A 115,343-nucleotide genomic window follows, 5' to 3' on the forward strand; every position below is an offset into this window, starting at 1 on the left:
ACTGGCAAAGCATTGTCATCGGATGATTTCTGGAAGGTCAGCACGTTTTCCCAGTGGAAAATCTGATATTCGAAATTCTGGAAGAGTTGGACGGTGAGCAGACTCATGTTTCCTCCCTTTTGCTTCACGCTCACCGTGTTGCCTGTCCGGCTATAGGTGTCACCACTGTGGACGATATTATAATCTTGCATGAAGTAAGTGTAATTCTGGAGGTTGTCGTAAGCAACCCTGAGTTTTGTCTGGGTCTTTCGTATCGTAAAGTCTCCCATCAGCCGGCTGTGGATGATCTTGTCGAGGTTGGTGTTGTCCCACCAGAAATGACGTGAATGATAATGGCGGAAGTAGAAGGTGGGATTGGTCCGGTGCAGGAAGGCGTTGGCCGCTAACTGCACCGTATCACCAAACAGTTTGAAGTTGAGGTCTGCGTTGCCGTCCAGCAGGAGGTTCTGGGCATCCTGTCCTACTATTCCAAGTTCTGCAGTAACATTATAATGGAGCAGACTGCCCTGGGTCTTGCTTAATTGTCCGCCAATGCTCAGGGTCCGTTCATTATAGGTGGCCCTGCCGCCTCCTGTAGAATCAGGGAGCTCGAAATGTCTCAGGTCATAACTCGCGAAAGCTTTTAATCCTGCCTTCGCATATTTGTTGAATCCTTCAAGCAAGGCAATGGCGAAGGTGTTCTTGAATTCAAAATGCCGTGTAGAATCATAAATGGAATCTCCGACATTGTATCTTTCATTGGCAGGGTAACTGTTGAGATAGTAGTTATCCGGCGTCTGATAGGCTTGGTAAATGCGATGATAGCTGTCAAATTTCATGGTGTGGATGAAACTTGTTACCGGCACGTATTCACTCTTTGTCCATGAGGTATCCTCTGGGGCTTTCCCGTTTTTAGCAAGAAGACTGTCCGCTGATGCCTTTCCGTTGACTGCTATCCGGTCACCCGGATTCTTACCCTTAGGGATTGCTGCCGGTTCATTTCCTTCAATCTTAGCACTTTCGGGTCTTCCGTTAGTCAGTTCCTTCTGGTTCTTCTCGTAAGTTTTCTGATCGAAATGCCTGCCTTCGTCTTTTGCCTTTTTCTCCTCTTTCTCTTTGTTCTTGGCAGCATCATTTTCCTTCTTTGAGGCAATAGCAAATTTTCTGGCTTTGATTTCTTCGGCTGTCATCGGAACTTTCCGACTGAACCCGAGGCTGTAACGATGGGTGAAGAAGATGTGCTGATTGTCATTCCTGTTCCAGTTTTCCTCCAGGACTGTCGGGATCTCATCGGTCTCGTAATTCTCATTGAAGGTTTCGGGATGGGTGATATAATTATCATTCGTTATTCCACCGTTCTCTGCAACTTTTTCATGATTGAGGGAGATGAGAAGATGGGCCTGATATTGGTCTCCGATATAGGAAGCCCAGGTCGTATAGCCGAAATGAGATGTACTTTGATTACTGTAATAGCCTCTGCCATACTTATAGTCGAAGCGGAAACCTACTCCCAACCTTTTCCCTGCGTTGACCGCATAGAGGGCCTTGAAATCATCTTCGCCATCGATACGATTACCGCATTCATTTAGGGTTACATTGGTGATGGGGGAATATGTGTTGGTGAAATGCTGGACTCCGACGGGTCTGACAAAATAATCATAAGGTTGAGTGAATATGAATTGAGATGGATCAGGCCGGTCGATGAAAATACGGGCGATGCGTGGGGATCCCATGTTGCCTAACGTATTGTATTCTCCTCTCAGTCCGGTCGTAAACGTAGTGTTCATATACATGTAGGACAGGGTGTCCACTTGTGCAGGCGTACGGTCTCCGAAGCGTTCATCCACAGTCCATACATGAATGCCTCTGGGGATTTCCTTTTCACTGCCTAATGAGTCTGTCCGGTTTCGTTTATTGGTATTGCTGACATCTCCGTTCGCGTCAATTCCTTGAATAGAATTATTATTAGAATTGATTTGCGCCGAAATGGGAATTACGGCGCAAATCAGAAATAGCATCAAAAAAAATTTTCTCATTTATGAAAGAGTCGAAGTAAGACCTCAATAAATTTGATGGCTACAGCTGAAAGCATCACTATGATGGCGGGAGTTTTATACTGGCTGAAAAGGTAGAAGCATACTCCCACGACAGCTAAGATCATAAAAATGATGTTCAGGATGTTCCTGAGTTTGAATAGCGGCGAACGCTCTTCCTTGATGGGTTTCAAGCGTCGCAGGTGTCTGAATGGATTCTGGCCCTGGCTTAGGTTGTCCATGTTTTTGGATCTTTAATTTAATGCGATGATTTGTCTTCCTCGTTGCGGAACATGTCCGTCACCTGCTTGAAGATTTCATCTTTACGGTCAATGGTATACTTGCGGAATTTTCCATACATTCTGGCCAGATCATTTTTCTTCTTTGTCAAGGCATATTTGTCTGTGATGATCTCCTCGGCGGGGGAGTAGAACCCTCCGGGGCGCCCCTCTTCATAGATGTAGCTGAGACGGCTTATGGTCATTTTCAGATGTTGGTCGCTGCACTGGGCTATGATCGTATACATGAACTGCGCCCTGTCTACGGAAAGGAAAGTGCTTTTGAAGGTCATCCACTCCTTTATGGGCGCGGCGATAACTCCTCTGCTTGTGCTTACTAATGCAATCCTGCTTCCCTTTAGTTCATCTTTGCCTTTGGTCAGTTGACTTAAATAGTGATAAACGGAATCATAGATCTCCTCCTCATTCCGGCCGGGGATACGCTCATCCAACGTAAAAATAATCTTTCCTTCTTTGTCTGTCGGGACTGCTCCTGCGAGATATTTCGGGTTTTCTTTTAATTTGACGGCGTGTTGGGTTTCAGGGTTTTTTTCTTTCCCTCCGGATTCCTTTGTGGTTGCTGTCCGGGCTGTTGTCTGCCCTGGTATGGTCCAGTCAGCCGGACTTGCATTTTTTGCCTTTACGGTATCTTGTAAAGTGGTTATTTCTATTTTCCCCGGTGCCGGCTGGTTCCCCTCGACAGAACTGGCTCCCACCAGTAGGGGAAAGCATAACAGGATGATAGTAAATGCTTGCTTCATGATTTTTTTTATATCTGATATTGATAAGTTACAAAAGTAACAAAATATATTTGATTCCCCGTTGATTAAGTAATATTTAACTTTTGTCTTTTCTGCCTTTTTCCGTTTTTGCATGTTGTATGCAGGAAGAAAAAAATACTTGCAAAAAGACCAGGTCTGAATAAGTTGGATTCTTGATCATTTTCTGCAGAATGACATCAACTATCGTTTTAAAGCTAGATTAACGTTGAAGATGTTAAATATTCGTAATAAACATCTCTTTTCTCTATCAATTGGTCAGAATATTTGGTTTATACAATAAACTTATTTACATTTGCATCCTGTATTAAAAGGATGCTTAAGTATCCTTTGTTTTTTACAAATATAGTTTATGAAACAAACTTATTTATTTGCTGGACTTAAGTGGTTGTAGAGTTAAGTTGAATAGCAAATTACTAATGGAAATAGAGATCAAAGCATGAGATATAAAAATTTAATTCGGATAAGAAGGTTCAGTGTCACAGGCTTATTTAAAGGTGTTTTTGATGATGCACATAAGTGGTTAAGCAGTGTAGAGCGATAGGTTAAAGATTTTGTAAAGTATTGTATAATAATAAATAATTGAAAAAATGGAAGAAAAAAAATTAACTGAAAAAGAAAGTTTAGAGCTGATTACTCGGATGATTCAATCAACAAAAGAGAATCTTGAAGTAGGGCGGGGGAATAAATTCTTGATGTATGGATATTTCACGGTTGCATTGGGGATCGTGATTTTTCTGCTGTCACTTTTTACCCACAACAACTTGTATAGTTGGGGATGGTGCCTGATGTTTGCATGTTGGGCATTTGTGTCTTGGAAAGCAAAGAAACCGGATGTTATTACCTATACCGGTAAAGCAATTCAACGAGTGTGGCAGATTATGGGACTGATGTTTGCCATCACGTTTGTCTCTTTGTGGATATTCGTCGTTATCTTTCATACCCATTACATTCTTATGATTCTTATGATGCCGTTATCTCTGATTTATGTGAATATAGGTGTTTCTATTACTGGGATCATTTTGAAGGATAAGTGGATGACCTTTTTACCGTTGGTGAGCCAGTTGATAGCCTTTTATATGTTGGTGGCTATAATGAATAATATTCCGAATATCTTGTTGAATCTTTTGATGAGTTTTGCATTCATTGTTTCTATGGTTATCCCTGGGCATATATTGAATTACAAAATGCATAAATGATGTTCAAAGATCTAAATCCATTATTGCATTCACAACTCAGATTGGCTATTATGTCAATTCTTATTTCAGTAGATGAAGCTGATTTCGTTTATCTGAAAGAGAAAACAAACTCAACAGCTGGTAATCTGAGTGTGCAGATTGATAAATTATCACAGGCTGATTATATTGAAGTGAAAAAAGATTTTGTTGGGAAAAGACCTCATACGACCTGCCGGATAACAGGAAAGGGCCGAAAGGCTTTTTCTGATTATATTGATGCTTTGAAGAGCTACTTGCCTTGATTTATGTGATCTTTTTCGGAACAGATACCGACACTTTGATTACCAGGCGGTGGTAGATATGTCTCCACGGCTTGGTAACGATGTCTCCACGGCTTGGTAATGATGTCTCCACGGCCTGGTAATGGCATTGACATGATATATACTGGAATTAGTGTGATGTATAGTGGATAAAGCCAAGCCTATTTCAGTTCCAGTTGTTTTTGCAGGCGGATGATCTCGTCACGGTATTGAGCAGCCTGAATGAAGTTGAGTTCCTTGGCTGCCTGTTGCATTTGGGATTTTGTATCAGCGATACTCTTTTCCAGTTGAGGGCGCGTCATACGTTTCACGATGGGATCAGCTGCAAAGGCACCCTCTGACGGTTCTATATAGGGTTGTGCCGTTGTTTCCGGGCCCTGTCCTTCTTTTGAATTTCCGATAGGCAGGTCGGTGTTGATGGCTTTGACAATCTGTTTAGGGACGATATGATGCTCTTCATTATATTTCATCTGGATCGTTCTGCGGCGGTTGGTCTCATCGATGGTTTTCTGCATGCTCTCGGTGATCGTATCAGCGTACATGATCACTTTCCCATGTATGTTCCTGGCTGCACGGCCGGCGGTCTGAGTCAGACTGCGGTGGCTGCGGAGGAATCCTTCCTTGTCTGCATCCAGGATGGCGACAAGGGAAACTTCCGGCAAGTCAAGTCCTTCACGCAACAGGTTGACTCCTACCAGCACATCATAGACCCCTGCCCGAAGGTCGTTCATGATCTTGACCCGGTCCAGGGTAGCTACATCGCTGTGGATATAAGCTGCCTTGATTTCATGTTCCAGCAGATATTCCGTAAGTTCCTCTGCCATTCGTTTGGTAAGTGTCGTGACGAGCACCCGTTCCTTATGATGACTTCGTGTAAGGATCTCGTCCATCAGGTCATCAATCTGGTTTTCGGAAGGACGGACTTCTATTTCAGGATCCAGGAGCCCTGTCGGACGGATGAGTTGTTCCACTACGACCCCTTCAGCCTCGTTCAGTTCATAGTCTGCCGGTGTGGCGCTCACGTAGATCACTTGATGGATCAGGGAATGGAACTCATCAAACTTCAGAGGTCTGTTGTCGAAGGCAGCCGGCAGCCGGAACCCGTATTCCACCAGGTTTTTCTTCCTGGCACGGTCTCCGCCGTACATCGCATTGATCTGTGGAATGCTGACATGGCTCTCATCGATGACCATCAGATAGTCTTTCGGGAAAAAGTCCAGGAGACAGTAAGGGCGCTGGCCGGCTTTACGTCCATCAAAATACCTGCTGTAGTTTTCGATACCGGAGCAATGACCTAGTTCCTTCATCATTTCCATATCGTATTCCACCCGTTCCTTAATCCGCTGGGCCTTGATAGGATCACCGATTTCCTTAAAGTAATCTACTTGTTTGACCAGGTCATCCTGGATTTCCCGGATAGCCCTTACCGTCTGGTCTTTAGTTGTAATAAAGAGATTAGCCGGATAGATTTCATAGTTATCGAAAGATTCTATACGATGGAAGGACACCGCGTCCACTTCCTCTATGGAGTCGATCTCATCGTCCCACCAGGTGACACGAAGAATATTATCGGAATAAGCCATAGAGATGTCCACGGTATCCCCCTTCACACGGAAATTACCCCGTTTGAGTTCTATATCGTTCCTCACGTAGAGTGCATCGACCAATTTACGCAGGAAATCATTCCTGTCCATCTTCTCTCCACGTTTCAGTTTGATGATGCTCTGTTGCATGGCCACTGGTCCTCCCATACCGTAGATACAGGAGACCGAGGATACGACGATAACGTCTTTTCGTCCGGAGAGCAAGGCGGAAAGAGCGCTCAGCCGCAGTTTGTCAATGTTGTCATTGATCGCCAGATCCTTCTCTATATAAGTGTCCGTAGACGGGATGTAGGCTTCAGGCTGGTAATAATCATAATAGGAGACATAGTATTCCACGGCATTGTCAGGAAAGAATCCCTTCATCTCCTGGTAGAGTTGGGCAGCCAGGGTCTTGTTGTGACTCAGGACAAGGGTGGGCCTGTTGATGCTGGCAATGACGTTGGCGACGGTAAAGGTTTTACCTGATCCGGTGACGCCTAAGAGGACTTGTGCCGGATCGCCTTCCCGGATACCTTTTATTAGTTGTTTGATTGCCTGAGGCTGATCGCCGGTAGGTTTGTATTTTGCTGTGAGTTTGAAATTCATTTTCTCCTGAAACTTTTAATCCTTTTTATGTATTCTTGCAAATTTACTAAAAAGATTGCTTTAAGAGTGATTGATTCGTAATAAAATGCTAAAAATTAAAGTATTTACTTTGTGAATAGCAGAAAAGTGAGTAACTTTGCAATTCAAAAAGCATCATAATGAAGAAATCAATCTTTGCCGTCTTGTCCTTCACGGTTGTGATCCTGCTCTCCAGCTGTGCCCATGAGTTCAATCAAGTATACAAGACAAGTGACTATTCATATAAGTATGAGTATGCCAAGGAGTGTTTTGCCAATGGCAAATATTCGCGTGCCGTCACCTTACTGCAAGAGCTGGTGACCATTGAAAAAGGTACTGACAATGCGCAGGAAAGCCTTTATATGTTAGCGATGGCCGAGTATTGCATGAAGGATTATGAGACAGCTTCTGATTATTTCAAGAAATACTATCAATCCTATCCGAAGGGCTTTTACGCTGAGATGGCTGAATACTATGCAGGTGAAAGTCTTTACCAGAGTACTCCTGAACCCCGGCTGGACCAGAGCAAGACTGTGCTGGCGATTGCTGCCTTTCAGGAATATCTTGATTTGTTTCCCGATGCAAAAATGAAAACCCTGGCACAGAAGCGGTTGTTTCAGTTACAGGATAAATTAGTGCAGAAGGAGTATGATTCCGCCAAACTCTATTATGACCTTGGTCCTTATTTTGGAAATTGCACTGAAGGAGGGAACAATTATATGGCTTGCATCATCACGGCTCAAAATGCTTTGAATGACTATCCATATAGCAATAAGCGTGAGGCTTTTTCCATCCTTATTATGAAGAGTAAGTATGAACTGGCGAAGATGAGTGTTCCCAGCAAGCAGTATCAGCGGTTTGAGGATGCCGAAGATGAATGCTATGGTTTCCTCAATGAATATCCGGACAGCAAGATGCGTACCGAGGCCAAGGATTATATTGCCGAGTGCAAGCAGTTTCTCTCTACTCATAAGAACATCAATCCGCTGGCAGATTAAGCATCTGTGAAGTTGTTAACAACAAGGAATATAAATATAGAATGACGACAGGCCATTCTTTCAATTTTCAGTTTAGATATGGATTATAAAAAGTCAAAAGCTCCGGTGACTACCGTGACACGAAATGTTGAAGAGTTGTGGAAAGATACCGGCAACATTTATGAGAGTGTTGTGATTATCTCCAAGCGCAGCAATCAGATAGCTCAGGAAATCAAGCAGGATCTGGATAAGAAACTGGCTGAATTTGCTTCCTACAACGATTCTCTTGAGGAAGTGTTTGAAAATCGGGAGCAGATAGAGATTTCCCGTTACTATGAAAAGTTACCTAAATCAACACTGTTGGCTACCCAGGAATTTATTGAGGGTAAAGTGTATTGGCGTGATCCTTCTAAGGATAAGGATGAGAAGCAGAATGAGAGGCTCTGATGTTACAGCGTAGACAATCTCTTTATCTCTTGTTGGCCTTGGTGGCGACCATTCTCTGTCTGGGTCTTTCTTTAGGAACTATAGAACCAAGGGGAATGGGAGTGGATACAGTTGTTTATAATATAGGATTGCATGGTCCTTTGAAGGCTGTTTATCCTGAATGGCCATTATTTGCTGTCTTACTGCTGACCTGTCCCTTGAATATAGCAGCAGTCTTCCTTTTCCACAGGCGGAAGTTGCAGGTTAAACTGTGCTGGACCTGTATCGTTTTGTGCGTGGTCTGGTATGCCTATTTCTTACATGTTGTCTTTCATGAATTCAATGCCGAGGGTACTTTTCACTTTGCGTGGACAGTTTGCCTTCCTTTGGTAGCGGTCATTTTCTATCTTTTGGCCCGCGGCGGCATAAGAAAGGATGAAAAACTCTTGAGGGCTGCTGATCGTATCCGCTGAGATTACTAGATGATCCTTTTTGAATAAGAGTGGGATTTTATAACGTTCAACCCCCGTGACTTTTAACATTACGGGGGTTGAACGTTTCTATTCATCTGATTATAGTCTGAATCCTTCAAGGGTTTTCCGGAGCGGTTTGGTGACTAGTATCATTTATCATTTGCTTTGCTGCTTGCCGTATTAATGGCATTGCCGGCCTTTACCCTGTACCCTGTCACCCTGTGGGAAGCATTTGTCCTCGCATCATAGAGATCACTGTTTCTATTGTTCGGTTCATGTTGTGAATAAAAGATGATTAATAGCTGACAGATCAATTCAAGGGTAAGGGAAGGGCAGAGATAAAAAAGTCCGCAACCGGAAAGTTGCGGACTTTTATAATAATCAGCGGGAAAGTTTATTTGTTTTCCTGCTCCAGACTGTCACTCCAGTCCTCCTTGCTCTTACGGACATAGCTCTGATACCGGATCTTTGCCATGCGTTCACAAGCAGCATAGAGTTCTTCAGCCTCGTTAGGGTATGCTTTCTTCACCGACAGGTAACGAACCTCACCCAGAAGGAAGTCACGGAATTTATCCCATTCAGGCTCTTTTGAGTCGAGTTGGAACGGATTCTTGCCTTCCATGGCCAGTTCCGGATTATATCTCCACAGATGCCAGTAGCCACACTCTACGGCGAGAGCTTCCTCTCTCTGGCTCTTGCCCATGCCACCTTTACGCTTCAGGCCATGATTGATACATGGAGAGTATGCGATGATCAGTGAAGGACCATGATAAGCTTCTGCTTCGCGGATGGCCTTTAAGGTCTGGTTGTTGTTGGCACCCATAGCAATCTGAGCTACATAGATATACCCGTAGGTGGTCTCCATCAGTCCCAGATCCTTTTTGCGGACACGCTTACCCTGAGCAGCAAACTGTGCGATAGCCCCCAGAGGAGTAGCCTTAGAGCTCTGGCCACCAGTATTGGAATAAACCTCGGTATCCATCACGAGCACATTGACATCCTCACCGGTAGAGAGCACGTGGTCAAGACCACCATAGTCAATATCGTATGATGCACCATCACCACCGATCAGCCACTGGCTGCGCTTTACCAGGTAATGTTCAAGAGTCTTGAGTTCCGTACAGATCGGGCAGCCTTCCTGGGCACCTTTCTCTATCAACGGCTTCAGTTCAGCTGCTGCAGCTTTGGAGCCATCAGCATCTTCCTTGTTCTCAATCCATTTCTGGGCGGCAGCCTTGAAATCAGCAGAGGTGCTGTCTTTCTCCATCAGTTCGTTCAGCAGCATCGTGATACGCTCTTTCATCTTCTTGTTAGCCAGGACCATTCCCAGACCGAATTCGCTGAAGTCTTCAAACAGGGAGTTGTCAAAAGCAGGGCCCTGTCCCTTGGCATTCGTCGTGTAAGGAGTGGCGGGGATAGATGCAGAATAGATAGAAGAGCAGCCTGTTGCGTTGGCAATCATTTCACGGTCACCGAAGAGTTGGCTGACCAACTTCACATAAGGAGTCTCACCGCAGCCTGCACAGGCACCGGAGAACTCAAACAGAGGAGTAGCAAACTGACTGTTTCTCGGATTTGACTTGATGTCAATGAGATTCTGCTTGCTGGATACATTCTTTACCAGCCAGTCCCAGTTCTGAGCTTCTGCGACCATCTTAGGATCATCCGTTCTGAAAGGAACCATAGACAATGCCTTGTTTCCCTTCTTGCCCGGGCAAATATCCACACAGTTACCACAGCCGAGGCAGTCCATGACGGAAATTTCCTGACGGAAGTGCATACCCTTGATAGCTTGCGGTGCCAGAATAGGAATAGTGTCTCCCTTGCAACCCTTTACTTCTTCATCATCCATCACGAATGGACGGATGGCTGCATGAGGACAAGCAAAAGCACATTTGTTACACTGGATACAATTCTCGGAATTCCATACCGGGACAAAAGCCTCTACACCACGCTTCTCGTATGCAGATGTGCCATTTTGCCAGGTGCCATCAGTAGTCCCATTCTTGAAAAAGTCTGAGACTTTCAGCAGATCACCTGCCTGCGCATTGATAGGACGGACAAGCTCCTTAACGAATGCAGGAGCATCATCCTCTTTCTTTGCTTCATCTTTCAGGTTAGCCCATGCTGGGTCTACCGTAAGCTCCTTATACTCGTCACCGCGGTCAACAGCCTGGTAGTTCTTGTCGACAACGTCCTGGCCCTTACGGGAGTAAGACTTGACGATGAATGCTTTCATCTGATTGACGGCAAGATCCAGAGGAATAACCTTTGTGATGCGGAAGAAGGCACTCTGAAGGATCGTGTTGGTACGGTTTCCCAGTCCTATTTCATGAGCAATCTTCGTAGCATTGATATAATAAACTTTGATATTGTTCTTTGCGAAATAGCGCTTTACCTTATTCGGAATGAAGTTAACGAGTTCATCACCCTCGAAGATCGTGTTCAACAGGAAAGTACCGTTCTTGCGAAGCCCGCGTGTCACGTCATACATATACAGATATGCCTGTACATGGCAAGCAACGAAGTTTGGAGTGTTCACCTGATAAGACGAGTGAATCGGATCATCACCGAAACGCAGGTGTGAGCAGGTAAAACCTCCGGATTTCTTAGAGTCGTAAGAGAAGTAAGCCTGGCAGTATTTATTGGTATTATTACCGATAATCTGAACAGAGTTCTTGTTGGCACCTACAGTACCATCGGCTCCTAAACCGTAAAACTTTGCCTCGAAGACGGAGTCGCCACCCATCGGAATTTCAGGTACTTTGGGCAGAGAAGTGAACGTGACATCATCCACGATTCCTACCGTAAAGTGATTCTTCGGTTCCGGCATTTCCAGATTGTTGAATACTGAGATAATGTCTGCCGGAGTAGTATCCGCAGAACTTAATCCGTAACGGCCACCGACAATCACCGGTTTGCGAGGATCCTCATAGAGGGCACTCTTGACATCCAGATACAGAGGCTCACCCTCAGCTCCAGGTTCCTTGGTACGGTCAAGCACTGCTATGCGCTTTACGGTAGCCGGGATAGCCTTTCTGAGGAAATCTACTGAGAACGGACGGAAGAGGTGAACGGAAACCATACCGACTTTCTTGCCCTGTTTGTTCAAATAGTCGATAGCTTCACGCGCTGGCTCTGAAGCCGATCCCATCAAAATGATGATGTTCTCAGCATCTTGGGCTCCATAATAGTTGAAAAGGTGATATTCGCGACCCGTAATCTTGGAAATTTCACCAAGATAATGCTCTACGACTCCAGGAACCTTATCATAGTAGCTGTTACATGCCTCACGGTGTGTGAAGAAGGTCTCAGGGTTCTCGGCAGTACCCCGTGTGACAGGACGTTCCGGAGAGAGCGCACGGTCACGGAAGTGCTTGATGTCAGCCGGATCAACCAACTTAGCCAAGGCGTCCTGGTCGATTTCCTCAATCTTGTGGTATTCGTGAGAGGTACGGAAGCCATCAAAGAAATTGATGAAAGGAACGCTTGTCTTCAATGTTGACAGATGAGGAACAGCTGTCAGGTCCATTACTTCCTGTACTGATCCTGAGCAGAATATGGCAAAGCCGGTCTGACGACAGGCCATGACATCTGACTGGTCTCCAAAGATACTCAATGCATGAGTAGCTACTGAACGTGCAGCTACATCAAACACTGCAGGGAGGAGTTCTCCCGCAATCTTGTACATGTTAGGGATCATCAGCAGAAGTCCCTGTGAAGCCGTGAAGGTTGTCGTCAGTGCACCTGCCTGCAAGGACCCGTGGACGGCACCGGCAGCACCACCTTCAGATTCCATTTCCTGAACTGTAACCGTCTGCCCGAAGAGGTTCTTACGCCCTTTGGCAGCCCATTCATCTACATGCTCTGCCATTGGAGATGACGGAGTAATAGGATAAATGGCAGCTACTTCAGTAAACATATAGCTTACATGAGCAGCAGCTGTGTTACCATCACATGTGATAAACTTTTTTTCTTTAGCCATTTTTTAAATGATAAATTAATCTGTTTTTATATTTACTTATTGATTTCAAGGATTCAGTCAGCAGATATTCTTGTGTTCTCCTTTCTTTCGAAAGATGGATGTTGTCGTTTCGGCATATCTGTTCCAAGGATTTTACTCCTTTCTTAGGATGAAACCTGATCCTTTACTTATCTGTTTTGTTTTCTCTTGTTGTTTGGTCACTCAAAGTGTTTTAGTATAGAAATCCTAATAGCCAGAGTGGTATCTGTTTCCCCCTTCCTACTTCCGTATGATAACGGGCATAAATAATATCCGGATTCAATCTCAGTTTTCCCGGTGCTTTTGCATCACAGATCTTGAATTTAAGTCGGTCATCAACCATAAAATAATGACCTTTCGGGCCAATATTTACGATATGATCTTTGCATAATGCACTGATGAAGAAGGTCTCCATCAGTTCTTGGGTTTCTACTTTTACCGGATAGATGGCATACATCAGGTTGGGGTTCTGCATCATCACCTTCGCAGGTTTTTTAGGAAATCTCTGTCCTTGTGGATAGATGATATTGATGAGTCGTGCATCTGCAAGGTATTTGATATAGTTCATGACCGTTGCACGACTGGTCTTGATGCCATACGCTAGTTTGCTGATATTCGGTGCTTTGGGACCACTTACCGCTAGAAGATAGAAGAGTTTCTTGATTTTCGTGAGATATTTCAACTCTATCTGTTTGATGAGCAGGATGTCCACCTCCGTCATCATATTCATTGTTTTCAGTAGATTCTCCGAGAAGTCACGATGTTCCAGGAAGAAAGGGTAGAAGCCATGCTCGATATAATCCTGGAAGTACTTTATAGGACTGACCTCAGGTAAGATATCCTTGATGATATGCTCATGGTTTTCCAGAATTTCATCCAGTGCATAGGGGTGAAAATTATTACCGGTCTGAAGGTTGATAAATTCCCGGAAGGAAAATCCCCACAGGTCATAGCTCTTGACGATTCCCTTCAGTTCCGGGTAGTCTTCTTCGAGCCTCATGACACTGCTTCCCGTGAATATGATTTTCAGGTCGGGGTAGAGGTCATAGCATTTACGTAGCTCCCTGCTCCATTCCGGGTGCTTGAATACCTGGTCAATGAGCAGTACCTTCCCTCCGTCTTTGACAAAATCTCCCGCAAAATCCGTAATACTGTGTCCCTGGAAATAGAAGTTGTTCATATTGATATACAAACACCGGGGATCATTGCAGCCAAATTTTTCTAAAGCATACTGTAAAAGGAAGGTTGTTTTCCCTACGCCCCTTGTACCTACAATGCCAATCATCCGGTCGTTCCAGTCGATTTCGTCCATCAAAGTACGGCGTACTGGTGCATGAGTATGTTCCAGAAGATAGGTATGCGTGCGAAAGAAAGCATCTTCCATAATCAGAGTGCGTTTGTAAGATTTGTCTTTAAATCATTTTCGAGTTCCTCTTGCAAAGATAATACATATTTTCTGATTTGCAACCCCAAGATAGCAAAATATTGTAATTTTAGTTTTTTTTAGATTTAATTCTTCACTGATTTTTCTTATCTTTGCAGAGTACTATGGAAAGATTGCATATCTTTAATCCCGAGCATGACCTTGCCTTGGCCTGTAATCAGTGGCAGTATACACCACCCAAGGCCGCTATGCAGTTGTGTCATGACCTCAACTGGATACCTGCGATATGGGCCGATAGCGGAGACTATGTGGTGGTGGATGACATTTCTGCAGCCACGGCTTCCCGGTCCCTTTTGCAAGCACTGCTGCCCGTCGATTTGCCGGCTGTCCATTTTATTACCCCCCAGTCTTCCGAGTTTAAGACCTTGACCTCTTTTGAGAAGATTCCCTGCCAGGGGGGAGAGTTGGCCCGTCTTCATCATCAGATCCTGCCGTGGGGATGGGACCGGCCCGTCATCAGCCGGTTGCTGGGGCCGCAGATCGCAGAGGCCCGGTTCGTGCCAGAGGCGGGGGCAGCGGATGAAGGCCAGCTGCTTTTCAATGAACGATGGATTCGCATATTATCCTCCCGCCAATACTGGCGTGTCCTTCTCCAGGATCATGTAGACGAAGTGAATACCCCGGAGGAATTACGGTCCAGTATAGAGAGACATGGAGGAAGAGCTGTCTTGAAGACTCCCTGGAGCAGTTCCGGGAGGGGAGTGCATTTCGTCGACCTGTCCCGTTCACCTTCCGTTCCCGGCATGCCCTATCCTTGTCTGGTTGAGCCCTGTTATCATAAGGTCAAGGATTTCGCAATGGAATTTGAGGCTACTGCTGAGGGTACGGTGCGCTATCTTGGACTGAATCTTTTTCAGACCAGAGGCTCTTCCTATGTCGGAAACCTGCTGGCAGACGAGAAGGATAAAGAACAGCTCCTGATGAGGGGAACTGTTGGCCTCAGTTTGAGATCCTGCCGCCGAAAAGTGGAGGAAATCGTTGCTGGAAATATCCGTGGCCGTTATACAGGTCCTTTCGGTGTGGATTTTATGCTGGTTCGTGATGACTCTTCCGGTTGCTGCGAGGACAGCATCCACGTATGTGAATTAAATCTCCGCCGTACCATGGGCCATGTAGCCCTGGTGTTGTCGCGTTATGTGCATGGATCGATGAAGGTGGTGTTTGATGGTCATCATTATCAATTAAGGATAGAATCAGGAACAAACTTTAAAACAACTAATCTATGAAACAAAATTTTTATTCTTTCTGTGCTGCGGCACTTCTCACATTCATGCCGATCTTTTCCCTCTCTGGAAAAGCCCAGGCTGTCCAGCCTTATGTCAGTCAGGTGTGGAGCCCGGACCAGGGAGACGGAACCTACATCAATCCGGTGATTAATTCTGATTACAGTGATCCTGATGTTATTGCCGTGGGAGAGGATTACTATATGACGGCAAGTTCTTTCAACTGTATTCCAGGACTGCCGGTATTACATTCCAGAGATCTGGTCAACTGGGAGATCATTGGCCATGCCATTCAGAAGATAGCACCTGACAGCGTATTCTCTAAACCGTCTTATGGCAATGGGGTATGGGCGCCCAGTATCCGGTACCATAATGGTGAATTCTATATCTATTGGGGAGATCCTGACTATGGGGTGTTCATGGTGAGCTCCAAGGATCCGGAAGGACCATGGACTGCTCCTCATTGTGTCATTCCTGGCAAGGGCATGATAGACACGACCCCGTTATGGGATGATGACGGCCGTTGCTATCTGGTCAATGCCTGGGCTAACAGCCGCACACATTTTGCCAGTGTGCTGACTGTACGGGAACTGAATGCTGGAGGGACGGAGCCGGTGGGCAATCCCGTCATCGTATTTGATGGAAACGGAACAGAGAATCGTACCTGCGAGGGCCCCAAATTTTATAAGCGTCAGGGGTGGTACTGGATATTGTGCCCCGCAGGAGGTGTTTCCTCCGGTTTTCAGTTGGCCATGCGTTCCAGGTCACCTTTTGGGCCGTATGAGGCGAAAAAGGTACTTGCACAAGGCCGGACAAAGGTTAATGGTCCCCATCAGGGAGCCTGGATCCATACGGCTTTCGGAGAAGACTGGTTTATCCACTTTCAGGATAAAGGGGCCTATGGTCGTGTCGTTTTCCTGGAGCCTGTCCACTGGAAGGATAATTGGCCGGTCATCGGTAAGATCCCCTCCAACGGCTATTGTGGCGAGCCGGTTCTCCGGTATCGTAAACCCAGGACTGCCGGCGGAACAGTCAAGGAAAATCCTCAGGAATCGGATGAATTCAATTCTCCTCGCCTCGGATTACAATGGCAATGGCAGGCGGATTATGACCAGACCTTCGGGATGCCTACCTCTCTTGGAGTGTTCCGCCTTTTTTCTTATGGCACAGACGGGACGATCTGGGACATTCCGAACTTACTCTTGCAGAAAACGCCTGCGGACCGGTTTACGGCAACCGCAAAAGTGGAATTTACGGCAAAGGAAGACAGGCAGTATGGGGGAATCATCATGATGGGACTGGACTATAGTGCGCTCGTTCTTGCACGGGCAGGGGACAGGTTCCAACTCCAGCAGATTACTTGTCGTCAGGCGGATCAGGGAGGGAAAGAAATGGTCCGATCACTGTTCTCCTTACCTCCGACCTCAAAAGATCATAATGGCTATCAGGAAGGCCTCCATGAGGCCGGTTATTTGCGCATGGCTGTCAGAGATGGCCAGGTGCGTTTCTTCTGGAGTACGGATGGGACGAATTTCAAAGAGGTGGGAAATTCCTTCCGGATGCGACAAGGGAAATGGGTCGGCGCCAAGATCGGATTCGTGGCTGAAAAACCTGCCGGGAAGTCAAACCGGGGGTGGCTGGACATCGACTGGTTCAGAATAACCAGGTGACTTATACGACGCCCTTCCCTTACCCAGACCTATAAAAACACAATTTCATGAGAACTAACACACCACTTCAGCGGGATCCCCTTTTGCGGATTGCGGTCATACTGGTTGCAGGCATTTGGACAGGGAAAGTCACTTCTGAACGAATTCCTGCCGGAACATGGATGATCCTGACCATAGCTCTTCTGTTGCTCGTCATTTGGCTTTTGCGTATCCATTTGAAAAGAGCAGATCCTTCCTTCAACGGCATCCCCTCAGCAGTCTTTCAGACCTGTTGTATTTTCATGGCGGTGTTTGCATTGGGAGCATGGGATGGTACAATGGCCCTGAAGTCTCATCGTCTTTTACCGGTGGGAAAGTCGTTTGAAGAGTATGCGATAGTTATCTCTCCGCCGGTCAGACATGGAAAGGTGGAACGGTGCGACCTTCTTCTTGCAGACGGATCCTCTGCGGGGAAGAAGATCAGAGCCAACTTTCTCAACACTCCTTTCGCCGTGAAGGAGGGTGCTGATGCTTCACGCTTGCGCGTAGGGGAAGGACTTGCAGTCCGATTGACGATTGAACAACCCTTTGTAAAGGAGTCTCGTAGTGGTAATTTTGACTATCCGCTATGGTTGAAAATCCATAATTTTGCAGGAACAGTATTCCTGCTCCCACAAGAATGGAAAAAGACCACTGTGGACCTTTCACATCTATCCTGCTATCAGCGGACGGTCCTGGTTGCCCTTCAGATGCGCCAGAAACTGATACGAAAGTATGCCAACATCGGGATCGCTGGTCAGAATGAAGCCGTGATGGCAGCCATGACACTCGGGGATAAGTCGGGCATATCCAGATCGACAGCCACTGCTTATTCCATTTCCGGCGCATCGCATATACTTTCTTTGAGCGGTTTGCACTTAGGAATTATCTATGGTATCCTGGTCTTTTTCTTCGGAGGGAGGAACCGCTGGTGGAATCAGATTGTGATCTTGCTGGCGATATGGAGTTTTACCCTTCTTGCAGGCTCCGGGCCGAGTGTCGTCCGTTCAGCCATGATGATTTCGATCTATGCACTGGTATCGCTGTTGAACCGTGATAAATTCAGTCTGAATACCTGGTCACTGGCTTTGATGATCATGCTGCTGGATCAACCATTGTATCTTTTTGATGTAGGCTTTGAATTATCCTTTATGGCCGTTTTGGGCATCCTGCTGGGTGTCAGGCTTTTTCCTGTTCCACTGAAAACAAGAGTTGGGAAGCGTTTTCGGGATCGTATTTCAAGATGGGCCTGGGGATTTGTTGTCGTATCCGTTTCCGCCCAGTTATGGACATTTCCCTTTGTGATCTATTATTTCGGACGATTTTCCTGTTATTTTCTCCTCACCAATCTGGTCGTGGTACCTCTGGCTACCACGTTGCTCTATCTGGTGTCAGGTGGTTTTATCCTTTACCTGTGGCCCGTCGCTGCACGTTTCCTGTTCATGCTTGCAGATGAGGTGTCAGGCAGCCTTAATCGCACGGTACAATGGATATCCTCATGCCCCGGGGCTTCCATAGAAGGAATTTGTATCAGTCAGGGACAAGTTGTGTTGATTTATCTGGCCTTGATTGGAATATCTGCATTGTTTTTTGTAACTTTGCGTCCGCAATGAGGTATTTTATCACTTTTGCCTATGACGGCACAAACTATCACGGTTGGCAGGTGCAGCCTAATGGGATCTCTGTCCAGGAGCGGCTTGACGGGTGTCTGTCCACTCTGCTCAGGAAGAAGGTAGAGACGGTGGGAGCCGGAAGGACGGATGCCGGAGTGCATGCCCGGATGATGGTGGCACATTTTGACTGGCCTGGAGAACTTGATGGTGAACAGTTGGCATACCGCCTGAACAGGATCCTTCCCTGGGATATTGCTGTGCAGGATGTCCGGAAGGTTGATGAACGACTTCATGCACGTTTCTCCGCCAAGTCCCGTCTCTATCGCTATTATATCCATCTGAGCAAGGATCCGTTTCTGAGACGCTATTCCTGGGAGATCCATTATCCTCTTGATTTCAGGATCATGAATGAGGGGGCTTCGCTGCTTTTGGGAGAAAAGGACTTTGCCTGTTTTTGTAAGGCAGGCGGAAATCAGAAAAACACGCGTTGTCTTGTCACAGAGGCTCATTGGGACCAGCAAGGAAACCAATGGATATTTACCATCCGGGCTAACCGGTTCTTGAGGAACATGGTCAGGGCGATTGTGGGGACACTGGTCGACCTGGGGCGTGGTCAGATTACCCTTCAGGACTTTGCCCGGATTCTGGCCAATGGTTCGAGAAGTGATGCTGGGGAAAGTGTACCCGGTAATGCGTTGTTCCTGGAAGAAATAGCCTACTGAGACTATCCTTACCGATAAAAAATAGAAAATATTTAGGATAATATAATGATGTGGCTTGTATTAGCATTTGTCTCAGCAGCTCTGCTGGGATTCTATGATTCCTTTAAGAAAGCAGCTTTATGCGGGAATGCGGTTATTACCGTACTTTTTCTGAACACTTTTTTCTGTTCCGTCATTTTTTTGCCCTTTATTCTTTTATCCCATTATACGACGGTGCTCGACGGCAGTATTTTCCACGTGGCAAGTGGAGGCTGGGAAGTGCAGAGATATGTGTTCCTGAAGAGTTGCATTGTCCTGGCAAGTTGGATTTTCGGTTATTTTGGAATGAAGCATCTCCCCCTGACGATCGTCGGACCTATCAATGCCACACGGCCGGTGATGGTTCTGGTAGGGGCCATGCTCGTGTTTGGCGAAACCCTCAATCTTTATCAGTGGATAGGTGTAGCCCTGGCTGTCACTTCGTTTTTCATGCTTTCCAGGAGTGGCAAGAAGGAAGGCATTGATTTCAAGCATAACAAATGGATCTATTTTATCGTCATTGCTGCCGTGCTGGGGGCTGTCAGCGGACTTTATGATAAATACCTGATGGCCAAGCCGGCAGATGGGGGGCTGGGACTTGACCGTATGCTCGTGCAGAGCTGGTATAATGTTTATCAGATGTTGATGATGGCAGTTGTTCTGCTGATAGCTGTCTTTAAGCCTTTTGCCCATTTCCGTAAGGGTAGGGCACTGTTTCCCCAAAGTAAATTCCATTGGGACTGGGCCATACCCTGGATCTCTATCTTTTTAAGCGCGGCTGACTTTGCCTATTTTTATGCTCTGTCCTTGCCGGGAGCGATGATCTCTATCGTTTCCATGGTGCGGAGAGGGAGCGTGATCGTCAGTTTCCTGTTTGGCGCGGCTGTTTTCCACGAGAAGAACCTGAGGGCAAAGGTTGCAGATTTGATCCTGGTTCTCCTGGGGATGATCTTTCTTTATATCGGATCAAGATAGGATGCAGTATAAAAATCCTAAGCCAGATCTGCCGACAGCCGGAAACGTTTTGTCCTTTTCATCCCGAATGATAATCATTTTCAGTTAAAAGGATTCTGGAGAATCTGTCTGATCTCGAAAATGATAGAAAAAATGTTCTTTTTCTTTGCAATGTGATTGAAATATTGTATTTTTGCAAATATATCGTTCAATAGAATTGAATATGCAGAACATTTTTAAGGGTTTGGGTATTGCCTTAATTACTCCGTTCCATCAGGATGGTAGTGTAGACTATCAGGCTTTGAAAAAATTGGTGGAATATCAACTTGACAATGGTGCAGACTTTCTCTGTATCCTTGCTACTACGGCGGAAACGCCTTGTCTGTCACGTGAGGAAAAGGATAAGATTACGGAGGTGGTCAAGGAGGTGAACCATGGCCGCGTGAAGATCTTGAAATATTGCGGCGGTAATCATACTGCTGCCGTCATCGATGAGATGAAGTCTACGGACTGGACAGGTATTGATGGGATACTAAGCGTTTGTCCTTATTATAACAAACCCTCTCAGGAAGGACTTTACCAACACTTTAAAGCTATTGCGCAGGAGAGTCCTTTACCGGTGATCATGTATAATGTCCCCGGTCGTACGGGGGTAAACCTGAAGGCTGAGACACAAGTGAGGCTGGCTAAGGACTGTCCGAATATTGTTGGTGTAAAGGAGGCTTCCGGATCCCTGGAGCAGATCGATGAGATTATCAAGAACAAACCCGATAGTTTTGATGTCATCAGCGGTGATGATGCCCTGACTTTCTCAATGATTGCCAGTGGGGCAGTAGGCGTGATCAGTGTCATCGGCAATGCTTTGCCGAAAGAATTTTCCAGGATGATCCGTCTGGAATTGAAAGGACAATATGAGGCTGCCCGGAAAATCCATCATCAGTTTACAGAACTGTACAAATTACTTTTCGTAGATGGTAACCCTGCTGGTGTAAAGGCGTTGCTCAACGATATGGGATTCATTCAGAATGAACTCCGCCTGCCTTTGGTGCCGACAACGATCAAGACCAAGGAACGTATGGCTGAAATACTGAAAGAACTCAGGAGGTAACCGTTTACCTGTAACAGGAGCATTTCCGGGACCTCATTTATAAGTCAGTAAAAAATAAAAAGATGTCAGAAGAGACTAAAAAGGTTATTCATGAGGTTACTCCTCTTATGTCGAAAGATGTACTTTACATTGCTGACCGCCATAAGAAAGAGTTTACTTATCCTATACATAATCATGATGCCTGTGAATTGAATTTTGTCGAAGGGGCTTCCGGTGTCAGACGTATAGTAGGGGATTCTCAGGAACTGATCGGCGATTATGATCTCGTGTTGATTACTTCAAGCCAACTTGAGCATGTGTGGGAACAATACCATTGCAAGAGCCAGGATATACACGAGATCACGATCCAGTTTGATTTCAGCTATGGAGAGGATACCCTTTTCGGCCGTAACCCTTTAGCTCCGATAGCCCGTATGCTGAATGAGGCGCGGAAGGGAATCAGTTTCCCTTTGAAAGCGATCATGAAAGTGTACCCTATGCTTACGGGACTCAGCCAGATCAGGGATGGTTTTTACGCGGTCCGGGAGTTTTTTACAATACTCTATGAATTGTCGAAGACAGAAGGCGCAAAGACCTTAGCTACAACTAGTTATGCTAAGGTGATGGTAGAGGATGATTCCCGCAGGGTACTGAAAGTGAAAGATTATATCTCAAATAATTATATGGACGATCTCCGTCTTCCGATGCTGGCAGATATAGCCGGGATGAGCCCTAGTGCTTTCAGCAGATTTTTCAAGCTCCATACGGGTCGTAACCTGAGCGAATACATCATAGATATGAGACTGGGGTATGCCACTCGTCAGTTGCTGGATACCACAAAAAGCATCAGTGAGATTAGCTTTGACTGTGGATTCAATAATCTTAGTAATTTTAATCGGATATTCAAGCGCAAGAAAGGTTGCTCTCCCAGTGAGTTCAGAGCCTATTACCACAAGACCAGAATTATTGTGTAGGTCTAGACGGTGATCTGAAATTCGGGGAAGGTGATCAGGTTGTAATCTCTCCTGCAATAGAGTGTGACATCATGATTCTCACCATGTGAGAATCCGTGTACCTGGCCTGCAAATACATAAGTTTGGTGATGGCAGCTTCTGCCGTGCTGTCATAGCCGCTGATCACCCCTGCATGCTGGAGTTGATACCCCGTATCATAACGGCTCATTTCCACTCTTCCACTGATGCACTGACTCACGTTTACGATCGTCACCCCACGGGAAGAGGCCTCTTTGAGGAGTCGTAATATCCATTGCATGTGAGGCGCATTTCCACTTCCGAAACTCCGCATGACAATGCCCTTGAGTTGCGGGTGATCCAGGATATGACGCATAATACTTTCTTCTATTCCAGGGAACAAACTGAAGACAATGACATTAGTATCCATCTTGAAATGGGGGATCATGGGTTTGGAGAAATCAGGCCGCAGGATATGATGTCTGTGAAAAGTAAAATTAACTCCTGCCTCGCACAGATGAGGATAATTGAAAGAGTCAAAGGCATTAAACCCATCTGCTGCAATCTTCGTAGCCCTGTTACCCCGAATGAGTTGCTGGCTGAAATAGATGCATACCTCAGGAACTTCCGGAGTACCGTCAAGACGTCGGGCACTGGCTATCTCGATGCTGGTCAACACATTTTCCTTGCCGTCAGTCCGTAACAGTCCCATGGGGAGTTGGCTGCCGGTAAGAATGACCGGCTTGGTCAGGTTTTCCAGCATAAAACTCAATGCTGATGCTGTATACGCCATGGTATCAGTGCCATGGAGAATGACAAAACCGTCATGGTCGGGATAGTTGGATGAGATGATATGGACGAGTTGCCCCCAGTTCTGCGGATTCATATCCGAAGAATCAATAGGAGGAGTAAACTGATAGATATCAATATCGGCATCCACGTCCCTCAGTTCCGGCATAGACTCCCCTAAATGGTTAAAATCCAATGGCTCTAGAGCACCCGTCTGGGAGTTTCTGCCCATCCCGATAGTGCCACCTGTATAGATGAGGAGCACTTTGCTTCTTTTCCCGTTATTCATATCCGTTACCCTTATCTGACTCAGATCGTTTTCTGTTCATATCATAGCGAAATGCACTCTCGCAATCGTTTGCGTTAGTTTGCGTTGCAAATATAAAGCAAAATTTTCGGAATACAAAGAAATTCACTATATTTGCATAAGTATCTTGAAACTTAAAAACAAATAACTCTATCATGAAACAATTTATGAGTAAGGACTTCCTTCTGCAGACGGATATTGCCAAGGATCTTTTTCACAATCATGCGGCTAAGATGCCAATTATTGATTATCACTGTCATTTGATTCCTCAGATGGTTGCAGACGACTATCAGTTTAAGAATATTACTGAACTCTGGCTTGGAGGCGATCATTATAAATGGAGGGCAATGCGTACGAATGGCGTACCGGAAAAGTACTGTACCGGTGATGCTTCTGATTGGGAAAAATTCGAGAAGTGGGCTGAGACCGTTCCTTATACTTTCCGGAACCCCCTGTATCACTGGACTCATCTGGAACTGAAAACGGCCTTCGGTATCACAAAATTGCTGAGCCCGAAGACGGCACGTGAAATCTACGATGAGTGCAATGAAAAATTAAAGTTGCCTGAGTACAGTGCCAGAGGCCTGATGCGCCGTTATCATGTGGAATGTGTCTGTACGACAGATGATCCTATAGATGATCTGCGCTATCATAAAAAAACTCGTGAGAGTGGTTTTGAAATCAAAATGCTGCCAGCCTGGCGACCGGACAAGGCCATGAATATCGAGAAACCGGACTATGCGGAGTATATCAACAAACTCGCGGAGGTAGATGATTCCCATATTACCACTTTCCAGGAGATGGTCGATGCTTTGCAGAACCGCCATGATTTCTTTGCTGAGAATGGATGCAAACTGAGCGATCATGGTGTAGAGGAATTTTATGATGATCCTTATACGGATTCCCAGATTGAAATCATCTTTGAAAAAGCCATGCGTAAACAGCATCTTTCTGCTGAAGAGATACGGCAGTACAAGCATGCTTTTCTGAAGATCTGTGCAGAAATGGATGCGGATGCTGATTGGACCCAGCAGTATCATTATGGGGCGATCCGTGACAACAATACTTTGATGTATAAACAACTTGGCCCGGACACGGGGTTTGATTCTATCGGCGAATTCAATACGGCCAAGGCAATGAGTCATTTCCTGGATGATCTGAATACTGAAGGAAAGCTGACGCGTACGATCCTGTATTGCCTGAATCCCGGTGACAATGAGATGATTGCTACGATGATCGGCAATTTCCAGGGAGGGGAACCCGGCAAGATACAGTTTGGTTCAGGCTGGTGGTTTAATGATCAACTGGATGGGATGACCAAGCAGATAAATGCTCTTTCTACACTTGGGTTGCTGAGTCGTTTTGTCGGGATGCTGACAGACAGTCGTTCCTTCCTGAGTTATCCACGTCATGAATATTTCCGTCGCCTGTTGTGTAATATTCTGGGCAATGATGTTGAGAACGGACTGCTGCCTGATGACCGCGATGCGCTGGCCAGAATGGTGGAAGATATTTCTTACAATAATGCACGTCGGTATTTTAAATTCTATTAAGGGATAGGTTGATTTAGAAATGATTAATAATATAATGTTTTTCTGATAACTTTGTCATCAGGAAAGGATAAGGGATGAGCAGAACGGGTTCGTCCCTTTTTTTGATTTCTTTTGTGAGAGGGGAAATCTTTTATCGGTAGAAGGGGAGACGGACTGCCGACTGGACCGGAAAGGTCTTTCCTGACGGACACGTATGAAAGACGAATGGTTATACACCTGTTCCGAAGAGATATGGCATGAGCCCGGAAGGGATCTTCTGATCCGGTCAGAAAGGGAGTTTGCCTTACTTCTCTGGTAAACATTTGATTAAGCCTTTTTGCCACGTTCAGCAGATAGATTTTATTGTATTTTATAGGTTAAAAATTTGCCGTTTTGAAAAATAAGACGTACTTTTGCAAGGATAAAAACGAAAAATTTTGAAGCAAAAATGAAAAAATGGTTCTGCGCGGTGCTTCTAGGATTGGCTGTGGTGATGACATTAGCCTTAGATGGTTGTTCCAGTTCGAAGGGCGTGGCATATTTCCAAAATGCCGATTCGGTGAGTTTGGCAGCATCCCGAGTGTTGTATGATGCCAAAATCATGCCCAAAGACCAGTTGACAATTACTGTAAACACGACCGATCCGGAGGCTGCGGCCCCCTTTAATCTCTCCGTTTCTGCTACGGTAGGAACCAGTGGACAGTTGAATAATGGCGGTGGCAGTAGTTTGCAGGGGTATCTGGTAGATAATGACGGTGACATTGATTTCCCGATCGTGGGGAAACTGCATGTGGTTGGGCTGACGAAAACAGAATGTGAGGATATGATCCGGAAGAAGATCCAGCCTTATATGGCAAAGGCAGAAAATCCGATCGTAACGGTCCGTATGGCCAGTTATCGGGTTACTGTTCTGGGAGAGGTCAAGAATCCCGGGGTCGTCCAGGTGCCGACGGAAAAGATGAGTGTTCTTGAGGCCATCGCCCAGGCAGGGGATCTGACCATTTATGGTAAGCGTAATAATGTGATGCTGATCAGAGAGGCTGCAGACGGGGAGAAATCCATCCACCGCTTGAATCTGAATGATGCCAATCTGATCAATTCTCCTTATTATTATCTTCAGCAGAACGACATCCTCTATGTACAGCCAAATGGGGTACAGGCAAGAAATTCATCCATTGGCAGTTCTACTAACATCTGGTTCTCCCTGGTGGGTATCATCACGTCAGTAGCTTCTCTGCTCGTCAATATTCTGCGGAATTAAGTGATGCTTAATGAAATGATATAATCATATTTTCAATCGTTGGTTTATGTGTGGTATTGTAGGTTATTTAGGAAAGAGACAGGCCTATCCGATCCTGATAAAAGGATTGAAAAGACTTGAATACCGTGGCTATGATTCTGCTGGAGTAGCCTTGATTAATCCAAAAGGAGCCTTAAATGTCTATAAGACAAAAGGGAAAGTTTCTGATCTGGAAACTCTTTGCCAGGACAAGGATACTTCCGGTTGTATCGGTATAGCCCATACCCGTTGGGCTACCCATGGAGAACCTTCCACTGTAAATGCTCATCCCCAACTTTCTGAATCGAAAAATCTTGCCATCATCCATAATGGCATCATTGAGAATTATGCCGAGATCAAGAATAATCTGCTGGCAAAGGGGATGCATTTTACCAGTGATACCGATACGGAGGTACTTATCAACTTGATTGAATACATCCAGATCACGAAAAAAATAGATCTGTTGACTGCTGTGCAGATAGCTCTCCGTCAGGTAATCGGAGCCTATGCCATTGCCATAGTAGACAAGCATTGTCCCGATCAGATCATTGCTGCCCGTAAGGCGAGTCCGCTGGTCGTGGGGATCGGAAAGAACAAAGACGAGTTCTTCCTGGGTTCAGATGCCAGTCCGATAGTTGAATTTACCGATAAGGTCGTGTATCTTAATGATGAGAATATTGCCGTCATGAAATTAGGCCAGGACTTGAAGGTTGTTGATATTCATAACCTGAAGCTGAATCCGGAGATACAGACGGTGGATCTTGATTTAGGGCAGATTGAAAAGGGGGGATTTCCTCATTTTATGTTAAAGGAGATTTTTGAGCAGCCGGAATGTCTCAGAAATTGTATGAGAGGACGTATCGTCAACCGGATCGTAGAAACGACTGCGGTCAGTGAGGGGAAGAGCGGCCCGACAAAGAAAGAAACGGAAATGGGTATCGTCTTGAGCGCGATCACAGATCATAAGGAGCAACTGGTGAATGCAAAACGCATCATCATCGTCGCTTGCGGTACGTCCTGGCATGCAGGACTGATCGGAAAACAACTGCTGGAGGGTTTCTGCCGGATTCCCACAGAGGTGGAGTATGCCAGCGAGTTCCGTTACCGTAATCCGGTGGTCACCAAGGACGATGTCGTAATAGCTCTCAGTCAGAGTGGGGAGACCGCAGATACCCTGGCAGCTATCAAACTCGCAAAGGAGAGGGGAGCTTTTATCTTCGGGATATGTAATGCGGTGGGAAGCAGTATTCCACGTGTTACGGATACAGGTACCTATATTCATGTGGGACCGGAGATAGGCGTAGCTTCAACAAAGGCTTTTACTGGTCAGATCACAGTACTCATCATGCTTGCCCTGTCAGTCGGCAGGGAGAAGGGGACGATTTCTAATGACGACTATCAGAAGGTGATTAAAGAACTTTGGAATATTCCTGGCAAGATCAAGGAGGTCCTGCAGCTTAATAATGAGATAGCTGACCTCAGCCGGACGTTTACATACGCCACGAATTTCCTGTATCTGGGACGAGGATACAGTTATCCCGTCGCTTTGGAGGGTGCCTTGAAACTGAAAGAAATCAGTTATATTCATGCTGAAGGTTATTCTGCCGCAGAGATGAAGCATGGTCCCATTGCCCTGATAGATTCAGATATGCCCGTAGTCGTCATCGCCCCTCATGATGCGATGTATGCGAAGATCCTGTCGAATATACAAGAGATAAAGGCGCGTAAGGGCAGAATCATCGCTATTGTTACAAAAGGAGATGAGACGATCTCGAAGATTGCCGATGAGGTCATCGAATTACCGCCTACCATTGAGTGTCTGGAACCGTTGTTGGCCACGGTGCCCTTACAACTTTTAGCCTATCATATCGCCGTCTGCAAAGGCAAGAATGTTGATCAGCCCAGAAACCTGGCAAAATCGGTTACGGTGGAATGACATCAAACAAGGAGTGAAAACAATATCCTGATCATAAAAGGAGCCTATTAAAGAATTTTTTAAAGGGAGATTACTGGAAGATGGAAAAAGAAATTCATGAAGATTGTGGAGTAGCATTGATTCGGCTGCTTCAACCGTTGGAATATTATCAGAAAAAATATTCTTCATGGACTTATGGACTGAACAAGCTCTATCTGATGATGGAAAAGCAGCATAACCGCGGACAGGAAGGAGCGGGGATGGCTTGTGTCAATTTGGATTCCCAGCCCGGACACGAATATATGTTCCGTGAACGGGCGGAAGGCAGCAATGCCATTACGGAAATTTTCAATCGTGTCACTCAGAATTTCCACAGCATTCCGCCTGAGTTATTGAGGGATGTGAGTTATGCGAAACAAAATTTACCTTTTGCTGGACAACTTTATATGGGCCACCTTCGGTATTCAACTACCGGGAAGAGTGGCCTTTCTTATGTCCATCCTTTTTTAAGACGAAATAACTGGAAAGCAAAGAATCTCTGTATCTGCGGAAATTTTAATATGACCAACGTAGATGAGATCTTCAAGAAGATAACCGATCAGGGACAATGTCCCCGTATTTATAGTGATACCTATATCTTGCTAGAGCTCATGGGTCACCGTCTGGACCGGGAAGTGGAACGCAATTTTGTCAATGCGAAAGCTGAAGGGCTGACCAATCAGGACATTACCCGCTATATTGAGGATCATATAGAGATGAGCAACGTCCTTAAAAGTTCTATGAAGGATTTTGATGGCGGTTTCGTCATCTGCGGGCTGACAGGTTCCGGAGAAATGTTTTCGATGCGTGATCCCTGGGGAATCCGCCCGGCTTTCTACTATAAGAATGATGAAATAGTCGTCTTGGCTTCCGAGCGTCCTGTCTTACAGACCACCTTTGACCTGGAGTGTGAGGATATTAAGGAACTCCGCCCGGGGGAGGCTTTAATCGTCAATAAAAATGGGCATTGTAACCTGAAACAGATCCTTGATCCCCAGGGTGATCATGCCTGCTCCTTTGAACGTATCTATTTCAGTCGTGGTTCAGACCAGGACATCTATAAAGAACGTAAACAACTTGGGGAGCAATTGGTCGGTCCGATTACCAAGGCCGTCAATGGCGATATAGACCATACCGTGTTCGGCTATATTCCCAACACGGCTGAGGTAGCCTATTACGGTATGCTGGATGGCTTCAAACGCTATCTGAATGAAAGGAAGATCAGCCAGATAGAAAGTCTTGGGCATGTCCCTACCCATGACGAACTGGTAAGGATATTGGATAATTATGTGAGGTCGGAGAAAGTAGCATGGAAAGACATCAAGTTGCGTACTTTTATCACGGAAGGCAATACACGGAAAGACCTGGCCAGCCACGTCTATGATATTACCTACGGGAGTTTGACACCATACGAGGACAACCTGGTCATTATCGATGACAGCATTGTCCGGGGAACCACTTTAAAGGAAAGTATCCTAAGAATCCTCGAACGGCTGCATCCTAAAAAGATCGTTGTAGTCTCCAGTGCACCTCAGATTCGTTATCCCGACTATTATGGCATTGACATGCCGAGACTGGAAGAGTTTTCTGCCTTCCGGGCCACCATCCAGTTGATTAAGCATAAAGGGAGGGAGCAACTGATAGAAGATACCTATGAATCCTGCAAGAGAGAGCTCCTTAAGCCAAAAGTTGAAATGCGTAATGTCGTACGTGATCTCTATGAGCCTTTCAGTGTAGATGAGATCAATGATGAAATGGTGGAGATGCTCAGGCCGGAAGGGATGAAAACACCTATCGAAATTGTTTATCAGAGCATGGATGGCTTGCATAAAGCAATTCCGGATCATAAGGGAGACTGGTATTTCTCCGGCAAATATCCTACACCCGGAGGAACGAAATGCTGTTTACAGGCCTTCATCAGTTATGTGGAAAATTCACGGGGCAAACAACTGGAAAAGAAGGGTTGATGCTCTTAAAAGAAAAAGAGGGAGCGGATAATGACCCTTCTGCTGATCAGCAAGAGCCAGGGCCCTGCCCCTCAAAGTTAAAAATAAATCATGAGTCTTAGCAATAGTTTATATAAATGAAGAACGTAACATTAGTCTTGTCAGATGGTACCAAATTCCACGGAAAGAGTTTCGGATACGATGCTCCTGTAGCAGGTGAAGTCGTGTTCAATACCGCAATGATGGGGTATCCGGAGAGCCTTACCGACCCTTCTTATGCCGGTCAGATGCTGGTGATGACCTTTCCGTTAGTCGGAAATTATGGCGTGCCCCCTTTCACTTTTGAAAAGAATGGCCTGCCTACTTTTATGGAGGGCAGTAAAATTTATGTTTCTGCATTGATCGTAAGCGATTACAGTGAACAATACAGTCACTGGAATGCCGTGGAGAGTCTTGCAGATTGGTTGAAGCGTGAGCATGTGCCGGGCATTACCGGTATTGATACACGTGAATTGACAAAGATATTACGGTCTCATGGAGTGATGATGGGCAAGATCCTCTTTGATGATGAACCGGATCGTATTCCCGAAGCCAATTATGAGGGAGTAAACTTTGTCGATCAGGTGAGCACGAAAAAGATTGTCACCTATAATGAAGGGGCTGGGAAGAAGGTTGTGCTTGTCGATTGTGGCGTCAAGGCAAATATTATCCGTTGCCTGATAGATCGTGGCCTGGAAGTGATCCGTGTGCCCTGGAATTATGATTATACGAATATGGATTTTGATGGCCTTTTCCTGGCAAATGGCCCGGGTGATCCTGATACGTGCAGTGCTGCCGTTGAGATTATCCGCAAGCAGATGAGCCAGAGCCGCAAACCGATCTGTGGTATCTGCATGGGGAACCAATTGCTGGGGAAAGCTGCTGGAGCTACCATTTATAAGTTGAAGTATGGACACCGTGGACATAACCAGCCGGTCCGTCTTGTGGGAACAACCCACTGTTATATCACGAGCCAGAATCACGGTTTTGCAGTTGATGCAAAGACCCTTGGAAGTGAATGGAAACAACTTTTTGTCAATATGAACGATGGATCCAATGAGGGTATCCGTCACCAGACCAATCCGTGGTTTACCTCTCAATTTCATCCGGAAGCAGATTCCGGACCACTGGACACAAGATTCATGTTTGATCAGTTTGTGGAATGCCTGAATGGAAAGGTCCCGTCATTATTGAACACTAAATAAAGGAGAAGACGATGAAAGACGAAAATATCAAAAAGGTACTGGTCCTTGGTTCCGGAGCGCTGAAGATAGGTGAAGCCGGCGAATTTGATTACTCCGGTTCCCAGGCCTTGAAAGCCCTCAGGGAAGAGGGTATTGAAACCGTTCTTATCAATCCGAATATCGCAACGGTCCAGACCTCTGAAGGTGTAGCTGATCAGGTTTACTTCCTGCCTATTCAACCCTATTTCGTGGAACGAGTGATCCAGAAAGAGCACCCGGACTGCATCTTTCTGAGCTTCGGCGGACAGACTGCCCTGAATTGTGGCGTGCAACTTGACCGCAGCGGAGTGCTGAAGAAATATGGTGTCCGTGTTCTGGGTACTCCTGTCAAAGCCATAATGGATACGGAAGACCGGGAACGCTTCGTGGAACGTCTGAACGAGATTGAGGTGAAGACGATCAAGAGTGAAGCATGCGAGAATATCCAACAGGCTCGACAAGCTGCCAGAGATGTGGGCTATCCCGTGATTATCCGTGCAGCGTATGCATTGGGCGGACTGGGCTCCGGTTTTGCTGATAACGAGGAAGAGCTGAATAAGATCGTTGAGAAAGCTTTCTCTTTCTCTCCACAGGTACTGGTAGAGAAAAGCTTGAAGGGATGGAAGGAAATAGAATATGAAGTGGTCCGTGACCGCTATGATAATTGTATCACTGTGTGTAACATGGAGAATTTTGATCCCTTGGGTATCCATACGGGTGAGAGTATTGTCATCGCTCCATCACAGACGTTGTCAAACAGTGAGTATCACAAGCTCCGTGCCCTGTCCATCAAGATTATCCGCCATATCGGGATTATCGGCGAATGTAACGTGCAGTATGCTTTTGACCCGAACAGTGAGGACTATCGGGTCATCGAGGTCAATGCCCGTCTGAGCCGTTCATCAGCCCTTGCTTCTAAGGCGACCGGGTATCCTTTGGCTTTCGTGGCTGCCAAACTCGGGCTGGGATATGGACTTTTTGAATTGAAGAATTCGGTGACAAAGACTACTTCTGCTTTCTTTGAACCGGCTTTGGACTATGTGGTCTGCAAGATCCCCCGCTGGGATTTAAGTAAGTTCAGGGGGGTCGACCGTGAGCTGGGCTCCAGCATGAAGTCCGTAGGTGAGGTGATGGCTATCGGCCGCAATTTCGAGGAAGCCATCCAGAAAGGACTCCGCATGATCGGACAAGGAATGCACGGTTTCGTGGAAAATAAAGAACTGGTCATTCCGGATATTGACGAGTCGCTGCAGGAACCTACGGATAAACGTATCTTCGTCATCTCAAAGGCAATGCACAAAAACTATACCGTCGATCAGATACACGGTTTGACTAAGATTGACAAATGGTTTCTCTACAAACTCAAGCATATTATAGATATAGATGAAAGACTGAAGAAGTGTAATATTAACACGCTGGATAAAGAGCTTCTGCGGACAGCAAAGGTTTATGGATTTACAGACTTCCAGATCGCCCGTGCTGTGGGAATGGAAGAAGAGATGTCCATGCATAAGGCCCAACTGGTCGTCCGTAATCTCAGGAAGAGTTATGGGATCTTGCCAGTCGTCAAGCAGATCGATACCCTTGCTGCTGAATACCCTGCACAGACTAACTATCTCTACTTGACTTATAGTGGTGTGAAGAGTGATATTAGTTGGGTTCATGACAAAAGGGCAATTATTGTGCTGGGATCAGGGGCTTACCGCATCGGTAGTTCTGTGGAATTTGACTGGTGTGGCGTGCAGGCGTTGAATACGATCCGCAAGCAAGGTTATCATTCAGTGATGATCAACTATAATCCGGAAACAGTATCGACGGATTATGACATGTGTGACCGGTTGTATTTTGATGAGCTGACCTTTGAAAGGGTGATGGACATCATCGACCTCGAATGTCCCTACGGGGTGATCATCTCTACAGGAGGACAGATCCCTAATAATCTGGCCATGCGCCTTGATTCTGTTAATGTCCCTATTCTGGGTACGGCTGCCAAGGATATTGACCGGGCTGAGGACCGGGCTAAGTTCTCTACCTTGATGAATGACCTGGGGATCAAGCAACCGGAATGGAATGCATTGACCAATATGGAAGATGTCGATCAATTCATACAGAAGGTGGGATTCCCTGTTCTCGTCCGTCCTTCTTATGTCCTTTCAGGGGCTGCCATGAACGTATGTTCCAATGAAGACGAACTGAAACGGTTCCTCAAGTTGGCTGCGAATGTCAGTGAAGATCATCCGGTGGTTATCAGTAAATTTATTGAGCATGCCAAGGAGATTGATTTTGATGGTGTTGCCAGAAAAGGAGAGATTATGGCGTATGCCATTGGTGAGCATATTGAGTTTGCCGGTGTTCACTCCGGGGATGCCACCATCGTGTTCCCACCGCAGAAACTCTATGTGGAGACCGTGCGACGCATCAAGCGCGTCAGCCGCCAGATAGCCGCTGCATTGCATATCAATGGTCCCTTTAATGTACAGTATATGGCCCGTGATAACCAGATTCTGGTCATAGAGTGTAATCTCCGTGCTTCCCGCTCGTTCCCGTTCCATAGTAAAGTGCTGAAGATCAACTTGATCGAATTGGCGACAAAGATTATGCTGGATGTGCCTGTCGAGAGGCCTAGCAAGAATCTTTTTGATCTGGACTATATCGGCATCAAGGCCAGTCAGTTTTCCTTTAACCGTCTGCAGAAAGCAGATCCGGTGTTGGGAGTGGACATGAGTTCGACGGGTGAAGTGGGCTGCCTGGGGGATGATTCCAATACGGCCCTTTTGAAGAGCATGCTTTCCGTAGGGCAACGTATTCCGAAGAAGAATATATTGCTGTCTACAGGCGATGCAAAGCAGAAAGCAGATATGCTGGATGCAGCCAAACAATTGGTGGAGCATGGCTACCGGCTTTATGCTACGGAGGGGACGAGCAAGTATCTTTCCGGCAATGGAGTGGATAATACGATGGTATATTGGCCTTCGGAGAAGGATAAAGAACCGCAGGCTTTATCGATGCTTCATCAGAAGAAGATAGATATGGTGGTGAATATTCCTAAGGACCTCACTCCGAAAGAGTTGACGAATGGGTATATGATCCGCCGTGCTGCCATCGACCTGAATGTACCTCTGATTACAAACTCCCGGCTGGCTTCAGCTTTCATCAATGCCTTTTGCAGTGTGAAACTTGATGATATAGATATTAAGGCTTGGAGTGAATATAAATAAACTTCCGGTGGGAGGTTCTCAAACTGGACATCAGTGGAGACCTTTGTGCTGAATAAAAAGTCCCCGATAAGTTTTTTTCTTCTTGTCGGGGCTTTTTTCGTTCCTGTGGGATGGTCAGGACGATAGAAAATCTGCATAAATCTAATTTTATTTAATGATTTGAAATATTTAACTTTCGTTATCAGTTTGCAAATCATTGATTCACAGTATATTACAAGATTGTTACAGATGATTCGAAAAAAAGTTCTAAAAAAATGAACGCCGTATTAAAAAAATACTTATCTTTGCAACGTTTTAATAAACAAATGTTGTTTTACAGATTTAAAAAGCAAAGAAAATGAAGAAATTACTTTTAATGTTCGTAGCTATCGCAGCTATCTCTTTTGCATCTTGTGGTCACAAAACAGCTAAGGCTCCTGCAAAGGATTCTGACACTGTAGCCGTTGATTCTTCTGCAGCTGACACTACTGCCGCTGATACAACTGCTGCTGATACAGCTGCTGCACAGGCTAAGTAATCAGATTACTTAACGAACTGAAAAATTTAGAGAAACTCCGCTGAAGGTTTTACCTTCAGCGGTTTTTTTGTCCCTATAAATTTGTATATTTTGACAACTTGCCGTATCTTTGCATCTATATGGATACGAGTTTTCTTCAGGGCAAAAAAGCCCTTTATTATACTTTGGGTTGTAAACTCAACTTTTCTGAAACATCAACTTTCTCCAAGATACTTCAAGGAAATGGAGTGGTGCCGGTAAAGAAGGGTGAGAAAGCTGATCTATGCCTGATCAATACTTGCTCAGTGACTGAGGTGGCTGATCATAAATGCCGTCAGACCATTCATAAGATGGTGCGGGAAAACCCGGATGCTTTTATAGTCGTTACGGGTTGTTATGCCCAATTGCAGCCTCGTAAAATAAGTCAGATCAAAGGAGTAGACTTAGTCCTGGGTTCAAACGAGAAATCCAGTTTGCTTGACCGGCTGGCTGAGGCATGGCAGGAACGTGCAGCCTTGGATGCAAAGGACCAGAACCCCAATGAGCATCTTCATGCCTTTCACCGTGTGAAGACAAAGGAGATCAAAACATTCCAGCCCTCTTGCAGCAGAGGTAACCGCACACGTTACTGGTTGAAGGTCCAGGACGGATGTAATTATTTCTGTACCTACTGTACGATTCCTTATGCCCGTGGCTTTTCGCGGAACCCATCCATTGCTTCACTTGTCGGGCAGGCAGAACAGGCTGTCCATGAGGGAGGGAAGGAAATCGTCCTGACTGGTTGTAATATCGGCGATTTTGGCGAAACGACCCATGAGTCGTTTCTTGATCTCGTGAAAGCTCTTGACCAGGTAGAAGGTATCAAGCGTTACCGGATCAGTTCTCTGGAGCCTGATCTCTGTTCGGATGAATTGATTGATTATTGTGCACAGAGCAGAGCCTTTATGCCTCATTTTCATATCCCGTTGCAAAGTGGCTCTGACCAGGTGTTGAGGCTCATGCACCGTCGTTATGATCGGGCTCTCTTTGCCCATAAGATCAATTTGATTAAGGCGAAAATGCCCGATTCTTTTATTGGAGTGGATGTTATGGTGGGATGCAGGGGAGAACGCCCGGAGTTTTTCGAGGATTGCTATAACTTCCTGGAGAATCTTCCGGTTACCAAACTCCATGTGTTTCCTTACAGCGAACGTCCTGGTACGTCAGCCCTGGCTATCCCTTACAAGGTCAGTGAAGAAGAGAAGAAAGAGCGTTCCAGGCGTCTTCTTGAACTCAGTGAACAGAAAGAACAGGCTTTTTATGCTGCCCATATCGGAAAAGATGCTGAAGTATTGTTCGAGAAGTCTGATAAGGGTAAACCTATGCATGGGTTTACAAAAAATTATATCCGTGTAGAATTGCCGGCTGAAAAAGCCTGTAAAGAATATGATAATGAATTGATCCAAGTCCGTCTTGGTAATTTTAATAGCGATAAGACAGCCTTAATGGCTGAGGTATATGGATTTAATAAATAAGAATTCAGGCGTTGGAGGCATTTCTTGCAGGAGTTAGAGAAATAACCAGGCAAGAACAGACCTTTAAATACTGGTGGCACAGAAATCCCATAGAGGTTTCTGGTATTCGAGAGAGTATGAAACATAAATTTTCAAACCATAAATGATGGATAAAATAGCAATTGTTATCCTCAATTGGAATGGGAGCAGAATGCTGAGCCAATATCTTCCGTCCGTTGTAGAGTATTCACGGATGGATGCTTCTGTCTGGGTAGCTGATAATGCCTCGACTGATGATAGCCTGGATTTGCTGAAGGTACAGTTTCCGATGGTCAGAACATTGGTGTTTGATCACAATTATGGTTTTGCAGAAGGGTATAACCGGGCTTTGGAACAGATTAAAGCCCAATATTATGTACTCTTGAATTCTGATGTGGAAGTTTCTCACCATTGGCTGACCTCGATGGTGGAATATATGGATGTTCATCCGGATGTAGCTGCCTGTCAGCCGAAAATACTTTCAGAGCGGGATAAGGATTCCTTTGAATATTCCGGCGCCTGTGGCGGATTCCTTGATAAGTATGGCTATCCTTTCTGTCGTGGCCGTATTTTCAATACCGTCGAAGAAGATAATGGGCAGTATGACTATACCATGAACATCTTCTGGGCTACAGGGGCTTGCCTGATGGTCCGTTCTGAGGATTACTGGCGCGTTGGCGGTCTGGACCAGCGCTTTTTCGCCCATAATGAAGAGATTGACATGTGCTGGAGATTTCGTGAGGCAGGTCTCCGGGTAGTCTGTGTTCCGGAAAGTGAGGTTTATCATGTCGGTGGAGGGACTCTTCCCAAAGGAGATTCGCGGAAAACGTACCTGAATTTTCGCAATAATCTCACCATGCTCTATAAAAATCTCCCGGATGATGAACTGGGGAAAGTGATGAGAGTACGTTGGTTTCTGGACTATCTGGCAGCTTTTGTGACACTGATCTTTCATCACAACTTCGGAGATTTTAAGGCAATCTTCCAGGCACGAAGAGCTTATAAGAAATGGAGAAAGGATTTTGACCGGGATCGTGAGCAAATCCGGAAATCACGCGTTCAGGACTCTATACCTGAACGTAAGAACTTCTCTATTGTGTGGCAATATTATTTCAAGAGGCATAAGACCTTTGACGAGTTGAATTGTGACTGATGGACAAGGCTAGCCCTGTCCGGAAGGTTGTACGCTAAAGTTGCAGCTCTCTGCCCATGAGGGTAGATTTACACCTCTCTGAGGTGACAGATAGATCTGAAAAAGAATCAAACTATTTATAATACTACTAGACGATGAACAGAAAATTGATTTTATGGGGATTGTTGGCTTTGAATGCAATGCCGATATTTGCCCGGAAGACACTGACAGTCAGGGTCGTGAATCCTTCCAGGCTGGAAAAGACCGATGAACCTGTCATTATTGACTTGCATCAGTATGGAGAAGTGGATTCAGCCACTGTTACTTTTCAAGGACAGCAGCAGCCCTATCAACTGGATGATTTGAATCATGATTGCAAATATGATGAACTATGTTTCCTGACGAATTTACAAAAAGGTCAGGAAAAAACTTATCAGGTCAACTTATTCGACCATGGCACACCTGAAACTTTCAAGGCCCGCACCTATGCTGAGCTTGTCGTTCCGAGCAAGAACAAAAAACTGGCAAAGAACCAGCAGGATATTTATCTAAGATGTCTTTCTTTTGATAAGAAAACAAAGGATATTTATCATTTCGTGCATTCCCACGGACTTTGCTTTGAAAGTGAACTCATTGCTCTCCGTGTCTATTTTGATAATCGTCAGACCGTTGACGTATACGGAAAAAAGCATAAGCAGCTGGAACTCTTCGATACTCAGTTTTATCCTTCTGCTGCCCAGTTGGCGCAAGGATATGGAGATGATGATTTGTGGGTGGGAGATACCTACGGTCTTGGGGCCTTACGAGGATGGGACGGTCACCAGGAACGGCTGTTCGATCACGTGGGCTATCAGGAACAGAGAGTCGTTGCCGAGGGACCTTTACGTGCCATCGTGGAAGTTGTGGACAATGGATGGGTCCCTGCGCCGGGGATGAAAAGGGTGAATGCAACTATCCGCTATACTATTTATGCAGGTCACCGTGATGTGGATGTGGATGTTTTTTTCGATAGGAATGCCGAGGATGAACATTTTGCAACCGGACTGATTAATGTGAAGAACTCTACAGAATTCAGTGATCAGAAAGGTCTTCGCGGATGCTATGGAACAGATTGGCCTACTGGCAAGGATGATGGTGTTCATCATTTGGAGACCGTCGGCCTGGGAATTTATATTCCGGAACAGTACCTGCGGAGGGAAGTGCCGGCAACCTTGAAAGATTATACTGATGTGGTGAAACCGGTGGGAAACAGTCTCCATTACAAGATCGCTTGCACCAGCAAGAAAGAGGACTTCGGCTTTAATGATGGCAAGGCATGGTTCACATGGCTGAAAGATTGGAAGCAGCAGAATTTAAATCCGATTACGGTCACGATTGAGTGATGGCCTTGTATCGGTAAGGTATATACAAAAAAGCAGGAGGACAGATAACATGTCAGAATATTATCGTGATTTCGGGAGTTGGATCCGTATGAGATTTCCTTATCGCGTTCAGAAAATTTCCATTGATGCAGGTTTTACTTGTCCTAACCGGGATGGAAAAATCTCCCGGGGAGGATGCATCTATTGTAATAACCGGTCTTTCAGTCCTTCTTATTGCGATTACCGAAAAAGCATTACACAGCAGTTGGAAGAGGGGAAGACCTTTTTCTCACGAAAATATCCGGAGATGAAATTCCTGGCTTATTTCCAGGCTTATACCAATACGTATGATACCCTTGATCATTTGAAAGCTAAATATGAAGAAGCCCTGAGTGTCAAGGATATTGTAGGGATCGTTATCGGTACACGCCCCGATTGCGTCAGTGATCAATTACTCGATTATCTTGAAGAACTCAGCCAGCGTACCTTTCTCATCGTTGAATATGGAATCGAGTCAGCCAATGATGCAACCTTGAAACGGATTAACCGTGGTCATAATTTTGCTTGTACACAGGAAATGGTACGGAAAACCCATGAGCGGGGTATTCTGACGGGAGGACATATCATCTTGGGCCTTCCCGGTGAGGACCGTGAGGAGAGCCTGAGGCAGGCACCCCTTATCTCTTCACTGCCCCTTGATATTCTGAAGATCCATCAACTTCAAATACTGAAAGGCACTCGTTTGGCCGCGGAATATGCCGTACATCCTTTTCCTGTCTATTCCGTGGAGGAATACATCGATCTTATCATTGATTATATCCATCTTCTCAGGAAGGACCTTATCCTGGAACGATTTGTCAGTCAGTCTCCTAAAGAGATGCTGATAGCGCCCAGATGGGGACTGAAAAATGATGAATTTGTCAATCTTCTCCATCAGGTCCTTCAAAAAAGAAAAGTTTGAAAAAGGGACGGTTTTTCAAAGCCGTCAAAACCTGTTTTCAATAGCATTATACGTTGAGGGGATTGCAGAAGATAGGCACGAAAATGCGCCAGTCTGGTCTTTAATAGTTACCACTGTCATCATCGTCGGCAATATCTTCGGCTTCAATATTCAAGTCTTCCGGATTGGCATCATAAGTTGTGCGGTAGCTCTCTTCCGTGAGTTTGTCATCATCAAATTCATCCTCATCCTCATCCGAGTCATTATAATGATCCGTGTTCCCTTGAGTCTTTTCCGTGGTATCCTCCTTTTCGCTTTCCTGTTCTTCTTTCTTGTCAGGATCCTCAGGCGCTTCGAATTTCATGTGAATTTTTTCCGGTTCCGGTTTTTCCTTGGCAAAGATCGCTTCCACCCATGTTCCCTTTGGAATCTCCAGCACCTCATAGCCATCCTTGACCTTTTTCTCATAAAGGCCGCCAGATTTATGAAGACGGTCTTTAGGAAGAGTGGTTGTGCTGATATCAAATCCACTTTCAATAATATCCTGGATACTCTGTGGCAGGCTTTCCCATCCACCTCCGAAATTCCGGTTGAGCACTTCCATCAGTTTGATGGCAGAAATATGATGAATATTTTCGTATGTGAGATCAGTGACCCTCAGGATAGGACGTTTTCTGATGGCCCATTTGACCTTCTTGTCATCATTGACACGTACGGTGCCGATTTTATAACCATTCGATTCATACTTCTTTATCACCTCTGGTTTGTCGACTTGAATCTCCTCGACGTAAAAGGCACTCCGGATTATATCCAGGTAACGACGCATGTTATCCTTTAGGTCAGCATCTTTTCCGGCTGATTCCCACATGCGAAAAATATCATTCTCCTGGATGTCCCAAATATTGCTCTTGTTTAATGTCTTTAAAGTTAAAGTTTTCTCTTTCTTCATAACCTTATATTTTGGGTGCAAAAGTAATTACTTCGCATTAAAATCCCAAATTTTTCCCGTAGATTTTTTTGCATATCCGCGAGATATTTTTTATTTTTGTCTCTTGAATGACAGAACCTTTAGCTGAAAGAATGAGACCGCGCTCGCTTGACGACTTTGTCGGACAGCAGCATCTGGTAGGGCCGGGGGGAGTACTCCGTAACATGATAGATTCCGGTCGTATTTCCTCTATGCTCTTATGGGGACCTCCCGGAGTAGGAAAGACTACTTTGGCAAGAATTATCGCTCATAGGATGAATGTGTCCTTTTTCACGCTCAGTGCAGTGACTAGTGGTGTAAAAGAGGTGAGGGATATTATTAATAAGGCGAGAGATAAAACCCTCTTTCATCAGGCTTCACCTATCTTGTTTATTGATGAAATTCATCGCTTTTCCAAGAGTCAGCAGGATTCCTTGCTGGGCGCTGTTGAGGACGGAACGGTGACCTTGATAGGGGCAACGACTGAAAATCCGTCTTTTGAAGTGATCAGGCCCTTGTTGTCACGCTGCCAGCTCTATGTCCTGCATCCTTTGGAAAAGGACGACCTGAAAAAACTTCTTCTCCGAGCCATCTCGCAGGATGTAGAACTCAAGAAAAAGAAGATCATTCTTCAGGAGAGTGGCGCCCTGTTAAGGTATAGCGGTGGAGATGCCCGGAAACTTCTCAATATCCTTGAACTCGTCGTAGAAGTAGCAGGAAGTGACACTGTTGTCATTACTGATCAGGTTGTGGAGGAACGTCTGCAGAAGAATCCGTTGGCTTATGACAAGCAGGGGGATATGCATTACGATATTATTTCTGCATTCATTAAAAGCATCAGGGGAAGTGATCCTGATGCAGCATTATATTGGCTTGCCCGGATGATTGAAGGGGGAGAACAGCCTGAATTTATTGCCCGCCGGCTGGTTATCAGTGCCGCTGAAGATATTGGCCTGGCTAATCCGAATGCCCTTTTGCTGGCTAATGCAGCATTTGATGCAGTCATGAAGATCGGTTGGCCGGAAGGCCGTATTCCATTGGCTGAGGCTACGGTGTATCTGGCAGCGAGCCCGAAAAGCAATTCTGCTTATTTGGGAGTTGATTCTGCTCTCCAACTGGTAAAGAGAACCGGCAACCTCCCTGTACCTCTGCCTATACGTAATGCACCGACTAAACTGATGGCAGATCTGGGGTATCATGACGGATATAAATATCCTCATGATTATCCTGGACATTTTACCGAACAGCAATATCTGCCGGATGAGGTCAAGAGTGCGAGGATATGGCATGCTCAGCATAGTCCTGTGGAAGAGCATCTGTATCAATGGATGAAGACTTGCTGGGGGCAACGTTTTGAGGATAAATAATAATCTTTTGCCTGTCAACTGAATTAAAATAATTGAAACGGGCATCGGAAATAAAAAACAGTGATCATGAAAATAGTAGAGTTAGATGGTTATGCCGTCAATCCCGGTGATCTCTCTTGGGATGAACTGAAGGAAATGGGTGAGATGGTGATCTATGATCGTTCGGCACCTGGGCAGGTTGTAGAGCGTGCAAAAGATGCAGAACTGATTATGACCAATAAAGTGCAAATTACGGATCAGGTCATGTCACAGTTACCTAAATTGAGATATATTGGTATAATGGCGACCGGAATAAATGTGGTGGATATTGTCGCAGCCAGGAAACGGGGCATCATCGTGACAAATATCCCTTCTTATAGTACAGACAGTGTGGCACAGATGGTGTTTGCCCATATCTTGAATATTACCAATCAGGTGGACCATTATGCAAACCTAAACCGTAAGGGACGCTGGAGCCATAATCAGGATTTCTGTTACTGGGACAGCCCTATCATAGAACTTGCCAATAAGACAATCGGAATAGTCGGCCTGGGCCATATCGGCACTGAGGTGGCGAAGATTGCACGGGATTTCGGGATGGATGTTTTTGCCTATACCAGCAGGAATGCTACTGATCTGTCAGCAGGAATACAAAAGACCTCTTTGGATGGCCTGTTTGGGGTAAGCGATATTCTTTCTTTGCATTGTCCCTTGACTCCTGGTACGAGAGAGATGATCAATAAAGAAAGTTTGAAGAAAATGAAAAGAGGGGCTATCTTGATCAATACTGGACGGGGACCTCTGGTCAATGAACAGGATGTTGCTGATGCCTTGAAGAGTGGCCAATTAGGTGCCTATGGAGCAGATGTCATGGTGTCTGAACCACCGTCGGCTGACAATCCTTTGTTCCTGCAGCCACATGCTTATCTTACTCCTCATATTGCATGGGCTTCCAAGGAAGCCCGGATGAGGCTGATGAAAATATGTGTCGATAATGTCAGGGCTTTTCTTGCCGGACATCCTGTTCATGTCGTCAATCAATAAACATTAATGTTCTTTTCCTGTCTTTGCAGAAACAGCACTGTTGATGGCATGGCAAAGAGCTGTCAACTGGCATTTTGCTAAAGAGAATGGATTCTTTTATTCATAAGATAAAAAATGCTTTATCCTGATCCCCAATTTGTCTCAACACTTCAGAAAGTCATTGAGTTTATAGGTACTTTCGCTTTTGCAGTTTCCGGTATTCGGCTGGCGGCTACAAAACATTTCGATTGGTTTGGCGGTTTCGTCTGTGGTTTTGCCGTCGCCATAGGAGGGGGGACCATTCGTGATGTCATGCTGGGCGTCACTCCCTTCTGGATGACTTCTTCCATTTATATTCTTTGTACTTTCTTAGCTCAGGCCATCGTTATTGTTTTTCATAAATACCTGAAAAGACTGGATAATACCTGGCTTATCTTTGACACTCTGGGACTTGCCCTGTTCAATATCGCCGGGATCCAGAAGTCTCTGGCCCTGGGATTTCCTTTTTGGGTAGCTATTGTCATGGGATGTATTACTGGTGCGGCCGGAGGAATTATCAGAGATGTCCTGCTCAACATAGAACCGGTCATCTTCCGTAAGGAGATCTATGCTTCTGCCTGTCTTGCGGGAGGATTGATTTACTGGGTCCTCTATTTGCTTAAAGTGAATATCGCGATAACAGCAGTCTCAAGTTTTTTAGTGGTCTGCATCATCCGTTTCCTGGCAGTAAAGTATCATATCTCTTTACCGATATTGCATGATGAAGAACAATGAAAACAAGAGATGATAGGGAAAAGTGGTTCAAATAATATTGTCGTTTTGTTGACGATAAGAAAGAATCATAGTCACTGATTTTTATGACGATAGTCACTTGTGGACGATATGGTGCATTTTGCCCCCCTAAAATGGTGCATTATGGTACCCCAAAATGCACCATATTGCTCCTTAATGACTATACCCCCTGAATCAAGCGTCCAGGTCAGGGACATTAAGACCCTGTAATCATATTTATACTGTAAAAAGGTATCTTTTCAATGATGAGCGGGGTACGGGAATCGAACCCGCCTCCCAGGCTTGGGAAGCCCGTACACTACCGATGTGCTAACCCCGCAATAACAATGAGAAAAGATAACTGAACATTGTTGAGCCGATACCCGGACTCGAACCGGGGACCTACGCATTACGAATGCGTTGCTCTACCAACTGAGCCATATCGGCGATTTGCGACTGCAAAGGTAATCAAATTTATTTAAAAAGAAAAAAGGAGAGCGGGGAAATTCTGACTTTAACGTCTGTTAAGAATTCCCCGATCTCCTTTTTCTGAGCCCCCTGTAGGTAGTTCTATTTCACCTGTGGTGTTTCCTGCGTTTGAATTTCCATCTTAGGCAAAGGACTCTCCTTAAAAGTCAGTTCGTCTTTATTAGGGTTCTTGCCAATGGAAATCTGTGCCCCTTGCTTGATGTTACCGTTGAGGATCTTTTCGCATAGTCCATCCTCAATATACTGTTGGATGGCGCGTTTCAGAGGACGGGCGCCAAACTGCACATCGTATCCTTTGGTTGCTACAAATTCCTTTGCCTTATCCGTAATCTGGATATGATAGCCAAGGTCATTGATGCGCTTCGACAAACTGATCAACTCTAAGTCGATGATCTTCTTGATAGAGTTCATATCCAACTGGTCGAAAGTAATGATTTCATCGAGGCGGTTAAGGAATTCAGGAGAGAACTGTCTGCTCAGACTCTTCTGGATAATGGAACGGGCATACTGCTTGTCATACTCATTATTTGCCAGGCCCTGGGTCCCTGCAGCATTGAATCCTATTCCGCGTCCGAATTCCTTCAGTTGTTTCGTACCGGCATTGGAGGTCATGATGATCACGGTGTTGCGGAAATCTACTAGCCTTCCATTCCCATCCGTGAGGCGCCCCTCATCGAGTACCTGCAGCAGAAGATTGAATACATTGCCATGAGCTTTTTCGATCTCGTCAAGTAAGACGATGGAATAGGGATGTCTGCGAACCTGCTCGGTAAGTTGCCCGCCTTCTTCATAGCCGACATACCCCGGGGGAGCTCCGATAAGTCTGGAGACATTGAAACTTTCCGTATACTCACTCATATCTATCCGGATGAGTGCGTCCGTAGAGCCGAACATCTGTTCAGCCAGTTTCTTGGCAGTATAAGTTTTACCTACACCCGTTGGTCCCAGGAACATGAAGGCGCCGATGGGGTGGTTCGGGTCTTTTAACCCTACACGGTTACGCTGGATGGCCCTTACCAGAGTATCGATGGCAGTATCCTGACCGATGACTTGCTTCTTGAGTTCAGCAGACATCCTGCGAAGCCGGATACCTTCGGCCTCTTCCATTTTCTGGACAGGGACACCTGTCATCATTGAGACGACATCAGCCACTTGAGGTTCATCAACGACGACTTTCTCGCCTGTTTCACCTTTGGCCCATTTATCCTGAAAGTCTTGCAACTGCTGTTCCAGTTCCGTCTGGCGGTCCCTGTAGCTTGCTGCCAGTTCGAAATTCTGACTCTGTACGGCATTTTGCTTCTTTTTCTTCACCTCTTCGATTTCTTTTTCCCTCTCGGTGACCTCTGGTGGGATCTTTGCATGCTTGAGATGAACCCTTGACCCTACTTCATCCAGAACATCAATAGCCTTGTCCGGGAAAAAGCGATCCGTTACATAACGGTCTGTCAGTTTGACACACGCCTTGAGCGCCTCATCTGTATAACTCACATGGTGGTGCTGCTCATATCTGTCCTTGATATTGTTAAGGATCTGCAGCGTTTCCTCCGAGTTTGTTGGGTCAATGAGCACTTTCTGGAACCGGCGTGCAAGTGCTCCGTCTTTTTCTATCGTGTTCCGGTACTCATCAAGGGTTGTTGCCCCAATGCACTGGATGGTGCCCCTTGCCAAAGCCGGTTTTAAGATGTTGGCAGCATCCATGCTTCCCGGTGTAGCTCCAGCTCCGATGATCGTATGGATTTCATCAATAAAGATGATAATATCCGGGTTCTTCTCCAGTTCCTGGATGAGGGCACGGATCCGTTCCTCGAATTGTCCCCGGTATTTGGTTCCTGCAACGATGCCCGTCAGATCGAGACTGACCAGACGCTTGTTGAACAGGATCGGAGAAGTATGATGCTTTACGATCAACTGGGCCAATCCTTCGACGATAGCACTTTTGCCTACTCCGGGTTCACCTATTAATATAGGATTATTCTTCTTTCGTCTTCCCAGAATCTCGATAACCCTTTCTATTTCCTTTTGCCGGCCCACAACCGGATCAAGTTTATCTTCCAGTGCAGCCTGGGTGAGATCCGTTGAAAACTTGTCGATCACCGGTGTCTTACCGTTTCCTCGACGTGTTGTGATGGTCGGATTAGCCTGAGCAGAATTGTTTCCACTGTCATCTTGAAAATTGAAAGAGGAATCATCGTCATCCTCATCCTCATCAGGCAGTTGAAGTCCATCCTGGGCCGGTTTTGCCATTTGCCGCACATAAGTGAGCGTGTCTTGATAGTTCATGTGATTATATTCCAGTACTTCTTTAGCCCCGTTATTTACTTGATCATGCAATATGGCCAGAAGGACATGCTGCACATCTACCAGATTGGTATGCTGTACGCGGGCTTCCAGTACAGCGAGTTTCAAAATATTGCTGGCTTGTTCATTCAACACGAGTTCTGAGGTGATCAGCAGTTCTGACAGTTCGTCTTCCCTGACTTTATCCTCAAGTTCCGCCTTTACGGCTTTCAAATTTAGATGGAAGCGCGCAAAAAGAGCAGGAATGATCCCCTTCTTCTCCCTTAACATAGCGAGAAGAATATGCTCGGGTCCTACCGTTCTACTTTCAAGACGGCTAGCTTCTTCGCGGGAAAAGGCGAGGATTTCAGATACCTTTGGTGAAAATTGACTAGTCATATATCTTTTCCTTTCTATTATTAAATCTCATTACAAATATAAAACTATTTTCTGAATTTGCAAACACTGTGCCAATATTATTTTCAAATCAGGAAACAGGGAAATAAAGATACCTTTTTTTGTTCTGTTCATTTGATTTTTTCGCTATAACGCTTTTACATTCGGAATATTTTTTGTAAATTTGTCTCGCTTAATCAGTACCTGAAGTGAATAGAGAAGGTTTAAATGGCCTCTATGGGCCTTTTCTTTAAAATGAGTAAGCATAAAATGTAAGTTATATATAAACAATTAGATATAATAATGGACGATAATCAAACAATCGATCAAGACCGGATCCTGAAGATCAACATCGAGGAAGAGATGAAGACATCCTACATCGACTACTCTATGTCGGTGATCGTAGCTCGTGCCCTTCCAGATGTCCGTGATGGTTTCAAACCTGTACACCGCCGTATTCTTTACGGTATGCTCGGAATCGGAAATACCAGTGATAAGCCGTATAAGAAATGTGCGCGTGTAGTAGGAGAAGTACTGGGTAAGTACCATCCTCATGGTGATTCCTCTGTTTATGGGGCTCTTGTCCGTATGGGCCAGGACTGGAACATGCGTTATCCGCTGGTTGACGGTCAAGGTAATTTCGGTTCCGTAGATGGAGATTCTCCCGCAGCCATGCGTTATACGGAATGCAGGCTTTCCAAGATCGGTGAGCATGTCATGGATGATCTGGATAAGGAGACCGTCAACATGACGAATAATTTTGATGACACTTTGAAAGAACCCACCGTGATGCCTACCAAGATTCCAAATCTTTTGGTAAATGGTGCCAACGGTATTGCTGTGGGGATGGCCACGAACATTCCCACGCATAATCTCAATGAGGTAATAGATGGTTGCTGCGCCTATATCGACAATCCTGATATTGATCTGGATGGGTTGATGAAATATATCAAGGCTCCGGATTTTCCAACTGGGGCTTATATATATGGTATCCAGGGTGTGCGTCAGGCTTATGAGACCGGTCGTGGAAGAATCGTGATGCGGGCTAAGGCTAATATTGAGAGCGACGAGAGCCATGACAAAATTGTCATTACTGAGATTCCATACGGTGTCAATAAGGCAGAACTTATTGAATATATCGCCGAGTTGGTCAAAGAAGGAAAGATCCAAGGTATCTCCAATGCAAATGACGAGTCTGGCCGTCAGGGCATGCGGATCGTCATCGATATCAAGAAGGATGCCAATGCGAATGTTATTCTGAACAAACTGTTCAAGATGACTGCGTTGCAGAGTTCTTTTTCCGTAAACTGTATAGCCTTGGTCAAGGGCCGTCCCCGCTTGCTGAGTCTGAAAGATTGCGTGAAGTATTTTGTGGAGCATCGTCATGAAGTGACTGTCCGCAGAACACAATATGATCTGAAGAAAGCCCAGGAACGTGCCCACATCCTTGAGGGATTGATTATCGCCTGCGACCACATAGATGAGGTAGTACATCTGATCAGGGGGAGCAAGACTCCGCTTGACGCCCAGCATAATCTGGAACAGCGGTTTAACCTGGACGAACTTCAGAGTAAGGCCATTGTTGATATGAGGCTTTCCCAGCTTACCGGTCTTCGGATGGATCAGTTACATGCTGAATATAGTGACCTGGAGAAGAAGATTTCTTATTATCAGCAAATTCTCGATGATCCGGAACTGTGCAAAAAAGTTATGAAAGATGATCTCCGTGAGGTTGAGGAGAAGTTTGGCGATCCCCGCCGGACCGAAATCAAGTATTCTTCTGAGGAGTTTAACCCGGAAGATTTCTATCCGAATGATCCTGTTGTCATCACTGTCAGTCATTTAGGTTATATCAAGCGTACTCCGCTCAACCAGTTCCGGGAACAGGCTCGTGGCGGAGTGGGAGCTAAGGGCGCCCGTACCCGTGACAAAGACTTTACGGAATTCATCTATCCGGCAACCATGCATGAGACCATGTTGCTTTTTACCCGGAAGGGACGTGTCTATTGGCTGAAATGCTACGAGATCCCGGAAGGGGATAAAAATGCCAAGGGACGTGCCATCCAGAATCTTTTGAATATTGATAAAAATGATCAGGTGAATGCCTTCCTCAGATTAAAAGGATTGCATGATGAAAAATTTATTACTACTCATTATGTCGTCTTTTCTACTAAGATGGGAACAGTGAAGAAGACCTGCCTGGATCAGTATGCTCATCCTCGTGCCAATGGTGTTATTGCCATTAATATCGTTGATGGGGATGAGGTCGTAGATGTCCGCCTGACAAATGGCCATAATGAGTTGATTATGGCTAATCGTAATGGACGTGCCGTGCGCTTCAATGAGAATGCCATTCGTCCTATGGGGCGTACAGCTACGGGAGTACGGGGCATACGACTCGATCCTGATTCGGATGCTTGCATAGGCATGATCGTCATCAATGATCCTGAACAGGAAAGTGTCATGGTGGTGAGTGAAGAAGGATATGGCAAGCGTTCTTCCGTTGAGGACTATCGTATTACCAACCGGGGAGGAAAGGGTGTGAAAACCTTAACCATTACGGAGAAAACCGGCAAACTCGTTGCGATCAAGAACGTGTCGGACAAGAATGATTTGATGATTATTAATAAGAGTGGTATCGTCATCCGACTGGCTGTCGCTGACGTCCGGATCATGGGCAGGGTTACGCAAGGCGTGCGGCTGATCAATCTTGCTAAGAAAAATGATGTGATCGCCGGTGTCTGCAAGGTCATGAGCAGTGAGCTTGAAGTTACTGCAGAAGAGGAAAGTCGTGCCTTATGGGCAAAAAAGAGTGAGGAGATCAAACAGGATGGAATTGCGGATGTCGTTTCTGGTGGCCGTTCGGGATCGGATGATCTTTCTGGCGGAGAAGGATCTGCTGACGGTTCAACTTCCGGTGAGGATGAATCCGATGATGGAGAGAATTCCTCAGATCCTGGACTACCCAACACGGATTTAGAATAAAACAACCTTTAAAGTAAAATAAGTATGAAAAAAAAGTTAATGATTGCGGCTACGATGCTGTTCTGTGCATCTGCCGTCTTTGCCGGGGATAGTGATGGCCTAAAGACGATCATGAAATCTAAAACCTATGATGAGTGTAAGCAACTTATCGAACAGAACCTGAATTCTCTGGCCAGTAATGAAGAAAAAGCAAAGGCCTATAATAAACTTTGCGATCTTGCTTTTGCCAAGTATCAGACGGAATCCTCTACGATGGCTACGAACCAGGCAATGAAGGCTATGGGCAAGAATGGTACTCCGGTTGATACCTTAGGGATGGCTGATGCTGCATATAATGCTATTGAAGCAGGTCTGGAATGTGATAAGTATGACGAGATGCCTAATGAAAAAGGTAAAGTCAAACCTAAGTTCAAAGATGCTAATTCTACCCGTCTAGGGAGTGCTCGTCTGAATATGATTAATTATGGTGGATATTATATGCAAAAAGACCAACCCAAGGCTTTGAAGTACTGGTCCTTGTATTTTGATACGCATGATAACCCATTCTTTAAACCTATTCCGGCCGCAACAGAAAAACCGTATATCGGACAGGTTGCTTATTTCTCTTCAATCTTTGCCCTGAATGCCAAAGATTATGATAAAGTTGAGAAATATACTGACTTTGCAAAGGGCGATTCCACTTATGCAAAACCAGCTTTTGATCTGAAACTTCGTGCCATGAGTTCTACCTTGCAAACAAAAGCTGACTCAGTGAAATTTGCGGAGAAACTCCATGTTCTCTTTGCACAGGATCCTACGAATAGTACAGTTCTCGAGAACTTGATCCAGGTGGAATCCAGACTGAATGGCAGAGAGGCCGGCGAAAAAATCATTGACGATGTGCTTACGAAGGATCCTAAAAATTTCGTGGCTCTGTTTTATAAGGCGAACAACCTGATGATGACTCAGAAATATAATGATGCGATCCCTATTCTGAAAAGTATTCTGGATACAAATCCTAAGGTCGTTCTCGCATGGTATTCTCTCGCAATCTGCTATTATAACCGGGCCGTCACTTCAAAGGCAACGGCAAGTTCTAATGTTCTCCTTGATGAGGCCATTAAAGACTATGACAAATGCAAGGAGTTGGATCCTAAGCAGCAACAGGTAAACTGGGGCTACAACCGGTATTCTGCTTACTATGCCCGTTATGGTGAGGCTGATCCGAAGACCAAAGAAGCTGAAAAAGATAAGTGATTCTGTACTTATGTAATCATTTGACACGGGATGGTCTTTTCAAAAAGGATCATCCCGTTTTCTAGTTAAGGCTTTTTAGTCCATAAGTGATTATGACCGGAAAAGGATATTCTGTTCTTATTCGGTCATTTGTTCATCTAATAACGGCGATAGATGACAGAATTGAAATAGAAATGCAGATGTTTTGCAATTTGTCTGTTCAATAACCTAACAAAATGGAAAAAATTTGGGGCTTTCATGTTTTTTTATTAACTTTGTCACCTAATTGATAACAAGCATGAAGAAGGTTATAATTCCTTTTTTCTTGATTTTCTGCGTCGTTTCTCTGAAAAGTCAAGAGAAATCCGATTTTCCGAAAACGGGGCAGCAATCTTTAGAGGCTTCTCGAAAAGCTTACGGAAAAGGTTATTATAACCTTGCTCAATATTATGCTGACCTTGCTCTTAAGGACAGTTCAGTAGCTGAACGGGCGGCTGAGATTAAAATTGGATGTATGGAGCATCTCATGAAAGATAGCGCTGATTCCACTAAATTTATTATTGCTGCTCTTGAACTCCACAGGATGGACCCTAAAGATCTGGCGTTCTTTAAACCTTTGTTGGACTATTATTCGAGTCCGGGGCATATAAGCGAGATGGAGGATTTTATTGATGATGAACTCCGTGAAAATCCGGCGGACAAGAAGATTTGGGCCTTGAAGGGTGAGATGCAGATGCGGAAGCACCGATGGGATGAAGCCATCGGCAGTTACCAGCAATCTGTTGAATTAGACAGTTCATTTGTCGAAGCTATTTATAATGTGGGGATTTGCTATTCTTCCAAGGCTATGGATTTGAAAGATTCTTTGCAAGATAGTCATGGCAGATTAGATAAAAATAACAAGGAAAAAGTGTTGGCTGTATTTGAATGCAGCAAGAATTATTTGGAAAAAGCCCGGGTGCTGGACCCCGTTTACAAGACAGTAGACTGGAGAAAGGCTCTTTATCAGGTATACTACATACTGGGGGAAAAGAAAAAGGCTCGGGAAGTTAAGTCTTTATTATGATGAAAGACAGATTGTGTAATAGGAGGAGATTGTGGATGAGGATACACTGGAAATATCTTTTACTTTGTCTGGCCTGTGCCTTATGTGCGGGGAATGCCTTTGGTCAGAAAAAGGCAATTTCTGCAGCGCGTGATTTGCTGAAATCAGGGAAAAATCTTGATGCGGCCCAACAGTCAATGGAAAAACTCCTGGATGATTCTGCCAACCGGCAGAACGAGAAGATATGGACTACTCTGTATGATGTGTTGCATAAACAGTATGAACAGGGGAATGAGCAGCTTTATCTGAAACAACAATATGATACTACAGCTCTTTTTATGAAGACACGGAGGCTATTTCAAGTAGCCGTCAGTCTGGATTCTCTTGAAGCATCTTCACATAAAGGGAAAAGAGAAAAGGTGAAATTTAAATTTCGGGATGTCCATGCCCAGTTTCTGAATATGATTCGGCCGAATCTCTATAACGGCGGTCTCTATTTTATTCATAAACAGAATTATAAGGATGGATATGACTTTCTTACCTCTTATATCTCATGCGCGCGGGAATCTTTATTCCGGAAATATAAATATGCTGATACCGATCATCAGTTGCCGGTAGCTGCCTACTGGGCTGTCTATTGCGGATATAAGATGAGGGACCCTAAAGCAACGCTTCATCATGCTTATCTGGCATTGAAAGATACAGCTCATTATGTTTATATGTTGCAATATTTAGCAGATACTTATCGCCTGGAGGGGGATACGGCACGATATGTCAGTTCCTTGAGGGAGGGTTTTTCCAAATATCCTTCTTTTCCGTTTTTTTTCCCGCGTCTGGTGGATTATGATGTCAAACAGGGAAATTATAAGGCTGCTATAGAGACAACTGATCGAGCTTTGAAGGAACGTCCCAAATCACTGATCTACCGTTTTACGAAAAGTACCCTGCTATTGAATACCCAGCAGTATCCGGCATGTATTGACCTCTGTGATTCAATTCTTACTGATACCAAGAATTTTTCCAAGGATAGTCTGAAAGCTCATCCGGCTATAGCAGGTGCTTATTTGAATGCAGGCCTGGCCTATTTTAACCAGGCTGTAGAGTTGGACAAAAGTATGTCCACATCCAGGAAAGAACGGAACAGGATGTTGGAATACTATCGTAAGGCACTTCCTTATCTGGTTCATTACCGCGAACTGGAACCTGAAGATAAGTCCAAATGGGCTTTGCCGCTATATACGATCTATCTCAACTTGAATATGGGCAAAGAATTTGACGAAATTGATAAACTATTGGAAAATAAGTAAATGCAAAATATTGATTCGATAACCCGGAAATTAAATATTACCTTAAATGCCATGCAGGAGGCAGCGCAGAAGGCCATCCTGCACTCTGAGGAAGATGTCGTAATCCTTTCACCCACAGGGTCGGGGAAGACACTGGCCTATCTCTTGCCCCTTGTACAACTGCTTGACTACTCGAGTGACAAGCTCCAGGCTATCGTTATCGTTCCCGGACGTGAACTGGCTTTGCAGTCGGCTTCTGTTCTGGAGAGTATGGGAACGGGTATCAGGACGATGGCCTGCTATGGAGGCCGGACGGCTATGGAGGAACATCGTAAATTGAAAGAGAGAAAACCTCAGATCCTCTTCGGAACTCCCGGGCGGCTGAATGATCATCTGATGAAAGGGAATATTTCTGCAACCAATGTACATTTCCTTGTTATTGATGAATTTGATAAATGTCTGGATATGGGCTTTGAGGAAGAGATGAGCATCCTGATAGGTAAACTCCCTTTCGTGCAACGGCATATATTACTTTCCGCAACAGAGGCGGAACAACTTCCTTCTTTCTTAAAACTATCCCCAAAGGAAAGGCAGCCGATACGTGTTGACTTCCGAGAGAGAGAAGAACAGGTTCCGGACAGGGTGCGGATCTATAAGGTGAGATCTCAGGAGAAAGATAAACTAAGTACGCTTCAACTCCTCTTGTTGGCATTGGGGAATGAGAGCTCTATTGTTTTTGTGAATTTTCGTGATTCTGTAGAGCGAGTGAGTCAATTTCTGGCAGAAAAAGGGTTTATTATCAGTTCATTTCATGGAGGCATGGAACAAAAGGAGCGGGAAATGGCTCTGTATAAGTTTGCTAATGGAAGTGCAACGGTTCTTGTGAGCACAAACCTGGCTTCACGAGGGCTCGATATCTTACATATTGATAATATCATTCATTATCATCTCCCCGAAACGGAGGATGATTTTGTTCATCGGGTGGGAAGGACTGCACGCTGGAAGTGTTCCGGTCGCTCGTTCTTCCTCCTTGGTCCTGAAGAACAGGTTCCGGAATATGTGGATGCAGAAGTGGATGATTTTCCTTTGTCTCCTGATTTGCAAGAGAAGAAACCCGCTTTGCCGAAGATGTCTATGGTCTATATCGGCAAGGGTAAGAAAGATAAGGTATCAAGAGGTGATATCGTGGGGTTCCTTTGTAAGAAGGGGGGCTTGAAGGGAGAGGAAATCGGCAGGATAGATGTTTTTGACCGCTATGCTTATGCTGCTGTTTCCCGATCCAAACTTCATCAGGTTCTCCGGCAGACACAGGGCGAAAAAATAAAGGGCGTTCATACCGTCGTAGAAGAGGTCAGGTAATGGTACTGCCTGTTTGATTCATAGAATCATCCTTGCTTCGTGACGTTATGATGACGAATAAAGAAATAAAAACTGAGAATCAATTTCTGAAGTTGAAAAATAACAGATATCAGATCTGAAGATCATTCAGAAGATATAACTTAAATTTTAATATTTATTCAGATGAAGAAGTACAACTTTAATCCAGGTCCAGCAATGCTTCCACGTGAAGTAATTGAAAACACTGCAAAGCAGATTTTAAATTTCAATGGTTCAGGTCTTTCATTGATGGAGATTAGCCACCGTTCCAGTGACTTCCAGGCTGTCGTTGACGAGAGTGAAGCACTGATCAAAGAATTGCTCAATATCCCTGACGGATATTCGATTCTCTTTCTCGGTGGTGGTGCTTCGACGCAATTTATGGAGATACCAGCCAATTTCCTGATCAAGAAAGCCGCTTATTTGAATACGGGAAGTTGGGCTGCCAAGGCCGAAAAGGAGGCTCATCATTTCGGCGAGACTGTTGAGGTGGCTTCCTCAAAAGAAGCTAACTATACCTATATTCCGAAAGAATTCAGCATTCCTGCTGATGCCGATTATCTGCATATCACGACTAACAATACAATCTATGGCACTGAAATCCGCAAGGATCTTGATTCGCCTATTCCTTTGATTGCGGATATGAGTTCAGATATTATGAGCCGTCCGGTAGATGTAAGCAAATATGATGCAATCTATGCTGGTGCCCAGAAGAATCTGTCTACTGCAGGAGTTACGCTGATCATTGTCAAGAACGACAAACTTGGACGTGCTCCTCGTGAGTTGCCTACGATGATTGACTATCGTACTCATGTAAAGAAAGGCTCTATGTTCAACACTCCTCCTGTCGTTCCTATCTATTGCCTGCTTGAGACCATGCGCTGGGTGAAGAAGGAAGGTGGCGTCAAGGAGATGGACCGCCGGGCTCATGAGCGTGCGAAGATCCTGTATGGTGAGATTGATCGTAACAAACTCTTTCGTGGTACGACCAAGGAAGAAGACCGTTCCTTGATGAATATCTGTTTCGTGATGAATGATGACTATAAGAATCTTGAAAAACCGTTCCTTGATTTTGCTTCAGCTCGTGGCATCGTTGGTATTAAAGGACACCGTTCTGTCGGTGGTTTCCGTGCTAGTTGCTACAACGCAATGACAGTGGAAGGGGTTAATGTTTTGGTCAAGGCAATGAAAGATTTCGAAGCTGAACAGTAAACAAGAAATAATAATAATGAAAAAAATATTAGTTGCAACGGTAAAACCTTTTGCCCCCTTAGCTGTAGAAGGAATCAGGAAAGAAGTCAAAGAGGCGGGCAATGAACTGGTCCTGCTCGAAAAGTATACTGATCGGTCACAGCTTTTAAAGACTGTAGCCGATGCGGAGGGCATGATTGTCCGTTCGGATAAGATTGATGCAGAAGTACTGGATGCTGCAAAAAACTTGAAGATCATTGTCCGTGCGGGTGCCGGTTATGATACTATTGATCTGGCTCATGCCAAGTCCAACGGGGTCATCGTGGAGAATACGCCGGGACAGAACGCCAATGCAGTGGCTGAACTTGTGTTTGGACTGCTGGTGTACATGCTTCGTAATTTTTATAACGGGAAACCGGGAACGGAACTTAAAGGTAAAAGGCTGGGACTCCTGGCTTTTGGTAATGTGGCACGGAATGTAGCACGTATTGCAAAAGGCTTTGGCATGGAGATCTCTGCTTATGATGAGTTCTGTCCTGCTGTTAATATTGAGGCTGCTGGTGTCCGTGCTTGTAAGACTAAGGAAGAACTTTTCCATAACAGTGATATCGTGAGCTTGCATATCCCGGCTACTTCTGAGACGGTTGGCAGTATTAACTACGAACTCGTTAATCTGATGCCGGAGAATGGAATTCTGGTCAATGCAGCTCGTACTGAGATTATCAATGAACCTGAATTACTCCGCCTGCTTGCAGATCGTTCTGATTTGAAGTACATCACAGACTTGAAACCTGCTGCTGTAGCTGATTTCGAGAAATTCGGAAACCGGTTCTTTACGACACCCAAAAAGATGGGGGCCCAGACGGCTGAGGCAAATATCAATGCGGGGGTTGCTGCGGCTAAGCAGATAGATGCTTTCTTGAAAGATGGAAGTGTGAAATTTCAAGTCAACAAATAATTCCAAACACTGATAATGGCTAAAATAAAACCTTTCAGAGGTCTTCGTCCGCCTGTTAGTATGGTGGAAAAAATCGAAAGTCGCCCGTACGATGTCCTTGATTCGGAAGAGGCGAGAACTGAGGCTGGAGATGATGAGATGAGCCTCTATCATATTATTAAACCGGAGATCAATTTCCCGGAAGGTACTTCAGAATATGATCCAAGGGTCTATAAAAGTGCTGCTGAACAGTTTAAGAAGTTTCGTGAAAAGGGATGGCTGGTCCAGGATTCTCATGAGGACTATTATCTCTATGCCCAGACCATGAACGGGAGGACCCAGTATGGGCTGGTGGTCGGAGCTTATGTGGAAGACTATCTTAATGGGGTGATCAAGAGACATGAGCTTACCCGGAAGGACAAAGAAGATGACCGGATGAAGCATATCCGCGCCACTAACGCAAATATGGAACCGGTATTCCTTGCCTATCCGGACAACCGGGTGCTGAACGATCTGATGATGCGTTATGCAACTACTCGGCCGGTGTATGATTTTATTGCTCCTTTGGATGGTTTCCGTCATCAGTTCTGGGTCATCAGTGATCCGGATGATATTCAGACGATCACCCGTACTTTTGCCGAGATTCCTAACTTGTACATTGCTGACGGTCATCATCGTACGGCTGCAGCTGCACGTGTGGGTGAAGAGAAGGCGGAAAATGACCCTGATCATACCGGAAAGGAAGAGTACAACTACTTCATGGCAGTTTGTTTCCAGGCCTCGCAATTGACAATCCTGGACTATAACCGTGTCATCAAGGATCTCAACGGGATGACACAGGAAGGATTTCTCAAGGCTCTGTCTGAGAACTTTACGGTGGAGAAGATGGGGCCGGAAGAATACAAACCTGTCCGGCTTCATGAGTTCAGTCTCTATCTGGATGGTAACTGGTACAGGTTGGAAGCCCGTCCTGGAACTTTTGATGACAAGGATCCGATCGGTATACTGGATGTAGACATCTCTTCACGGTTGATTCTCAATGATCTGATGGGGATCAAGGATCTTCGTACGGATGAGAGAATTGATTTCATCGGTGGTCTGAGAGGGCTGAAAGAACTCAAACGGCGGGTGGATAGTGGTGAGATGCGATGGGCACTGGCTTTATATCCGGTGAGCATGAAGCAGATTATGAATATTGCAGACAGTGGTAAGATTATGCCTCCGAAAGCAACCTGGTTTGAGCCCAAACTTCGTTCTGGCCTTATCGTTCATCTGCTTTCCTGACCATAAGTGGATCAATGTGAGCTATTCGGTATGGTAGATGAATATATCACAATAAATCGTATAGGCGAGGGATTTTACTCCGAGAAGCGAAGTAAGTTCCTCGCCTTTGCACATCATGTCACCTCAAAAGATGAAGTGAGGGTGCTGTTAAAATCTTATCAGACAAAATATTATAATGCACGTCATATCTGCTATGCCTATATTCTCGGGCCAGAGCAGAAGGAGTTCCGTGCAGTGGATAATGGAGAGCCTTCTTCAACGGCAGGGAAACCGATTCTTGGTCAGATCATCAGTCATGGACTGACTGATGTTGCCGTTTATGTTATCCGCTATTATGGTGGGGTCAATCTTGGTACTGGCGGATTGATCAGAGCCTACCGCACCGCTGCCGAGGATGCCCTGAATCATTCTGGACATATTAGGAAGTTTGTTGAGGAACAGATTACTTATCGTTTCCCTTATCCGATGATGAATGCCGTAATGCACGTTGTCAAGGAGATGAATCCAAGAATTGTCAGTCAGGCTTTTGATACGAATTGCTGTTTGGTCCTGGCTATCCGGAAGAGGGATGCCGAGACCTTACGAAAAAGGCTGTCAGATTTGAGTTTCGAATAATTTTTCTAAAGATTCTTGGTTTTGTCCGAAATTAATTGTAATTTTGCACCCGTCAGGAAGATTGGCAGAGTGACCGAATGCGCTGGACTCGAAATCCGGTATACCCCTTTTCGGGTATCGGGGGTTTGAATCCCTCATCTTCCGCAATTCACTATGGTGTGGCAGAGAGGCATTCTGCTTATTTGAGAAGTATTAGATAAAAGAGAAAATCTTTATCTCTTGCCACAGCAAAGCCGGGAATAGGGACAGTGATCACATTGTTTTGCATCTTCTGTGGCAGTCAGCGCAATTTCTGGATTGAAAATATCAGATAAGATCCCTCGTATATTTTCTTCAAAATTGTCGGTATTCTTGTCTCCCTTTTCATTTTCGTATTTTTTGATGTCCGTAATAGGCTCTTTGCCGATTCTAAGAGGAACGATCTCTTCACCGGAGTGTTGGATGAAGAGCAGGGAAGGACTGACCGGCAGATCATTCACATCATATCTTTTTTCTCCTTCATCATTTCTTTCGTTTCTGACGATACCTGCATAGAGCATGGCCTGAAGGTAATAATCTGTATGGTTGGCCAGTTTTTTGCCTGAGAAAATATCCCCCAGATCCCGGACGGCCATTTTATTGTTATTTCCAGTCTTGTAGTCAATGACGCGCAGGGTAGGGCCTTCTGCAGGAATATTGACCTGATCGAGCCGGTCAATATTTCCGAAAATGGTCATGGTTCGTCTTTCCTGTCGTGTAGGAAAGGAGATGGAGGCTTCTACTCTTTTTTCTAATCCAAGAATCTGGAAAGGTGTGGACTTCAGATCTATCTCCAGAAGTTTCCTGATATAATCGATCACTACCTGACGATTGATGATCTGCAATCCATTATATTTGACTGGCGTATGTGGCCCGACCTTGAAGAGATCCTGTCTGAATGCATTATCCACGCACTGTTCGATAATTGCCGGGTTCCTGAGGGCATTCTTGAGTTCATCTTCCCGGATCATGATTGGACGGATGATGTCTGTAGTCTGCTCTCCTTGGGGGGTCTTTTCTGTACGGGTGTCGCCGGGTGCGGCAAGATGAAGATAAAAAAGTTGGCAGGCCAGGTGGAAGATATTCCCGAAGGTACGGTTATCCACTCTGTCCTCATCAATTTCATCCGGTTCCTTGATTTTTGCGATATATTTATAGTAGAATTGGAGAGGGCAACGGATATAAGTATTCAAAGCGGTCGGAGAGAGACGATGCATTTGGCGGATGACCTGCATCACCTGTTCGTCTTTTTCTATTGACGAGCGTGTGCGGATGACAGGTTTCTGACCTGCTGTCAGATTTTCTGTGCGAATGGATTGTGGACTCTCGACCATTAGCTGGAGCATAAACCTGGACATTTCTCCTGTTTGTCCATTATTGGTGGCATTGTCGTAAACGAGAGTAACGTCTTTTGCTCTTTGCAGAAGACGGTAGAAATAATAGGAATAGATGGCCACTTTATGATCCACCGTTGTCAACCCGTAAGCCTTGCGGATGGAATAAGGAATGAAAGAAGTATCATTAACTCCTTTAGGGATATTTCCTTCGTTGCAGGACAGAAGCAGGACATGGTCGAAATCAAGATTTCTGGTCTCCAGTATTCCCATAATTTGTATACCTACAGCAGGTTCTCCATGAAAGGGAATGGTTGTTGAGTTTATGAGTTGAGTCATGAGCCGCTGATAGGTATGGATGTCAATGTTCAAATCCTCCTGATCAATCAGATTACAAAGGCGGTTGATGAGCGTATACATCCTGAAGAGAGATTCCTGAAAGAGAGGATCGCTTTTAACCTGTTCCTCTTTTCCTTCTCCCTTGGTGGCATCATGGTAGTTTATCCCTATCGTCTGGAGTATCTCAAGGAGCCAGTGAGATAGTCCGCTGAGTGAATGCGAGGGCGTTTGAAGTAAAAGATCCAGTCCCTTGTCATTTCCCGTTGAAGGACATTCTGTCTTGAGCTTGTCTGCTGACAGATAGAATCGTTTATGATTATTCAAGAAGTCTCTGAGTTCTTTGATATGACCGGATATGAATTTAGAATAAGGGTGTTGAAGAATTTTGTTGACTCCACGGAAAAGGAATTTTCTTATATCTTCCCGGTAGCTATGGGTATGCAGGTCTACAAGTAAGGTGACCAGGGTGCTGACAGGAGACTGTGACAACGGATAACCGGTGGTCACATTTACTTTGGTCACTTCTGGTGGCAGACTATGGATGATGGTCGGCAGGAGACTTTCATCAGCCATGACGATGGCTGTGCGTCTGCCGGCTTCGATCCTGTGATTTTCTTTCAGCCAGTCACTGACATACCTTGCCTGGAGATTTTCGGTACTTGCACTGATGAACGTGACAGATTTGGGTGTTACCATATTTTTATAGATCTCATCGTTCTCATTATCCAGTTCATTAGGATAGTTCTTGAGATATTGAGCGATATAATGTCCGGCTTCATGGTCTTGGTCCTTTTTCGGCATATAATAGTCATCAAAGTCCCAGTAGAATTTAGCTTTATCGTCTTTTTTAAGGCGGTCACAAAGGGCCAGTTCAACCTTTTGCATCATATTGAAACCGACAAAAAGGTACTTGGAGTGTTTCCATTTCAGGTCCGGATCAGTTGCAACTTCCCTGTAGAGTGCTCCTTCATAGGCTAATTTCTGGTCTTTTAGAGACTGATTAAACTGATGATAGATGTCGGCAAAGTGACTCCAGAGGGTAATGAATCGTTTTTTCAGAACACTTTCTTGGTCTTCAGAGAAATTGCTGAAGAACTGTTTGAGAATCTTTTTCTGTTCATCACTGAGGTAGCTTACACCATCTAATTCATGAATATCTTTCAGGTTGGTGAATATTTGATCCGCATCGGCCATATTTTTGTCGATGTCATCAAAGTCTGTAATCAGCAACTGCCCCCATCCATAGAATTTATCGAGTGATTCCTGTTCACCGGTAACCTTGTGATAAACCTTATAAAGCTCACTGACAAGTTTGATGGGGTCCCCGACAGTCCTTTGGCTGTGTTTCCGGAAGAGGTCACTGATGGTGATGCAGGTCGGGCTCCATAGCGGATGATCCACTTGTACAGCCAACTCTTGATTTAAAAACAGAGAGGCTCGTTTATTAGGAAAGACAACAGTGATATGGCTGAGTTGATCCTCATATTTGCGGATAATATCCTGAGCTACATAATGGAGAAAAGTTTGCATGTCTGATGATTTTAATTTTAAAGAAATGAAAGGACAAAGGACGCTAAATGAAAGGTGATGGTCAGGGCTGGGCCTCTTCTTTGGAATCATGATCATCATCAGGTCTGACTTGGGTCACCTGATTCGGGTATACATACCATAAGTATCCCGAGACTTCAGGGTAGTGCATCCGTCTCAGGAGAGTCATATAATCCCTGACTTGCTCTTCATATTCTTTGTGGGGCTTTCCGAACTTGAAATCGACCACGATCATTTCCTTCCCATCTGTCATGACACGGTCTGGTCGTTTCTCAATGACTTCGTTTGTAACCGGGTCAGTATAGAGAATAGTACACTCATTAAACAATTCCCAATGGCTTGAAAACCAGTTTTTTACCTTCGGTGACTGAAGCCTTTGTTTCATTTCTTTTCTCAATTTTTCCTTACTTAGATAACCCGTGTCAAGCACACCTTCCTGTTCAAGTTGGCTGAGTGCCTGATCCACATCGTCAAGGGTATGGATGGAAGAGAAAATGGCATGAAGTACATTACCGGTCTGGATATAGGTGTTATGGACTTGTGCTTCTTCATCTTCTCCTCCGATAAAATCTTTACTTTTATTACTTTGCCGGAAATCAATCCTGTTTTCATAATTGTTAATGGCAATGATTTTTGGTTCAGGTTGCTGGAGAAAAACGTTGCGGGACACAGTTTTTCCTCCTGGTTTTCTGTTTATATCAGGGGTGCCATAATCGAAGGCTAATGTCTGGCTGTTGTCATCTTCCTTGTCGTCAATTTTATCCTTGTCGGATATATCGTCCTCTGCCGGTTCGTCCTGGTTGAAAGTTTTCAAGGTAGCACCTTCCAGTTCCTGGCTCAATTGAGGTAAGACCTTTTCGATTACATCGCTTTCATCGACTGGTTCGGAAGGTTTACCGTCATCCGCTTTCATCCGTTGTTTTCCCTTATTCTTATGCTTTCCGAAAATGTACAGGCCTCTTTTAGGACGAGTGAAGGCAACGTAGAGTAGGTTCATGTTGTCTACGATATTCTGTGAATGTTCATTATTGTAGAAAGGCTCATAAATGGATCCGCTTATCTGGTTCTTGTACAAGTCTACCGGCACGACAGGCAATTTGCTATATGGGGGTTCTGAAGGTGTGCACCATATCGTATATCCCGGCTTTTCAAGTGTCCAGTCACAGAAGGGGATGATGACATGGTCAAATTCCAGACCTTTGCTCTTATGAATAGTCAGAAGTCGGATGCCGTCTGTCTCATCACTTTGGATAGACCGGAGATGAAGGTCCTCATCCCATACTTTCAGAAAATCATTGATGTCTGGGACATGGTCTTGCAGGTACTCGCTGACCTGGTCATAGAAAGCACAGACGTATGCGCTTTGTTCTTCCATTACTGCAAGGTCGAAAATGGAATAGAGTTGTTCTATGAGATCCATCAGAGGTTGTCCTTCCAGTTCGTCGAGATGGTTGACATAATCGTCAGGCAATTGAGTTTTCAATTGTTCCTCCAGCGTATTTCCGGAACAAAGGAATATCTTACTGTCTGCTTTCAAGGGATTTTTGATTCCTGTCTGATAAGCTTTTGTCAGATTGGCTAAAGTGAGCAGGTCATCCCGGTGTGTGATAAAACGCAAGGCGTCCACCAGGATGTTCACAGCCTGAGAGGCATCCAGGCGGAATGCCAGATCGCTGACCAGAGTCACGTCAGGGAGTTTTTCCATGAAATAAGCACCGATTTCCTGGATGGTCGGATTTTTCCTCACCAGGATGGCAATGTCACTCGGCCGGCATCCCTGATCAAGTAGTGTCCGGACAGTTTCGACAGTCTTTTGCAGCATCTTGTCGTGGTACGAGTTGTTGTCGGGGAGCAGTTCAACATGCACGTAACCTTGATTCTCCTTCCCTTCTGGAACTTTCTGACAGAGATTCTCCTGGGAATAGGCTTGTTGCAATTCTTCCGTATCCTTTTCCTTTTCGCCGGACCAGGACTGGCTGGCTTTCAAAAAGAAAATATTGTTGAAAGCTACGATCCTTTTGTCCGAGCGATAGTTAACATCTAATATTTTCTTGTTCACCTGATCAGATGAGAACTCTTTAGTATCTATATTCTGGAGAAGTCTCCAGTCTCCTCCCCGCCACCGGTAAATGCTTTGCTTAATATCCCCGACAATGAGATTCTGGGCAAGATGTTCAGAGGGTGGTTGTCCATGGGACATGGTCTCCTGAAGGAGAACTTTAAAATTGTACCATTGAATCCTGCTCGTATCCTGAAATTCATCCATCATGATATGTTCCAAATGAGCTCCGATTTTCTCGAAGATGAAAGGTGAGTCATTGTCACAAACCAGGGAATGGAGTAGGTTTTGCGTATCACTGAGTAGAAAACGGTTTGCCTCCTGGTTACTGATCCGCACTTTCTCTCCGATTTTCCCCAGTAATCTTAAGTTGTCAAGATGTCGTAAGGTGAGGTCTGCTGATTTGTAGGCCTTGACGAGATCTGGGCGGGCCGTTTCGGTCTGTCTGAGCAGAGTCCACAAATGATCCTGGACCAACTGGTAGATGCCGCTTCCGGGAGTTGCCCTCTTCTTTGTAACCCAGTTCTTGGGATCTTCCAGGCAACTGCAGACGGTCTTGTTTACTAATTTTGACTCATCGGTGAATTCCCCCCTTTCAAGTTTGGCAAAATAGCTCCAGATGCCTTTTTCTCCTCTGTTGAGGTCAGAGGCAGAGAAACCGTTACGATCCATTTCTTCAAAGAAATGATCGGCATATTTTTTGATATTCTCCTTTGCTTTCTGCCGGATAGCACGGAGCTCTTTTGAATAGTCCGGGAAGAAAGTACTTTCTGGAGACATGAGGGGCTGCAGATCATAGGAATGTTCTTTATAGGCATCTTCGAAGATATTCTTTCCAAAGTTCTTGATCTGTCCCATGATGTTCCATCCTTTGTCATCATCCATTTTTTCATGGATGTAGTCCATGATCCATGACAGGACAGGACTTTTCTCATCCAATTGCTCAATGAGATCATCCACAGCCTGTTCCATTACTTCCTCATCATTCAGGCTTATGTTCAGACTGGCTGTCAGGTCAAGTTCACGGGCGAGGTTTCTTAATACCGTCTGAAAGAAAGCATCAATTGTCTCAATTCGAAAATCATTAAAATGGTGGAGGAGGAGGCTGAGGCACCCTCCTGCACGTTGTCTGATCAGTCTTTCTCCTAATCCCGTGTTTTGCTGTACTTCTTTTAGGTATTCTTCCGAATCGTTTAGGTGATGAGAAATACCATAAAGTTGGGACAGGATGCGCATCTTCATCTCTTCAGTGGCTTTATTGGTAAAAGTTACGGCCAGTATTCCCCGGTAGGATTGTGGATTGAGTATGAGCAATGAGATATATTGTGTAGCAAGTTTAAAGGTCTTTCCAGCCCCGGCACTTGCTCTGTAAACGGTCAGAGGTTTCATCATTTCTGTTTTCATTATGCTAATCGTTAATCAAGTATGATTCTTTGTTTTCAGCGAGTGGTAGGTGTTTTAGGGAAGAAATGCAATCACCAGTTGTTGAATAATTCAAATCCCCACTTTACACCAAATCCCTCAAAATGATGAGCACTTCTTCCACAGAAAATTCCCATAGAGAACAAACGGTTTGTAAATCCGTATCCGATTTCTACGTAAGGAGTTAACTTTCGTATGGAAAGTGCACTGATATAGATTCGTTCCTTTTCCACAACTTGTCCGACGAGGGGTATCCAGGATAGGAGCAGCATCGGCGACTCGTAGGTTGCATTTGCACGGACATAAAATTTGGAAGCGTTGTACCAGTTGGAGTTCAGTAGTTCAAATTCTCCGCTCCATTCATCATTCCATCCTCCGGGAATATAATTTTCCCTGAAGTTGTTATAATCCAGGAAGTACCCATCCTTGCTTTTGTCCGTATATAAGCCCAGTCCTGCTCGCAAAGAAAGGGAACGCATACAAGGCATACGATGGATTTCCTGTCCGTCCAGTTCCCATTTCTCATAATTGATCTTACCCCCCATGAAGCCTTTAATACCTCGTTCATAACTGGCATTGATAATAGGACCATTTATTTCGGATGGGGTATACTGTAATTGTATAAAGGGTGCAGATGAACTGTAACTCGTTGGCTTTCCCGCTTGTATGAATCCTGCCTTTTTCACAGCAGAACGGCGGTGCCAGACAAGACCGCATTGTCCGTCAAGATGGTTCTTGATGATTTGATAGTTCGTACTTATTTTTACACCCAGGTCGTTGAAATAGTCCAGATGCAGTTTGTTCCAATCTATAGAGTCTGTTTTTTGGTCTTTGATCTCATTCAGAATGTTTGAATTTGTGATCCGGTTACCATTGAAGTATTCAATTTTTACCCATCCGTTTTTCTTCTGATTATAGGTAAATGTGACGGGAATATTATAGAGCAGTCTTTTCCATTTAAAAGAGTATCCCATTTTAATGCGAGTAGAGATACTCTGATTAGGGGTAAAGTTGTAATAGCCTTTTACATCGAAACGGTAGATAATCCCTTTATTCCGGGTATAGCCAAAGTAGAGAGGGTTGAAGATCGGATCAATTTTAATATGCCCCTGTTTTTTATCCCCGATGTCAGCATTGATATTGTTCAATAGATTGTTTCCGATGAGATCCCAGAAGATATATTTGCTGAAGTCTTTATCATTTGAGGACTTAATGATGAAAGCATTTTCTTTGGTGCCACTGCTTTGCTGGTTATTCCCAGTTCTTCTTGAGTTTTCTAAAGTTGTATCAGCAGGGACACTCTGGGTACTGGCAGGACCGGCTCTACTTGTCTTTGATTTTTCCATCGAATCATTTACGGCAATGATCTTTTCTTCTTCTTCAGTTAGTGGAATGGGACGTATACTATCCAGGAGCCTTCGACTGTCAGAAAGATGAAAAGTATCTGGGAGAATTGGATGTAGATCGTAGACAGAGGTGATCCAGGAATGGAAGCAGTTGCCTAAAGTGCAGATTTTAGCAATGATGTCACAACGTTTAGGCAATAGTGACTTGATGCCTGCCTTTCCCATCTCGCCTTGCAGCACGAAATGAATCATATCATATTCACCTTCGAAGAAGAAGCGGTCTACTTTTCCTGTATGATCGTCTACGATTACCCATCCCTTAACTAACTGGGTGTTTTTGATTTTAGGTCTGATAAAAAAACGAGTTTGACGGATTCCATATTTAATGGACTGATAATGATAAAACCGTTTGTTGTTTCTCACCAGTGGAGAGAGAATGATACCTTTAAACAAAGTGACGTCATAAAGGCTCGGCTGAAGGTATTCGAAAAGCACAGGCAGTAATTTGTGAGAATGATAGACCGTTGAATACATCAGGAGTGTTTTTGTCTTTGTCATTTCATCCCCGCCCTTGTAATAGATGATGTCTGAAAAACTTTCATTCAGGAAATCGCGCCTGCTATCCCTCGCTACATCATACATGGTGGGGATAGCCAAAAGTAAAGGATTCTTCCTGTCAATATGAGTTCGATATTTCAAATATACATTGGAAAGAAGAGAATCTGGCAGTTCATTTCCCGTCAGCTTGTGAGCATAGGTGAAGACTTGATGAAGAAGCCTTGTGTCAACTTGCTTTTTCCCGAATGATTCTATATCATCTATCATGAAAAATGACAAAATCAGGAATCCTATTATGAATATCCTTTTTTTCTTCACAGTTAAAGTCAAAATAGAAAACAGTAGAGATATTGCTTTTTAAAAAGACCAGTCTCTATCGGGGCAGTAATAGTAGCAATTTACGGCCGGCTTTCGTATTGATCGCTTTGCGGAAAAGACAATATTTATAGGAATAGTTTTTATCAGGTAAAGGGAATAGTCCTCTTTTGCGAAGCCATTCTATGGCATTGTTCAGATGTCTGGAACTTCGTGTGACCTGAATCGTCTGGTACAGATAATCCATGGATAGTTGTGCTACTCTGCGATGTAAAGCTACCCGGTCAGCCTCCGGAAGTTGATCAGACAGATCCTGCAGATGCGCTATTACTCTTTCTATGTCTGTAAGACGAGTGAGATGGTATCGCTTATTCTGCTCATACGCAGCCCCATCCCTTTGCTGCCGGTTGAAACAAGCTTCCGCATCCGTATAGTAAATCCGCTCTCCTCGAAGGCATAATTGAGGGGTGAAATCTTCGTCTTCATGCAGGATTTTTGTGGAGAAACGTAGGCTGCCTAATATCTGTTGCTTGAAAATGTATCCACATACAGATGCCTTCAGGGGGTGATCATGCAGATAGGAACTGCCCGTAACAGGACCTATGAACGTAAAGGATGTTCCAGGTTTTTTTTTCTCTGTTTCTTGAAAGAAAACCAGATCCGGATTATGAAACCTGACAATGTCAAGGCAATGCTCGTAAGGGGCCGTTATCAGATAACTGCTCCCGTTCAGAAACTGAATATAGTTTCCTGTAGCCAGTTGGATGCCGATGTTTCGCGCCTGTGAAAGTCCCATGTCCTTTTTTCTGACATAGATGGTATTCTCGTCCACATCGAACAATTCTCTTGAGGGAGATCGTTTTGAACCATTGTCAATGAGTATGATTTCCCGTTCATTAGGATTTAGAGACAAGGTGCTGATCTGTTGCAGACATTCCTTGAGCATTTCATCGGGGACATCATGCGTCGTAATGATAAAACTTACGAGCGGCGGTACACTGTCTGGTGTATTAATCGACTTAACTGGCATAGTTCTTCTCTTCCTAAAGGGTTCAACATCTTATTTCTCACAGAACTCTCAATCATTTTCCATTGTGGAGTGTAGTGTTACTGAGATACATCCAAAAACTTGTGAAAATACAAGTTCGAATCGCAATGGTTTCGTTGTACAAAGGTACGTATTTCAATTGGAAAATGGAAAGATAAATGAGAAAAGTTATGATGATTATCGTTTTTTGTAAAGTTCACCTGTCAATTCTTGGATTTGTCATTTTCGATCTGTCAGTTTAGTGTTAAACCGATTTAATTTTTCGTTATGATATTGACCTTTTTCAGATAATTTGTTAACTTTGTGCGAAAATTGTTTAGAAAATGATAGTACCCTGTTAAGGTACACAATTGATTCTGTTCATACCTGAAGCAAGGTAGGCATGGAGGTGAAAAGAGAATGGTCAAGTCTGTATTTTAGTGAACTTGTATTTTCTCATGGAAGTGGCAACTTTCAGACTGTACCGATGGTCTGTGGGTGCGTAGGGTGTCTGATGTTAAAGGTGTGGGGATAGTATGTAAGAAGAAAATTCCTTTGGGATTTGTAAGGGCAATTATTTAATATTATATAAGGTTACTCAGTATGGCAAGAATTAAAACGATTGGAGTCTTGACTTCAGGAGGGGATGCTCCGGGGATGAATGCCGCAATTCGTGCGGTGACCCGTGCCGGTATTTACAATGGCTTTATGATCAAAGCAATCTACCGTGGATATGATGGGCTGATCAATGATGAAATTAAACCTTTTACCACAGAGAATGTCAGTGGTATTATCGGAAGAGGAGGAACCATTCTCAGAACATCGCGATCGAAGGACTTTATGACAGAGGAAGGTCGTCAGAAAGCATACGATAATTTAAAAAGCGAAGGAATAGATGCATTGGTGATCATTGGAGGCAACGGGTCTCTGACGGGTGCCATGCATTTTGGTCAGGATTTTGATCTGCCCTGTATTGGCCTTCCGGGTACGATCGACAATGACTTGTTTGGAACAGATAATACGATTGGCTATGATACTACGCTGAACACGATAGTGGAATGTGTTGACCGCATCCGTGATACGGCACAGAGCCACGAGCGTATCTTCTTCGTGGAAGTGATGGGTCGTGATGCTGGTTTCCTGGCTCAGAACAGTGCTGTTGCCAGTGGGGCTGAGGCTGCAATAATCCCTGAAGATTCTACTGACGTCGACCAACTTGCGCAGTTTATGGAGCGTGGTATTCGTAAATCCAAGAAAAGTTGTATCGTCATCGTTTCAGAAAGTCCCAAGTGTGGTGCACTTTACTATGCCGACAGGGTACGGAAAGAGTTTCCTCAGTATGATGTCCGCGTATCTATCCTCGGCCATCTGCAGCGTGGCGGCAGTCCTTCTGCCCGTGATAGGATCCTGGCCAGCCGTACTGGCGTGGGAGCTGTTGAGGCCATTATCCAGGGACAGCGTAACATTATGGTAGGCGTCCGGAATAATGAAGTTACCTATGTACCTTTGAGTGAGGCCGTCCGAAGTGACAAGCCGTTTGATAAAAATCTTATTAAAGTGCTTGACGAATTGAGCATATAGGCTGTTTGAAAGTTCTAGATTATTCTTATTTTTCGGAACAAAACTCATAATTAGTTTGTGGTTTACGAAAATATTGCGTAGTTTTGTGTTCGCGTTAACAAAAAGAACAGATCTTTCAGATCCGATTTTTACAGTTTGAATCAGTTAATAATTTAAAAGAATAAAGCTTATGTCACAAATGAATGGACGCATTTCGCAGATCATCGGACCTGTAATCGATGTATATTTCGATACAAAGGGCCTGGATCCTGAGAAGGTGCTTCCTAAAATCAACGAAGCTCTGACAGTGAAACGTCCTGACGGTCGTGTATTGGTCATGGAGGTGAAGCAACACATCGGTGAGGATACCGTTCGTTGTGTGGCTATGGATAGTACCGATGGCTTGCAACGCGACTTGGACGTTACACCTACAGGCAGTCCTATTGTCATGCCTTCGGGAGAGCAATTGAAGGGTCGTATGCTGAATGTGATCGGCCAGCCAATTGATGGTATGAAAACTCTGGATATGAAGGGGGCTTATCCGATCCACCGGGAACCGCCTAAATTTGATGAGCTCTCAACACGCAAGGAAATGCTGCCTACCGGTATCAAGGTGATTGATTTATTGGAGCCTTACATGAAAGGTGGCAAGATCGGTTTGTTCGGTGGTGCCGGTGTCGGAAAGACGGTGTTGATCATGGAGTTGATCAATAATATCGCAAAGGGGCATAACGGATATTCAGTGTTCGCCGGTGTCGGGGAACGTACCCGTGAGGGGAATGACTTGATTCGTGATATGATTAATTCCGGCGTAATCCGATATGGGGAGAAATTCAGGAAGGCGATGGATGAAGGTAAATGGGATCTGTCTCTCGTGGATCCAGAAGAACTCTCCAAGAGCCAGGCTACGCTTGTCTATGGTCAGATGAATGAGCCACCTGGGGCACGTTCTTCCGTAGCTCTTTCGGGATTGACCATCGCTGAGGAGTTCCGTGATCATGGCGGCAAGAACGGACAGCCGGCTGATATTATGTTTTTTATTGATAATATCTTCCGTTTTACGCAGGCTGGATCGGAGGTGTCTGCACTGTTGGGACGTATGCCTTCAGCCGTAGGTTACCAGCCGACGCTGGCCAGTGAGATGGGGCAGATGCAGGAACGTATTACTTCTACGAAGCAGGGTTCCATCACTTCCGTACAGGCAGTATACGTGCCAGCTGATGATTTGACGGATCCGGCTCCGGCAACTACGTTTACGCACCTGGATGCAACAACATCCTTGTCCCGTAAGATAACAGCACTGGGTATTTATCCCGCTGTGGATCCTTTGGGAAGTACGTCACGTATCCTGGACCCGAATATTATCGGGCAGGCACATTATGACTGTGCCCAGCGCGTCAAAGAATTGCTGGAGAGGTATAATGAGCTGCAAGACATCATTGCAATCCTGGGAATGGATGAGCTTTCAGATGAAGACAAACTTGTCGTCAGCCGTGCACGCAGGGTACAGCGGTTCCTGTCACAACCTTTTACCGTCGCAGAGCAGTTTACAGGCCTGAAGGGCGTGATGGTACCTATCGAAGAGACGATACGTGGTTTCAATGCCATACTGAAGGGTGATGTGGATGATTTGCCTGAACAGGCATTCCTCAATGTAGGGACTATTGACGACGCCATTGCCAAGGGTAAGAAATTGCTTGAAGCTGCCAAGAATTAAATTTGGATAAGGATGCCGTCAGGCATCCTGACTTATACTTTATTATCGCGTATGCTGAAATTAAAAATTATATCTCCTGAAAAGGTGGTGTTTACTGGTGACGTCAAAAGCGTAAGTGTTCCAGGTGCTGCAGGATCTTTTGAAATATTGACGGATCATGCTCCTATTATTTCTTCCTTAAATGCCGGCCGAGTGGAATATACTACTCAAGATGGCCTTAAGAAATTGGATATCCAGGATGGTTTTGTAGAGGTACAGAAGAACGTTGTCTCGTTATGCGTCGAAGTATAGACCCCCGAACAGACAGGATAGCCAAAAAGTACAAGCAATATTCGCTGTGGATTATTGCTGCATTGATGTTGCTGGCCTTGTTTGTCATGCAGATCATGCGGAATACATCCTTTGTAACGGCCTTGGCCGTCACGGTGATCTATTCACTGGTGTGTAATTGGGTTTATGGGGACTGTTGGAAAAAGATAGCGCAGTCCTCTCCGGTGAATTTGATGCGGTTTTATCTTGCCGGTTCGGTACTGCGATTGCTTTTGGCTTTAACGGTTTTCCTCATCTATCTGGTCGTTGTGCGTGAACGGCAGGCCGTTATCGGTTTTGCGGTGATCTTTGCTGCATATTATGTTGTTCTTTTGGCCTTCGATTGCATATACTTTGTCCGTGTAGAGAAAAAAAATAATAAAACAGAATCAGAATGAAAAGAATAAAACTCAAACAATTGTTTTTCATTTTCGTTATGCTTTTGACCCTTGCACCGGTTTCTTCGGTATCAGCAAGACAAAAAATCGATGTGGGAAGCATTTTGTGGGGGCATATTAAAGATTCATACGACTGGCATCTTACCAAGATTGGCAAGACACCTATAGTCATTCATCTCCCTGTGATCGTAAAGAGCAGTACGGGATGGCATGTCTTCTGCAGTAGTCGGTTTAGTGAACAGAAAAATGCTCAGGGGAATCGTCCGGGTCCTTACGGACTTTATATCAAAGACAGCAAGGCAAAGAGTCATCCTGGCAAGATTATGGAGATGGTAAATGGGAAAGAGGTCCGTCCTCTCGACATCTCGATTACCAAGACCGTTTGTGTCCTGTTCATTGATGCCATCTTGCTCTTGATCTGTGTGTTGGTTCCGGCACGGTGGTGCAGACATCATAAATGGGATGATCCGGCGCCGAAGGGTTTCACGGGCCTGATGCACATGTTTATCATGTCTATTTATAACGAGGCTGTTAAAGGTACGATGACGGAAAAGGAATCCGTTACATACGGTCCGTGGCTATTGACTTGTTTCTTCTTTATCTTTCTCGCCAATGTGATGGGTGTCGTTCCTTTTCCACCAGGTGGAGGAAATCTGACGGGAAATATCACTTGTACATTCTTTCTGGGAATTACAACCTTTATTATTACTAATGTTACAGGTTCGAAAGAGTACTGGAAAGATATTTTCTGGCCGAAAGTACCTTTATGGCTGAAGTGTCCGGTACCGTTGATGCCTATTATCAATTTGTTTGGTATCTTCACGAAACCGTTGGCTCTGATTATCCGACTTTTCGCCAACATGATGGCAGGACATGCCATGTCCTTGTCTTTTGCTGCGATGATCTTCATCATGTTCAATATCAGTGAGAATGCAGTGGTAGATGCTGCTGCTGGCACTGGAATGACTGTGGTGAGTGTTGCGATGAGTATCTTTATGATGCTTCTTGAACTTTTGGTTTGTTACATCCAGGCTCTGGTCTTTACGATGTTGAGTGCAGTGTTTATCCATCTGGCTCATGTGAAGGCTGAACCGGAACCGGAAGCAGTGAGAGCATAAATCAAGAATAGAAAAAATTAATAAACAATTAAAAAATCATTATTATGTTATCATTATTATTAGCAGCTGAAGTTGCAAAGTGTGGCGCTGCCATTGGCGCCGGTCTTGCCGTAATTGGTGCAGGTATAGGTATTGGCCGTATTGGCGGTCAGGCAATGGATGCCATGGCTCGTCAGCCAGAAGAACAGTCGAAGTTGTTTTCTTCCATGATCATCGCAGCCGCTCTGGTTGAAGGTGTAGCTTTCTTCGCTATTATCATTGCACTGCTGGCCATCGTCCTGTAATATTGCTATTGATTGTAAACTTTAACCAGTATATATGGATTTATTAATTCCTGATAGCGGTTTGCTTTTTTGGATGACGCTCGTATTCATTATTGTTTTTCTCATCTTGCTCAAATGGGGCTTCCCTTCCATAGTAAAGATGGTCAACAATAGAAAAATGAACATTGACGAGAGTATACGTCATGCCCATGAGGCTGATGAAAAGCTCTCTAATATCCAAAAAGAAGGTGAATCCATTCTGCAGGAATCACGTACAAAACAGGCTCAGATCTTGAAAGAGGCTGCTAGTACACGTGATGCCATTGTCGAGAAAGCACAGGATAAAGCCAAAGAGGAAGGATCACGCCTGTTGAAGGAGGCCCAGACCCAGATCGAAACGGAGAAGAAGAATGCCGTTCAGGATATTCGTTCTCAGGTCGTTTCCCTCTCTGTTCAGGTTGCCGAGAAGATCCTACGCAAGGAGTTGGCTTCTCAAGACAAGCAGATGGAGTTGATTGGCCGACTGCTGGATGAAGTTCCTTCTGAAAACAAGAAAGACTAAAGCTTATGGATTTAGGTGTAATATCGGTTAGATATGCCCGGGCACTCCTCAAGAGTGCTGCGGTGCTGAAAGTCGAAGATCAGGTATACGGCGAGATGCTCTCCCTCTATCAGAGTTATTTCAAAGTGCATGATCTGAAATACACGATAGATAACCCTATGCTCGGAAAAGACAAGAAACTGCATCTTCTTGTGACGGCGATGGGTGGTAACCCATCAGAACTCAGCAAAAAGTTTGTCGCTCTTGTCCTTAAGGAGGATAGGGAAAGCACCCTGCAACTCATGGCTGCTTCGTATATCTCTCTTTACAGACAACAGAAGAACATCACCAGTGGTATTCTTACGACTGCCGTACCTGTAACATCCTCCATTGAACAGAGGATGCAGAAATTGGTAGAAAGTAGGACTAAAGGAACTGTGGAATTCAAGACTGAGACCGATTCGGATATTATCGGCGGTTTTATCCTTGAATATGATACTTATCGGATGGATGCTAGTGTTAAGACCATGCTCCGGACGGTATATTCACAGTTATATAAATAGAGGAAGACGAAAAGAAGTTTTCGAATCCAAACATTAATTTTAATAGAATAAAATGCCAGATAATATTAAACCAAGCGAAGTGTCCGAAATTCTGGAGAAGGAATTACGGGGAATCAACAATGCGGAGCAGTTTGATGAGGTCGGTACTGTGCTCACTGTGGCAGATGGTGTTGCCCGTATCTATGGCTTGCGCAATGTAGAGTCCAGTGAAATTCTTCAGTTTGAAAACGGCACTGAAGCTATTGTCATGAACCTGGAGGAAGACAATGTAGGTTGTATCCTGCTAGGTCCTACAGAAGGCATAAAAGAAGGTGAAAAGGTAAAGCGCACTCACCGGATTGCTTCTATTCGTGTCAATGACAACTTCCTGGGACGTGTCGTTGACCCGCTGGGGAATCCGATCGATGGGAAAGGGAATATTGACTTGACAGAGTCTTTCGAAATGCCCTTGGATCGGAAGGCTCCAGGCGTCATTTATCGTCAGCCTGTGAATGAACCTCTGCAGACCGGTCTGAAGTCCATTGACTCCATGATCCCTATCGGAAGAGGACAGCGTGAGCTGATTATCGGTGATCGTCAGACAGGAAAGACCGCCATTGCCGTTGATACTATTCTCAATCAGAGGAAACTCTATGAGGCTGGCCAACCGGTATATTGTATTTATGTAGCCATCGGGCAGAAAGCATCTACAGTAGCTTCATTGGTCCAGACACTTGAGGATAAGGGTGCTATGCCTTATACGATTGTTGTCAGTGCGACAGCTGCCAATCCTGCCGCCTTGCAGTATTATGCCCCCTTTGCAGGAGCTGCCATCGGCGAATATTTCCGTGACCGCGGATTGTCTGCACTGGTGGTCTATGATGACTTGAGCAAACAGGCTGTTGCCTATCGTGAAATCTCTCTGATCCTTCGTCGTCCATCCGGGCGTGAAGCTTATCCTGGAGATATTTTCTACCTCCATTCCCGTTTGCTGGAACGTGCTGCACGTATCAATGACCAGCAGGAAATTGCAGAAACGATGAATGATCTGCCGGCTTGTATGAAGGGACACGTCAAGGGTGGCGGCTCTCTGACCGCCCTGCCGATTATTGAAACCCAGGAGGGGGATGTTGCTGCCTATATTCCGACCAATGTCATTTCCATTACGGATGGTCAGATCTATTTGGAGAGCAACCTTTTCAACCAGGGGTTCCGGCCGGCTATTGATGTGGGTATATCTGTATCCCGTGTTGGTGGATCAGCACAGATCAAGAGCATGAAGAAAGTTGCCGGTACACTGAAGATTGACATGGCCCAGTATCACGAGTTGGAGAGCTTCTCTCAATTTGCCAGTGACATGGACTCTGTCACAGCTATGGCTTTGGATCGTGGCCGTAAGATCAACCAGTTGCTGATCCAGCCTCAATACAGTCCTATGCCTGTAGGTGAGCAGATTGCTATTTTATACTCTGGAGTACATGGACTGTTACATGATGTCCCCGTGGATAAGGTCCGCAACTGTGAGAGTCAGTTCCTTGATGCCATGCGTTCACAGCATCAGGATGTCTTGAATACTCTCGGTAGTGGAAAATTGCTTGATGAGGATATAAAGACCATTGAGGAAGTAATGGCTAATGTGGCCGGTCAGTTTAAAGTTAAAGCATAATAGCCCATGCCTTCATTAAAAGAGATAAAAACCCGTATCGCCAGTGTAAAGAGTACTCGTAAGATTACGAGTGCGATGAAGATGGTGGCGTCTTCTAAACTTCATCATGCTCAGGTAGCGATTCAAAATATGCTGCCATACGAGAATTTACTTGAACATATTCTCAAGAGTTTCTTGGTGTCCATGCCTGAACCTGAGAGTGTGTTTCAGAATCAGCGTGAAGTGAAGACGGCTGCGTTGATTGTTTTTAGCTCCAACAATTCTTTGTGTGGAGGCTTTAATGCGAATGTCATCAAAATGATGTGGACGGCCGTGCAGGAATATCAGGCCAAAGGCATCAAGGTACTCATCTATCCTATAGGTCAGAAGGTCGCTGAGGCGGTCAGGAAGTTAGGACTACAATCCATTGGTAATTATCAGGATCTTGTAGATAAACCTAATGCACAGCAATGTGAAAAAATCGGCCGGGATGTTGCACTGAAGTTTCTGAAAGGAGACCTCGATCATGTGGAACTGATCTACCATCACTTTAAGAGTGCGGGCCGTCAGATCCTTACTCGTAAGGTGTTCCTGCCCATAGATCTCTCCACAGAGGCTATTGGCGCAGATAATGATCGTGACCTGTCCTCCAATAAAACCTCTGCCCGGGTACAGGAGTATTTGAGAAAGAAGAGGGAAACGGAACAGAGGGGAAAGATCCAGGTTGCTCAATTGAATGATGATTTCATTATTGAGCCAGACTTGAAAACTGTCCTTCAGTCTTTGGTTCCTAAATTATTGCATTTGATGATCTATACAGCATTGCTGGACAGTCTGGCCAGTGAGCACGCTGCCCGTATGGTAGCCATGCAAACGGCAACAGATAATGCAGATGATATTCTTCATAATCTGAATCTGCAATACAACAAAAGCCGCCAGCAAGCCATTACAAATGAACTGCTGGATATGGAAGGTGGATCAGTCAGAAACTGATACACCTCTAAACATAAGAAACGGGATACCCATTTGGCATCCCGTTTTTTTTTGTTTCCTGATAAACAACTTTATCTCCTCAATTTTGGGTTCTTCCCCTTCTGAAAAGGATAGTTTTCAGATTTTATGACCTGTCATTTCCTTTTTACAGATTTCCTCAATGAAGAACTTATGTATTGAAGGATCGCAGTTCAGTTCCGGGTGGAAGGCTGTCACGAGTTGGTTGCCTTCACGGGCGGCTACGATATGACCTCCGACGGTAGAGAGTATTTCGGTATTTCCACCTACAGATTGGATGTAAGGGGCACGGATAAAAGTCATGGGGATCTTTTCTCCGACATGACGGACCGTGGCTTCAGTATAAAAACTCCCTGTCTGGCGTCCATAGGCATTGCGGCATACCGTAATATCCATGGTGGAAATCCTGTCAAAGTTTTCTCCGCTTACTCTTTTGGCGAGCAGGATCAGTCCTGCGCAAGTGCCGAAGACTGGAAGTCCCTTTTTTATGGAATCACGAACAGGATTCAACAGATTAAGGTCCTGGAGGAGTTTAAGTTGTGTCGTGCTTTCTCCACCGGGAATGATCAGTGCATCTTTCTTTTGCTGCCAGTCAGACAACTGCCTGATTTCAAAAGTTCCAATGCCCAGTTCCTGTAACATCTTTTCGTGTTCTATGAATGCTCCCTGGAGAGCCAAGACTGCAATTCTCATTGGTTATTTTCCTCTTTCCGCCATTAATACAGATATTTCTTCTTCATTGATGCCGACCATAGCTTCGCCGAGGTCCTCGGAAAGTTCGGCCAGTTTTTTCGGATCTTTGTAATTGGTTACGGCCTTGACGATAGCATCTGCCCGCTTGGCAGGATTGCCACTTTTGAAGATACCACTCCCCACGAATACACCTTCTGCGCCAAGTTCCATCATCAGGGCTGCATCAGCAGGAGTGGCAACTCCTCCCGCAGCAAAGTTAACCACTGGCAATTTCTTATGATCATGGACATATTTAACGAGAGAATAGGGGGCCTGCAGATTTTTGGCTGCTTCATAAAGTTCATCTTCCTGCATGGAGGACAGGCGGCGGATTTCACTTTGCATGATTCTGATATGTTTAACTGCCTGAACGACATCTCCTGTACCTGGCTCACCTTTGGTTCTGATCATCGTGGCGCCCTCTGCGATGCGCCGCAGGGCCTCACTCAGGTTTCTTGCACCACATACAAAGGGGACCTCAAATTTAGTTTTGTCTATGTGATAGACATCATCAGCCGGAGAGAGTACTTCACTCTCATCAATATAGTCAATGTCGATAGCCTGCAGGATTTGTGCTTCTGCGATATGACCAATACGGCATTTGGCCATGACGGGGATGGATACGGCTTTCTGAATGCTCTTGATCATTTTTGGATCACTCATGCGGGATACTCCGCCGGCAGCGCGAATGTCAGCGGGAATTCTTTCCAGGGCCATTACGGCACATGCACCGGCATCTTCGGCAATTTTAGCTTGTTCTGGTGTTGTCACGTCCATGATTACACCGCCCTTTAGCATCTGGGCCAGATTGCGGTTTAAAGTTTGTCTGTCTTCTTTCATTTCTCAATTGGATTTTAAATGAATGATATGATAAATGATCCCAGCCCTTTTTGATCCGAATAAAAGTGCAAATGAATTGTTGTTTTTATCCGTTCGGGCTGAAGTTGTACTATTTCAATGCGATTTCCGGTAGGCTACCGGTGTCATACGGGTCTGTTTCTTGAAAAACTTCGTGAAGTGAGCCTGTGAATGGAAATGAAAATCGTAGGCGATTTCCTGAACAGTTTTGCGAGTAGTCTTCAATTCCATTTCGATAGCATCTGTGATGGTTTTATCGATGATGCTTTTGGGAGACTTCCCTGATATTCGATGTGTGACCTGTGCCAGATAACGGCTGCTCACATTGAGGCAGTTGGCGTAGAAGGCAACATCACTGTTTGTATGGAAGTGACGGCTTACAGTATCGATGAATTCATTATATAGGTCTGTACTTCTACTCAGTGGTCCTTTGGCGCGTGATACTTGCAGATTGATGTATTCACGGGCTTCACGGACTGCCTCCTGCTCTGTAAGCCCCCTGCTCAGATAGACCGCAATGGCTGAGGAGAACGCATTGGTCTGTCCGTGCATCTGGTGATCGTCCAGATAGAGGACATGAACATCATGGTCTTCTCCCAGTATCAGCTCCGCCTCGTGTTTACGCAGGATAACTATTGAGCAGAGCGGGAGCAGCAGGTGGCGGATCTGCATGATCACATCATCGGACATGAGTTGGTCACCGTTGCTGGAATAGGCTATAGGATCATAGAGAACATACCGTGGCTTATACTGGATGAGCTCCTCTACGATTGCCTGTAATGTGTTCACATTGCGGATCATGCCTATCTTGACGACATCCGGCTGCATATCATTGATGATCGCCTCCATCTGTCCCTTGACGATCTCTGCCGGAACATCATAGAAGGCCTGGATGCCCAGTGTGTTTTGAACCGTAATGGAAGTGATGGCTGACAAGGCATAACCTCCTAAGGCAGATATGGTCTTGATATCAGCCTGTACACCAGAACCTCCGGTGCTGTCAGAACCTGTGATGGTCAAAATAGTGGTCATTGCCTGTTTTCTGTTCGGTTGCAAAGTAACGGAATTTTGTCAGAATAGCAAAATTCTGTTCCCGTTTTGGCAAAAGAAACGAAACTTTGTATAACAATTTATGAATTTCCAGCAGTTTCTGTTACCTTCTGCACAAGGTGTCTCATAGGGTGTCCTGCCCAGGAGGTATCCTCAGCATATCGGAATCCTAATGAGCGATAGAGCCTTTCTGCCCCTGGATTACCCTGATCTACAAGCAATCCTACCGTACTTATTCCTAATCGGTATGCTTTGGCAGCCGTAGCCTTCAATAAGGCTGTTGCGATGCCTTGATGACGGAAGGGCTCAGCTACACATAGGCTGTCTACATAGAGTTCACCTGCATGGGTCTCTTCTTTCATTTGACTATGGTCTATGTTAAAGACCTTTTTAGCCTTTTGAATAAAAGGTCTGCGGAGGCGTTGAAAATCTGCTCCGTCATAGGATACACAGGCTCCTGCCACCTGCCCGTTACTATCAATAGCTACCAGGGTGTTCCGGTAACTATACAGGGTTTCTTCCTCTGCGACCAACTGGCTGATGAGATAATGAAAATCCTCCAAAGTATGTTCTGGCCCTGCTAAATATTGGCAGCACTCTGCATCCATTGCTTCCATGATCAGAGTTGAAATGGCATCCTTTTCGGTAATCCTGGCTTTCCTGATGTTCATCGTGATCCGATCTGAAGTGATTTGAGAGGTGTGCCACTTAACGTGAAGACAGTTATTCTTCCGTTTTCATAGACGGCAAAGGTTGGGGGATTGCCACCTTTGGGAAAAGTGATGGATCCTGTATTACAGATGATAGGTTGTTCTGGCTGGTCACCTTTTCCCGGTTCTTCCGGGGTGAGCTCCCAGTAGTGGGTGTGGCCGTAAAAGACGGCATCAAAATGTCCTTGGGGGAGATGGCCCTTTTGATAGATATGACCGTGGGTAAGCAATAATTTCTTTCCTTCGTCAACGAGAAGCATATAGGTTTGCTGAATAGGAAAATGAAGCAGCATCTGATCTACTTCAGAGTCACAGTTGCCCCGTACTGCTATGATCTCGTCAGCCATACCGTTGAGAATTTCTGCAATACCTTTGGGATCCAGTCCTTCCGGAATACGGTTGCGGGGACCATAGTTCAAGATGTCTCCCAGAATACAGAGCATGTCAAAATGCTGTTGGTGATAGATTGCCAGGGCTTTTTGTAATGCCGGCAAGGAGCCGTGAATGTCTGATAGGATAAAATATTTCATAGAGTTGTCTTTGTTGAATGAAATTGATGGATTGCAAATATACTGAAAATTCTTCAAATTTGCAATCTGACAGATCTTATTCTGTCCGGGACTTCACATACAAGACAGCGGGGGACAGAAAAAGTGGTAAAGGCTGTTTGAAGCATAAAATCCGGAGAGGGCAGTTGATATGGATTAGTAAATGTCCCAACTGCTGTTTTTCTTGAGTTTTTATTTTGGCTGTCAAAGAAATTCAGTATCTTTGTGAAAGTGAAAGTTCTCGGATATATCTTTAAAACAAAGAAGATGAAAGTATTATTAGTAAATGGCAGTCCTCATCTGAAAGGGTGTACTTGGCGTGCCCTTCATGAGATAGAAGTTACGTTGAATCAGAATGGCATCGAAACAGATATGATCCATGTTGGTCAAAAACCTGTTCAGAGTTGTATCGCCTGTTATAAGTGTAAGTCGACAGGCAGGTGTGTTTTTGATGATGTAGTCAATGAAGTCGCTCCTGAGTTTGAGACATCGGACGGTATAGTAATTGGCACACCTGTTTATTATGCCTCGCCTGCAGGAACGATCAAGTCTTTTCTAGACCGTCTTTTCATGAGTACAAAGTTCAGCAAACGGATGAAAGTTGGTGCGGCTGTCGCTTCTTGCCGTAGGGCAGGGTCTGTTGCCTCCCTTGATATGATCAACAGGTATTTCTCAATAGCCGAGATGCCTGTGGTTTCCAGTCAGTATTGGAACGAGGTTCATGGGAATACCGTTGAGGAAGTGGAACAGGATCTTGAGGGTCTTCAGACCATGCGTGTTCTGGCCAGGAGTATGGCTTTCCTGATGAGAGCTATTTCTGCAGAAAAGATCAAAAACGGACTTCCTGAAACTGAAGTACGGTATCATACAAATTTTATTAAAGAATAAGGGGGGTAAAATATGTATGGTTCAGAATAATAAGGTTGAAAAGGGAAATAGTGCGGATGTCCAGGAACGAAAACGGGAACATGAAATCTATAAGGTGACATGGGCCGGGAGTGGAGTGGATATCTTTCTCTTGATATTCAAATTTGCAGCCGGTATTCTGGGGCATTCTGCTGCGATGATTGCGGATGCGGTCCATTCCCTGGCTGATTTTATTACGGATATTGTAGTTCTGCTTTTTGTCAAACTGAGCAATAAGCCCAAGGATAAAGGCCATGATTATGGTCATGGAAAATATGAAACCCTGGCTACTGCCGTTATCGGTATTGCTCTATTGGGTGTCGGTTTGATGATCTGCTATAATGGAATCACTAAAACGTGGAAAGCCATTAATGGTGTCATTCTCGTACAACCGGGTATTGTAGCCTTTATCGCTGCCCTTGTGAGTGTAGCCATCAAGGAATGGTGCTACCGTTTTACGGCTGCTGCTGGTAAGAAAGTTCATTCGGAAGCGGTGGTGGCCAATGCCTGGCATCATCGCAGTGATGCTTTGTCCTCTGTAGGGACAGCCTTGGGGATCGGCGGGGCTGTCATCTTGGGACAGAAATGGGCTGTCCTGGATCCCATCGCTGCTATTGTGGTCAGCATCTTTATTATCGTGACTTCATGGAAACTAATCAGGCAGTCGGTAGGTGAACTTTTGGACGAGAGCCTCCCGGACAGTATGGAAAATGAAATCGTGGAGATTGCAAAAAGTGAACAGGGGGTAAGTGGTATCCATAACCTGCGGACACGCCGCATCGGTAACCAGATAGCTATAGAAATGCATCTTCGCATGCCGGGCCAACTGACACTTTATGAAGCGCATCAGCATTCTACACATATTGAAGACAGACTCCGCAAGCATTTTGGCGCCGGGACCATCATTACCATTCATCCTGAACCGGTGAAGATCAATGGGAAATATGAGGATCCTGATTTACCCGCCGTCTGTTATCCTGAGAACCATTAAGGGGAGCTGCGCAGATGGTCAACGATCATTTGTCCTTTTCGATAAGGAGGCGCAACATACTCACAACGCCAGGGAGTATTCTGCCTTTAATGTGTTGAATTCCTCAGTTTCCAGTTGTCTTTGGTATAGCTTGAAGGATAAGAGGTCTTATCGACTACTTGTCCGCCTCTTTCTCGGATCCAGGTATCCAGACTTCTCTGGCCTTCTTTCAACACAATAACCCTGGCACCATTTCGCAGATGGTTGTATACCGTGTTTCCTCCGGAGAATCGTCCGTGGGCGAGAAGGACATGGTAATACATCAAGGAGTAGTCATCGTCATGATCATGTCCGCAGAATACGCCCATCACATCACCACATTCTTTCATGGCAGCGAACATACCGGAATTGAGTTTGGGGGCGTAGGCCCTTTCCATTCTTATTCCATACATGACCACTTGTGGATTCGATACGGCTTCATTATATTCCGGTAATGGATAATGCATGAAAGCGATTGCTGGCAGAGGTTTCCCTCTGTTGGCCTTGGTATACCTGGCGCTGGTGCTTCTGTACCAGGATAGTTGGGAAAATGAGAATTCCCGATAACCACCGACATCGGGTATTTTATTAAATGAATGGGTATCAAAACAGTAAATGAGCGCTTCTGTCTGAAGACCGTTTTCTGATTTGACCGGTAAGACATAGTCCAGGGAATTGCCTCTTCTGACGGGTTGTATATCGTATGGCGTTTTCTGCATCATATCATATAAGGTAGTGGCAGATGTTCCTTGTTGGGGATCGTGGTTGCCTAAGATCATACAAAAAGGAGTTTTCTGACTACTGAAAAGGTTGAGCAGACTCTGTAGTGCCGTGTTCCCTGGTCTTGCATAGATAATATCACCTGTGACGATGATCAGGTCAGGTTTTTCCTTTCCTATTACTTCTTTAATACAATCTATTGCCTGCTGGGAAGCTGGGTTAGCGGGTTGATAATGAAGATCGGTAAACTGAACGATCTTAAATTGCCCGTCATGGAACTTGAGACCCTGGGCCTGTATGCTGAGTACGATCAGACAGAGCAGAGAAAAAATGAAACTTGTTTTTTTCAACATATCTTACTCGTTTTCGCTTTTGCAGATTTATGTAGTCTTATAAGGACTTGATAGGTAGTCTGTTCCGGACGTTTTTAATTCGGTACAAAAGTATATAAAAATGATGAGAATAATTCGCTTTTCTCGTTTTTTTCAGTCTGTAGCAGTTGGACCAGATATGTTCACCCCAAATGCTTGGCATTGTTAGCAAGAAATACGCCGATCAGAATCAATCCTCCTCCAAGACAGGCAATTGGTGTTAAAGGCTCGTTGAGGAACAGGGCACTTGCTATTACCGTCGTAATTGGATTTAGATAAATATAATTGGAAGCTTTTAGTGCGCCAATCTTGCCAATAACCCAGTTCCATAACAGAAAACAGATAAAGGAGGCAACGATCCCTAAGAAGAGAAGGTTAACCCATACTTCAGTTTTTCTGAAGTGGTCTAAAGGAAAATTCCAGTGCTGGAAGAGGAATACCGGAAGGATGGTAATAATGCCATAGAAGAACACTTTCCGGGTAATGAATAGGGCTGAATATTTTTGGGATGCCCGTTTCATCACCAGACTATATACAGCCCAGCAGATGGCTGCCGTGAGTGCCAGTAAATCTCCCGACGGACTGAGGTGCAATACAAAGTGTCCATTGAATATGACGGCTCCTACTCCGGCCAAGGCGGTCAGTGAACCGATAATCAGGAGTGAAGATGCTTTGATGCTTTTGATGAAGGTAATCGCCAGACAGGTCGTAATCAATGGTGCCGTGCAGACGATAAAGGCGACATTATTTACATAGGTGAGCCCTACAGCCGTATTTTCGGATAAGAAATACATGGATCCACCGGTAACACCAAGAACCAGCATTGTTAGCTCGTCGGTCCAACTTTCACAGAAAATCTTTTTGGGTGAAATCCACCAGATGCATAGATAAGCCAGCAGGAAGCGGACAATAAAGATTTCCTGCGGCTCTAAACCGTCCCGTAGTAAATATTTGGTGTTTACAAAAGTGCAGCCCCAGCAGGCTACTGTTATTACTGCAACAAGATGGGCAAAAATGATGGAGTTGTCCTTTTTGCTGGTTGGTTCTTTTCCTCCATTTTCTGATTGTCCGGCAACTTTTACAGATTCATTCTCCTCTCTTTCTCCTTGCTTGTTTCTCTCTTTTTCCATCCAGTATTTCCTTATTCGCGGCAAAGTTACGCAAAAAATAGGAAATGAGGAACAATAGACTACTGTATTTTGTCCCTTGAGGAACTCCGGGTTAGCTGAGATCTGAAAAGACAGGAAGGGCTGAAGTCGATGTTTCTATGAAGATAAACTTTAGAAAATATGGGAATATGCCTATAAATGCTTTTAGATTCCCTTGGACCGGTTGACCATAAATACTCCCAGAAGAATGAGTGCACCTCCTGCGAAGGCAATGGGGGTCAATGGTTCTTTGAGGAATAAGGCACTGAAGATAACGGTGGAGATCGGATTCAGATAATTGTAATTGGCGGTTTTCAATGCTCCTATCTTTCTGACAGACCAACTCCACATCAGATAGCAGGCAAAGGAAGCGACCACTCCGAGAAAAAGAAGGTTCAGCCAGATTTCCGGTTTCTCAAAATTTCTCAGTGGAAAACTCCAGTGCTTAAACAGGAATACGGGAAGGATGGTAACCAGTCCGTAAAAGAATATTTTACGAGTGATAAATGTGGCGGAATATCTGTCTGAGGCACGTTTGATGACCAGACTGTAGATTCCCCAACAGAAGGAGGCCAATAGGGCAAGGGCATCTCCTGACGGATTGAGATGGAGTACAAAATGCCCGTTGAAAATAACTATTGCCACTCCTGCCAGAGCAATGGCGGAACCTGTAATGAGTTTCTGTGAAACTTTTACGTTCTTCAGAAAGATAGTTGCAAAGAAGATGGTAAACAGTGGTGCCATACAGATGATAAACGACACATCGTTTACAAAAGTAAGTTGGACGGCTGTGTTTTCTGCCCAGAAATAAAGAGATCCGCCTGTGATCCCTAACAAGAGCATCGTCAGTTCATCTTTCCAGTTGTTGCAGAACAGTTTTCTGGGTGAGATAAACCAGATGCAAAGATAGGCCAGAAGAAAACGGACGAAGAATATTTCATGTGGCTGCATTCCTCCTATCAATAAATATTTGGTGTTTATAAACGTGCCACCCCAGCAGGCAACGGTCAGAATGGCAACGGCATGACCTGTCCATTTTGACTGGTCTTTCGTATGGATAATATGCCGTAAGTTCTGGATCCGTACCATTGTCATCGCAATAGATTTTTGTTGACGCATTTGTTCTTCCTTCTTGCTTTTCATCTCTTTCTTTGCTTTCCTAGGCAAAGATACAAAATAATATCCACATATAACATAAAAATGCAAATAAAATTCATTTCCGAGCCGTTCTGCCCCGGCTAATAAGAGGAGAAATGTGAAATAGTGTACAATAAGTCTTTTTTATTTTGGGAATTTGAGGGATTTCACGTAATTTTGGCTATAAAAAGACAAATATGGATTGTACGTTCAGATTAGCTTCAGCTGCGGACTTGAATGAAATTCTTGTGATCATACGTCAGGCCAAGGCACAGATGATGAGGGAGAATAAGCATCAATGGGATGAGCATTATCCTGCGAGGATACATATAGTGAATGATATTCATTCTCATCAGGGGTATGTGCTTTGCCAGCAAGGTAAGACGATCGCTTATTGTGCTATGGTCTTCAGTGGTGAACCTGTCTATGATACTATTGATGGAAAATGGCTTTCTTCCGGACCCTATGTGGTGCTGCATCGACTGGCTGTTCCGGATGCCATGAAGCATAAGGGTGTCGCTACGGGACTGATGAAACGGGTTGAAGTCTTAGCAAAAGTAAAGGGGGTGCCCAGTTTTAGAATAGACACCAGTGAAGATAACAACTATATGCAGAAAATCTTTCATCAGTTAGGATTTTCTTATTGCGGCAAAATACAATATGTCCAGGGCTCCAGGATGGCTTTTGAAAAAATGCTTTAAAAGGTTTTTATGTATGATATTAATGAATGTTGGAGGCGGTCCGGCTAACATCAGATCCTGTGGTTTTGTCTTGCAGACAGAACAGACCTTTGGTAAGGACAGATCGTAAGAATATTGAAGGTAAGGTGATATGGCATGGAAAAGGAAGTACAGATGTGAAAGGTGTGGCTATGAAGTTGATGTCTATGAAGGGAAAGGTTTTATGGGACAGGAGATAGATATGGTCTCATGCCCGGATTGTCACACCTTGCAACCTTTAGTCGTAGGAGGAATCATTGGTGATGCGGCCCCTTCCTATAATTCTTTGGTGGGCCGGTTGTGCCTGAATTGTGGGTCTGACCGGATCAAGAAATGGGACGGCCATACTTGTCCGAAGTGTGGGGGAGAGATGAAAGAAACCGGTGAGAAAGAGTATTGGACTTAAACCATGAGGATGGTTACTGGCTCATTCCGGGAGTTGGTGAGTAGTCTCATCTGCTTCCTTTTTTTATTCCATGACAATATTCATTGCCGATGATCTTCTGAAATTCCGCCTAAGCATAACTGTGCATTCCTCCCAGAAACAGGTTGACCCCGAAATAGGTCATTAAGAGTACGAGGAAGGCTAGTATCATGTAAGCATGATAAAAGAGTGGTTTATGCAAAATCGTCAGGCCCTTGGAATGCAGGGGAATGGCATAGACCATGAAGGTGATGAGTGCCCAGGTCTCTTTCGGGTCCCAGCTCCAGTAGCTGCCCCAACTGATATTTGCCCAGATGGCGCCTATAAAAGTGCCTGTCCCGAGGGTAACTATGGCTGGGTAAAGGAATATTCGGGAAAGATCCATAAGGGTAACGGGCGGAGATTCTGGTGTGAGGTCGTCGATGGAGGAAGGATGGAGCAGGAATAATATCAAGGTTGTCAGACTACAGATAAAAGTAAGTCCTAACAGTGCGTAGCTCATCATCATCAGACTGACATGAATGCTGAGCAGGGGACTATTCAGAACGGGCATCACTGGTCCTATAGCTGGATCCATCTGACCGATGTGACTCACCAGAAGGGAGAATCCGCTCAGCAGAAAACCGAAAGCAGAGAAAAGGGTTGCCATCCGACGGTTTGATAAGGCAGCAATAAGAGTAATCAGTATACTGAACCAGGACAGGACAAGCATTGTGTCATAGCCATTGGACAGGGGGATCGTCCCGCTGATCATCCAGCGTAAGGCAAGCACAAGGGTTAGGGCTAGCTCTGAGAGAGTGAGGAGCACGGTTGCCGCAGGGGCAATGAAATGCTGTAATTTCATAGAGACTGTGATCTGGACTTTTACGGCCTGCTCCTGCTTTATCGTGTAGGTTACGATGAGGACAAAGAGCAATAGTCCTATCGTGAGATCGGTCGTGGCCAGGATGGTGGTAAGGGGTATACGATTGTATACCAGTTCGGCTTGTACTTTGGTTTGACTCGGTATGGAAGCGCTTCCGTGCCTTTCCTGATATTTTAGTGTTTTATCAAGAATATGGTTGACGTTTCGTATCTGCTTCTGTTTCAGTTGGAGAGAGAGTAAGGGGAGAAGTTCTCTGATAAAGTAACGGTCTTTCTTGGAAACTGCTCTATCCAACTTGCTCACAGGTGAGTACCAGACTATCTGCCCTTGTTCTTCGGAAGGAAAGATGGTCAGAATATTTCCATGTTGGAGCTCCATTATCAGTTGTAACTTTCCGTCCAGATCAGCACAGGCTTTATGGAATCCATCTGCTTGGCCTTGAGCATATTCCTGGATGGTGGGTCCGAGTATGTAGTCGCCGTTTCTGAAGAAGTCATTTACATTTGCATATTCCGGCAGGTCAAAGCGATGGCGTATATCTGTATTCTTGATCCGGATGAACGGTTCTTGATCCCATTCAGAAGAGTAGAATATCCAACTCATCACGACCTGTTCAGCTGTCATGCCTTTATAACTTCTGCTATTATGGAGTTTGTTGGTGAAATCGAGGGCAAAAGTTTGTAAGGGACAGATCCGGTTGTCATAATTGATGAATAACCGCCCGAACTTTTTTGCTGTTTCCTGAGGGATGACGGTAGCAGCCCGTGGAGACTGGATACAGAATGGGCCCATGAGCAGAGCCAGGGTCAGTAAACCGTTACGGACAGACACCTTATGGAGGAGTTGGCGAAAAGTCCCTTTGGGGTCCAGTAATAGCCAGAAAAGACTGAAGAAGAGCAGGGCATAGCCGATGTAGGTAACGGTAATACCATAAGGATCCCTGCTGACACTTAGATAGCTCCCCATATTGTCTGTGTCGTAGCTGGCTTGATAAAAGCGTACACCCTTATACATGAAGATATGATTCATGGATACTTTTGCCGGGATCGTTTTCGCCCCGTCGATAATCTTGAACTTTGTGATGAAATTACTTGGTGCAGTTGTACCTTTATGATATGTGATGTTAAAGTGATCCAGACGCACCGAAAAGGGCAGGTACATGCTTTCTGGTGTACCGTCATCCTTTTGCTCTTCTACGTGGTTTGTGGGTTGGTCACCCCGCAGATACATCATTCCTTTGAATGCAAGGGTATGCGTGAGCATGGCACCGATAAGGATAATTACCATGGAAAGATGGAGAATCAACGTAGAGAGATGACGGGCAGGTGAAAGATGCCGGAAGATATAGAAAAGGCCGGTAATGATGAGCAAGGCCCACAGAAGGATAAACCACCAGGAACCGTAGAAGTACTGGTCTGTGAATGGAGTACCTTCAATGTTTTCCACAAAGGTCGCTGTGGCGAGTGCTACGATGAGCAGGATATATATGGAAATGATAGTTTTCTTGATCATATATTGGAATAATAACGGCTAAAGAAACATTTTGTTGTTCCTTTAGCCTGAAAAATCACATAGTAAATATTAAGCAGATTACATTTATATCGCATTAATGAAAGCAATGACCGCGTCACGATCACTCTTGGGAAGATTATAAAACTTTTTTGCAGCAAAAAAGGCATCACTTTCTTTGCTGTAGGCATGCCACATAATGGCTTCTGTAACATTTCGTGCACGGCAGTCATGCAGGCGACTTCCTTCACCTGTTTCTTGAGTGGACAGTCCTCGTCCCCAAAGAGGAGTAGTACGGCACCATCCTCCGCGGATGTTATTGATCATGTATAGATTGTGTTCAATAAGGTCTGTATAGGGCCAGATAGTCGTGTTACTATAATCCGGCATGCCGTTACCGATAGAACAGAATTTGCGTGATACGGGATCAATCCAACTGTTATCTTTCACAATATTCCATGACGGACGATGGCAACTTGTGCATCCCATCTTATAGAAAAGTTCTTTTCCTCTTTGTATTTCTTTGTTATCCAGATTGCGGGCTTCAGGTACTCCAAGCCCTTTATGCCAGACGGCAAAGTCATAATAATTTTCATCAGTCATTTCTTCCTGACCATTCCAGGGGGAACCGTTGACAAAGTATTTTTCATATAGGGTATGAGTCTCTGCATTGTTCTTGTTGAGGCTCAGCAATTTATTTACCATATAGGAAATGCTGTCTGTGGAACCATCTGCATAATAAGGGTGCAGGAGGGAATTGATGTTCTTGCCTTCCTGCTGTATCGTACTGATAACCTCTGCATCTTCGCTCATGTCTTTAGCCCAGGCGGCTGAACTGTAAAGATAATGACGGTCTGACCGTGTAACATTCGTAATGTTCCACATTGCGTTGGCACCCGGTCCGTCAAGAAGGGCTGCACGGGTTAGACCGTATGTGAATTTCTTGATGCGTTCCGTGCCATCAGCGAGCGTATACCAGGCACTGTTTGCCCAATCATTTGCAGCAGAGTTCCAAATCGAAGGATTCAGTTTGACATATCCATTGGCTGCTTCTTTCTGATATTGTACTTTCATGGAATCATCACTTATCGCATCAAGAAGTCCTGTACCATAAAGTCCAATAGTTGATTCTAAACGTACCTCATAGTTAACAGGTTTGGGATCAGTATGAAATGCCGTTGCATCAATGGTTACATCCGGATAAATCAGTTCGAAGGTCTCGCCGTCAGGGAAGTGAGTGGCAGAAAGTCCTGAAGGCATAGTTCCGGTAACGGTCTTCCAATTGATATGTATTCCACTTTCATCTACCGGTGCCTTAAAGGGACTCATTGCCCTGGTCTGCGGCATGCCTGTGACCTGCCGGACATAACTGTCAGCAGCATATTTTACTCCGTCCGGATCTGTTCCGGCAGTAGGATGATAAATGACAAGCAAATATCCATTCCCCATTTCTGAAGCATTATATCTGGTCTGTCTTTTCCCATGACCGTATTTCGGATGACAGTATTCGCAGCCTGGCCGGACCCATGCCGGTCCCAATCCGGTATAGGGACGGTCAAAAAGGGTAAAGTCATGTTCGAAAAAGGTCTCACCTTTCTTGAAAATTTGATAGAGACCGTAATTGTCTTCAACTATTGGTGCCGGATTACTGTAACAACCTTGTTCATTGCTTGTGGTACCCTTTACACCTCCCGGATACCATTCAGCTGCTGTAAAGTTTCCTACCTGTTCCCCAATATTCTCATTTGGATTTACAGGAGAAATGGAATGATCATCACTGCAACCTGTCAAGACGGTAACTAACAGTTCTAAAAGAAAAAAAGGTTTGTATATCCTCTTAATCATATATGAATTCATTTAACTTATAAAATTACTTATTATTGGACTGGACAAAATCATCAGCCTTATTCAATATGTCAGTTAAGTTCTTGCATGCATCTATGGCTGCTTGTATAGCTGTTTTATTGGCCGGTGCATTGAACGTCAGAACAAACGGAGTTGGGATAGCCTTGATTTTACTTTGGGCATCATCTATGGCGTTTTGGACTTCATTGCCTATAGTGGAATTGTATTTCTTGAAATAACCGGCCATTGAATAATCAGACCGATTGCCTGTCACTCCACCATTCCACACATTGTTAATGCTTTGGATGTTATCCCAGAAGTCAGTCAGTGAATTATAAGAATAGGGTGATTCGATGTAACTTGGATCCTTGCCGGAGAACGGATTGGTTATCTTTGTCAGACCTACTTCATCTGAAATGCCACCACATCCGTTATCGCCGACAAGAATGGCTGAGACAGCATTTTTTACTGAACGGTAAAGAGAACCGATCTGTCCTGCTGCTTTCATGTTTTCACCATAGGTCATACTATTATTGCTCAACATATAAGTGCTCCATCCAAGGCGGTCTTCTATGAATTGGCGATGGTCAGCAGGTGCATCTTTGTTCCAGCAACATTCCAGACGATATACACTGTTACGCAGATCTCCTGCTACAGCCTTCGCAAAAGTCAACTCATAATCTCCTGAGAGTTGTGTGAAATCGAGGCCATTTCGATTCCATGAATCATGACCGTCTGCATTCAGTTCACTGGCTTTACGAGGTTGACCATCACGGAAAAGGATGAATTCGATACCATGAAAGCCCAGGAGTGTCTGCCCAAGATCACCATTGGCTACAACATCTCCGTCATCACCGGAAAGACGTTCTACCATTGATTTGTTGGTGAGTTGTGAATGAAAACCAGACAAGTCAAGGGGCCTTGTGTCTATATGCGGGTCGATGTCATAATCGGATGCTGCTCCGAGCAGGAAGGCTTCACTGCTTTCATAGTATGAACGTGCATTTTTCCAACTCTTACAGGCATTGTCTACCATCTCTTGTGTAACGGCATTTTTCTGTGAAGCGGAGAGAAGGTCGCTTATACTTGAATACAGATCGGTGCTTTCCTTTGCCAGCGAAGAGTAGGTAGGGTTAATAGTGTTGTCAACATAGGATATAAGTACATGTTGAAGATACTGGTCACCCACACTGAGTTGATCTGTTTGATTTTTGTCGCTGTTGTTGTCATTACTGCATCCACAGAATCCGATAGCCATTGCTAAAACAGCTATGGCAAGTAGTGACTTCTTGTAATGTTTCTTCATTTTAATAATTTTTGTTATGTGTATGATATGATTATATCTTTAGGTTTGTAACTGGAACTCTCTTATCAAATGGTGAGGCTTTTTATCCGGTCTTCGGAATTAGAGGAAAAATGCCTCGTATGCTATGCCAATATTGATACTAGGTTCATTGTTGTACGGACTTTTCAAGAGCCGGTGATTGTAATCAGCTTTAATGACAATCTGTGGAACCGGATAATAGTTGATGCCAAAAACAAGATTTTGTTTTTTCGTATATTCTATTTTGGGCTGTCGATGGTCTCTGATGTAAGGGTTGTAATACTCATATCGGCCAAATACATAGAATTTCTGATTATCCTGTCGCATGCTTTCTATTTGGGAGAAAATATCATATCCGGTTTCTATTCCGATAGCTACCGCATTCTTACCTACATACGAACCCTCATACGGTGATGTCTTCGTCTGTCTTCCCGGTAGATAATAAAGATTGTAGGCGTCACTGAGATAACCGTAATCAGCTTGTCCTCGGATAATCCAGTTCCATCTGTCGAATGTGAAATCAAGACTGCCTATAGCTACTGTACCATTATATTTTGAAGCCTGACCATCAGCATCACGGGTATAAGAATTGTCTATGCTTTGCCCGATATAACCACTCCATCCAAGTCGTAAACCGGGAATGGTGGTGTTATCAATACGTGCGGCAAGTGCATACTTATTGGCAACCTTGAATTCAAACGGGTCTTGTGTTCCATTGTGAACCCAACCAGTAGTGTTGAAAAACATGGCATCCAGTCCGGCAAGAAATTGAAGTTCATATTTCCAATGTGGCAGACGGCCCCAGAAGCTGATACCCGTGTCATGCCAAGTTGAGGGGAGTATCGTGTTTTCACCCTCAGGACGATAGACAGTAAAGAAATTAAGGGGTTCATGATGTGAGTTGTTCAGCCCTACCGGAACGACAATATGTCCGGCACGAATATTGAACCTTTTGTTCAGGAATGATTTTTGCAACCAGAATTGTTCAAGTTCTACTTCACCGCCTTTTTCTATTTCTCGTTCCCATTCGCCACCTTCTTCATATTCTTTTTCGAAGGAAGCACCTGTACCTCCATGCTCGAATTCTATTTCAGACCCCATGGTCCATCCCTTTCCGAAATCGTATCCGAGATAAATTACGGCATGAGGTATATCAAAACGTCCATGACTGGGATCATTTTTGTAATTGCCGGGCTTGGAGTAACGGTATACGTTGTCACTATAAAACATACGACTATAGACGGCTTCTCCATATCCGCCCACACTTAAGCGGTTACCTTTGACATGGTTCATTACGCTATCAGCCGCATTGATCTGCGCTCCGGCATTTATCGTGCCACAGAATAACAGCATCGTACTGATTAGGGAAATTGGAATTTTGTTCATTATCTTCTGATTTTCGTTTAATAAGATTTTATAAGATTTGCTTGCAAAATTAAAGATTATTGATTGTTTTTACAATACTTAAAAGTTGGTAAAATCTCTATCCTGATTTTGGGTATATCGCATAGAGCAAGAATCATTATTCTAAGGTATTTCAGCCATTTTAAGTCTGTTTTGGTCGAATCTGAAACCACGGTCATGGCCTTTTTAAAATCTGAAAAAGGTAAATGTTGTAAGTAAATTGGAAAATAAATGACATGTTGTTATTAATTTCCATTTTAAATGTTTACTTTTGCAAGCAAAATTAGAGAAATTTTTAATGCGGGTAATTAATTTTATAAAGAACTGGACCCTTCTTTGTTCCTTGATTGCCGGGACGGTCGTCTATCTGTTGTTTTCAGAAATTCCTTTTCTTGAACCTACAGGTGATTTTGCTGGACCCATATTGATCGAACTGATGCCGTTTATTATCTCAACGATGCTTTATATCACGTTCTGTAAGATGCAGATACATGATCTGAGGCCCCGCACCTGGCACTTCATCTTGCAAGGGATAAGAACAGCTCTCTCCGGACTTACGGTTATTGCTATACAATTTGTCAAAGAACCGGAAATCAAACTCATGCTTGAAGGTGTTTTCATTTGCGTCATTTGTCCTACAGCTGCCGCTGCTCCAGTGATTACAGAAAAACTCGGGGGGAATATTGCATCACTTACCATATTTCTTCTTATTGCTAATGTCGTCACTTCTATTATTATTCCATTATTCTTCCCTCTAGTAGAGAAAGGTGCCGATATTTCGTTTATCGGTGCATTTTTCATGGTGCTAAAAAAGGTAATGATGGTACTTGTCGTTCCTCTTATTCTTGCCTTGCTTACTCGGAAATTCCTTCCCCAGTTGTCCAACTGGCTTAATCATTACAAAAATATAGCTTTTTATTTATGGACGATTAATCTGGCTATAGTGATGGGGTTGACGGCTAGAAATATTATCCATGCGCCTATATCGGGCTGGACGCTGGTTGTTCTTCTTATCATTCCTCTTGTCCTGGCTATCCTGCAATTCAGTATCGGCAAGGCAGTCGGAAAACATTATGGGGACAGTATCGGTGCCGGACAGGCTCTGGGACAGAAAAATACGGTTGTCGGAATTTGGCTCACCATCAAGTTCCTGAATCCTTATGCGAGTTTAGCTCCTTGTGCTTATGTGATCTGGCAGAATATTATCAATGCGGTCCAGATCTGGTATAAACAGAAGCATGGTTACCTGAAATGGTAGGATCTGACAGATAAAAGGAATGAACCTCAGGAGTGAAAAACCGGTTAAAATATTTGGTGGTTTTCTGAGGATTTCCTATATTTGTAGTTGAGAAAGAATCCCCGGTAAGGGCGATTTACTCAATTAACGCCAACCTAATAGGTGATGGCATTCTGATTAAAAAATTAGAAAAAATAAGGCGCGAATGCTTTCGCGCCTTTTGTCTGTCATTTCATGGAAGAAATAAAAAAAATTGTCCTTACGGGAGGACCTTGTGCCGGCAAGACAACGGCTCTGGTAAAAATTATGGAGCATTTCTCAAGTATTGGCTTCAAAGTGTTCACGATTCCTGAAGTGCCTACCATGTTTTCTCAAGGAGGTGTCAATTATCTTACGGATAACAAGACCTTTTTCTATGAAGAAGAGAAGGCTACCCTGGAGACCCAGATGTCCCTGGAAGATAAATTCCTGGATATGGCAAAGGCTTATAGGAAACCCTCCGTGATCGTCTGTGACCGTGGTACGCTGGATATATCTACGTATCTTACTCCTGAGATGTGGAAGAAAATTACGGAGGCTTGCGGGACGGATACGGAAGCTCTACGTAATCGTTATGATGCCGTGCTGCATCTGGTTTCTGCGGCAAATGGAGCGGAGAAGTACTATACGACTGCTAATAATAAGCAGAGGAAAGAGGGCCTGGAACTTGCCAGACAACTGGACAAGAAGATCATTAATGCGTGGACGGGACATCCTCATCTGAGAGTCATCAACAATCATGATAACTTCGAGAACAAGTTAAGGCGTGTTTTAAAGGAAATTTCGGATGTGCTGGCTCTGCCACAGCCGATAGAAAAGGAGAGAAGGTATCAAGTGGAGATTGTCGGTCAACTTCCTGAGTGCATCGAGAGTGAGATCACCCAGACTTATCTGACCGCTGAGCCGGGGTGTGAAATGCGCCTGCGCAGTCGGGTATGGAAGGGCAAACAGGTAAATATCCTGACGACCAAAAAGAGGGTAGCTGATGATGAAAGGATTGAGACGGAACGTACGCTCACCCATAACCTCTATACTTCGCTGCTCAGGCAGGCAGATCCTTACCGGCAAACTATCAAGAAAGTGCGGAAGACTTTCATCTGGAAAGGCCAGTTTTTTGAACTTGATAAATTTATTGAGCCTGTTAATCATCTTATCACCCTGGAAGTGAAAGGGATAGCGGAACGGGAAGATGTCCATTTCCCTCCCTTCGTAAAGGTTATCAAGGATATTACAGGAAATATGACTTATGATAACTATAATATAGCCTTAAGAAAATAAAATGGATGAATCAGCTTGTATAAAACTCTTGCAAAGTCATGGCATCAAACCTACGGCCAACCGTATTGTGATTACGGAAGCCCTGGCGGCCAAAGATAACCATCCCTTATCTCTGAAGGAACTGGAGGAAGCCATTCACACCATTGACAAATCAAATATCTCGCGTGCTTTGACCCTGTTCCGGGAACAGCACTTGGTGCATGTGATAGAGGATGGTGTTGGCAGTATAAAGTATGAACTTTGTATGTGCCGCTGCTGTACAGAGAGCAGAGAGGATGATGATATGCATGTGCATTTTTTCTGTGAGGAATGTCACAGGACCACCTGCCTCTATGATGTACCCCTGCCTCCTGTCCGTCTTCCCGACGGATATGAAGTACATTCGGCCAATTACCTGATAACAGGAATATGTCCGGATTGTCTTCGCAAGAGATTCAGGCATCCTCATGCCTGAAGTATGATCCATACCATTATGCAGTAGTTACCTTCTCAAGCGAAATGCACCATTTCGGTACCCCATTATGCACCATTTTGGTACCCCATTATGGTGCATTTTGATATACCGAAATGGTGCATTTTGGTCCCTTAAAGAACTACCGTGACCGCCTCTGATTCATGGTAAAAGGATTCTTCCAGGTTGAAGTGACAGGGCATTTCATGCGACAACTTCTGTCCCTGCTTTAATCTTATTTCTTCTTTTCTGATTCCTTAATGATACCATGCCGGTAAGCATATAATAATTCTTCCAAGTCATCAATCTGATGGCGCAACTCTATCCTCTTATCTGTGTCAGCTACGAGGAGCCGGTGATTACTCAACTCTACAAGTTGTGTAGTTGACTTGATGTCTGTGCCCCTTCTTATGGCATCTTCCTGACTGGTAAAGGGTTCATGCTGTACCAGTTGGAGACTGCGGCTATGGAACACCAATGTGTAACCGGCAATTCCTGTCTCACTATGGTATGCTTTGGAAAAGCCACCGTCGATGACCAGCAGTTTGCCATTTGCCTTGATCGGATTTTCTCCCTGTGCCGCCTTGACGGGGACATGCCCGTTGATAATGTGCCTGTTGGGGCCCTTTGCACCAAATGAATCCAATATATAGTCAACTACTTTTTCATTGTCTCGCAGTTTAAAGTAGTTGCCCTTTTCTTCATGCCATGTTGCCTGATCAGTGATAAAATAACGTTCAAAAGTAGCCATCTTGCTCTTGTCGAATAGAGGAGAATTAGGCCCCAGCCAGAGGTAGAGAAAAAAGTCAATATCATATTGTCGCTCCTCCGGATCCGTATCGGTTTGAAATGCATTACGTACCATAATCTCGATGTTATGCATCAACTTTGGGCCACTGTAGCGGCGTCCCGGATAGATTTCAACTTCTTTCAAGGTGCCGTCCGTGTTGAGCGGACAGGAGGCGTGGAAAAGCAGATTGTTATTGAAGATGGCATATATGCTGCCATGGGCCAGCATGAGTTGGATATGCCCTTGTAATTTCTCGCTTACGGCAAAAGAACGATGGAGCTTTCGTACCAGGAACTTTTCTTCTTTAGTAAGCTCGTATGGGTTTTTCGGATCAACTGTAGGAAAGTGACATGACGAAAGAGGGTAGGACTTGCCGTCTAACTCGATGGTTCCCTTTTTGTAATCGATCCTGTCCAGCAGGCAACGGTCTTCCATCTTCCATTCAGGGTGAATCTTGTAGAGTTGACTTTCTATCTTAAACTGGATGATCGCAATGGCTTTATGCATCTGAGCGGTAAGCCGCTGGGTACGTTCATCTACATGAGCGATGTCACCGCCAGATTTGGGCAGGAATTCTGTGCAGGGATCATCTTTGTAGGTGGCCATGGCAAAGGTGGCCAGAGGCATGAGATTGATGCCATATCCTTCTTCCAGGGTAGTCAGGTTGGCATATCGTAAAGAGACCCGGATCACTTCACAGATGCAAGCATCGTTTCCTGCGGCTGCTCCGATCCAGAGCATATCATGGTTTCCCCATTGGATGTCCCAGGAATGGTAGTTCTGTAAGGTATCCATAATAATATGTGCTCCCGGTCCCCGATCGTAGATATCACCTAGTATGTGGAGTTGATCGATGGCCAGTCTCTGGATCACTTTGGCAATAGCGATGATAAAGGCATCAGCCCGACCTGTGGAGATGATGGTATCGACAATTACATTTACATATGCCGTCTTGTTCGTATCCTCTGTGTGCTCGTGGAGAAGCTCTTCTATGATATAGGAAAAATCTTCAGGCAATGATTTCCTGACTTTAGAACGGGTATATTTGCTGGATACGTCCCGGCAGACGGCTACGAGTCGATGGAGGGTGATATGATACCAGTCATTAATATCCTTTTCTGTCTGTTTGACCAGCTCCAGTTTTTCTTCGGGATAGTAGATTAAAGTGCACAGGTCGCGTTTATCCTGTTCTCTGAGCGAGTTGCCGAAAAGTTCGTCCACTTTCCTTCGGATATTACCTGATGCATTCTTCAGAACATGCTGGAAGGCTTCATACTCTCCATGTATATCTGCCAGGAAATGCTCCGTACCCTTTGGCAGGTGGAGGATGGCTGCCAGATTGATGATTTCTGTACTCGCCGAGGCGATATTCGGAAAACTCTTTGACAATAAGGTCAGATACCTCATGTCCTTATCAATGTTATAATGCTTCATAGTTTTTGCTTGTGTTTTTGTTTTCATGGAATCATTGGAATTAATATTTGATTTGATCTTTTTCCTAACAGATCTCTATATTGCAGACGTCCCGGAGTTTGTCGGCAGGCGGTCCTTTAGGACTCGTCCTCTTTTTTCTTTTTTTCTTCCTGTGGCCTGCAATATTTCAACATGGTTTTTGTCTTTCGGTCCTCCAGTGACTCCTCCGGCATGAAGCCTTCGGTGAGGCCTGTACGTGAAGTCATGACTTGGAAAACGCGACGGGAGAATTTCTCCATCTTCAACTTCTTGATCTGTTCTGTCAGCAAGTCATCATCATAATCCGTATCGTGAAGAAGGCTCTGCAGAGCATCAAAGTATTCCTGAGGGATATTCTGATGTGGCATCCTTGACTGAATCTGAAGCAGTTGTCTGAGGATAAGGTGCTCCGGACTGTCATTCCCGGTCAGCCGGCGGATCTGCTCTGCTTTGAATTTTTCGTGACGGGATAACACCCTGGCATAGACTTCTTCCATTTTTGACCGCATCTCTTCTTCAGAAAGAAGATGGGTGAGTACCGGGTTAGGAATCCTGTAAAGTTGGAAGTTCCATTTTAATTTTTTCAGATATTGCATTTCGAGTGGGGTGGTTACCAATACGGCATCAGCATATTTTATCATGCTTTTCTGGTAATTCAACCGCTGGAAAAAACGTTTGTGTGCGGGGTGCCGCATGTTCCATGGGGTGATCCCGCCCAGAGGTGAAAAGATATAGGGTATACCCATCTTTCTAGCCTTTCCGGCTAATCGGGATGCCCGATAATCCCATGCCCCTAACAGATGAAGAAGGTCTGCTTCTGACAACTGGTCTGTGTGGTCACATCTGCTGACAGCTGACATATAGTCTCGCCAGATGTCAATCTTTGATATAGACTTATTGATATACAGATAGATCTTCATATTCATTCCTAAATATACAACATTCTATCGGAATAAACAAGAATGATGATAGAATTTTACTTTGAATAACAAATAATGCGGAGGTCTTTACTGCTGCATTCCGCATACAGGATCATTGATCCCGCGACTGATTCTTATAGTTTATGACTGGTAAAATCATACTTGTCACTATTCAGATAGCGGAGTTTATAGTATAGTGACCTCCAGACGAGACTCAGCTCATAGAAGGGCAGCAGGATGGTCGGAATCGTATCGTCAAAAGGGTGGACGGCGGATTGCCCGGTGATCCATCGGGTCATGAGACTAATGATGAAGGCGATGCTCCCCACTCCGAATAAAATCCAGTGACAGGTGATCCCACTCCAGACCATTGAAGCGATGTCGGCCAGCAAACTGACATGAAAGAGCAACTGACTGCAGGCCGACTTTAGTCTTGGGCCTGCAGAGTGCCTGAGTTTCCTTTTGGTAGCACAGTAGCACAGATGCAGATCGCACCATGTTTTCTCCGTGGGGGCTTCTTCAATCAGCCAGCTTTCGGGATCGAGTGTAGTCAATGTACATTCCCCCTTCGCATAGTTGTTGACCATAAAATCAAATTCTCCCCGGATCAGTTCCAGATTATCCCGGAAACCTTCCTTTTCAAGAAACTCGCTTTTACGGAAACAAAGATAAGGCATATTTGTACGATAAGGGGTGCCATGCTTTGCTGCATAGAGGATGGGCAGGGCCGTAAAGATGTGCTCGAACCGCTGATAAGCTGATGCCTGATGGTCAAAGGTAGTGATACCCATGACTAAATTGCTGAAACTTGTCCGGTATTGGGAAGCACTTTTTAGCCACGAACTGGAGTTCGGGTGACAGGTGGGAGTGGTGAGCAGGATCCATTCATATTTGGCAGCTTTGACTCCTAAGGTGATCTGGAGTTTTTTGCGGCTCATATAACGGCTGCTGTCCGGGATCATCGTATAGTAAAGACGGTCCCCAAACTGTTGCTTCAGTTTTTTCAGGACATCTTCCGTATCACTTTCATGTGATTCTGCAACCACAATCACCTGAAAGTCTGAATCATAGTCCTGATAGAGGAATAGAGGTAAGTTACGTTCCAGCGCAGCCTTTTCATCATGAGTTGTGATGACAATACTGACAGGCTGATCACTGTTCTTGTCCGGTATTTCATGACCAGCATCATCCTTTCCTCTCACTGGACGTCCCGGAATCCTTACCCTGAACAGGTAAGGATTTACCAACGAAGTGGCAAAAGTCAACACCAGAAGAATAATTCCGGTGATTATCGTAATTTCATCTATCTCAAACATTGGTGCAAAGATAGCAATATTTTTGTTTGTGAAGAAGAATATCTTAGAAATCTTCTTTCATATAGCTCTTGGGCAGTGGGCGGCAGTTATATTGGCTGGCCATCACTTCTCCGTAAGCCCCAGCACTTCTGATCGCAATGAGATCCCCTCTGTGGCATCTATTCAACTGGATAGACTTGGCGAAGACATCACTGGATTCACAAATCGGACCGACGACATCATAAGGTTGTTCCGGCAGGTCACTGCTTAGATTCTCTATTCTGTGATAAGCATCATAGAGAGCCGGGCGTATGAGGTCGGTCATGCCTGCGTCAACGATAGCAAATTGCTTCGCTACGCCCTGTTTGACATAGAGTATTCTGGTAATGAGTGATCCCATCTGAGCTACCACAGCCCGTCCTAATTCAAAATGCAGGGTTTGCCCCGGACGGAGTTTCAGATATTGGGCATAGGTGTCGAAATAGGCTTTGAAGTTGGGAACGGGGACCTGGTTCGGATGGACATAGTCTACGCCGAGTCCCCCGCCGACGTTAATGTTCTGTATTGGAATATGACGGTCTTCCAGCTGATCCTGGAGATCGTTGATCCGGTGGCATAAAGCCTTGAAGTTTCCCATGTCAAGAATCTGGGAACCGATATGAAAATGAAGGCCGATGAAATGGACATTTTTCATCTTCAGGGCTTCCTCTATGGCAGGGATCATATCCCGCATGGCAATGCCGAATTTGTTTTCCGCCAGTCCTGTAGTAATGTTTGCATGGGTATGGGCATCTATATCAGGATTGATGCGGAAGGCAATCCGGGCGATCTTGCCCTTTTGTGCGGCCAGAGCGTTGATGACTTCCAGCTCCGGAATGCTCTCGACATTAAAAGAAAAAATGTCCTTGTCCAGAGCGAAATTGATTTCCCGGTCGCTTTTTCCCACTCCGGCAAATACGATCTTGGAAGGAAGGAATCCGGTTTCAATGCACCTCTTGATTTCTCCACCACTGACACAATCGGCTCCCAGTCCGGCCTGGCAGATTATTTTCAGTATCTTCGGGTTTGCGTTTGCCTTGACGGCGTAGTGTTCCGTAAAACCTTTATGCTTTGCTTCTTCTGTCTTAATGGCAGAAAGGGTCTTTTTCAGAAGATCGGTATCGTAATAATAAAAAGGTGTATCAACCTTTGTAAATTTATCTATTGGAAATTTTCCTTTCATTATTTCTTCTTGTTAAATAGGGTATCACTTAAACTCTGGAGGGCTTTTTTCTTGTCGCTCTCCCTGATAAGGAAAGAGATGTTGTAATTACTGCCACCGTATGAGATCATCCTGACAGGTATATCTTTCATGGCGTCTGTGGCAAGGGTCTCAAATCCCAGATTACTCCAGTCCAGGTCGCCGACGACACAGATAATACACATATCTTCATCTACCGTAACGGTCCCATATTTCTTCAGTTCAGCAACGATTTCTTCGAGATGCGTAGGGTTGTCAATGCTCATGGAAACTCCCACTTCCGAGGTGGTGATCATATCTATCGGAGTCTGAAAACTTTCGAAGATCTCAAAGACTTTCCTCATAAAACCGGTAGCCAGCAGCATCCGGCTGGACTTGATCTTGATGGCCGTAATATTATCTTTGGCTGCGACAGCCTTGATCTTTCCTCGTACAAGAACATTATCAATGATCGTACCGGGGGCTTTTGAATCCATGGTGTTTTTCAGCCGGACGGGAATGCCTGCATACTTGGCGGGTTGGACACAGGTCGGATGTAAGATCTTTGCCCCGAAATAGGCCAGTTCGGCAGCTTCCTCAAAATTGAGTTGGCTGACAGCATCTGTTTTCTCTACGATACGGGGGTCATTGTTGTGCATGCCATCAATATCTGTCCAGATCTGGATTTCATCAGCCGGCAGGGCTGCTCCGATAAGAGAAGCGGTATAGTCACTGCCGCCCCTCTGGAGGTTGTCAACTTCTCCGTAGGCATTCCTGCAGATGAATCCTTGGGTAACATAGATCTGATAACCTTCGTTTTTCTCCATCAACTCATGGAGTTTTTCCCGGATATACTGCGGGTCCGGTTCTGCGTTCTTGTCCATGCGCATGAAATCGAGGGCATTCAGTAAAACAGCCTTGATCCCGATTTCCTGCAGGTAATTCACCATCATGTTCGTGCTCATGATTTCACCCTGGGCAACGATGTTTTTTGCTTCAAAACTGGTGAACAGATCCTTCGTAAAGGACCGTAAGTAATCAAATCTTCCTTTCAGGAAGGTTCCGGTTGCCTGTCTCATCTCTTTGGTTGAGTAGAGAGCCTGCGTGTGGTCAATGTATTTTTTCTCAAGATGATTGATGACATCATTTGCTCCATCAGGATTTTTTTTATACAGATAATCACTGATTTCTATTAGCGAATTCGTGGTGCCGCTCATCGCAGACAAAACAACGAAAGTAGGATCGCCTGATTCTGTGATTAAAGAGGCTACGGACTTCATGCGGTCAGGTGTTCCGACAGAAGTGCCTCCGAATTTCATTACCTTCATTTTGTTCTATTTTGGTATATGACTCTGTTGTTCGTGTAAACCGGAAAATATGATATTTTAAGTCTCCTGACGATTCTTGGAAATGACCGTCAGAGCAGAAATAAAACTTATGGATAGGAGAGTTTATAAATCTATTCTTCGTTTTTGATGCTCAGGTGATTATACTCCTTCGTCACTTCATTGAACTTACCCTCCTGGCAGCAATACACGATACCTGGATATTGATCCAGCATAGGAATATTATGTGTGCTCATTACTACGGCAGTACCGCTAGCGGTGACATTCTTGAGCAGTCTGACGATATTTGAAGCCGTTTCCGGATCCAGGTTCCCTGTGGGCTCATCTGCGATGATCATCTTCGGTTGGTTGAGAATAGCACGGGCAATGGCTACACGCTGCTGTTCACCTCCGGAAAGTTCATGGGGCATACGATCCTTTTTATCCATCATCTCCACTTCGGTGAGGACTTCATCAATCCTGTCATTAATTTTCTTTTTGTCTTTCCACCCTGTAGCCTTAAGGACAAACTGGAAATTCTTTTTCACGGAACGATCGTGAAGTAACTGAAAGTCCTGAAAGATAATTCCCATCTCCTTTCGCAAGGCCGGAATTTCCTTTCGCTTGAGGACTTTCAGGTCTCGCCCCAGCACCTCTGCTTTATCAGCCTCGTCGGGGTGAAGATCCAGTTCGCAATAGAGGGTCTTTAAAAGAGAACTTTTTCCGGATCCTACTTTACCGATGATATAGACAAATTCTCCCTCATCCACATGGAAGTTGACTTGAGAAAGAATCAGGTTATCTTCTTGGTAGATATTTACATTCTGATAGTCAATTAACATGATAATCCGTATATTTATGATTGTATCCCTTTGTCAGATACTTTTATGTTGGTTACGCTTTCCGATGATAAGTTCCCATTGCCTTGGCCAGCCGCCGGTCCTTATCCCAGTCCGGATTGTGACGCTTGAGCAGTTCTGCTGCCACATCCTCGATGCGAAGTCCCTTGTCTGTGAGCAGTACGATCAGATGATAGACCGTATCCGCAGCTTCATATACTAAATGATCCGTATCCTTGGCAGATGTTGCCTCAATAACTGTTTCCAGTGACTCTTCTCCGAATTTCTGGGCAATTCGGTTTGTCCCTTTCTTGAAGAGGGCGGTCGTGTAACTGCCTTCAGGCATTTCCTTGTGACGCTTTTCGATAAAGTCCTGTAGTTCAGAGAGAAACTCGATAGGGTTATAGTTGTTCTCTTCAGCCCAGCAGGTATCTGTACCCTTATGACAGACCGGTCCTTCTGGATGGACCCTGACCAGTAAGGTATCACTGTCACAGTCTTTCTTGATGCTGACCAGATCAAGGAAATTTCCGGAGGTCTCCCCCTTAGTCCACAAACACTGACGAGAGCGGCTCCAGAAAGTAACCTTATGGAGCTGAAGGGTTTTCTCATACGCTTCCTTGTTCATATAGCCAAGCATCAGCACATTTCTGGTCTTTGCATCCTGTATGATAGCGGGAACAAGTCCGTTCATTTTTTCAAAATCGATTTCCATATTTATTGTTTTTTGATCTTATTTGAACTCTGGAGAATACCTCACATTGATTCCTTCTTTCCATAGATACTTCTTCAGGTCAGGGATCCTGATCTGTCCAAAGTGAAACACACTGGCTGCCAAGGCTGCATCTGCCTTGCCCTTGGTGAAGGCATCCCGGAAATCTTCCATAGTTCCTGCGCCTCCACTGGCAATGACCGGTATGCTCACTTCTTCAGCCAGACGGGCAAGAGCTTCGTTGGCAAATCCGTTTTGAACCCCGTCATTGTCCATGCTGGTGAAAAGGATTTCTCCGGCACCACGGTCCGCAGCTTCCCTGGCCCAGTCATACAGTCCGAGTTCCACTCGCTGGCGTCCGCCTTTCACATAGCAATGCCACCCATCCGGATCCTGCCTGGCATCGATGGCACAGACGCAAACCTGAGCCCCATAATGACGGGCAATTTCATTGATCAGCCCTGGATTGCGGATGGCTGCACTATTGATGCTGATCTTATCTGCTCCTGCCTGGAGGAGACGGTCTACGTCAGCTAATTCGGTGATTCCTCCCCCTACGGTAAAGGGGATATTGATTTCGGCAGCTACCCGTGAAACCATATTTGTAAAGGTCTTGCGACCTTCAACACTGGCTGTAATATCGAGGAAGACCAATTCATCGGCACCGGCTGCACTATAGATTTTTGCCAGTTCCACCGGGTCACCGGCATGCCGTAGATTCACGAAATTCGTCCCTTTTACGGTCTCTCCATTCTTAACGTCCAGACAGGGTATAATCCGTTTTGCTAATCCTCTATTGTTCATATTCTCTGATGATTTGTTTCAGGTCTATGCGGCCTTCATAAATGGATTTTCCGAACACTACTGCCGGGATATGTGCGCCGGCCAGGGCCTCAATGTCCTTCTTTCCGGACACGCCGCCACTGGCAATCAGGTGCAGTTGGGGAAACTCTGCCATGATCTTCTGATAGAGGGACACGTCCGGTCCCTGGAGCATGCCGTCTCTGGAGATAGCTGTGCAAAGGACATTCTTGACGCCGTGATCTACAAATTTTTTGAGAAAAGGAAGCAGGTCTTCTCCTGAATCTTCTTTCCATCCATGAATGGAGATTTTCCCTTTTCTGACATCTGCACCCAGAATGAGGCGGTCGGCACCATATTTACCGAGCCATTTGAAGAATTGTTCCGGATGGGTCACGGCTATACTTCCTATGGTCACCATAGAAGCACCCTGACGGAAGGCTTTTTCTATGTCCTCGTCCGTCTTTATGCCTCCGCCGAAGTCTACTTTCAAATGAGTTGCCGACGTAATGGCGGACAAGGTCTCTTCATTGACGATATGCTGCGATTTGGCACCGTCAAGATCTACGATGTGGAGTCGTCTGAAACCGGTTTTCTCAAACTGCCTTGCAATTTCTTCCGGGTGCTCGGCATAGACTTTTTTCTGCTGATAATCGCCCTGGGTAAGCCGTACACATTGGCCATGAATAAGATCAATGGCAGGAATCAATTCTATATTCATAAGTTGTTTATTCTAACTACCGGTCTGGAAACTGGGATGATCATTTATTCGGAATATTCAGAAAATTTCTAAGGATCTGTTCTCCTGTGGGACCACTCTTTTCCGGATGAAACTGGCAGGCGAAGAAATTCTTTTTGTGCAGGGAAGCACTGTAAGTCTGGATATAGTCCGTCGTGGCGATCGTCCATGGACATTCCGGGACATAAAAACTGTGGACAAAATACACGTATGGATGTGTGCCGATCCCTGCCAGTAAAGGGGAGGGCAGGATACCCTCTTCTGACTGGTCCGCTTTCATGCTGAGTTCATTCCATCCCATGGCCGGGACCTTGTCTTCATGCCGTTTGGGTTGAAAGCGTTTCACGACGGTATCAAAGATTCCGATACAATCCGTATTGCCTTCTTCGGAATGCGTGCACAGGAGCTGCATCCCTACGCAAATGCCCAGGACGGGTTGCTTTAAGTCCGCGATAACCTGATCCAGTTGATGCGCTTTCAGATAGTCCATGGCCTCACGTGCATTACCCTGTCCCGGAAAGAGTACACGGTCGGCCCTTTGCAGGAGTTCCGGGTCATCCGTGAGTGTGGGTTCTATCCCAAGGCGTTTGATGGCGTGAACGATGGAATAGATGTTTCCTGCATTATATTTTACGATAGCTACTTCCATTATAATTATTCAATGATTCGTGTTTCGTTCCCCTTAAATATGTTCCTTTCTGCCGATGACATGTCTGCGGGGTCAGCTGAAGATAATGGTCTTATTATGATAGGTGAGGATCTTATGCTCGATCTGCTTGGTTACTGCCCTGCTCAGGACAATTTTTTCCAGGTCTTTGCCCTTGAGGGCCATGCTCTCAGGAGTGTCCTTATGGGAGACCCTTACTACATCCTGTTCGATAATCGGTCCTGCATCCAGTTCTGCCGTTACATAGTGACTGGTGGCCCCGATGATTTTCACTCCTCGTTCCCATGCCTGATAGTAGGGGCGTGCACCGACAAAAGCCGGGAGGAAGGAGTGATGGATATTGATGATCCGGTTAGGATATGACTTGATCATTTCATCGGAAATGATCTGCATATAGCGGGCCAGGACGATAAAGGATACCCTTTCTTTCTTCAGCAATTCCATCTCGGCTTTTTCTACTTCATCCTTATTGGAATGGTCTTTCTTGATGGACCAGACGTAGTAGGGAATCTGAAACTGCTCTGCCACATAACGCAAATCTTCATGATTACTGACAATACAGGGGATGTCCACTTTCCATTCTCCTGCTTTGTAGCGGGCCAGCAGGTCATATAGGCAATGACTCATCCTGCTGACGAAAATGGCCATCCGTGGCTTTTCGTCACTGAAATACAGATGGAATTCCATCTGGTATCTCTGGGCATAGAGCGTGTCAAAATAGTCGTGAAGCTTTTCCCGTGGGATGAGGAAGTGGGCCAGATCCCATTCCAGACGCATAAAGAACATTCCATCTCCGTAATCTACATACTGATCAAGATGAACGATATTTCCTTGATTATCTGTGATAAATTTTGTTACCTCTGAGATGATGCCTTGTGTATCAGGGCAATGGAGCAATAAGATAGCTGTGGGCTTTGAGATCTTGTTCATTTTTTATTTTTTTGGAACCGCCAAATGGGTACGGAATTCTTTATGTTCAAGAAGCAAAGTTACTAAAAACTTTCTTATCTAAAGAAAAAAAATTTGATTTTTAAAAGAATGAAAGCTATATTTTTAGGGTCTGAGGGAATAGAGGTTTAGCCGCGGGGCTGATAGTATGGAAAATGAATCCTTTATCCGTTATATATTCATTTCGAGCATCCTTTTTCTTTAAGGTCATGGTCAGCAGTAAGCAGGATAATAGAAGTCGCACCGATGGTGAAAAGACTTTCATCTGTCAGGACCCGCCGTTCCCGTTCACCAAGGATTTCATTATCTACGAAGGTGCCGGTATTGCTGGGACCATCCCTTAAGGTGTATTTTAATTTTCCTTTCTTGTCCTCCGTCACGTTCAGGATGCAATGGGTCATATCAATACTGGGATCCGAAGTCTCAATGGGACAGTTGATGGGATTTCCTTTCATATAGCGTCCAATGACGTTGTCCCCTTTCTGTAACGGGATCACCTGTTTATAATGGAAGACATTTTCGATCACGATCAGGGAACCGTAATTTTCTTTCCGGGCATCCTTGCCGGAGAGAGGATCCTGCCCGTGGTGAATTCTGGATATTCCCAGACGGATGCCGAATTGTTTTCCACAATGTGGACAGGCAAATATTAATTTCTCACCGTCTTGATATTTCTTTTCATCGAAAATGATGAACTGCCCGCATCTAGGGCATCGTACTCGCTTCATTTCCTATTCTCCATTGTCAGCCGTTTCCGAAACTTCATCTCTTGTCTTCAATATCCAGCCATCAGAAAAAGCCTTTAAACTTTTCATCCTGTTCAAGGCATGGCGAGCTTCCTGCTCGTCAGAATATCTCCCGTATATTACCTTGTTGCTCAATCCTTTATGGAAATAGACTCTTGCTTTACTGTATCCCTTCTTGTGAAGTCGTCTCACATAGTCTTTCGCATTGCTCACGGTAACTTTGCTGGCGAGCACGATGCTGTAATAGGGTAATGGAATGGTCTTTTTCCCCTGAATACGGTTTTGTGACTTTTCAGGAGTCTTATTCCGAGGCTGAATGATGTCCTTTTTGGTAAGATTCAGAGTCGCTCCTCTGGTTACTTCTCCAGGCATGATTCTCGTCAGGAACCCGGCATCCATATTGCTTTTCAGGGTATGGGTATCCTGGCTTGATCCGAGTGGGGTGGAGTTCAGGAGAAACAGGACGATTGCAATACACGCTGCGGCCACATTACGCAAGAGGCTGACCTTGATACTGATGGTCTGTGGCTTATGCTGAAGGGGATGATCTGTGGACGCCTCGGCTTTCCCCACGGGATCAGCTTTTTCAGGTTCCGCCGGACGAATGGGGACGACATGCCCTTCTTGCGGGATCCCAATTTCCTGGAATGTGCTTTCCTGCTTTGCCACTGGCAGCGGCTTCATTTCAAATCCGCCTAATCCGTACAGATTAGGGGTCAGCAGTCCTGCTTCGCAAGGCTCAAAAGTATAGTTACCGTCCTCGTTCAAAGAGAGGGTACCGATGTTGTTCAACTCATATTTTCCGTTGTCGGCCAGGTCTTGCTTGAGCTCACATACTTCATTCTCTATGCGGGTGAGGGCTTCCGGATAACTTATATCGTATGCGTCTACATAGGACTGAGCCAAGAAAGAATCGTTGAGCGTGAGTTGAGGATTGAATCCAATCGTCCGTAACGGAGGGAGAAAGGTATCATCACTCTCGTCATATCTTGCGTCTACATGGTGTGCAACAAATCCTCCAAAACCGGGAACGATCACACAATCATTGTTGAGGAGCAGAATTTCTATATGTTTTTGCAGTTCAATCACGATTGCAAAATTAACTCTTTTTCATGAATCGTGCAAATTAAAATGGACATTTAGTCAAAAAAAAGAAGATTGTTTTCTTCAGGTCATTAGAAAATGCTATCTTTGCATGAATAAATAGTTTTGCTAAAATTATGGAATACAAAGAAACGGAGATTAAAGGCGTCTGGATTCTGGATCCGAAAGTCTTCAAGGACGACAGAGGTTATTTCTTTGAGGTATGGAAACAGGCTGACTTTGACCAGCATATCGGCCGTCATGTGGAATTCATCCAGGACAACGAATCGAAATCCAGTTACGGTGTCCTCCGTGGTCTCCACTATCAGAAGGGAAAGTATTCCCAGGCTAAGTTAGTGCGGGTGATCAAGGGCAGGGTGCTGGATGTTGCCGTGGATATTCGGAAGAGCAGTCCTACTTTTGGCAAGCATGTGATGGTGGAACTGAGCGGAGACAACAAGCGCCAGTTTTTCATCCCCCGGGGATTTGCTCATGGTTTTCTCGTGTTGAGCGATGAAGCGGTGTTTACTTATAAAGTGGATAATATCTATGCTCCTCAGAGTGAAGCCAGCATCTGCTGGAATGATCCCGAGGTAGGTATTCAGTGGCCCATTGACCCGGAGAAGGTGTTGACGTCTGAAAAGGATCTGGCTGCGTGTTCGCTGAAAAATGCAGAACTGTTTGAATAGTTGGTGTATCGGTGGCCAATCAGACTTTTACTTTCATAATAGATTAGGATCGTGAATATAGCCATTATAGGAACAGGGTATGTTGGCCTGGTATCTGGAACCTGTTTTGCTGATACCGGAGCCAATGTGACGTGCGTTGATACCAATGCCGCTAAAATAGAACGCCTTCAGAAGGGTGACATTCCTATTTACGAACCCGGACTGGATGAATTGGTGGTGAAAAACGTCAAGGCGGGAAGGATGAAGTTTACGACTTCTTTGCCGGATATTCTCAATGACCAGCAAATCGTGTTCTCTGCTGTGGGCACGCCGCCTGACGAAGATGGCAGCGCTGACTTGAAATATGTCCTTCAGGTGGCTAAGACCATCGGAGAAAATCTTAACCATTATATGGTCATTGTCACGAAGAGCACCGTTCCTGTTGGTACGGCCGGAAAGGTCCGGCAGACCATCCAGGCCGAACTGGACCGGAGGGGAGTGGATGTGGACTTTGATGTGGCCAGTAATCCTGAGTTCTTGAAGGAGGGTAGTGCGGTAAAGGATTTCATGAGTCCGGACCGCGTGGTGATCGGAGTAGAAAGTGAGAAGGCCAGGAAACTCCTGACCAAGCTCTATAAACCCTTCATGATGAATCATTTCCGGATTATTTTCATGAATATTCCGTCGGCTGAAATGACCAAATATGCAGCTAATTCGATGCTGGCTACCCGTATTTCCTTCATGAATGATATTGCGAATCTTTGTGAACGGGTAGGAGCGGATGTCAACATGGTCCGTGCAGGGATAGGAAGTGATACACGCATAGGACGGAAATTTCTCTATGCGGGCTGCGGCTATGGGGGCAGTTGCTTCCCTAAGGATGTCAAGGCTTTGATCAAGACGGCGGAAGACAACGGTTACAGTATGAATGTGTTGAAAGCCGTTGAGGGGGTGAATGCTTCGCAGAAGAGACTGTTGTTTGAAAAACTCACGGAGGCTTACCACGGCCAGTCTCTTGAAGGAAAGACGATTGCTCTCTGGGGGTTGAGTTTCAAACCTGAAACGGATGATATGCGGGAATCAACGGCCCTCGTTCTCATTGATCTTCTTTTGAAGGCGGGATGCTTTTTAAGCGTTTTTGATCCCGTAGCGATGGAGGAATGCAAGAGGAGGATGAAACGGAAGGCGGAGAAGGAAAACTCAAAACTTCCTTTGTCCCGTATTCAATATTGTAAGGATATGTATGATGCTGTGCGGGGGGCTGATGCCCTTCTCCTGCTTACGGAATGGAAAGAATTCCGTTTGCCCAGATGGGATGCGGTGGCCCGCAGCATGCGACATAGATTGGTTCTGGATGGAAGGAATATTTATGATGCCGATGACCTCCATCAGATGGGTTTCGAATATCATTGTATAGGAAAGTAATGCGAAAAACAGTTTATATTATCTTAGCTTGTGTTCTGGTCCTGACAGGTTGCAGACACAGAAATGTAAATGGAACTGTTCCACAGGAAGACCTTCAGGCAAAGAAAATGCTTCAAGGAATATGGGTGGACGAAGATGATGAAGAGGATGTCGCCTTCCGGGCTAAAGGGGGACACGATCTACTATCCTGATTCAACGAGTCAACCGGCATATTTCAAGATCATTAAGGACACTTTCTATCTTGAGGGAAGTGAGACCGTGAAATATCCGATCGTCAGACAGTCTCCACATGTTTTCCAATTTAAAAACCAGAATGGGGATCTGGTGAAATTAATCAAGAGTGAGGATCCTTCTGATATTGATAACTTCCAGCAGAAACGGGTGGTGGCACTGAACCAGAACAAACTTGTCAAGCGTGACACGGTCCTGATGTACCATAACCAGCGCTATCATAGTTATATACAGGTCAACCCGACCACTTATAAGGTGATCAAGCCTACCTACAACGATGATGGCGTAGAGGTAGACAATGTCTATTATGACAATATTGTCTATGTCTCTCTTTATCAGGGGGCGACGAAAGTCTTTTCCCGTGATTTCCATAAGCAGGATTTCAAGCGGCAGATTCCTGGACCTTTCCTCCGTCAGGGAATCCTGAGTGATATTGTCTTTCAAAAAATTGACCAGGAAGGGGTCACTTATACGGCGGTCATCGCTTCTCCGGATAGTGATAGCAGCTATGAGGTGAATATTATCATTTCTTTTAGAGGCCAGATGCGTCTGGAGATTCAATAAAAAAGAGGAATACACGGCAGGATCCGGTGCATTCCTCTGATTGATTCCTAATACCTTGCGTACTGTCCCGCCTTTTGCCAAAAGCAAAAGGGGATCAGGCTCCACAGAAAAACAAGACAATGATTTCGGCAGTGAGAATCCTTAAAAACATGCTGAGTGGATATACGGTAGAATAGCTCACTGCAGGAGTTTCCTTTGAACAGACTGAACTGGCGTATGCCAGAGCAGGTGGATCCGTAC

At 44.9% G+C, this 115,343-nt stretch carries 95 protein-coding genes and 3 tRNA genes (2 of these 98 cut by a window edge); 57 read left to right on the forward strand and 41 right to left on the reverse strand.

Annotated features, from left to right (window positions below; translation table 11 throughout):
- The 3 genes in view from ACYRYG_RS00205 to ACYRYG_RS00215 are tightly spaced (at most 17 nt apart) and all read right to left on the reverse strand, a layout consistent with a single transcriptional unit that may run on beyond the window.
- Positions 1 to 2,015, reverse strand: partial view of a putative porin gene (locus tag ACYRYG_RS00205; protein ID WP_294077554.1) — the 5' portion only. 352 nt of this gene lie to the left of the window's left edge; 2,015 of the gene's 2,367 nt are visible here — the first part of the coding sequence; it begins with the start codon at positions 2,013 to 2,015; its stop codon lies off the left edge, out of view.
- Positions 2,012 to 2,254, reverse strand: a complete 243-nt coding sequence (locus ACYRYG_RS00210) for a mechanosensitive ion channel protein MscS (protein WP_293417371.1) — start codon at positions 2,252 to 2,254, stop codon at positions 2,012 to 2,014. The genes ACYRYG_RS00205 and ACYRYG_RS00210 overlap by 4 nt, the downstream gene beginning before the upstream one ends.
- A gap of 17 nt (positions 2,255 to 2,271) precedes the next feature.
- On the reverse strand, positions 2,272 to 3,051 hold the full coding sequence (locus ACYRYG_RS00215) for a DUF4468 domain-containing protein (RefSeq protein ID WP_293417368.1): 780 nt from the start codon (positions 3,049 to 3,051) through the stop codon (positions 2,272 to 2,274).
- Between the two features lie 608 nt (positions 3,052 to 3,659).
- Here ACYRYG_RS00215 and ACYRYG_RS00220 point away from each other — a divergent pair.
- The gene (locus tag ACYRYG_RS00220) at positions 3,660 to 4,268 is read left to right on the forward strand and encodes a hypothetical protein (RefSeq protein WP_293417365.1); all 609 of its coding nucleotides are present in this window, start codon (positions 3,660 to 3,662) and stop codon (positions 4,266 to 4,268) included.
- On the forward strand, positions 4,268 to 4,549 hold the full coding sequence (locus tag ACYRYG_RS00225; RefSeq protein WP_293417436.1) for a winged helix-turn-helix domain-containing protein: 282 nt from the start codon (positions 4,268 to 4,270) through the stop codon (positions 4,547 to 4,549). The genes ACYRYG_RS00220 and ACYRYG_RS00225 overlap by 1 nt, the downstream gene beginning before the upstream one ends.
- Positions 4,550 to 4,728: 179 nt before the next feature.
- Here ACYRYG_RS00225 and uvrB read toward each other — a convergent pair whose 3' ends face one another.
- On the reverse strand, positions 4,729 to 6,756 hold the full coding sequence (uvrB, locus tag ACYRYG_RS00230; RefSeq protein WP_293425204.1) for an excinuclease ABC subunit UvrB: 2,028 nt from the start codon (positions 6,754 to 6,756) through the stop codon (positions 4,729 to 4,731).
- A 158-nt stretch (positions 6,757 to 6,914) separates the two neighbouring features.
- On the opposite strand from uvrB, the gene ACYRYG_RS00235 reads away from it, so the two are divergent.
- From ACYRYG_RS00235 to ACYRYG_RS00245, 3 genes are all read left to right on the forward strand, one after another.
- Positions 6,915 to 7,772, forward strand: coding sequence for an outer membrane protein assembly factor BamD (locus ACYRYG_RS00235; RefSeq protein WP_293415780.1), 858 nt, complete (start codon positions 6,915 to 6,917; stop codon positions 7,770 to 7,772).
- Between the two features lie 78 nt (positions 7,773 to 7,850).
- A complete protein-coding gene (locus ACYRYG_RS00240; RefSeq protein ID WP_293415778.1) occupies positions 7,851 to 8,198 on the forward strand; it encodes a DNA-directed RNA polymerase subunit omega in 348 nt (115 codons plus the stop codon).
- The gene (locus ACYRYG_RS00245) at positions 8,198 to 8,650 is read left to right on the forward strand and encodes a DUF4293 domain-containing protein (protein WP_293415776.1); all 453 of its coding nucleotides are present in this window, start codon (positions 8,198 to 8,200) and stop codon (positions 8,648 to 8,650) included. The genes ACYRYG_RS00240 and ACYRYG_RS00245 overlap by 1 nt, the downstream gene beginning before the upstream one ends.
- Positions 8,651 to 9,044: 394 nt before the next feature.
- Here ACYRYG_RS00245 and nifJ read toward each other — a convergent pair whose 3' ends face one another.
- Positions 9,045 to 12,635, reverse strand: a complete 3,591-nt coding sequence (nifJ, locus tag ACYRYG_RS00250; protein ID WP_293415774.1) for a pyruvate:ferredoxin (flavodoxin) oxidoreductase — start codon at positions 12,633 to 12,635, stop codon at positions 9,045 to 9,047.
- A gap of 211 nt (positions 12,636 to 12,846) precedes the next feature.
- Positions 12,847 to 14,037, reverse strand: coding sequence for an ATP-binding protein (locus tag ACYRYG_RS00255; RefSeq protein ID WP_293415772.1), 1,191 nt, complete (start codon positions 14,035 to 14,037; stop codon positions 12,847 to 12,849).
- Between the two features lie 164 nt (positions 14,038 to 14,201).
- Here ACYRYG_RS00255 and ACYRYG_RS00260 point away from each other — a divergent pair, with 164 nt between their 5' ends.
- The 7 genes from ACYRYG_RS00260 to ACYRYG_RS00290 all read left to right on the forward strand — a co-directional run bounded on the left by ACYRYG_RS00260 (position 14,202) and on the right by ACYRYG_RS00290 (position 22,376).
- Positions 14,202 to 15,323 carry a hypothetical protein gene (locus ACYRYG_RS00260; protein WP_293426690.1) on the forward strand — a complete coding sequence of 374 codons (1,122 nt, stop codon included), beginning with the start codon at positions 14,202 to 14,204 and terminating at the stop codon, positions 15,321 to 15,323.
- On the forward strand, positions 15,320 to 16,990 hold the full coding sequence (locus ACYRYG_RS00265) for a glycoside hydrolase family 43 protein (RefSeq protein WP_460197279.1): 1,671 nt from the start codon (positions 15,320 to 15,322) through the stop codon (positions 16,988 to 16,990). Before ACYRYG_RS00260 ends, ACYRYG_RS00265 begins: the two co-directional genes overlap by 4 nt.
- Positions 16,991 to 17,037: 47 nt before the next feature.
- On the forward strand, positions 17,038 to 18,621 hold the full coding sequence (locus ACYRYG_RS00270; RefSeq protein WP_293415768.1) for a ComEC/Rec2 family competence protein: 1,584 nt from the start codon (positions 17,038 to 17,040) through the stop codon (positions 18,619 to 18,621).
- Positions 18,618 to 19,343: a tRNA pseudouridine(38-40) synthase TruA gene (gene truA / locus ACYRYG_RS00275; RefSeq protein ID WP_293415766.1), complete on the forward strand. Its 726-nt coding sequence runs from the start codon at positions 18,618 to 18,620 to the stop codon at positions 19,341 to 19,343. The genes ACYRYG_RS00270 and truA overlap by 4 nt, the downstream gene beginning before the upstream one ends.
- A gap of 48 nt (positions 19,344 to 19,391) precedes the next feature.
- On the forward strand, positions 19,392 to 20,336 hold the full coding sequence (locus tag ACYRYG_RS00280) for a DMT family transporter (protein WP_293415788.1): 945 nt from the start codon (positions 19,392 to 19,394) through the stop codon (positions 20,334 to 20,336).
- A 202-nt stretch (positions 20,337 to 20,538) separates the two neighbouring features.
- Entirely contained in the window at positions 20,539 to 21,423 is an 885-nt protein-coding gene (dapA, locus tag ACYRYG_RS00285; protein WP_293415764.1) for a 4-hydroxy-tetrahydrodipicolinate synthase, read from the forward strand.
- A 62-nt stretch (positions 21,424 to 21,485) separates the two neighbouring features.
- Positions 21,486 to 22,376 (forward strand): AraC family transcriptional regulator, encoded by an 891-nt coding sequence (locus ACYRYG_RS00290; RefSeq protein WP_293415762.1) that lies wholly within the window; start codon positions 21,486 to 21,488, stop codon positions 22,374 to 22,376.
- A gap of 34 nt (positions 22,377 to 22,410) precedes the next feature.
- Here the strand turns inward: ACYRYG_RS00290 and ACYRYG_RS00295 are convergent, their stop codons facing one another.
- The gene (locus tag ACYRYG_RS00295) at positions 22,411 to 23,451 is read right to left on the reverse strand and encodes an asparaginase (RefSeq protein WP_293415760.1); all 1,041 of its coding nucleotides are present in this window, start codon (positions 23,449 to 23,451) and stop codon (positions 22,411 to 22,413) included.
- A 173-nt stretch (positions 23,452 to 23,624) separates the two neighbouring features.
- Between ACYRYG_RS00295 and uxaC the strand changes: the two genes are divergently transcribed.
- From uxaC to mnmL, 11 genes are all read left to right on the forward strand, one after another.
- A complete protein-coding gene (uxaC, locus tag ACYRYG_RS00300) occupies positions 23,625 to 25,022 on the forward strand; it encodes a glucuronate isomerase (RefSeq protein ID WP_293422628.1) in 1,398 nt (465 codons plus the stop codon).
- Positions 25,023 to 25,449: 427 nt separating this feature from the next.
- The gene (locus tag ACYRYG_RS00305; protein WP_293415756.1) at positions 25,450 to 26,262 is read left to right on the forward strand and encodes a polysaccharide biosynthesis/export family protein; all 813 of its coding nucleotides are present in this window, start codon (positions 25,450 to 25,452) and stop codon (positions 26,260 to 26,262) included.
- 46 nt (positions 26,263 to 26,308) lie between these two features.
- Positions 26,309 to 28,216 (forward strand): glutamine--fructose-6-phosphate transaminase (isomerizing), encoded by a 1,908-nt coding sequence (gene glmS / locus ACYRYG_RS00310; protein ID WP_293415754.1) that lies wholly within the window; start codon positions 26,309 to 26,311, stop codon positions 28,214 to 28,216.
- An 80-nt stretch (positions 28,217 to 28,296) separates the two neighbouring features.
- On the forward strand, positions 28,297 to 30,201 hold the full coding sequence (locus tag ACYRYG_RS00315) for an amidophosphoribosyltransferase (RefSeq protein ID WP_460197283.1): 1,905 nt from the start codon (positions 28,297 to 28,299) through the stop codon (positions 30,199 to 30,201).
- 116 nt (positions 30,202 to 30,317) lie between these two features.
- Positions 30,318 to 31,424 (forward strand): glutamine-hydrolyzing carbamoyl-phosphate synthase small subunit, encoded by a 1,107-nt coding sequence (gene carA / locus ACYRYG_RS00320; RefSeq protein WP_293415751.1) that lies wholly within the window; start codon positions 30,318 to 30,320, stop codon positions 31,422 to 31,424.
- Positions 31,425 to 31,435: 11 nt separating this feature from the next.
- Entirely contained in the window at positions 31,436 to 34,660 is a 3,225-nt protein-coding gene (gene carB / locus ACYRYG_RS00325) for a carbamoyl-phosphate synthase (glutamine-hydrolyzing) large subunit (protein ID WP_293415749.1), read from the forward strand.
- A 337-nt stretch (positions 34,661 to 34,997) separates the two neighbouring features.
- Positions 34,998 to 35,177: a hypothetical protein gene (locus ACYRYG_RS00330; RefSeq protein WP_293415747.1), complete on the forward strand. Its 180-nt coding sequence runs from the start codon at positions 34,998 to 35,000 to the stop codon at positions 35,175 to 35,177.
- 119 nt (positions 35,178 to 35,296) lie between these two features.
- A complete protein-coding gene (gene mtaB / locus ACYRYG_RS00335; RefSeq protein WP_293415745.1) occupies positions 35,297 to 36,670 on the forward strand; it encodes a tRNA (N(6)-L-threonylcarbamoyladenosine(37)-C(2))-methylthiotransferase MtaB in 1,374 nt (457 codons plus the stop codon).
- A gap of 145 nt (positions 36,671 to 36,815) precedes the next feature.
- Entirely contained in the window at positions 36,816 to 37,841 is a 1,026-nt protein-coding gene (locus ACYRYG_RS00340) for a glycosyltransferase family 2 protein (RefSeq protein ID WP_293415786.1), read from the forward strand.
- Between the two features lie 134 nt (positions 37,842 to 37,975).
- Positions 37,976 to 39,202, forward strand: a complete 1,227-nt coding sequence (locus ACYRYG_RS00345; RefSeq protein WP_460197286.1) for a DUF4861 domain-containing protein — start codon at positions 37,976 to 37,978, stop codon at positions 39,200 to 39,202.
- A gap of 49 nt (positions 39,203 to 39,251) precedes the next feature.
- A complete protein-coding gene (gene mnmL / locus ACYRYG_RS00350; RefSeq protein WP_293415741.1) occupies positions 39,252 to 40,142 on the forward strand; it encodes a tRNA modification radical SAM protein MnmL/YtqA in 891 nt (296 codons plus the stop codon).
- A 100-nt stretch (positions 40,143 to 40,242) separates the two neighbouring features.
- Here mnmL and ACYRYG_RS00355 read toward each other — a convergent pair whose 3' ends face one another.
- The gene (locus ACYRYG_RS00355; RefSeq protein WP_293415739.1) at positions 40,243 to 41,070 is read right to left on the reverse strand and encodes a hypothetical protein; all 828 of its coding nucleotides are present in this window, start codon (positions 41,068 to 41,070) and stop codon (positions 40,243 to 40,245) included.
- A 107-nt stretch (positions 41,071 to 41,177) separates the two neighbouring features.
- On the opposite strand from ACYRYG_RS00355, the gene ACYRYG_RS00360 reads away from it, so the two are divergent.
- The 3 genes from ACYRYG_RS00360 (at position 41,178) to ACYRYG_RS00370 (ending at position 44,231) form a co-directional block, all read left to right on the forward strand.
- Entirely contained in the window at positions 41,178 to 42,455 is a 1,278-nt protein-coding gene (locus ACYRYG_RS00360; protein WP_460197287.1) for a replication-associated recombination protein A, read from the forward strand.
- A 66-nt stretch (positions 42,456 to 42,521) separates the two neighbouring features.
- Complete coding sequence (locus ACYRYG_RS00365) at positions 42,522 to 43,478, forward strand: D-2-hydroxyacid dehydrogenase (RefSeq protein WP_293429091.1); 957 nt, start codon at positions 42,522 to 42,524, stop codon at positions 43,476 to 43,478.
- A 114-nt stretch (positions 43,479 to 43,592) separates the two neighbouring features.
- Positions 43,593 to 44,231: a trimeric intracellular cation channel family protein gene (locus ACYRYG_RS00370; protein WP_293415733.1), complete on the forward strand. Its 639-nt coding sequence runs from the start codon at positions 43,593 to 43,595 to the stop codon at positions 44,229 to 44,231.
- 266 nt (positions 44,232 to 44,497) lie between these two features.
- Here the strand turns inward: ACYRYG_RS00370 and ACYRYG_RS00375 are convergent.
- From ACYRYG_RS00375 to ACYRYG_RS00385, 3 genes are all read right to left on the reverse strand, one after another.
- Positions 44,498 to 44,568: transfer RNA gene (locus tag ACYRYG_RS00375), tRNA-Gly, on the reverse strand.
- A 34-nt stretch (positions 44,569 to 44,602) separates the two neighbouring features.
- Positions 44,603 to 44,675 (reverse strand) — tRNA-Thr (locus ACYRYG_RS00380).
- A 123-nt stretch (positions 44,676 to 44,798) separates the two neighbouring features.
- Positions 44,799 to 47,393 (reverse strand): ATP-dependent Clp protease ATP-binding subunit, encoded by a 2,595-nt coding sequence (locus tag ACYRYG_RS00385; RefSeq protein WP_293415731.1) that lies wholly within the window; start codon positions 47,391 to 47,393, stop codon positions 44,799 to 44,801.
- Between the two features lie 300 nt (positions 47,394 to 47,693).
- Between ACYRYG_RS00385 and gyrA the strand changes: the two genes are divergently transcribed.
- From gyrA to ACYRYG_RS00435, 10 genes are all read left to right on the forward strand, one after another.
- A complete protein-coding gene (gyrA, locus tag ACYRYG_RS00390) occupies positions 47,694 to 50,375 on the forward strand; it encodes a DNA gyrase subunit A (protein WP_293415729.1) in 2,682 nt (893 codons plus the stop codon).
- Between the two features lie 24 nt (positions 50,376 to 50,399).
- Positions 50,400 to 51,611 (forward strand): tetratricopeptide repeat protein, encoded by a 1,212-nt coding sequence (locus ACYRYG_RS00395; protein WP_460197289.1) that lies wholly within the window; start codon positions 50,400 to 50,402, stop codon positions 51,609 to 51,611.
- A 277-nt stretch (positions 51,612 to 51,888) separates the two neighbouring features.
- Positions 51,889 to 52,656, forward strand: coding sequence for a tetratricopeptide repeat protein (locus ACYRYG_RS00400; RefSeq protein WP_293415725.1), 768 nt, complete (start codon positions 51,889 to 51,891; stop codon positions 52,654 to 52,656).
- Positions 52,656 to 53,942 carry a tetratricopeptide repeat protein gene (locus ACYRYG_RS00405; protein WP_460197292.1) on the forward strand — a complete coding sequence of 429 codons (1,287 nt, stop codon included), beginning with the start codon at positions 52,656 to 52,658 and terminating at the stop codon, positions 53,940 to 53,942. Before ACYRYG_RS00400 ends, ACYRYG_RS00405 begins: the two co-directional genes overlap by 1 nt.
- Positions 53,943 to 55,280, forward strand: coding sequence for a DEAD/DEAH box helicase (locus ACYRYG_RS00410; RefSeq protein WP_293415721.1), 1,338 nt, complete (start codon positions 53,943 to 53,945; stop codon positions 55,278 to 55,280).
- 162 nt (positions 55,281 to 55,442) lie between these two features.
- Positions 55,443 to 56,510 carry a 3-phosphoserine/phosphohydroxythreonine transaminase gene (gene serC, locus ACYRYG_RS00415; protein ID WP_293429085.1) on the forward strand — a complete coding sequence of 356 codons (1,068 nt, stop codon included), beginning with the start codon at positions 55,443 to 55,445 and terminating at the stop codon, positions 56,508 to 56,510.
- Positions 56,511 to 56,526: 16 nt separating this feature from the next.
- Positions 56,527 to 57,447 (forward strand): NAD(P)-dependent oxidoreductase, encoded by a 921-nt coding sequence (locus ACYRYG_RS00420; protein ID WP_293415716.1) that lies wholly within the window; start codon positions 56,527 to 56,529, stop codon positions 57,445 to 57,447.
- A 15-nt stretch (positions 57,448 to 57,462) separates the two neighbouring features.
- Complete coding sequence (locus tag ACYRYG_RS00425) at positions 57,463 to 58,710, forward strand: DUF1015 domain-containing protein (RefSeq protein WP_460197294.1); 1,248 nt, start codon at positions 57,463 to 57,465, stop codon at positions 58,708 to 58,710.
- Between the two features lie 30 nt (positions 58,711 to 58,740).
- Complete coding sequence (locus ACYRYG_RS00430) at positions 58,741 to 59,325, forward strand: IMPACT family protein (protein WP_293415712.1); 585 nt, start codon at positions 58,741 to 58,743, stop codon at positions 59,323 to 59,325.
- Between the two features lie 55 nt (positions 59,326 to 59,380).
- Positions 59,381 to 59,469 (forward strand) — tRNA-Ser (locus tag ACYRYG_RS00435).
- 68 nt (positions 59,470 to 59,537) lie between these two features.
- On the opposite strand, the gene ACYRYG_RS00440 is transcribed toward ACYRYG_RS00435, so the two are convergent.
- The 4 genes from ACYRYG_RS00440 to ACYRYG_RS00455 all read right to left on the reverse strand — a co-directional run bounded on the left by ACYRYG_RS00440 (position 59,538) and on the right by ACYRYG_RS00455 (position 69,294).
- Positions 59,538 to 62,546 (reverse strand): PD-(D/E)XK nuclease family protein, encoded by a 3,009-nt coding sequence (locus tag ACYRYG_RS00440; protein ID WP_294738360.1) that lies wholly within the window; start codon positions 62,544 to 62,546, stop codon positions 59,538 to 59,540.
- 61 nt (positions 62,547 to 62,607) lie between these two features.
- Positions 62,608 to 66,027, reverse strand: coding sequence for a UvrD-helicase domain-containing protein (locus ACYRYG_RS00445; protein ID WP_293426705.1), 3,420 nt, complete (start codon positions 66,025 to 66,027; stop codon positions 62,608 to 62,610).
- A gap of 71 nt (positions 66,028 to 66,098) precedes the next feature.
- Positions 66,099 to 68,216, reverse strand: a complete 2,118-nt coding sequence (locus ACYRYG_RS00450; protein WP_293422661.1) for a DUF5686 family protein — start codon at positions 68,214 to 68,216, stop codon at positions 66,099 to 66,101.
- 106 nt (positions 68,217 to 68,322) lie between these two features.
- Entirely contained in the window at positions 68,323 to 69,294 is a 972-nt protein-coding gene (locus ACYRYG_RS00455) for a glycosyltransferase (protein ID WP_293415704.1), read from the reverse strand.
- 600 nt (positions 69,295 to 69,894) lie between these two features.
- On the opposite strand from ACYRYG_RS00455, the gene pfkA reads away from it, so the two are divergent.
- The 10 genes from pfkA to ACYRYG_RS00505 all read left to right on the forward strand — a co-directional run bounded on the left by pfkA (position 69,895) and on the right by ACYRYG_RS00505 (position 78,377).
- Positions 69,895 to 70,872, forward strand: a complete 978-nt coding sequence (gene pfkA, locus ACYRYG_RS00460; protein WP_293415702.1) for a 6-phosphofructokinase — start codon at positions 69,895 to 69,897, stop codon at positions 70,870 to 70,872.
- 169 nt (positions 70,873 to 71,041) lie between these two features.
- Positions 71,042 to 72,568 (forward strand): F0F1 ATP synthase subunit beta, encoded by a 1,527-nt coding sequence (gene atpD, locus ACYRYG_RS00465; protein WP_293415700.1) that lies wholly within the window; start codon positions 71,042 to 71,044, stop codon positions 72,566 to 72,568.
- A gap of 51 nt (positions 72,569 to 72,619) precedes the next feature.
- Positions 72,620 to 72,859: an ATP synthase F1 subunit epsilon gene (atpC, locus tag ACYRYG_RS00470; protein ID WP_293415698.1), complete on the forward strand. Its 240-nt coding sequence runs from the start codon at positions 72,620 to 72,622 to the stop codon at positions 72,857 to 72,859.
- The gene (locus tag ACYRYG_RS00475; protein WP_293415696.1) at positions 72,844 to 73,275 is read left to right on the forward strand and encodes a hypothetical protein; all 432 of its coding nucleotides are present in this window, start codon (positions 72,844 to 72,846) and stop codon (positions 73,273 to 73,275) included. The genes atpC and ACYRYG_RS00475 overlap by 16 nt, the downstream gene beginning before the upstream one ends.
- Positions 73,272 to 74,393, forward strand: coding sequence for a F0F1 ATP synthase subunit A (locus tag ACYRYG_RS00480; RefSeq protein WP_293415694.1), 1,122 nt, complete (start codon positions 73,272 to 73,274; stop codon positions 74,391 to 74,393). Before ACYRYG_RS00475 ends, ACYRYG_RS00480 begins: the two co-directional genes overlap by 4 nt.
- Before the next feature lie 44 nt (positions 74,394 to 74,437).
- A complete protein-coding gene (atpE, locus tag ACYRYG_RS00485; protein WP_293415692.1) occupies positions 74,438 to 74,677 on the forward strand; it encodes an ATP synthase F0 subunit C in 240 nt (79 codons plus the stop codon).
- Between the two features lie 34 nt (positions 74,678 to 74,711).
- Positions 74,712 to 75,218, forward strand: coding sequence for a F0F1 ATP synthase subunit B (atpF, locus tag ACYRYG_RS00490; RefSeq protein WP_293415690.1), 507 nt, complete (start codon positions 74,712 to 74,714; stop codon positions 75,216 to 75,218).
- A 5-nt stretch (positions 75,219 to 75,223) separates the two neighbouring features.
- Complete coding sequence (locus ACYRYG_RS00495; protein ID WP_293415688.1) at positions 75,224 to 75,760, forward strand: F0F1 ATP synthase subunit delta; 537 nt, start codon at positions 75,224 to 75,226, stop codon at positions 75,758 to 75,760.
- 52 nt (positions 75,761 to 75,812) lie between these two features.
- Positions 75,813 to 77,405 (forward strand): F0F1 ATP synthase subunit alpha, encoded by a 1,593-nt coding sequence (atpA, locus tag ACYRYG_RS00500; RefSeq protein WP_293415686.1) that lies wholly within the window; start codon positions 75,813 to 75,815, stop codon positions 77,403 to 77,405.
- 6 nt (positions 77,406 to 77,411) lie between these two features.
- Entirely contained in the window at positions 77,412 to 78,377 is a 966-nt protein-coding gene (locus ACYRYG_RS00505; protein ID WP_293415684.1) for a F0F1 ATP synthase subunit gamma, read from the forward strand.
- Positions 78,378 to 78,494: 117 nt separating this feature from the next.
- On the opposite strand, the gene pdxT is transcribed toward ACYRYG_RS00505, so the two are convergent.
- The 5 genes from pdxT to yfcE form a co-directional block, all read right to left on the reverse strand.
- The gene (gene pdxT / locus ACYRYG_RS00510) at positions 78,495 to 79,088 is read right to left on the reverse strand and encodes a pyridoxal 5'-phosphate synthase glutaminase subunit PdxT (RefSeq protein WP_293415682.1); all 594 of its coding nucleotides are present in this window, start codon (positions 79,086 to 79,088) and stop codon (positions 78,495 to 78,497) included.
- Positions 79,089 to 79,091: 3 nt separating this feature from the next.
- Positions 79,092 to 79,967, reverse strand: a complete 876-nt coding sequence (gene pdxS / locus ACYRYG_RS00515; RefSeq protein WP_293415680.1) for a pyridoxal 5'-phosphate synthase lyase subunit PdxS — start codon at positions 79,965 to 79,967, stop codon at positions 79,092 to 79,094.
- A gap of 114 nt (positions 79,968 to 80,081) precedes the next feature.
- Positions 80,082 to 81,017 (reverse strand): hydroxymethylpyrimidine/phosphomethylpyrimidine kinase, encoded by a 936-nt coding sequence (locus ACYRYG_RS00520; protein ID WP_293426711.1) that lies wholly within the window; start codon positions 81,015 to 81,017, stop codon positions 80,082 to 80,084.
- Between the two features lie 98 nt (positions 81,018 to 81,115).
- Entirely contained in the window at positions 81,116 to 81,706 is a 591-nt protein-coding gene (locus ACYRYG_RS00525) for a GNAT family N-acetyltransferase (RefSeq protein WP_293415676.1), read from the reverse strand.
- Positions 81,703 to 82,275: a phosphodiesterase gene (yfcE, locus tag ACYRYG_RS00530; protein WP_293425195.1), complete on the reverse strand. Its 573-nt coding sequence runs from the start codon at positions 82,273 to 82,275 to the stop codon at positions 81,703 to 81,705. Before yfcE ends, ACYRYG_RS00525 begins: the two co-directional genes overlap by 4 nt.
- A gap of 285 nt (positions 82,276 to 82,560) precedes the next feature.
- Between yfcE and ACYRYG_RS00535 the strand changes: the two genes are divergently transcribed.
- Both ACYRYG_RS00535 and ACYRYG_RS00540 read left to right on the forward strand, forming a co-directional pair.
- Positions 82,561 to 83,181, forward strand: a complete 621-nt coding sequence (locus ACYRYG_RS00535; protein WP_460197300.1) for a flavodoxin family protein — start codon at positions 82,561 to 82,563, stop codon at positions 83,179 to 83,181.
- Positions 83,182 to 83,197: 16 nt separating this feature from the next.
- Positions 83,198 to 84,190, forward strand: coding sequence for a cation diffusion facilitator family transporter (locus ACYRYG_RS00540; protein ID WP_460197302.1), 993 nt, complete (start codon positions 83,198 to 83,200; stop codon positions 84,188 to 84,190).
- Between the two features lie 86 nt (positions 84,191 to 84,276).
- Here ACYRYG_RS00540 and ACYRYG_RS00545 read toward each other — a convergent pair whose 3' ends face one another.
- From ACYRYG_RS00545 to ACYRYG_RS00555, 3 genes are all read right to left on the reverse strand, one after another.
- On the reverse strand, positions 84,277 to 85,278 hold the full coding sequence (locus ACYRYG_RS00545; protein WP_460197390.1) for a metallophosphoesterase family protein: 1,002 nt from the start codon (positions 85,276 to 85,278) through the stop codon (positions 84,277 to 84,279).
- Between the two features lie 164 nt (positions 85,279 to 85,442).
- Positions 85,443 to 86,429, reverse strand: coding sequence for a DMT family transporter (locus tag ACYRYG_RS00550; RefSeq protein WP_293415666.1), 987 nt, complete (start codon positions 86,427 to 86,429; stop codon positions 85,443 to 85,445).
- Positions 86,430 to 86,612: 183 nt separating this feature from the next.
- Positions 86,613 to 87,536 carry a DMT family transporter gene (locus tag ACYRYG_RS00555; protein WP_293415784.1) on the reverse strand — a complete coding sequence of 308 codons (924 nt, stop codon included), beginning with the start codon at positions 87,534 to 87,536 and terminating at the stop codon, positions 86,613 to 86,615.
- A 245-nt stretch (positions 87,537 to 87,781) separates the two neighbouring features.
- On the opposite strand from ACYRYG_RS00555, the gene ACYRYG_RS00560 reads away from it, so the two are divergent.
- Together ACYRYG_RS00560 and ACYRYG_RS00565 are read left to right on the forward strand one after the other, a co-directional pair.
- On the forward strand, positions 87,782 to 88,285 hold the full coding sequence (locus ACYRYG_RS00560; protein ID WP_460197304.1) for a GNAT family N-acetyltransferase: 504 nt from the start codon (positions 87,782 to 87,784) through the stop codon (positions 88,283 to 88,285).
- 130 nt (positions 88,286 to 88,415) lie between these two features.
- Complete coding sequence (locus ACYRYG_RS00565) at positions 88,416 to 88,709, forward strand: hypothetical protein (protein ID WP_293415662.1); 294 nt, start codon at positions 88,416 to 88,418, stop codon at positions 88,707 to 88,709.
- Between the two features lie 109 nt (positions 88,710 to 88,818).
- Here ACYRYG_RS00565 and ACYRYG_RS00570 read toward each other — a convergent pair whose 3' ends face one another.
- The 4 genes from ACYRYG_RS00570 to ACYRYG_RS00585 form a co-directional block, all read right to left on the reverse strand.
- A complete protein-coding gene (locus ACYRYG_RS00570; RefSeq protein WP_460197306.1) occupies positions 88,819 to 91,104 on the reverse strand; it encodes a cytochrome c biogenesis protein in 2,286 nt (761 codons plus the stop codon).
- Positions 91,105 to 91,188: 84 nt separating this feature from the next.
- A complete protein-coding gene (locus ACYRYG_RS00575) occupies positions 91,189 to 92,946 on the reverse strand; it encodes a di-heme oxidoredictase family protein (protein WP_293422670.1) in 1,758 nt (585 codons plus the stop codon).
- Positions 92,947 to 92,971: 25 nt separating this feature from the next.
- Positions 92,972 to 94,252: an imelysin family protein gene (locus ACYRYG_RS00580; RefSeq protein ID WP_460197307.1), complete on the reverse strand. Its 1,281-nt coding sequence runs from the start codon at positions 94,250 to 94,252 to the stop codon at positions 92,972 to 92,974.
- A 99-nt stretch (positions 94,253 to 94,351) separates the two neighbouring features.
- Positions 94,352 to 95,656, reverse strand: coding sequence for a hypothetical protein (locus ACYRYG_RS00585; protein ID WP_460197308.1), 1,305 nt, complete (start codon positions 95,654 to 95,656; stop codon positions 94,352 to 94,354).
- Positions 95,657 to 95,972: 316 nt separating this feature from the next.
- On the opposite strand from ACYRYG_RS00585, the gene ACYRYG_RS00590 reads away from it, so the two are divergent.
- From ACYRYG_RS00590 to ACYRYG_RS00600, 3 genes are all read left to right on the forward strand, one after another.
- Positions 95,973 to 96,932, forward strand: a complete 960-nt coding sequence (locus ACYRYG_RS00590; protein WP_294076979.1) for a transporter — start codon at positions 95,973 to 95,975, stop codon at positions 96,930 to 96,932.
- 213 nt (positions 96,933 to 97,145) lie between these two features.
- A complete protein-coding gene (locus ACYRYG_RS00595; RefSeq protein ID WP_293430871.1) occupies positions 97,146 to 98,228 on the forward strand; it encodes an AAA family ATPase in 1,083 nt (360 codons plus the stop codon).
- A gap of 1 nt (position 98,229) precedes the next feature.
- Positions 98,230 to 98,682 carry a Fur family transcriptional regulator gene (locus tag ACYRYG_RS00600; RefSeq protein WP_293417184.1) on the forward strand — a complete coding sequence of 151 codons (453 nt, stop codon included), beginning with the start codon at positions 98,230 to 98,232 and terminating at the stop codon, positions 98,680 to 98,682.
- Positions 98,683 to 98,914: 232 nt separating this feature from the next.
- On the opposite strand, the gene ACYRYG_RS00605 is transcribed toward ACYRYG_RS00600, so the two are convergent.
- From ACYRYG_RS00605 to ACYRYG_RS00665, 13 genes are all read right to left on the reverse strand, one after another.
- A complete protein-coding gene (locus tag ACYRYG_RS00605) occupies positions 98,915 to 100,903 on the reverse strand; it encodes a fructose-1,6-bisphosphatase (protein ID WP_460197310.1) in 1,989 nt (662 codons plus the stop codon).
- A 116-nt stretch (positions 100,904 to 101,019) separates the two neighbouring features.
- Positions 101,020 to 101,847, reverse strand: coding sequence for a glycosyltransferase family protein (locus ACYRYG_RS00610; protein ID WP_293417178.1), 828 nt, complete (start codon positions 101,845 to 101,847; stop codon positions 101,020 to 101,022).
- Between the two features lie 128 nt (positions 101,848 to 101,975).
- Complete coding sequence (locus ACYRYG_RS00615; protein ID WP_293426733.1) at positions 101,976 to 103,157, reverse strand: glycosyltransferase family protein; 1,182 nt, start codon at positions 103,155 to 103,157, stop codon at positions 101,976 to 101,978.
- Positions 103,158 to 103,200: 43 nt separating this feature from the next.
- Positions 103,201 to 104,358: a diaminopimelate decarboxylase gene (gene lysA / locus ACYRYG_RS00620; RefSeq protein ID WP_293417172.1), complete on the reverse strand. Its 1,158-nt coding sequence runs from the start codon at positions 104,356 to 104,358 to the stop codon at positions 103,201 to 103,203.
- Positions 104,358 to 105,683, reverse strand: a complete 1,326-nt coding sequence (locus tag ACYRYG_RS00625; RefSeq protein ID WP_460197311.1) for an aspartate kinase — start codon at positions 105,681 to 105,683, stop codon at positions 104,358 to 104,360. Before ACYRYG_RS00625 ends, lysA begins: the two co-directional genes overlap by 1 nt.
- 131 nt (positions 105,684 to 105,814) lie before the next feature.
- Positions 105,815 to 106,522 (reverse strand): cell division ATP-binding protein FtsE, encoded by a 708-nt coding sequence (locus ACYRYG_RS00630; RefSeq protein ID WP_293417166.1) that lies wholly within the window; start codon positions 106,520 to 106,522, stop codon positions 105,815 to 105,817.
- A gap of 52 nt (positions 106,523 to 106,574) precedes the next feature.
- Positions 106,575 to 107,234 (reverse strand): bifunctional phosphoribosyl-AMP cyclohydrolase/phosphoribosyl-ATP diphosphatase HisIE, encoded by a 660-nt coding sequence (gene hisIE, locus ACYRYG_RS00635; RefSeq protein WP_293417163.1) that lies wholly within the window; start codon positions 107,232 to 107,234, stop codon positions 106,575 to 106,577.
- A gap of 18 nt (positions 107,235 to 107,252) precedes the next feature.
- Positions 107,253 to 108,035 (reverse strand): imidazole glycerol phosphate synthase subunit HisF, encoded by a 783-nt coding sequence (gene hisF, locus ACYRYG_RS00640; RefSeq protein WP_293417150.1) that lies wholly within the window; start codon positions 108,033 to 108,035, stop codon positions 107,253 to 107,255.
- Complete coding sequence (gene hisA / locus ACYRYG_RS00645) at positions 108,025 to 108,753, reverse strand: 1-(5-phosphoribosyl)-5-[(5-phosphoribosylamino)methylideneamino]imidazole-4-carboxamide isomerase (protein WP_293417137.1); 729 nt, start codon at positions 108,751 to 108,753, stop codon at positions 108,025 to 108,027. The genes hisF and hisA overlap by 11 nt, the downstream gene beginning before the upstream one ends.
- A 40-nt stretch (positions 108,754 to 108,793) precedes the next feature.
- A complete protein-coding gene (hisH, locus tag ACYRYG_RS00650; RefSeq protein ID WP_460197312.1) occupies positions 108,794 to 109,420 on the reverse strand; it encodes an imidazole glycerol phosphate synthase subunit HisH in 627 nt (208 codons plus the stop codon).
- Between the two features lie 72 nt (positions 109,421 to 109,492).
- Entirely contained in the window at positions 109,493 to 110,368 is an 876-nt protein-coding gene (purU, locus tag ACYRYG_RS00655) for a formyltetrahydrofolate deformylase (RefSeq protein WP_293417131.1), read from the reverse strand.
- 197 nt (positions 110,369 to 110,565) lie between these two features.
- A complete protein-coding gene (locus ACYRYG_RS00660; RefSeq protein ID WP_293417128.1) occupies positions 110,566 to 111,114 on the reverse strand; it encodes an FHA domain-containing protein in 549 nt (182 codons plus the stop codon).
- A 3-nt stretch (positions 111,115 to 111,117) separates the two neighbouring features.
- Entirely contained in the window at positions 111,118 to 112,221 is a 1,104-nt protein-coding gene (locus ACYRYG_RS00665) for an HU domain-containing protein (protein WP_293417125.1), read from the reverse strand.
- A gap of 131 nt (positions 112,222 to 112,352) precedes the next feature.
- On the opposite strand from ACYRYG_RS00665, the gene rfbC reads away from it, so the two are divergent.
- From rfbC to ACYRYG_RS00685, 4 genes are read left to right on the forward strand one after another with little or no spacing between them, the layout of a single operon-like run.
- Entirely contained in the window at positions 112,353 to 112,904 is a 552-nt protein-coding gene (gene rfbC / locus ACYRYG_RS00670) for a dTDP-4-dehydrorhamnose 3,5-epimerase (RefSeq protein ID WP_293426736.1), read from the forward strand.
- 51 nt (positions 112,905 to 112,955) lie between these two features.
- Positions 112,956 to 114,308: a UDP-glucose dehydrogenase family protein gene (locus ACYRYG_RS00675; RefSeq protein ID WP_293417119.1), complete on the forward strand. Its 1,353-nt coding sequence runs from the start codon at positions 112,956 to 112,958 to the stop codon at positions 114,306 to 114,308.
- Complete coding sequence (locus ACYRYG_RS00680) at positions 114,308 to 114,499, forward strand: hypothetical protein (RefSeq protein WP_460197313.1); 192 nt, start codon at positions 114,308 to 114,310, stop codon at positions 114,497 to 114,499. Before ACYRYG_RS00675 ends, ACYRYG_RS00680 begins: the two co-directional genes overlap by 1 nt.
- On the forward strand, positions 114,444 to 115,103 hold the full coding sequence (locus tag ACYRYG_RS00685) for a DUF4738 domain-containing protein (protein ID WP_460197315.1): 660 nt from the start codon (positions 114,444 to 114,446) through the stop codon (positions 115,101 to 115,103). Before ACYRYG_RS00680 ends, ACYRYG_RS00685 begins: the two co-directional genes overlap by 56 nt.
- Before the next feature lie 94 nt (positions 115,104 to 115,197).
- On the opposite strand, the gene ACYRYG_RS00690 is transcribed toward ACYRYG_RS00685, so the two are convergent.
- A protein-coding gene (locus tag ACYRYG_RS00690) for a putative transporter (protein ID WP_293417113.1) crosses the window boundary here: on the reverse strand, positions 115,198 to 115,343 show its end. Its footprint extends 1,549 nt past the window's final position; only the last 146 of its 1,695 coding nucleotides appear in the window; its start codon lies beyond the right edge, outside the window — the gene reads right to left on this strand; its stop codon occupies positions 115,198 to 115,200.

The sequence above is a fragment of the Segatella asaccharophila genome, from assembly GCF_054687055.1.

What these genes read in the sequence shown, in the direction of transcription:
- ACYRYG_RS00540 (WP_460197302.1), top strand. Translation starts at nt 83,198, where the DNA reads ATGGTTCAGAATAATAAGGTTGAAAAGGGAAATAGTGCGGATGTCCAG.
- ACYRYG_RS00520 (WP_293426711.1), bottom strand. Translation starts at nt 81,017, where the DNA reads ATGACCACTATTTTGACCATCACAGGTTCTGACAGCACCGGAGGTTCT.
- atpC (WP_293415698.1), top strand. Translation starts at nt 72,620, where the DNA reads ATGCTGAAATTAAAAATTATATCTCCTGAAAAGGTGGTGTTTACTGGT.
- ACYRYG_RS00535 (WP_460197300.1), top strand. Translation starts at nt 82,561, where the DNA reads ATGAAAGTATTATTAGTAAATGGCAGTCCTCATCTGAAAGGGTGTACT.
- atpD (WP_293415700.1), top strand. Translation starts at nt 71,042, where the DNA reads ATGTCACAAATGAATGGACGCATTTCGCAGATCATCGGACCTGTAATC.
- ACYRYG_RS00295 (WP_293415760.1), bottom strand. Translation starts at nt 23,451, where the DNA reads ATGAATAACGGGAAAAGAAGCAAAGTGCTCCTCATCTATACAGGTGGC.
- ACYRYG_RS00580 (WP_460197307.1), bottom strand. Translation starts at nt 94,252, where the DNA reads ATGAAGAAACATTACAAGAAGTCACTACTTGCCATAGCTGTTTTAGCA.
- serC (WP_293429085.1), top strand. Translation starts at nt 55,443, where the DNA reads ATGAAGAAGTACAACTTTAATCCAGGTCCAGCAATGCTTCCACGTGAA.
- atpA (WP_293415686.1), top strand. Translation starts at nt 75,813, where the DNA reads ATGCCAGATAATATTAAACCAAGCGAAGTGTCCGAAATTCTGGAGAAG.
- ACYRYG_RS00420 (WP_293415716.1), top strand. Translation starts at nt 56,527, where the DNA reads ATGAAAAAAATATTAGTTGCAACGGTAAAACCTTTTGCCCCCTTAGCT.
- ACYRYG_RS00605 (WP_460197310.1), bottom strand. Translation starts at nt 100,903, where the DNA reads ATGAAGCATTATAACATTGATAAGGACATGAGGTATCTGACCTTATTG.
- ACYRYG_RS00315 (WP_460197283.1), top strand. Translation starts at nt 28,297, where the DNA reads ATGGAAAAAGAAATTCATGAAGATTGTGGAGTAGCATTGATTCGGCTG.
- ACYRYG_RS00355 (WP_293415739.1), bottom strand. Translation starts at nt 41,070, where the DNA reads ATGAAGAAAGAGAAAACTTTAACTTTAAAGACATTAAACAAGAGCAAT.
- glmS (WP_293415754.1), top strand. Translation starts at nt 26,309, where the DNA reads ATGTGTGGTATTGTAGGTTATTTAGGAAAGAGACAGGCCTATCCGATC.
- ACYRYG_RS00440 (WP_294738360.1), bottom strand. Translation starts at nt 62,546, where the DNA reads ATGCAAACTTTTCTCCATTATGTAGCTCAGGATATTATCCGCAAATAT.
- ACYRYG_RS00365 (WP_293429091.1), top strand. Translation starts at nt 42,522, where the DNA reads ATGAAAATAGTAGAGTTAGATGGTTATGCCGTCAATCCCGGTGATCTC.
- ACYRYG_RS00615 (WP_293426733.1), bottom strand. Translation starts at nt 103,157, where the DNA reads ATGTTTGAGATAGATGAAATTACGATAATCACCGGAATTATTCTTCTG.
- ACYRYG_RS00280 (WP_293415788.1), top strand. Translation starts at nt 19,392, where the DNA reads ATGTGGCTTGTATTAGCATTTGTCTCAGCAGCTCTGCTGGGATTCTAT.
- ACYRYG_RS00370 (WP_293415733.1), top strand. Translation starts at nt 43,593, where the DNA reads ATGCTTTATCCTGATCCCCAATTTGTCTCAACACTTCAGAAAGTCATT.
- ACYRYG_RS00525 (WP_293415676.1), bottom strand. Translation starts at nt 81,706, where the DNA reads ATGAACATCAGGAAAGCCAGGATTACCGAAAAGGATGCCATTTCAACT.
- ACYRYG_RS00290 (WP_293415762.1), top strand. Translation starts at nt 21,486, where the DNA reads ATGTCAGAAGAGACTAAAAAGGTTATTCATGAGGTTACTCCTCTTATG.
- ACYRYG_RS00680 (WP_460197313.1), top strand. Translation starts at nt 114,308, where the DNA reads ATGCGAAAAACAGTTTATATTATCTTAGCTTGTGTTCTGGTCCTGACA.
- ACYRYG_RS00455 (WP_293415704.1), bottom strand. Translation starts at nt 69,294, where the DNA reads ATGCCAGTTAAGTCGATTAATACACCAGACAGTGTACCGCCGCTCGTA.
- pdxS (WP_293415680.1), bottom strand. Translation starts at nt 79,967, where the DNA reads ATGAAAGAAGACAGACAAACTTTAAACCGCAATCTGGCCCAGATGCTA.
- ACYRYG_RS00425 (WP_460197294.1), top strand. Translation starts at nt 57,463, where the DNA reads ATGGCTAAAATAAAACCTTTCAGAGGTCTTCGTCCGCCTGTTAGTATG.
- ACYRYG_RS00410 (WP_293415721.1), top strand. Translation starts at nt 53,943, where the DNA reads ATGCAAAATATTGATTCGATAACCCGGAAATTAAATATTACCTTAAAT.
- ACYRYG_RS00235 (WP_293415780.1), top strand. Translation starts at nt 6,915, where the DNA reads ATGAAGAAATCAATCTTTGCCGTCTTGTCCTTCACGGTTGTGATCCTG.
- ACYRYG_RS00600 (WP_293417184.1), top strand. Translation starts at nt 98,230, where the DNA reads ATGGATGAATCAGCTTGTATAAAACTCTTGCAAAGTCATGGCATCAAA.
- ACYRYG_RS00625 (WP_460197311.1), bottom strand. Translation starts at nt 105,683, where the DNA reads ATGAAGGTAATGAAATTCGGAGGCACTTCTGTCGGAACACCTGACCGC.
- ACYRYG_RS00270 (WP_293415768.1), top strand. Translation starts at nt 17,038, where the DNA reads ATGAGAACTAACACACCACTTCAGCGGGATCCCCTTTTGCGGATTGCG.
- uxaC (WP_293422628.1), top strand. Translation starts at nt 23,625, where the DNA reads ATGAAACAATTTATGAGTAAGGACTTCCTTCTGCAGACGGATATTGCC.
- ACYRYG_RS00660 (WP_293417128.1), bottom strand. Translation starts at nt 111,114, where the DNA reads ATGAAGCGAGTACGATGCCCTAGATGCGGGCAGTTCATCATTTTCGAT.
- pfkA (WP_293415702.1), top strand. Translation starts at nt 69,895, where the DNA reads ATGGCAAGAATTAAAACGATTGGAGTCTTGACTTCAGGAGGGGATGCT.
- ACYRYG_RS00505 (WP_293415684.1), top strand. Translation starts at nt 77,412, where the DNA reads ATGCCTTCATTAAAAGAGATAAAAACCCGTATCGCCAGTGTAAAGAGT.
- atpF (WP_293415690.1), top strand. Translation starts at nt 74,712, where the DNA reads ATGGATTTATTAATTCCTGATAGCGGTTTGCTTTTTTGGATGACGCTC.
- uvrB (WP_293425204.1), bottom strand. Translation starts at nt 6,756, where the DNA reads ATGAATTTCAAACTCACAGCAAAATACAAACCTACCGGCGATCAGCCT.
- mtaB (WP_293415745.1), top strand. Translation starts at nt 35,297, where the DNA reads ATGGATACGAGTTTTCTTCAGGGCAAAAAAGCCCTTTATTATACTTTG.
- ACYRYG_RS00550 (WP_293415666.1), bottom strand. Translation starts at nt 86,429, where the DNA reads ATGGAAAAAGAGAGAAACAAGCAAGGAGAAAGAGAGGAGAATGAATCT.
- hisA (WP_293417137.1), bottom strand. Translation starts at nt 108,753, where the DNA reads ATGAATATAGAATTGATTCCTGCCATTGATCTTATTCATGGCCAATGT.
- ACYRYG_RS00575 (WP_293422670.1), bottom strand. Translation starts at nt 92,946, where the DNA reads ATGATTAAGAGGATATACAAACCTTTTTTTCTTTTAGAACTGTTAGTT.
- ACYRYG_RS00565 (WP_293415662.1), top strand. Translation starts at nt 88,416, where the DNA reads ATGGCATGGAAAAGGAAGTACAGATGTGAAAGGTGTGGCTATGAAGTT.
- ACYRYG_RS00210 (WP_293417371.1), bottom strand. Translation starts at nt 2,254, where the DNA reads ATGGACAACCTAAGCCAGGGCCAGAATCCATTCAGACACCTGCGACGC.
- ACYRYG_RS00475 (WP_293415696.1), top strand. Translation starts at nt 72,844, where the DNA reads ATGCGTCGAAGTATAGACCCCCGAACAGACAGGATAGCCAAAAAGTAC.
- ACYRYG_RS00400 (WP_293415725.1), top strand. Translation starts at nt 51,889, where the DNA reads ATGAAGAAGGTTATAATTCCTTTTTTCTTGATTTTCTGCGTCGTTTCT.
- ACYRYG_RS00630 (WP_293417166.1), bottom strand. Translation starts at nt 106,522, where the DNA reads ATGTTAATTGACTATCAGAATGTAAATATCTACCAAGAAGATAACCTG.
- gyrA (WP_293415729.1), top strand. Translation starts at nt 47,694, where the DNA reads ATGGACGATAATCAAACAATCGATCAAGACCGGATCCTGAAGATCAAC.
- ACYRYG_RS00395 (WP_460197289.1), top strand. Translation starts at nt 50,400, where the DNA reads ATGAAAAAAAAGTTAATGATTGCGGCTACGATGCTGTTCTGTGCATCT.
- ACYRYG_RS00570 (WP_460197306.1), bottom strand. Translation starts at nt 91,104, where the DNA reads ATGATCAAGAAAACTATCATTTCCATATATATCCTGCTCATCGTAGCA.
- dapA (WP_293415764.1), top strand. Translation starts at nt 20,539, where the DNA reads ATGCAGAACATTTTTAAGGGTTTGGGTATTGCCTTAATTACTCCGTTC.
- ACYRYG_RS00345 (WP_460197286.1), top strand. Translation starts at nt 37,976, where the DNA reads ATGAACAGAAAATTGATTTTATGGGGATTGTTGGCTTTGAATGCAATG.
- ACYRYG_RS00340 (WP_293415786.1), top strand. Translation starts at nt 36,816, where the DNA reads ATGGATAAAATAGCAATTGTTATCCTCAATTGGAATGGGAGCAGAATG.
- ACYRYG_RS00260 (WP_293426690.1), top strand. Translation starts at nt 14,202, where the DNA reads ATGGAAAGATTGCATATCTTTAATCCCGAGCATGACCTTGCCTTGGCC.
- ACYRYG_RS00595 (WP_293430871.1), top strand. Translation starts at nt 97,146, where the DNA reads ATGGAAGAAATAAAAAAAATTGTCCTTACGGGAGGACCTTGTGCCGGC.
- ACYRYG_RS00450 (WP_293422661.1), bottom strand. Translation starts at nt 68,216, where the DNA reads ATGATAGATGATATAGAATCATTCGGGAAAAAGCAAGTTGACACAAGG.
- hisIE (WP_293417163.1), bottom strand. Translation starts at nt 107,234, where the DNA reads ATGGAAATCGATTTTGAAAAAATGAACGGACTTGTTCCCGCTATCATA.
- ACYRYG_RS00225 (WP_293417436.1), top strand. Translation starts at nt 4,268, where the DNA reads ATGTTCAAAGATCTAAATCCATTATTGCATTCACAACTCAGATTGGCT.
- ACYRYG_RS00385 (WP_293415731.1), bottom strand. Translation starts at nt 47,393, where the DNA reads ATGACTAGTCAATTTTCACCAAAGGTATCTGAAATCCTCGCCTTTTCC.
- ACYRYG_RS00240 (WP_293415778.1), top strand. Translation starts at nt 7,851, where the DNA reads ATGGATTATAAAAAGTCAAAAGCTCCGGTGACTACCGTGACACGAAAT.
- nifJ (WP_293415774.1), bottom strand. Translation starts at nt 12,635, where the DNA reads ATGGCTAAAGAAAAAAAGTTTATCACATGTGATGGTAACACAGCTGCT.
- ACYRYG_RS00305 (WP_293415756.1), top strand. Translation starts at nt 25,450, where the DNA reads ATGAAAAAATGGTTCTGCGCGGTGCTTCTAGGATTGGCTGTGGTGATG.
- yfcE (WP_293425195.1), bottom strand. Translation starts at nt 82,275, where the DNA reads ATGAAATATTTTATCCTATCAGACATTCACGGCTCCTTGCCGGCATTA.
- ACYRYG_RS00245 (WP_293415776.1), top strand. Translation starts at nt 8,198, where the DNA reads ATGTTACAGCGTAGACAATCTCTTTATCTCTTGTTGGCCTTGGTGGCG.
- atpE (WP_293415692.1), top strand. Translation starts at nt 74,438, where the DNA reads ATGTTATCATTATTATTAGCAGCTGAAGTTGCAAAGTGTGGCGCTGCC.
- ACYRYG_RS00215 (WP_293417368.1), bottom strand. Translation starts at nt 3,051, where the DNA reads ATGAAGCAAGCATTTACTATCATCCTGTTATGCTTTCCCCTACTGGTG.
- ACYRYG_RS00265 (WP_460197279.1), top strand. Translation starts at nt 15,320, where the DNA reads ATGAAACAAAATTTTTATTCTTTCTGTGCTGCGGCACTTCTCACATTC.
- pdxT (WP_293415682.1), bottom strand. Translation starts at nt 79,088, where the DNA reads ATGAGAATTGCAGTCTTGGCTCTCCAGGGAGCATTCATAGAACACGAA.
- ACYRYG_RS00430 (WP_293415712.1), top strand. Translation starts at nt 58,741, where the DNA reads ATGGTAGATGAATATATCACAATAAATCGTATAGGCGAGGGATTTTAC.
- ACYRYG_RS00560 (WP_460197304.1), top strand. Translation starts at nt 87,782, where the DNA reads ATGGATTGTACGTTCAGATTAGCTTCAGCTGCGGACTTGAATGAAATT.
- ACYRYG_RS00330 (WP_293415747.1), top strand. Translation starts at nt 34,998, where the DNA reads ATGAAGAAATTACTTTTAATGTTCGTAGCTATCGCAGCTATCTCTTTT.
- ACYRYG_RS00685 (WP_460197315.1), top strand. Translation starts at nt 114,444, where the DNA reads ATGATGAAGAGGATGTCGCCTTCCGGGCTAAAGGGGGACACGATCTAC.
- rfbC (WP_293426736.1), top strand. Translation starts at nt 112,353, where the DNA reads ATGGAATACAAAGAAACGGAGATTAAAGGCGTCTGGATTCTGGATCCG.
- truA (WP_293415766.1), top strand. Translation starts at nt 18,618, where the DNA reads ATGAGGTATTTTATCACTTTTGCCTATGACGGCACAAACTATCACGGT.
- ACYRYG_RS00255 (WP_293415772.1), bottom strand. Translation starts at nt 14,037, where the DNA reads ATGGAAGATGCTTTCTTTCGCACGCATACCTATCTTCTGGAACATACT.
- ACYRYG_RS00480 (WP_293415694.1), top strand. Translation starts at nt 73,272, where the DNA reads ATGAAAAGAATAAAACTCAAACAATTGTTTTTCATTTTCGTTATGCTT.
- ACYRYG_RS00220 (WP_293417365.1), top strand. Translation starts at nt 3,660, where the DNA reads ATGGAAGAAAAAAAATTAACTGAAAAAGAAAGTTTAGAGCTGATTACT.
- hisH (WP_460197312.1), bottom strand. Translation starts at nt 109,420, where the DNA reads ATGGAAGTAGCTATCGTAAAATATAATGCAGGAAACATCTATTCCATC.
- ACYRYG_RS00555 (WP_293415784.1), bottom strand. Translation starts at nt 87,536, where the DNA reads ATGGTACGGATCCAGAACTTACGGCATATTATCCATACGAAAGACCAG.
- hisF (WP_293417150.1), bottom strand. Translation starts at nt 108,035, where the DNA reads ATGAACAATAGAGGATTAGCAAAACGGATTATACCCTGTCTGGACGTT.
- ACYRYG_RS00405 (WP_460197292.1), top strand. Translation starts at nt 52,656, where the DNA reads ATGAAAGACAGATTGTGTAATAGGAGGAGATTGTGGATGAGGATACAC.
- ACYRYG_RS00495 (WP_293415688.1), top strand. Translation starts at nt 75,224, where the DNA reads ATGGATTTAGGTGTAATATCGGTTAGATATGCCCGGGCACTCCTCAAG.
- purU (WP_293417131.1), bottom strand. Translation starts at nt 110,368, where the DNA reads ATGAACAAGATCTCAAAGCCCACAGCTATCTTATTGCTCCATTGCCCT.
- ACYRYG_RS00585 (WP_460197308.1), bottom strand. Translation starts at nt 95,656, where the DNA reads ATGAACAAAATTCCAATTTCCCTAATCAGTACGATGCTGTTATTCTGT.
- lysA (WP_293417172.1), bottom strand. Translation starts at nt 104,358, where the DNA reads ATGAAAGGAAAATTTCCAATAGATAAATTTACAAAGGTTGATACACCT.
- ACYRYG_RS00445 (WP_293426705.1), bottom strand. Translation starts at nt 66,027, where the DNA reads ATGAAAACAGAAATGATGAAACCTCTGACCGTTTACAGAGCAAGTGCC.
- mnmL (WP_293415741.1), top strand. Translation starts at nt 39,252, where the DNA reads ATGTCAGAATATTATCGTGATTTCGGGAGTTGGATCCGTATGAGATTT.
- ACYRYG_RS00590 (WP_294076979.1), top strand. Translation starts at nt 95,973, where the DNA reads ATGCGGGTAATTAATTTTATAAAGAACTGGACCCTTCTTTGTTCCTTG.
- carB (WP_293415749.1), top strand. Translation starts at nt 31,436, where the DNA reads ATGAAAGACGAAAATATCAAAAAGGTACTGGTCCTTGGTTCCGGAGCG.
- ACYRYG_RS00360 (WP_460197287.1), top strand. Translation starts at nt 41,178, where the DNA reads ATGACAGAACCTTTAGCTGAAAGAATGAGACCGCGCTCGCTTGACGAC.
- ACYRYG_RS00610 (WP_293417178.1), bottom strand. Translation starts at nt 101,847, where the DNA reads ATGAATATGAAGATCTATCTGTATATCAATAAGTCTATATCAAAGATT.
- carA (WP_293415751.1), top strand. Translation starts at nt 30,318, where the DNA reads ATGAAGAACGTAACATTAGTCTTGTCAGATGGTACCAAATTCCACGGA.